Genomic DNA, 83451 nt, shown 5'->3' with positions numbered 1-83451 from the left:
CGCCGTTCTCATCGACGACTTCTCGCCTCAGGAATGCCAAAACTACTTCCGCCACGACGGATACGCTTCAGCTTAAGTGACGGATGCTCTAGCTCCTCGATCGGATGTACCCATTTGTAAGGTGTGATGCTCCGCGATGCGGTCGGCCTGACCATGTGGACGGGCGGACTTTCCGGGCACATTCGCTCGCCTTTGACACGCCGGGTGAAACCAGCCATGAGCGTCACGATCTACCACAACCCCGACTGCGGTACCTCGCGCAACACGTTTGCGATGACCAGCAAAGCTGGTGTCGCGCCCGTCGTCATCAAGTATCTCAAGACGCCGCCGTCGCGCGAAACGCTCAAGCAACTGATTGCGGCGATGGGAATATCAGTCCGCGCGTTGCTGCGTGAGAAGGGGACACCTTCAAGGATCTCGGGCTCGACGATCCCAAATGATCCGATGACGAGTTGACCAGGTGCTCGCGCATCCCATCCTGATCAACGGTCCGATCGTCGTGACGGCAAAGGGCACGCGCTTGTGCCGGCCTTCCGAAGCCGTCGTCGATCTGCTGGAGAACTCCGTCAGCCGGTTCGTAAAGGAAGATCGCGAGGTGGTCGAGGAGCGTTAGCCCTGCTCGAGCTCTAACGCTCCTCGGTCGGATGCACCCATTTGTACGGCGTGATGCTCTGCGTTGCGGTCACCACAACAAGGTCGGCTATTCCGAACAGCGACCAAAGATAGATTGTGATGACACGTATTGAGGGACTTGGGGTGTCATGAGTACGTCTCCATCGTTGACGCATTGATCAGGCGGGGAGGCGTCCGCAGCGCAGCGGACTTGTCGATGCCGACGGTGGCGTGCTCGCGCCGCCAGACCTCCGAGTCGGTCGTGAACTGGGGTACCGACGGAAATGGACGCCGCAATTCGCGGTCGTAGCGGTCCAGATCGAACCCGGGGCTGAGCGGGGCGAGCATGAACTGCGCAAACTCGCGGAGCCAATTGGCGAGAGTCCGCTGATTGCCGGGCCGCACCGCGTAACGACGAGCGATCGTCTCGAAGTCCTCAGCGGGGCGACCGGTCACATCGAGCACGTCCGTGGTTGGGGCTCCCAGCTCGAAGGCGCCACGCTTGTGATCGTCGATATAGTAGCGAACGCCACTGAACAGCTCGATCGGGTAGCCGCTCATCCGTGCAGCCTTCATAAACAGCCAGGGCGGGGTTGGCACGACCTTGATTGATCGCCCAACAGCTCGGCCGATGGCCTTGGCCATGTCCTCCATGCCAAGAAGCTGCGGTCCTGTCGGGCGATAGCTTTTTCCGGCGTGCCGCTCGGGATCCATCAGCGCCGCGACGGCGACTCGCGCGATGTCCTCGTTGGAAGGCGGCGCGTTGCGGCTACTGCCGAACATCCAGGGGAAGATTCCGAGATTGGCGGACAAGCCAATCGTCACCAGGTAGTCATCAGCGAAAAAGCCCGGCCTTACGATCGTATGCGTAACTCCGGGCGTCATCGAAAATAACTGATCCACCAACCAGAGCTGACGTGTCATGAGCGAAGGATGTGAGGGGCTCGCCGTCCACTGCGTCAGACCGACAATGTGCTCGAGCCGTGCATCCTTGGCAGCGGCCGCAAAAGCGACCGCGCCTTGAATCATGTACGGATCGTACGGCGGACAATAGTAGGCGCGCTGGACGTCCTTCAGCGCATCGGCGACGCGCTCGGCATCCATCAAGTCGGCGACCGCGATCTCGGCTCCCTGAGCTTTCAGCAGCGCGCTGCGACTGTCTTCTCGGTGCACCAGGGCACGGACGGGATAGTTGGCCTTCAGCAGCTCCGCAACAACTACGCTCCCCGTCTTTCCAGTCGCGCCCGTCACGATAACCCTTGGCTTGATCATGTTCGTCTCCTTTTCAGGATCTGAACTATGTCCGCTTCCAGGGAGCGACTATCCGCGACATTGTCTACAGGGCATGAAGCAGAACTTCACAATCTGGCACGGGCTCATGCAAAAGCTCGCGGGCTCGCGGCTGCGGCGCGTCTAAGGTGCGCCGAAGTCGGAAGGCCGAATCATGAGGTGTCGCCTCCTTGGAGCCGAAGCGGGAATTCCGGGCAGCGCGTAGGGTTGATCCCTTGAGACTGGGCAAGAATTGTATTGTGCCTAAAGCCTAAAGCGCGATGCGATTAGGATGAATCGTCATCGCGCTTCAGGTTATTGTTTGAGCATGATCTTTTCGGAAAACCGCTTCGCACTTTTCCGGATCATGCTTTAGCGCGGGGGCCGCTTCCTGCAAAATGAGATTTTGGCGAAGACGGATGCCCTGCACGCCGTTTGTGAGCCGGCTCACCACTGGTATCGCACCACGCCCTTGCCGGCGTAGGAGTTGGTGACGTTCGAGAACTCGCCCTCGAGGGTCGCCACCGCCGACCAGCCGTTCCTCCATTTCATTTCGATCGAGGCGGTTGTCAGCGCTAAGTCGGCTGCTTGGGCCGCGCCGTTGACGACGAAGCTCGAAACCGGCAACGACTGGAACGTCGCGGCGATGTTACGCTCGGTGCTGAAATCATGTGCCCAGGCTAAGCGGCCGCGGAGCGTCAGTACGCCAGTCGGTATCAGGAAGGATTTGTCCGTGCGGTAGCCGATTTCGCTGCGCACATCGACGACATCCTTGGCGCCATAACTCAGGGCGAAGTTGCTCGCGCCTGAAATTGCCCGTTCCGCATAGGCCGGTAGACCCAAGATCACCGACTGCGCCGCCGCGTAAGGCGTGATGCCAATGGCGATGGGCGTGGGTGACACAAAACGATAGCCGCCTTCGAACCTTCCCGACCACGCGTTGGCATTGAATTCGGCGTGCAACTGATCGCGGCCGGTCACGGTTCGGTCGGTCGTCACGTCCTGCCAGCCATAGGCGAGCGCAGTCGAAACATAGGCCGGCCCCCGCATGTGACGCACATACGCGCCGAATTGAAAAAGATCGGATCTTCCCGAGCCGCCATTCGCGACCGAGAAGCTGGTGCCGCCGCCGCCCAATGCAAATCCCGCGACCGTGTTCGGCGAGATCAGATAGTCGGCGCCGACGGCGGTCGCACCGATATTGCTGTTGGTGTTGTTCGAGCCGACCACCACATTGCCCAATGTCGATTGTGAACCGCCGAAGCCCGCCGCCCATACGTTCCAGCGTTGCTCGAAGTTTTGTACCGGCGGCGCTTTGGTGAACATCGCAAACGCATCGATCTTGCTGGCGCGCGCATAACCGAGCGCTTCGTCGGCATACCCGCGCGTATGTTGCGACGTACTCATTCCAGCGGAGCGCTCCATGAACGGATCGGTCATCACGCCCATGAACAAGCCCATAGCGTTGAAGGTGATCTGCTGCGAACCGGTCGCCGTCTCTCCGGAAGCCTGCGTCAGCCCTGAAGCTGTCAGATCGGCGAACGCCATCGGCACGCTGCCCGTCGCGTCGAAGAAACTCGAAATCGCGTGGGCGACGGCCTGCTGGTTGCCGCTCAAGCCGCCGGCCCCTGCAAAGGTGAGCGACAGATTGAGAAAGACATGCGTGGCGTCGTAACTCAGGGACCCGGAAAAATAGTCCGCATTAGTATTGACGACGTTCGGATCGAACGCGCCGTTGATGCTGCCCGCCGTCAGGATGGTGTATCGCTTCATCAGGGATCCGCCGGGTGCAAATTGCGCGTTCACCGTTGCGCCGCCCAGCGTTGCCACGCCGAACACCGTGGTACTGGCTGCAGCAGACGGAGTGACTTGCACGGCATAGAGCGCGCCGGATTGAAAGGCGAGATTGCCGGTGATTGTCAGCGTGCCGGTCGGATTGGCGGTATTGCCTGGCCTAAGCACGCCGGCGGACATGATCGTGGTCGTCGCCGGATCGACGATGCCGGTGCCGCTCAATGTACCGCCCGAATTGACTGTGACGATCGATGAATTGGCGATAGAGCCATTCACCACCAGCGTTCCGCCGCTGATCGTGGTGGCGCCGCTATAGCCGTTGACACCTACGATGGTCGTCGTGCCGGCACTCGCGAGCACGCTCGCGCTGCCGCCGATGCCGTTGATGGTACCGCCGGTTGAGCTGATCACTCCGCTGAGATTGCCGTTTTGAATGGTGCCGCCGGCCAACGACAGCACATTGATAGTTTGCACGAATCCGCCGAGATCGAGGGTGCCACCGCTCCTGATGGTCGTCGCACTCGTTGCACTGAATGCGCCGGCGTTACCGGCGAGCAATGTGCCGCTGTCGATCATTGTTGCGCCAGCAAACGTATTGACGCCGGTCAATGTCCAAACACTGGCCCCGGTCTTCTGGAAGGTCGCAAAGTTCTGATACTGCGTGCCAAGGAGAGAGGCATTAAAGCTCGAATTGCCGCTGCCGCCGAGCGCAAGGGTGTCGGTGCCGCCGCTGACTGCGACGACATTTCCGCTGATGATCGAGCCGGCGAGCAGCGTCAGCGAGTTCACGCCGCCGCTAAAGGTGATGGCGTTGGCTTGCGTTAAGCCGTCGCCGCCGAGCCCGCCGGTAATCGTGCCGGCGTCAACAATGGCAAGATTGAGGCCCGCTATGCCAACGCCGCCGGCGCCGGGCGCCTGGGAAAGTGCACTGCCGGCGCCGGCCGCGCCGCCGGCGCCGCCGCTAACCCCGCCACCGCTGTTGATCGTGACGGTGCCGCCGCCCATGGAAAGCCCGGTGCCGCCGGCGCCGCCGGCGCCACCAACGTCGCCGGCGGTGGTAGGCGGCAGGGTTCCGGTCGCGTCGCCACCGACGCCACCATTGCCACCCCTCACAAGTGCGCCGAGCGTGAGAGTCCCGCTCGCCAGCGAAATTCCGATACCGCCGTCGCCACCCACGCCGCCGGCCAAGAGGACAGCGCTTCCGCCATTGCCACCATTGCCGCCGGACACACCGCCTCCGAGAGCGACCGTGCTGCCGGCGGTCACGGTAAGCGCGGCACCGCCAGCGCCACCGGCGCCCCCCAAGCTGGAGCCCGATATGCCCGCAGCGCCGTTGCCACCGGCACCGCCGTTGATCGAACCGGAATCGGTGAAGACGAGACCGTTGGCGTTCAGCGCGGCGCCCACACCACCGGCACCACCTGCGCCGCCGACCACCGCGCTCGCGCCGCTGCTCGGGGTGGTTGCGGCAGCGCCGTTGCCGCCTGCGCCGCCGTTGATCGAGCCGGTGGCGGTAAAGGCGAAATTGCTGCCGCTCAGTGCGAGGCCCATGCCGCCCGCGCCGCCAGCGCCGCCAACGGTGCCGATCGACGAGTTCGTTCCGCTGCTCAGAATGTTTCCGGCACCCCCGTTGCCGCCGGCGCCACCGTTGATCGAGCCGGTGTCGCTAAAGACGAAATCGCGGCCGCTCAGCGCGAGCCCCACGCCGCCGGCGCCGCCCGCGCCGCCAATTGCTGCTGCACTACTACTGCTGACGGTCGCGGCGCCGCCGCTTCCACCGCTCCCACCGGTGATCGGACCAGAGCCTGCGATCGAAAGACCATTGCCATCGAGAACGGCACCAGTGCCGCCGGCACCGCCAGCACCGCCCGTAGCACCCTCCAGCTGAACGGTAGCACCAGTGCTGATCGCATCGCTACCACTGCCGCCCGCGCCGCCGATGATCGAACTGCCCGCCCCAAAAGTCAGGAGACTTCCTGTCAGCATCAGCCCGGCACCGCCTGCGCCTCCGATTGCACCGAATGCCATGCCATTTGTGCTGGCCGTGCCGCTATTGCCGCCCTCGCCGCCGGCCACGCTTCCGGCAAGCGTGACCGCGTTGCCGCTGGCGACCGAGAGCGCTACCCCGCCCGCGCCATTGGTGCCGCCTAAGAAGTTGCCCTGGTCGACGAAGCCCGGTGTGACCCCACCTGCGCCTCCGGTAATCGACCCTGAATTGGTGAATTGCAGACCACTTCCTGTCAATGCAGCCCCGACTCCCCCGGCACCGCTGGTCAGAAGCCCGGCACCGCCGATGCCTCCGGTGAGCCCCGCCATATTGACGATCGTGCTGCTACCGCTTGCGCGCAGACCCGCGCCTCCAGTGCCGCCGGCAGAGAGAATATTTCTGGCCGCGCCGCCGGCGCCGCCGGAAATCTGGCCTGAATTCGAGAAACTGACGCTGCCGTTCAGGTTCGCTCCGGCGCCACCGGTGCCGCCGATAGGCGCGCCGGTCGTGCCGTTCGGATCGCTGGCGCCGGAGCCGCCGCTGCCGCCGACAAGCGTGCCCTGGTTGCTGACCGTATTGCCCCCCACCGCATGGATCGCGTCGCCGCCGTTACCGCCCAGTTCTCCAAAACTATTTCCGCCGTTGCCGCCGCTAACGCGCCCGGCAGGATTGTTGTGAAAAGTGGTCCCCGTCGTCAGATAGACGCCATGGCCGCCGTCGCCACCGTTGCCGGCGATATTGGCGACGTTAGCGAAGCTTCCGCCGTTAGTGATGCCACCAGAATCGCCGCCATTGCCGCCACTTATAGTGCCGAAATTCCCGTAGGTGAGACCGCTCCCGTTGACGACAGCCCCATATCCGCCTTCTCCGCCGCCACCGCCAAAGCCGACAAACCCGCCGCTCACGATCAATACGGCTGTTCCCCCAGCGCCGCCGTTGCCGCCGGTGACCGTCCCGAGGTTGGTGCCTGACGTCGTCAGGACGGCGCCGTGAGCGCCGCCGCCGCCGCCCCCGACAAAGGGGAGATTTAGGGGCCCGTTGGTCAGAATCTCGTCGGAACCGTTTGCGCCATTGGCGCCCGGTGCGGCTCCGCCGGCACCGCCGAGGCCGGTAGTGCCTTCATTGCCACCACCCGCACCGCCCGTGGTGCCGGAACCGCCGCCGGCGCCGAGCGCTCCTGACTGCGCCGCGCCTCCGGCGCCGCCGGGACCAGTTGGATTGCCGGCACCGCCAGCGGCTCCGATAATGGAACCACCGCTATCCGCAAAAGCGCCGCTCGCCCAGACCGCGCTCAACAGCGCTGCCGCAAACAGCAGTGCTGCTTGCGAAGCCGTTGATTTAGGCTGGCCGGTGGGTAGCAACCCCATGCTCATGGAAACCGGCAGCAACGCCTGCCGCACGAGCGACACTCGACCGAGAATGATGCTGCCAAAAATGCCAAGGCTGCCTGCCGGGATCGATCCCGCGTTGTTCACGGTCCCTTGATCGAAATCGAGACCAGATCCGGGCCCGAAGATCGAGGTCCCGCTCTGGATTCTGTACGTGCTTCGCGTGTCAGTTGGATTGCACGATCTGACGACGCCATTGCCGTCGGGGTTCAAATCGCTGCGGCCCATCGGTGCCCCACCCTGCAATGATTCCACCACGCCTTGCTCCCCAATGGGAGTTGGTTGCCTCTAGCAGGCCGTCCTTGTTCCCATTGTGCCCAGTGTCTCATCCGCGAACTTCGCGGTGATTGTTGCGGTCTGAGCACATGGCCATGCGGGGAAGGGCCCTTACGTCGGGCTCGATCTGCTCTTCGAATCGTGTCCGCGACAGTTGCGCAGATCGCGGCGTTCGGTGGTAAATACATCCCCCGGTTGAATTGGGAGCGCGAGAAATGTCGTCGACATTGCGAGGGCGCGGCGCCGATGTTTTGCAGGAGTTGCGCGCGCGCACGATGGGTGTTTCTGAAATCGTCCCGCTCACCTCGGACGGCGACTTCGAGATTTCTGCGCGATCGATCTGGTTGCCGATTGAGTCCGGCGGGGTATTGCTGACGGACTCCGCCGTGACCGGCGTGCGGTACGAACGCACGGCCGCGCACGTCGCCAGCGGAGCGCTCGACGTCTACCAGATCGCGGAATGTGTTGAGGGCGAGATGGAAGTCAGCACCGGCCGTCACGAATGGATCGTGCGTTCTGGCGACCTCTTCCTCATCGACATGGCGCAACCAAGCCGGACGATTCTGGTCGAAAGTGCCAATCGCCGTTGCGCGATGCACGTGCTGGTGCTGCCCCGGTCGGTTCTGGCGCCGCGTCTTGCACATCCGGATTCCGCGACCGGGCCATTGTACCGAAGTAACCGTGATGCGGCGTCTCCCTTGGCGCGGCTATATTCAAAGCTCTGGCGACGGGTCCATAACGACGAGGGTAGTGCTGCAGGATTGATTGACCATCTAGCCGATCTCGTCGCCAAGGCGGTCGGAAGTGCCGAAGATACTCAAGGCAATGTCGCACGGGCGGACCGGCAGCTCTTCCTGGCGATGGCCAAGCGATATATCGAGACGCATCTCGAGGCTGAACCGCTGACTGCCGAGACTCTTTGCGACCGTCTCGGCATCTCGCGGGCAAGCCTCTATCGCATGTTTCAGCGCGACGGCGGCCTCGCGGGTTACGTGCAGGATCGGCGACTAAACTACGCAATGAGACGATTGATTGGGCCGGAAGGGCAGAAGATCCGGCTGCTCGACCTGGCGATTAATCTTCGCTTCAGCAGCGATTCAACATTCACGCGCGCGTTTCGCCGTAAATTCGGCCTGACCCCCAGCGAGGTGCGGGAAAAATCGCGAGCATGGCTACGCCATGACAACAGCTCAATGCCACTTACTGGCGCGATGCACAGATTCATGAGGCGCTGAGGCCGCCCAGGGAGCGGCCTTTTTCATTGTGGCGGACGTGACAGGCATCAACGAGGGCTCGCTTGGCCCTCGTACATGAAGGTCATCGGCTTCAGCCCATTCATGTAACCGGTGCGCATCTCGTCGATGCGAAAGCCGTTCCGGATCAGGATGTCCGCAATATCCCGATTGAGGTGGCAACCGCCCGAGATGCGCATCCAGGCGGGCGTCAGGCGATCCTGCCACCAGCGCACGCGCGGTTCGGGCGCGCGGCCATGCTCGACGAAGATCAGCTTTCCTCCCGCCGTCAGCACACGCCGCGCCTCCGTCATCGCGCGATCGACGTCCAGAATGCTGCACATGGTCCAGGTGGTCAGGACCGTGTCGATGCTGCGGTCCTCAATCGGCATCGCCTCGGCTGAAGCTTCGACAAGTTCAACTTGAGTTTCCGGATGTGGAGCATGTCGCGCCATCTCGAGAAGCTTTGCACCGGGCTCGAGCCCGACGACCTGCTTCACCGTCGCCCCGTAGAACGGCAGATTGCGCCCGGATCCGATGCCGATCTCGAGGACACGGCCCTGGGCCGCACGCGTCGCGCGTTGCCGGTACGGCGCAAGCTCCTGGTTGCGCATCGCAAGATCGCAAAGTCGTGGAAGAATGACATCGTTGTAGAAGCCCATGCGCGCATCTCCAGGCACCGCCGCTCAAGGATCTTGCTGGCGATCCGTGCGGTGATCGATCCCGTCAACCCAATCTCCCAATATCACTGATCATGGCTCACCTCATTCGGCGTGCTCGCTGACTCGCAATCTTGTGACCGTCGGTTTCCTCCTTACGGGCAATTGTGGCTTGCTCTTGCCCTCGGGAGGCAAGCGGAAGCCTTTCACCAGCCCGAAGATCGCCGGGATCACGATCAGCGTCAGCAGCGTCGAGGAGATCATGCCGCCGATCATCGGCACGGCGATGCGCTGCATGATCTCCGAGCCCGTCCCGCTGCTCCACATGATCGGCAGCAGACCGGCCATGATGGCGACCACGGTCATCATCTTGGGCCGCACGCGTTCGACCGCGCCCACCATGATGGCCTCGTGCAGATCCTGGCGTGTCAGCGGCCTTGCCTCGGCGCTACGCCGGGCTTTCGCCTCGTCCAGCGCGTGCTCGAGATAGATCAGCATCACGACGCCGGTCTCGGCGGCGACACCGGCGAGTGCGATGAAGCCGACGGCGACGGCAACGGACAGGTTGAAGCCGAGCCACCACATCATCCAGATGCCGCCGACCAGCGCGAACGGCAGCGACAGCATCACGATCAGGGTCTCGGTTATCGCGCGGAAATTCAGATACAGCAGCATGAAGATGATCGTGAGCGTCACCGGCACGACGATCTTCAAACGGGCGGCGGCGCGCTGAAGATATTCGTACTGACCGCTCCAGACGACGTAGGTGCCGGCCGGAAACTGGATGCTCTCCGTCACCGCGCGCTGCGCGTCGGCGACATAGCTGCCGAGGTCGCGATCCCTGATGTCGACGTAGATATAGGTCGCAAGCTGGCCATTCTCGGTGCGGATCGAGGTCGGCCCGCGGGCCGGCTCGACCCTTGCCACTTCGCCGAGCGGCACGGCGCCCCCCGCTGGCATCGGCACCAGGATATCGCTGGCGATCGCCTTGGGATTGTCGCGCAAGTCGCGCGGATAGCGCATGTTCACCGTGAAGCGCTGCCGGCCCTCCACGGTCGTCGTCACCGTCTGGCCGCCGAGTGCGGCCGCGATGGTGTCATGAACGTCCTGGATCAGGATGCCGTAGCGGGCGAGCGCCTCGCGATCCGGCACGATCTCGAGATAATAGCCGCCGATGCCGCGCTCGGCATAGGCCGACGAGGTGCCGGGGACGGTTTTGAGGACGCGCTCGACCTGCCTGGCGAGGCGATCGATCTCGACGAGATCGGTGCCCATGACCTTGACGCCGACGGGCGTGCGGATTCCGGTGGAGAGCATGTCGATGCGCGCCTTGATCGGCATGGTCCAGGCGTTGGAGACGCCGGGAAACTGCAGCGCCTTGTCCATCTCGGCAATCAGGCCGTCGACGGTGAGGCCGGGGCGCCATTGCTCCTTCGGCTTCAAATTGACGATCGTCTCGAACATCTCGGTCGGCGCCGGGTCGGTCGCCGTGGCAGCCCGGCCCGCCTTGCCATAGACGGAAGCGACTTCCGGAAACGACTTGATGATGCGGTCCTGCATCTGCATCAGCTCGGCGGCCTTGGTCACGGAGATGCCGGGCAGCGTCGTCGGCATGTAGAGCAATGTTCCCTCGTTCAGCGCCGGCATGAATTCGGTGCCGAGCTGGCGAGCCGGCCAGATCGTCACGGCAAGCGCGGCGATGGCGACGAGAATCACCAGCGTCTTGGCACGCAGCACGCCCTTGATCACGGGGCGATAAATCCAGATCAGGAAGCGATTGATGATGTTGCTGCTCTCCGGGACGATCCGGCCGCGGACGAAGATCACCATCAGCGCCGGCACCAGGGTGACGGACAGCAGGGCCGCGGCGGCCATCGAAAAAGTCTTCGTGAACGCCAGCGGGCTGAACAGCCGTCCCTCCTGCGATTCCAGCGTGAAGATCGGCATGAACGAGACGGTGATGATCAGCAGGCTGAAGAACAGCGCTGGTCCAACTTCGGAGGCGGCATCGACCAGGATCTGCACCCGCGACTGATCGGGCCTCGCCCGTTCGAGATGCTTGTGGGCGTTTTCAATCATGACGATGGCGGCGTCGACCATCGCGCCGATGGCGATGGCGATGCCGCCAAGGCTCATGATGTTGGAGCCGAGCCCGAGCAGCTTCATGGCGCCGAACGCCATCAGCACCCCGACCGGCAGCATCAGGATCGCGACCAGCGCGCTGCGGACGTGCAGCAGGAACACGATGCAGACAAAGGCGACGACGATGCTTTCCTCGAACAGCGTATGCTGGAGCGTGTCGATCGCGGCGTAGATCAGGTTGGAGCGGTCGTAGACCGGAACGATCTCGACCGATTTCGGCAGGCCGCTCGCGATCTCCTTGAAGCGCTTCTTGACGTTCTCGATGACGTCGAGGGCATTGACGCCGAAGCGTTGCAGCACGATGCCGCTGGCGACCTCGCCCTCGCCGTTCAGCTCGGCGATGCCTCGCCGCTCGTCCGGACCAAGCTCGACGCTGGCGACATCGCGCAGCAGCACCGGCGTGCCGCCAGAGGTTTTCAGGACGATGTTGCCGAGATCGTTGATGCTCTTGAGGTAGCCCCTGCCGCGGATGACGTATTCGAACTCGGAGAGCTCGACGGTGCGGCCGCCGACATCGGCATTGCTGGCGCGGATCGCCTCACGTATTTTTTGCATGCTGATGCCGCGGTCGCGCATCCGCTGCGGGTCGAGCACGACGTTGTACTGCTTGACGAAGCCGCCGATGCTGGCGACCTCGGCAACACCTTCGGCCTTGGCCAGCGCGAATTTCAGGTTCCAGTCCTGGATCGTGCGGGTGTCCGCAAGATTCAATTCCCTGGACATGACGGCATATTGGTAGACCCAGCCGACACCGGTCGCGTCGGGCCCGATGGTCGGGGTGACGCCGGCCGGAAGGCGCGATGCCGCGCCGTTGAGAAATTCCAGCACGCGCGAGCGCGCCCAATAGATGTCGGTGCCGTCCTCGAAGATGACGTAGACGAACGACACGCCGAAGAAGGAGAAGCCGCGCACGACCTTCGATTTCGGCACGGTCAACATTGCTGTCGTCAAGGGATAGGTGACCTGGTCCTCGATCACCTGCGGCGCCTGGCCGGGATATTCGGTGTAGACGATGACCTGCGTGTCCGAGAGGTCCGGGATCGCGTCGAGCGGAAGGTGGCTCAGGGCGTAGAGGCCGGCCGCCGCGGCGAAGCCGGTGCCGAACAGCACCAGCAGCAGGTTGCGCGCCGACCAGGCGATGATGCGGGCGATCATTTGTGCTCTCCCATTGCGGCGGCATCGGGTGCCGGCGCGGCTTCAGCAAAGCCCTTGAGCGCCGCCTTCAGATTGCTTTCCGCATCGATCAGGAAGTTGGCGGACGTGACCACCGCCTCGCCTTCCGCAAGACCGTCGCGCACCTCGATGTAGCCGCGGCCGCGGCGGCCAAGCTTGACCTCCCGCGGCTCGAAACGTCCCTCCCCCTTGTCGACGAGGACGGCCTGCCGGCTGCCGGTGTCGAGCACCGAACTGTCGGGCACCGCCAGGACGGGCGCAGCGCCGGCCGTGTCGATGTCGGCATCGACATACATGTCGGGCAACAGCGCCGCGTCGGGATTGGCGAGCTCGATCCTGATACGAACGGTTCGGGTATCGCGGTTCACCTGCGGATAGACCACGGCGATCTTGCCGGTAAAGCTCCGGCCGGCAAAACTGCGCGCGCGCACCGCCACGGATTGTCCGACCGCGATGTTGCCGAGATCCCGCTCGGCCACGTCGACCAGTGCCCAGACCACCGAAATGTCGGCGATGCGAAACAGCACATCGCCGGGATTGGCCCGCATGCCTTCGATCGCGTTGCGCTCCAGGACGATCCCGTCGCGCGGCGCCGACCAGCCGATGGTGACGGGCGCAACGCGCGTCTTCTCCATCTCCGCGATGACGGGCTCGGGTACGTCGAGATTGACCAGACGCTGGCGCGAGCCGCGGCCGTACATCTCGACGCCGCCAACCACCTTGGAGGTGATCGTCGCCAGATATTCCGCCGCCGCGGACGTGACCGCTGAACTATAGATTTCCATCAGCGGCTGGCCGGCCTTCACGCGCGTGCCGGTGGTGACGTCAGCGACCTTCTGGACAAAGCTCTCGGCGCGCATCGCGATGACGGAGACGCGGCGCTCATCCAGCTGGATCGTGCCCGGAGCTTTCACCGAAACGCGAATCGCACGGCGTTCGACGGGCTCGGATTTCACACCGGTGCGCTGGATCTTGCCCGGCGAAAGCTTCACCGTGCCGTCGTCGGCGTCGTCGCCTTCATAGACGGGGATGTAGTCCATCCCCATCGAATCCTTCTTCGGCATGGGCGAGGTGTCGGGCAGCCCCATGGGATTGCGGTAGTACAGGATTTTTCGCTGTGCCCCCGCCTGCGGCCGGGGCTTCGTCTCCGCCGGCAAGGCGTGACCATCGTCGTAGACCGGCAGGTAGTCCCGCCCGCGGTCGTCCTTCTTCGGACCTGCTGACCAGAATGGCGCGCCGCTGGGATCACGGTAATAGAGCGGCGGCCGGTCCGCCGCCGATGCAGCCGAACTGAACCCGGTGCCGGCAAGCCAGCTTGCACCGTTTAAAGACCAATAGAGGCTCCCGACCAGGCCACCGCCCAGCGCAAGAGCCGTCAGGAGACGCAGCATCTTCATGGCGTGTATCCGCGCGCGCGGGAGCACGCGTCCGTGTGATTGAAAAGGGAAAATGTCGGGCGCCGCCAGACAGCGCCCGAACGCTCACTTGGTCGCCGTGACAACCACCTTGCCGGTGACCGTCTCCGGTTCGCCCTGCACCTTCACGGACAGCGTCATCTGGTAGCGGCCGGCCATCGGCAGGTCCGTCTTGAAGGCGTACACGCCCGGCTCCGTAGAGGGCAGCGGCGCGACCGCCGACTCCATTTCGGCCATTCCGTCAGGGGCCATGTCGACGCGGGTCTTGAAGACGACCGCGTCCGGCACCGGCTTGCCGGTTTGCTTGTTGGTCAGGCGAACGGCGAGCGTGACGTCGTCGCCCTTCTTCATCTCCGCCTTGACCGGCTCGAACATGTAGTCGCCAGCGCCCGCCATGGCGGCGGTAGCGGCAAGCGAAAGGGTGGCGGCCAGAGCCGCGGTGCTGAATTTGGAAAGCATAGTCCTGTCCTCGTGATCTGATCTTCCGCCGTGGCGCATGGCCGCGCGCACGTCAGTCGTCGTCGCGAGCGGGCGTGCCGCTCGCGTCTCAGGCGTCGCGAGATCAGATTCGAGGAGGTCGGAAAGGAGGACTGCTGCCGCGGAAGGAGATGACCTGATCGGCGGGAATGGCGATCTTGCCCGCGGCAACAGTGAGATGCTGGAACGCGACGGGTCTGACGTCGCCGAGCGCGATCATCCCGCCGACGCAGCAGAAGCCCATCGCGCATTTGTAACCGGCATGAAAGCCCGTCCCCTTCGTATCGGGACAACAATCGTCCATCGACATGTCGGCCTCATCGCCGCCCGTCTGCATGGTCGTCTGCACGTCGTGAGGCGACATCGCAAGCTCAGCCGCGGACGCGCCAACGCGCAGCGTCGCCAGCGAAATGGCGATTGCAACTGCCAGAATGGTACGGACGAACCGCATCAAGAGCGAATTACCTTGTCAGGCCGGAACACGGCTTTATCAACATATCCGGGCGCGGAAAACAATCGTTGATGCCCGTCAAGCATTCGTGACCAAAGGCCTATCCGACGCCGCCCACCAGTCGGGGACGGCAGCTCGCGCTCGCATTCGCGGCGGCCCGGGCGCGCAGCCATGCGCGAAAGCTGACGATTTCCGGGCAATCTGCGGTCCCCTCGGGCGAGATCAACCAATCGCCCAAACTGGATCCCTCACCAACCCGGTCGCAACGATAGCCCGGATGATGGCCGAGGCCGCGGGCAATCAGCAGGTCGACCTTGCCTTCGACAAGTTCATGCAAGCCGGCGGGCTGCAGCACGCGCAAGCCGATCTCCGCATGCGTGCTGCGAAACGCCGCCAGATCGAGCCGGCGCAGGTCGAAGCTGGCATGCACGCCCAATTGCAGCAGCACTGCACCTGTCGGCTGCAATTGCGAGGTTGCATCCGCGATGTGGCGGAAGCCTTCGGAGACTCCGGGCAGATAGGCCTGGCCGGCCGCGGTCAGGACGAGCTGCTTGTGGAGCCGCTCGAACAGCTGAACGCCGAGGCGCGCCTCCAGCGCTTTCACCTGCTGCCCGACGGCGGCGGGCGTCACGTGCAGTTCGTGCGCAGCCAGCTTGAAGCTGAGATGGCGCGCTGCGGCTTCGAAGGCGCGGAGCGCGTTGAGTGGCGGGAGGGCGTAGGTCATCGCGCTTCAGTTTGACACCGATGGGCCGCGGCCTTGCAATAGATTTTCTAGTGCTGGAGCGAAGGAATGATGCTTTGCGCCGCGCTGATGCCGCCGGATACGGTCGGCCAGCAATCCGGAGACACGTCATGACCGCAGCTCACATCGTCGGCCACAATCCCGCAACGGTGCCCCCTCCCGCCGGCGGTTACAGCCTGGGCCTGGAGTTGACCCAGCATCGCCGTCTGCTGTTCATCAGCGGCCAGGTGCCTGAGAGATCAGACGGCAGCGTGCCCGAAGGATTCGAGGCGCAATGCGAGCAGGCCTGGCGCAACGTCATGGAGGTGCTTGCCGCGACAGGTCTCGGCGTCGCTCACCTCGTCAAGGTCACCACGTTCCTGACCGACCGCTGTCAAGTCGTGGCCAACCGCACCGTTCGTCGCAGGATGCTCGGGGATCATCGGCCCGCGCTGACGGTCATGATCGCCGAAACCGTCGACAGCAAATGGCTGCTGGAGATTGAGGCGATCGCCGCAGAATGAGACGCGCTTCACCTACTCTGCCATGAGGCAATGACGCGAGGGTCCAATGACTGACATCATCCACCCGTTCTACCAGCAGCATCGCAGCGCCATGGAGGCGGCGATGCGCCATCGGCTCGACCTTGCCGAGGCGCTGTTGCGCGAGCGCGCGCATCTGTCCGACATCGACGGCATCAGGCGGGAGGTGATGGACGAACTCGAGATCGTGCTCACCCAGATGCCCTATGTCGGCGGCGACGCGAGCCGCATGAGCGATTTCTTCATGCGCCTCACCGGCTTTATGGCCATCAGCCGCGTGCTGCAGCGGCATGGCGTGCCGGTGCCCGTGATTGGCGAGATCGAGCGGCAGATCTACAAGGCGCAGCTGCTGACCGAGCCCGAGGCGGACCGTCTCGTCGCCGGGCGCCAGTTCATGTCGCCGGAGAACCAGGCCTTGCTGCGCGAGCAGGCGGCAAGGAGCACGACGGAGAGCCATCAGGCCGAATTTCCCGACGATTTCGTCTACGATTTCGTCGAGCCCGATACGGGCGATAGCTTTGAATTCGGCATCAATTACAAGGCCTGCGGCTTCTGCAAACTCGCCGGCCGCCACGGCGACAAGGAGATCCTGCCCAACATTTGCGGGCTTGATTTCGACGCCTATGCAGCCCGCGGCATCCGCCTGGAACGGACGCAGACGCTGGCTGGCGGCGCCAGTCACTGCAATTTCCGCTTCTCACGATTGCAGCGTGACGGTTGACTTCGCGCCGCTGCGCGCCCACCAAGACCGGTTCGAGGTTCAGTCGGGAGCGCAGCAACATGGTGGACGACACGACTAATCTGACCGGTCAATGCCACTGTGGCGCTGTGCATTTCGAGGTGACGCTGAGCGACGGCTTCAAGTCGATCCGCCGCTGCACCTGTTCTTACTGCCGCATGCGCGGCGCCGTCATGGTCATGGCGAAGATGGGCGGGATCAGGTTCCTGCAAGGCGAGGACGCGCTGACGAGCTATCGCTTCCACACCGGCACGGCACAGCACTTCTTCTGCTCTCGTTGCGGCATCTACACGCATCACCAGCGGCGCTCCGACACAACGCTCTATGCCGTCAACGTCGCGTGCCTCGACGGAATGAGCCCGTTCGATTTCGCTGAGGTGCCCGTCATGGACGGCGTCAATCACACCAACGACACCGGCCAACCGACGCGCCAAGCCGGCACGCTCCGCTTCATCCCGGCCAAGTAGAGGCTCGCCTGGCCACGCTGGTAGCGGCCGATGCCGCCCCAGACGCGCTAATGCGCCCCGCACCGGCAGTTCTCGTAATCCACGGGATCGTGGCTGTTGAAAATCGTCACACGTTCCCCATGGTTCAGCTTCAACTCGCGTAAGCGCGCCTGATTGGCGATGCGGGCGTTGCGGTCCATATCGACCTTACGCTGGAAATAGCGGAGCACCAGCGGGGGACGGGGTGACGCATCGAGCTGGGCGTGATGGAAATAGCTGTCGCCGGCATGCAGCAGCCATTTGTCGCCCGAGCGAACCGCGATGCCGCAATGGCCGAGCGTATGCCCGGCGAGGGGAATCATCAGGATGTCGGCATCCTTGTCGCCCAGCGCGCGTACGCCCTTGAAGCCGAACCAATCCTCGCCTGCCTCGCTATAGAATGTCCAATTCGGTGTTGAGATGACGGATTTTCATGGATGACGCTCGCCTGTTGTGAACGGGCCGTTCTTGTCATCCCCCCATCCATAGGTAAAATATCGAATATTGATAATATCTCTAGGTTGTGCCTATGGACATCCGCGAGCTTCGCTATTTTGCCGCCGTCTATCGCGAACGCAACCTCACGGCTGCGGCGCGCACTTGCTTCGTGTCGCAGCCGTCGATCTCGGCCGCGATCACCAATCTGGAGGCCGAGCTCGGCACCACGCTGTTCATCCGGCACAAGAAGGGCGTCGCACCCACCGCCTCGGCCGAGCAGTTTCATGCGCTGGCACGCCGCATCATCGACGAGGCCGATGCGGCGCGCAGCCTGTTTCGCAAGCCCAGCACGAAGGTCACGCTGACCCTCGGCCTGATGCGCACGCTCGACGTACCCCGGACGATCGCGCTGCTGAAGCCGCTGACGGCACGCAGCGACATCGCGCTCCGGCTCGTCAGCAGCGATGCCCGCGCGGATGCACGGATCGTCTCGAAGAGCATGCTGAGGGATGATGAGCATTTCGTCCCGTTCTGGAGCGAGCGCTATGTCGCGGCGCTGCCGCCATCGCATCCGCTGACGCTGAAGGAGAAGATCCGCGCCACCGACCTCGCCGACGTGGCCATGATCGACCGCTGCCATTGCGAGCAGAGCGCGTTTTTCGGCCGCGCTGCCCCGCGGCGCCAACCTGCCGCGATCGCGCAGTCGGAGGATTGGGCGATGGCGCTGGTGGCGGCGGGCGTCGGCGTCGCCATCGTCCCGGAGGGCGTGGCGAAGGGCCACCCTGACGTCGCTGTCAGGGAGATCGATGTGAAGGTCAGACGCGAGGTCGGGTTGGCTTACCGCGCATCAATGCCCCTCGCGGACGCATTGAAGGACTTTGTCGGGAAGCTGCGGAAGCAGCGCCGCAAGCCCGAGCGCACCAGGCAGCCGACTCGTTCGCAAAACTCCTGATCGAGCACGATCTTGCCGGGAAACCGCATCGGCACTTCTCGGACCGTGCTCAACCCTTCGAGACGACTGCGCGGCCATAGGCCGGAAGCGACTGGACCGGCGGATTGGCGGTCTGCGCCGCGAGCTCGCCGATCAGGCGGTCGGCATCGGCGGCCATGCCGTCGGGGGCCTGGATTACCAGCCGCTCCAGCGCCCAGCGATAGGACGAGACGCGCTGCTCGAGGGACAGCTGCACCCACTGGATGATCAGCGAATTCTCCCGCATGCGTTCGACCGCATCCGTCCTCTCCTGCGGCGACAGCGCGGAGACGCGCGCCATGCTGGCCTCGCGCTTCCTGTCGAGATCGATGACGCGGATGGCGCTGGCGAAGAACGGCTCGAAGCGGGTGATGTCGTTGCGCACATCCTCGATCAGCTGCGCATAGCGCGAGGCGTGCGAGCGGTGCGGCTCGTCGATCAGGGTACGGCCGTACATGGTACGGTCGAACACGATCTTCTGGCGCCAGGGCGAGGGGATCGCCTTGTAATCGCCGAACACGCTCTTCCAGGCCGGCCGCGACAGCGGCGGCTCGATCATGGGATAGGCGAGGTCGCGAAGCTGGCGCTCTTCGTCAGTGAGCTGGAATTGAGAGGGGGGCAGGCCGAGACTGCCGGTGACTTCGGCGCCGAGCCAGCGATGCATGTCGTCGCTGCGCATGTCGGCGCGGGTTCGGCCGAAATCGCCGCCGCTACAGGCGGCGAGCGACGCGCCCCCGGCTGCGAGCAGGATGGCCGATACGACGCGGCGGATCTGGCGGATGGAGTCCGGCATTGCAAAAGCCGCAAAGCTAGCGGCGTCGACGACGGCGCCCCGGCGCGGTGCCCTGCTCCGGTCCACGGTCGCCGCTGGTTTCGTCCGCTTCGCGCTCGATACGGATGACGGGGAGAATCAAAATCGTCCCTATGTCCGCGCGCGGTGTGACATCCCCCGACGAGCCCACCCGGCGACCGGCCGGAAATTCGATGATGGTCCCCATGTCAGCTCTCTCAATTGCCGCGCAACCGAAGCGCCGCTGCAACATGGAGATCATTAGGATCAGTTTATGGTTAACGGGATGTAAACGCGGCGTTTGGACCGTAGCCGCACGGGCCAATTCAAGCCGTCCCGCAGCGAGACGAAAACGGTCGAAATGCGCGGGTCTGCTTCACAGTTCGTTTTCCTTAAGGAGCCTTTAAAGGACCCCTTGATAAGCTTGGGGAACAGTTCTTCCGAGTTGCGTACGCCTCCATGACCAAGTCGTTGTTTCCCGGATTCGACGGGCTGATGACCCTCTCCCGTCGCGAGGGTGTCGATGTTCGCCCTACCCTGCTGCGCGTGTTGACCGACCTGTATGTCCAGACCAGCACCCATAGCGAGGACGAGCAGCGGCAATTCGTCGAGCTCGCGACGCGGCTGATAGACCAGGTCGACGATGCGACGCGCGGCTCCGTCAAGGCGAAGCTTGCGATCTATCCGCAGACGCCGGTCCCGGTTCTCCAGAAGCTCGGGTTGGTCGCCGCGCAGGAAGGCCGCAGGGTTCCGCTCGCGCGCGAAATCCCGCGTCCTGCGCCTGCCCCCTCGCCGGCCGAGGCCGAGCAGCGCATGGCCGTCAGCATGGCGATGCCGCCGAAAGAGGCGGCCGAGATCCACGACATGTTCTTCCGCGCCGATGCGAACCAGCGCGCACTCATCCTGCACAATCTGGCGCAGACGCCGCTGAAGGCCGCGCCGCGGATTCCGACCGTGCACGCCAAGCGCGCGATCCAGGTCCTGGAAATGGCGGCGATCGCCGGCGATGTCGACAGCTTCGCCTACGAGCTCGGCGATACCCTGATCCTACCCTCGCGCGTCGCGGCAGAGATCGTCGACGATGCCGGCGGCGAGGCGCTTGCGGTTGCCGCACGCGCGCTCGACATGCCGAGCCCGAACTTCCAGCGCATCCTGTTGTTCTTCAAGCCCGCGATCGGCACGTCCGTGAACGAGGTCTACCGCCTGTCACGGCTCTATGACCGTCTCAGCGAACGCTCCGCGCTGGTGATGCTCGCCGCCTGGCGCAGCTCGACGCTCGCCGTCACGCGCGGCAAGTACCAGCCTGCCCTGCATGACAACGAACGCCAGCGCGCACGCGCGAGCGCAAGCCCGTCGCGGCCGAGTGTTCAGCCCGGCTCGAGTCCGGCCGTGCGCACGAACAGCGGCGGATCGTCGGAACGCTGATTTGCCGGCGCTCAAGCGTTGACTGGGTCTGAGACGCGCGGTTCGTCCCAAGCCCGTCATTGCGAGGAGCTCTTGCGACGAAGCAATCCATCTTTCCATGGGAAGCATCTGGATTGCTTCGCTGCGCTCGCAATGCCGGTGGGGCTAGGTCTTCGCCAATTCCAGGAAATGCCGCCCGGCGCGGTCTTCGGTCTCGACGATCCAGGCGTCCGGATCGAAGCGAAGCTCCTTGGTCAGGCGCTCTTCCACCGCTGATTCCGGCATCGGCTGCAGCGCCGCCGGCACAAAGAAGCGATCGACGGGCCGACCGTCGTCATAAGAGGTCTGCGGCGCCGGCACGTAGAGCATCGCATTGCCGTCGAGCAGCGACACCTTGATGAACACCGCGCCCGCCTCCTCGGCGCCGCGATGGCGCACAGCGCCGAACACGCCCTCGGTCTGGCACCGGCGCAAATAGGCTGCGACCCATATGTTGGATTTCAAACGCATGAGTCGAACGATAAGCCAGCGCGAGGTGCACCGCCAGTGTCAGCTCGGGACTGTCAAGCCTTGCCGACGCCCTGCCCGCCACCGATCTGGCGCGCAACGAGGTATGACAATGGCATTGCGAGGGCAAATCCCACAGCGACCGCGTACGGGATGTTCCTGATGGCATCGGCGGCAAAGCTCGGCACCATCAGCACCACGATGAGGCTGACGCCCGCCAGCGCCGTGCCGAGCATGATCCACACGAGAATCGAGACCTTGAACATGACGACCTCTCTCTTGATGAGATGGATGATCATGTTCTCCGGGGGTTCCGCCCGTCATTGATCCCACGCAAATGGCGCCCGCACGGCTGCGTGCCAGCCGTGCGGGCGTGCGGGCCGAGAATTGATCAGCGTCAATGACAGGAGACGTTCGATTATTCGACGGGATGGCCGATCGCGGCGGCAAGCTCGCGCAGCAGGCGATCCGATACCTGGCCGGTGACAGGCATCTTGTGCTGGCGCTCGAAGGTCTGGATCGCGGACTGGGTCTCGCCGCTCATCGTGCCCGTGATCTTCAAATTGCCGTAGCCATATTCGGACAGCGCGCGCTGCACGCCGGCGAGCCGACGCGCCGCCGAGCTCTGTTGCACCGGGATCGGCGCCGGCGGACGTGCGACGGCCACGGCAGGCGGCGTCGGCGTGGTCGACTTGATCACCAGATTGGTCATGGGGTCGCTCGAGCGCGGCGTCGAAGCCGTGGTCTCGGCGGACTTCTCCTGCGGCTTCTCGGCCGCTTTCGGCTCGACGCGAAACTCGGTCGCCTTCGGCTCGAGCGGCGAGGTGTCGGCGCCGACGGGACGCGGACGCGGCAAGGGATTGGACAGCGACACCGACGACGGCGCAGGAAGGTTGATCACGGTGCCGAACATCGGCGCCGGATGCCGCCCGGTCTGCAGGAACAGTGCGTTGGCAACGATGGCGCTGATGGCAGCGGCAGCGACGAGGCCGGCCAGCGTATCCTTGGGGCTGTGCAAGAGCACGCGCATCACGAGATTGCGCTCGGTCTCGATATCCACGACTGCGGCCTTGGCGCCGCTCTTGGCACCATTCTTGGCGCCGCGGCGGCGCGGAGCAGCTTCGTCGTTGGCAGACTTTCTAGGCACTTTTCTTCACCAGAGCAGGTTGGTCCTGAATTTCCTGACGGAGCGGCGGCGTCAGCGTTGCGATCTTGCTCTCCGTCGGCTTCGCTTGCGGCGGCGCGTAGACGAGCGGCAGCTTGACGATGACGGCGGTGCCCTCGCCGAGCTTGCTTTGTACCGTCAATTCGCCGAGATGCAACGCCACGAGGCTCTTCACGATCGAAAGGCCAAGGCCGGTGCCTTCGTGGCGGCGTTCATAGGTCTTGCCGCACTGGAAGAACGGGGCGCCGATGCGCTTGAGATCGTCGGGCGCGATGCCGACGCCGGTGTCGCTGACACGGAGCGTGAGTTGCGAGGCGGATGCCGATGCGGACACGGTGACCTGGCCGCCGCGCTCGGTGAACTTGACGGCATTGGAGACGAGATTGAGCACGATCTGCTTGAAGGCCCTGGGATCGCCGGTCATGACAGGCAGATCCTGCGGAGCGTCGGTGATGAGGTCGACGCCGTTCTCCCGCGCCTTCAGCGCCAGCAGATTGCAGCAATGCAGCAGCGAGGCACGCGGTGCGAACGGCTCCGCCGAAATCTCGAAATTGCCCGATTCCATCTTCGACATGTCGAGGATGCCGTTGACGACCGACAGCAAATGCTGGCCGGAGGCGTTGATGAGCTCGGCATATTCCTTGCGCTGGCCGGCTGCCAGCATCAGGGTCTGCTCCTGCGCGATCATCTCGGAGAAGCCGATGATGGCGTTGAGCGGCGTGCGCAGCTCGTGGCTCATGGTGGCGAGGAAGCGCGTCTTGGCGGCATCGGCGGCCTCCGCCGCGCTGCGTGCCTGGTCGAGCGCTTGCTCGGACAGCTTGCGATCGGTGACGTCGCGCATCACGGCGACGACTTCCGCCTCGCGGCTAGGATCGCGGCCGAGATCCTGATCGAGTGGCCGGCAGCGCATCTCGACCCAGATGAAATCGACCTGATAATTTCCTTGGCCCCGCTCGGAGCCGGCAGGCTCGCGCCGCAGCCGGAATTCGACGCTGCGCACGTCGCCGCGTGCGGCGTCGGACAACGCGGTGAGATAGGCAGGACGATCGGCGACATGGACGCGATCGAACAGACCATGGCCGAGCAATTGGGCGACCGGCATGCCGAGCATGGCTTCCGCCGCCGGCGAGACGAACTGCACGGCCCCGTTGCGCTGATGGCGCGAGATCACGTCGCTCATGTTGCGCGCCAGGAGACGATAGCGCTCCTCCTCGCGCGACAGCAGCGTGACGCTGGTACGCGCGAGCGACTCCGCGCCGAAGGCGAGGCCCGCGGCATAGAGCGTCGCCGAGGTGACGCCCAGCGCCATCATCACGCCGCGCTCGGCGGCGCCGAGCCCGCCGCCCGGCAGCCAGCCGAGCTGGCTGATCAGGATCAACAGGCCGACGCAGGACAAGGCGAGCAGCGACGCAAAGGCCGCGACGCGGCGCGAGGCGGACAGAGCGGCCTCCAGGGGAACCACGACAAGCCAGATCGCGGCGAATGATTCGATCCCGCCGGTCGTGACCGCGATCGCCATGATCAGGCCGGCGAGCGCCAGCGACGACAGCACATGAGCGCCTTCATACCGGCCGGTGCGCGACAGGAACCAGGACAACAGGATCGGCGCGATCAGCCAGGCGAAGGCCGCGACCTCGATGGCGCTCGGCGCGCCGCGCAGTACGAGATAGACCGGAAATGCGGCAAAGGCGGCCAGGCTTCCGAGAAGCCGCGGCGCCATGAAAGCCCGATGACGTGCACGCGTCAGCGCATCGTAACGCGCGGAGGGATGCAGCAGTGCATCGAGACAATCGCGGATGATACTCAAAACTGTCACGGGTCTCGCGCTTCGGCTCAATCGTCTCGAGAAGACGCGCCGGAACGCCTCCTTATCGTTGAGCCACCGTGTCAGAGCGACCTTAAACGAGTGCTAAGGCGGATCGGTCCGCCGGCCGACACCGTGTCGTCGCGGAGATTTTTAGGCGATTTGATGATGTCATCATCGGATGATGGTGAACATAGGGTTTCGCCGCTGCGCTCATGGTTTCGAATTGGTGGAGATGCAGTGCCGGACAACCACGGGCGCCCGCGTCAATCGAAAATTTACGAGATCTCTATCCGCGAAGATTTCTGCGTAAATTCTCCGCGAATTAAGCTCAAGGCAATGACTTGCGATTTATCGAGAGTTGCTAGGTCCAAACGCGCGCGGACATCGCCGTCGCGGGATCTACAATACAGGTCGACAAGATGCGCTTTCTGCTTCGCATCACATTCTGGCTCGGGCTGGTGCTGGTGCTCCTGCCGCGGGACAAGACGCCCGAATCGGAGAAGCTGCCCCAGATCGGCGCTGCCGATGCGGTGCAGGCTGCGACCGCGGCCGTCTCCGACATGACCCAGTTCTGCAAGCGTCAGCCGGCGGCCTGCGAAGTCGGCGGACAGGCCGCGACCATCATCGGCCAGCGGGCCCAGGACGGTGCGCGCAAGATCTACCAGATCATCAACGAGAAAAAAGATCAGATCAGCAACGAGAAGAACGAAAAGAACGACAAGAAGGCGCCCGACCGCACCGGCTCGATCGCGGTCGCCGGTGATGGCGAGGCCGCAGCATCGGAGGCGCTGCGCGACACGCTCACGCAGGACGATCTCGCGCTGGAATGGCACGGGCCGGAGACGGCGAATTAAGGCCCTCGATCCTATCGATTTCGACGCCTCGCGTGCCTATATTGGCCTGAACTGGAACCACGGGCCATCAATGACTTCGATTGACGAGATCAGGGACAATTTCGAGCTTCTGGACGAGTGGGACGACCGCTACCGGTACGTCATCGAGCTCGGCCGCACCCTGGAACCGATGCCCGAGGAAGAGCATTCGGCCGAGAACAAGGTGCAGGGCTGCGTCAGCCAGGTCTGGCTCCAGAAGCTGGTCGATCGCCACGGTGGCGCTCCGATCCTGAGGTATCGCGGCGACAGCGACGCACATATCGTGCGCGGCCTGGTCGCGATCGTGCTCGCGCTCTACTCCGGTCGCACGCCGCAGCAGATCCTCGAAACCGACGCGATTTCCGTGTTCAACGAGTTCGGCTTCCGTGACCATCTCACGCCGCAGCGCTCCAACGGCCTGCGCTCGATGGTCGAGCGTATCAAGACGGACGCGAAAGAGGCACTGGCGGAAGCGTCGTAGCTCCCCATGGTGAGCCGCCGCAGGGTGGGCAAAGGGGCGACGCGCCGTGCCCACGAACTCTCACTGATCGCACTCAGGACGTGGGCACGATTCGCTTTGCCCACCTTACGAGATTCCGGGCGCCGCGCTACTTGCCCTTCTTCCGCTGCTGCTGGCCCAGGCCCATCTTCTTCGCCAGCTGCGAGCGCGCCACCGCGTAGTTCGGCGCGACCATGGGATAATCGGCGGGCAGACCCCATTTCTCACGGTATTGCTCGGGCGTCATGTTGTACTGAGTGCGCAGATGGCGCTTCAGCGACTTGAAGCGCTTGCCGTCTTCCAGACACACCAGATAGTCCGGCGCGATCGACTTCTTCAGCGACACCGCAGGCTTTGCCGGCTCAAGCGGCGGCGTCTCGCTCCGGCCCAGCGACACCCGCGTCAACGCGCCGTGCACCTGGCTGATCAGGTTCGGAATCTCGGCGGCCGGCGTCGGGTTGTTGCCGACATAGGCCGACACGATGCTCGCCGTCAGCTCGATGAAATTCTTAGCCCCGGCATCCGACATGGGCGCGCTCTCTCAATCAGGGTCCGTCGCCGCATTGGCGACAGCGAAGTAATTCCTGTCAACAATACGTTTGGCAGAAATAGGACAACTTGCGAATAGGAACCGATTACTGATCTCGCGACAAGAATTGCGAGACTTTACTTGAAAGCTGGGGACTTCAGCCGCCGCGCTGATCGAGATGGGCGCGCAACTCGTCGATCGAGGCAAAGCGCATCATGCCTTCCGGCATCTGCGCCTCGATCGAGCCGTCGGAATAAAGCGAATAGGCCATGCCGTCGACGATGCCGGATTTGAGCACCGTCACCGCCGGCTGTTCGACCGCCGACGGCGGCTCTGGCGCCGGAGGTGGCGCGGCAGGCTGAGGCACGGCAGGCTCGAAGGTCGACGAGGGTCGCGGCGGCGGCCGGCGCGCCGCGGGCGGCTCCGGCGGCCGCGCGCGGTCCGGCTTCGGCCAGGCGTCGTCGAAGCTCGCGTGCGGAGTACCAGGCTCCGCCTGTGGTTGCGGCGGCTCGCTCTCCGCTGCCTTGGCTTCGGCGCGCTCACGCTCCTTGCGCGAGCTCGAGGCGAACAGCAGGTTGCGCCGGCGCGGCGCTTCCGGAGCTGCCGGCGCGGGCGGAGGTGTTTCGGGCTCGGCCGGCGCCTCGGCGCGCGGGCGCGCGGGCGCGGGTATCTCGGCCTGCCATGGCGGCGCGGCGGGCGACGGCGGCGGTTCAGCCCGCATCGCCGGAGCGGACTCGGGCGCTGGCGAAGCCGATCCGGCAAGGCCCGGGAGCACCGGCCTGACGCGAACATCCGAGGCCGCGGCCGTTCCGGCCAGGCGGCGCGCGATGGCTTGCAGCTCGAGCAGCACGGCGTAGAGGCCGACCAGTAGCATTCCGGAGCAGACGCCAATCGTTCCGCTCGTTATGAGCGTGCTGCCAAGGCTGAAATCCCGGATCGAATAGCCAAAAGCGACCGCAAGGAGGCCCGCCAGAACGGCGAAAATCCCTACGATCAACAATACCAAGCTCATCGAACACACCCCCGGCCGCGCATCCACGCGCGACACCCGCCACGCACGATACCGTCATACTGCGTTCCACGCCAACGACCAATTGCCGCCGGCGTTCCTAAAGGAAAGGATATCAGGGACTTATTCACATTCCCTTCAGCAACGCACCGCTAGCTGTGATGGCTCCCAAGTTACCGGAAATTGCTGCGTCGCATCAGGAATTTAGCCACAATGCCCAATTACTTGGTAATGGAACTGCGCTATAGGGATTCCGGGGAACAGGCCGGCGCGCACCAGCAGGGCCAAGAGGGTATTCCGGGTCACCAATCGCCATGACAGCCATCACGACTTCGGCGATCGACACGCCGCTCGGGCGCTCGGTTGAACGGACTTGCGACGATCTCGCCATGCTGGTGCTGGCTGCGGTCGCCGTCATCGCAGGCCTGACCTTCCGCGATTACGGCCTTGGCTGGGACGATTACACCCATGCCGAATATGCCGACCTGCTGCTGCGGATGTTCGGCTCAGGCTTCAAGGACACGGCCGCCCTCTCCTTCGCCAACCTCTATATGTATGGCGGCGGCTTCGACATGGCCGCGGCGCTGCTGCACAAGGTCATACCGCTCGAGCTGTTCGAGACGCGACGCCTGGTCGGCGCGATCGTCGGCGTGATCGGACTTGCAGTGACCTGGCGGCTCGGCCGCCGCGTGGGCGGACCACTTGCGGGTCTTGGCGCACTATTGCTCCTCGCGCTCTGCCCGATCTTCTACGGGCACATGTTCATGAACCCGAAGGATGCACCCTTCGCGGTGGCGATGATCATCCTGATGCTCGGTCTGGTCCGCCTCGCCGAGGAATATCCAAATCCCTCGCCGCGCACGATCCTGATCGTCGGCCTCGGCGCCGGCCTGTCGATCGGCTCGCGCATTCTCGGCGGGCTCGCGCTGGTTTACGCGATGACAGGCTTCGTCCCGCTGTTCCTGGAGGAGCTGCGCATCGAGGGCGTGCGCGAAGCTATCAGGCGGTTCGCCCACGTCGTCTACGTGCTGCTGCCCGGGCTCGTGCTCGGCTATCTCGTCATGGGCCTGATCTGGCCGTGGTCGATCATGGAGCCCGGCAATCCCTTCGAGGCTCTGACCTATTTCTCGCATTTCTTCGAGAAGCCGTGGAAGGAGATGTTCGACGGCGCGATCGTGTCCGTACCCGACATGCCCTGGTCATATCTGCCGACGCTGTTCGCGCTGCAGCTGCCCGAGGTGATGCTGGTGCTGATGGCCGCCGCGGTGGTCGGCACCTTCGCGCTGCTGCCGCGCCGCATGGTTCCGGCCCGCCGCAAGACCATCATGCTGATGCTGACGCTGGCAGCGACCCTGCCGCTCGCGATCGCGATGGTGAAGCGTCCGGCGCTCTATAACGGCATCCGCCATTTCGTCTTCGTGATCCCGCCGATGGCGGTGCTCGGCGGTGTTGCTTTCGCCTGGATCATGGAGCGCCTGCGCACCAATCACCGCGCCTGGCAGCCGGCCGTGCTCGCCCTCTTCTGCTTCGGCCTGGCGTTGCCGCTCGCCGAGATGATCCGGCTGCATCCTTATCAGTACACGCATTTCAACTACATCGCCGGCACCGTGCGCGGCGCCGACGACCGCTTCATGCTGGACTATTGGGGCCTTGCGCTGAAGCAGGCGTCCGACGAACTGCGCGAGCAGCTGGTCGAGCGGCAGGAAGTTCCGCCGCGCAATCGCAAATGGAAGGTCGCGGTGTGCGGTCCGCAGCGCCCGGCGCAGGTCGCGCTCGGCCCGGATTTCACCATCGGCTGGGATTCCCATGCGGCCGATTTCGCCATGACGCTCGGCGAGTTCTACTGCAAGGGCCTCACCGCCCCCGTGATGGTCGAGATCAAGCGCGACGACGTGGTGTTCGCCCGCGTCTACGACATCCGCGGCCGCAGCATTTCCAGCCTGCTGTCGATCCCGGCGCCCTGATAATTCTCTCCCGGGCGTAGCGCGCTCCATGCGGGCCACGCTGAACTGCCGCGCTTGCCCGCGCCTTGCTGCCAACCATTTGCAAGACTAGGCTCCCTCCCCGCAACAACGAGGTTCGGAGAGATTTGCCATGTCGCCAGCGGAAGCGCGCCTGAAGGAAGTGCCGTCCAACATGACGGAGGCGGAATGGCAACAGCGGGTCAATCTCGCCGCCTGCTATCGCCTCGTCGCGCTGTACGGCTGGGACGACCTGGTCGACACCCACATCTCCGCGCGCGTACCCGGCCCGGACCACCACTTCCTCATCAATCCCTACGGCTTGATGTTCGACGAGATCACGGCGTCGAGCCTGGTCAAGGTCGACCTGCACGGCAACCAGCTCTCCGAGAGCGAGTACAGCATCAATCCGGCCGGCTTCACCATCCATTCGGCGATTCACGAGGTGCGCGAGGACGCCATCTGCGTGCTGCACCTCCACACGCTGGACGGCACCGCGGTGTCGAGCAGCGCCGAAGGCCTCTTGCCGCTGAACCAGACCGCGCAGCTCGTCACCCACGACCTCGCCTATCACGACTATGAAGGCATCGCGCTCGATCACGACGAGCGGCCGCGACTGCAGAAGGATCTCGGCGATCACAATCACATGCTGCTGCGTAACCATGGCACGCTGACCGTCGGCCGGTCGGTCGCCTCCGCCTTCGAGCGCATGTACCATCTCGAGCGTGCCTGCTCGATGCAGGTGCGCACCCGCGCGCTGGGCACTGCGGTGTATCCGGTCGAGCCGATCGCGATCGAGAAGAACACCGAGCTGCTCGCCAACCGCGACCGCGCCGAGCTGCGCGCCACCACCCTCGTCTGGCCGCCCCTGCTGCGCAAGCTCGACCGCGAGCTGCCCGGCTACCGGTCTTGAGATTTTCGAGATTTCGTGTAAGGTAGGCGTCACCTACCTCTGCACGTTCTGGAATGAAACGCCGCTCAATTCCGGGCGGCGTTTTTATTTGCGGGATGCGTCCTCCACCGTCATTGCGAGGAGCTCTTGCGACGAACCAATCCAGACTGCTTCCGCGGAGAGATTCCTGGATTGCTTCGCTACGCTCGCAATGACGTGGAGAGAGCTACGACTTTATTTCACCTCCGCCAGCGCCGCCAGGATCCTTGCCCAGGAGCGGATGCCTTTCTGGAAGCTGCGGAGATCGTACTTCTCGTTCGGCGAGTGGATGTTATCGTCGTCGAGGCCGAAGCCGACCAGCAGCGAGTCGAGTCCGAGCGTGCGCTTGAAATCGGCGACGATCGGAATCGAGGCGCCCGAGCCCATCAGCACGGTCTCCTTGCCCCATTCCTCGGTCAGCGCCTGCCTGGCGGCGGCCAGCGGCTTCATGTTCCAGTCGAGTGCGACCGCGGGCGCGGCGGAATGATCGCCGAACTCGACCTTGCAGTCGCCCGGGATTCGAGCGGTCACATAGTCGCGAAATGCCTTGCGGATCTTCTGAGGATCCTGCCCCTGAACCAGGCGGAACGAGACCTTTGCCGAAGCATGCGAGGGGATCACCGTCTTGGAGCCCTCGCCAATATAACCGCCCCAGATGCCGTTGACGTCGCAGGTCGGGCGCGTCGAGGCCTGCTCGACCATCAGCCGCCCCTTCTCGCCGGCCGGGATCGACAGACCGACCGGCTTGAGAAACGAGTCCGGCGTGAAGTTCAGCTTCTTCCACTGCTCCAAGATCTCCGGCGGCGTATCTTTGACGCCGTCATAGAAGCCGGGAATGGTGATGCGGTTGTCATCGTCGAACAGACCGCCGAGAATCCTGGTCAGCACCCGGATCGGGTTCATCGCCGTGCCGCCGAAAACGCCCGAATGCAAATCGCGGCTCGCCGCAGTGATCTTCACCTCTTCATAGAGCAAGCCGCGCAGCGCCGTGGTGATCGCAGGCGTCTCCGGATCCCACATGCCGGTATCGCAGACCAGCACGTAGTCGGCCTTGAACTCGTCCTTGTTGGCCTCGACGAACGGCACGAAATTCTTCGAGCCGACCTCCTCCTCGCCCTCGATCAGGAAGGTGATGTCGATCGGCAGCGAGCCCGTCACCTTCTTCCAGGCGCGGCAGGCTTCCACGAAGGTCATGACCTGGCCTTTGTCGTCCTCGGCGCCGCGCGCGACGATGATCTTGCGGCCGTCGGCATGGTTGGTCACCACGGGCTCAAACGGCGGACGATGCCAGAGGTCGAGCGGATCGACTGGCTGTACGTCGTAATGGCCGTAGAAGATTACATGCGGCCGTCCACCAGCGCTGGTCTTGCCGACGACGGCGGGATGGCCGGCGGTCGGCCTCACCTCGGTCGCGACGCCGAAGCTCGCGATGTCCCTGGCAAGGTGCTCGGCCGCCGCCTTGCAATCCCCCGCATAAGCGGGATCGGCGGAAATCGACTTGATCCGCAGCAGCGAAAACAGGCGCTCGAGGCTGTTGTCGAAGTCCTTGTCGATGTGATCGAGCACCGATTGAAGCTGCGCGTTGGCCATGATCGTATTCCCTGCGTTTTTGGACTCTCAAGATGACTTGAGTTTCAAGACGTCTTGGCTTTTAGCCCTGCCGCTGCGTCAGAGCTAGCCGCAACTGGCGGATGCCGGATGTGCCAGGCGAGGCTGACCGCGAGGATCGCCGTGGCGGCAAGGTTGTTGCCCCAGGCCTGGAAGGCCTTGGGAAACAACGGCAGCGACAGCAGCATGAGCAGGCCGGCAGCGCCAAGCGAAAGCCAGGTTCCCAGCCGCACCTTCGTCCGCATATCGAACGCGGCCCGATGCATCAGCACCGTGAACGGCAGGAACAACCACATGAAGTAATATTGTCGCGCCAGCGGCGAGGCCACCGTCATCAGGCAGAACAGGATGCCGAGCTCTTCGGCGTCCGACCGCGCCGTTCGCCTGTGCGCCGACGGCATCACGGCGATGAAGCCGAGCCCGAGCAGCACCGACACTGCGAGCACGATCCAGTTCGCCGTCTTGTAGTCGACGTCGATGACATTCATCGTGCGCGGCGGCTTGCTGGGATTGTCCATGTTGTAGTTGAGCGGCCGGACCAGGCGATGCGTCACCGCGATGATTGACTGGTTGACCCACGACCAGTTCTGCTCGTCGCGCTGGCCGAAGCCCTTTTCCGAGCTCGAGCCGACCATGCCCTGGTACCAGGTGTTGAGCTCGGCAGCGTTGCGCTCGAAGCCGCGGATCGGTGCCGGCACGACATAGAGCAGGATGCCGATGAAGGCGATCATGCTAATCACGGCCGCCCACTGCCTTCGCCAGACCAGATAGGGCAGCACCGCGACCGGAAACACCTTGATGGCAGAGGCGAGCGCGAACATGAATCCCGCGAACCAGAACCGCCGATGCTGAAGGCTCCAGAAGCCGAAGAGCATCATCGCCAGCAGCAGGAGGTTCGGCTGGCCGAGATCGAACATGTCGAACACGAAGGTCACGGTGGCGAATGCCGGCAGCGCTTCGAGCCACGGGCCTGGCTTGCGATCCGCGCCGGTCATCGCATTGGAGAGGATGCCTGTGTACCACCATCCGACCGCATTCAACACCGACAGCACGAGGTAGAGCGGGATCTTGCCGAGCCAGCTCGGGATCGCCAGCAGGATCGCCGGCAGCGGCGGATAGATGAACTCGAACTGCTGATGGATGTCACTTGGATAGAGCGGACCGCCATGCAGCACCTGCAGCCCGGCCCAGTACCACAGCGCATAATCCTTGGTCTTGCCCTGGCCGAAGATCTCCGGACCGAGGACGTCGGCGGTGAGGATGACGCAGCAGAGCAGGAAAAGCAGATCGAGCGGCGCGCGCAACGACGGCAGTCGCAATGCGCGAGGTTTATCGGATGAATTCGAGAGTGTCACATGATGTCCAATCGGAAGCAGATTGCACGTAGCAGACCGACGGACACTTGGAGAGTCCCCCTCACCCGAATTTGTACTGTCGCACGCGACATCCGTCCCAGCCTCAATGGTGCTGACCCGGGTTCGCGGATGAATCGCCGCAAATGCGGGCGAGCTGCCTACCTTCGCAGCAATCCGCCAAGCGCGCCGCGGACGAGCGCACGACCGACCGAGCCGCCGAGCTGGCCGCCGACCGATTTGCCGAGATCGGCCACGACGCCGCCGACTACCTTGTTCGTCACCGTGCGCGTGACGTCGCGCGCGATACGCTGCCCCGTCGTCAGCCGGTTGCGTCCGGTATGGGTGCCGAAGATGGTGCCGACGATCGAGCCGATCTCGCCGAGAATGCCGCCGCTTGCTCCCGCCTCGCCGTCGGCCGGCGCCGCGGTGCCGGCAATGCGCTTCTGGAGGATTTCATAGGCGGACTCGGCATCAACAGCGCTGTCGTATTTGCCCTTCACGGGGCTCGCATCCATGATCGCCTTGCGTTCCTCCGGCGTGATCGGCCCAATGCGGGCCGACGGCGGGCGGATCATGACACGCTCGACCATCGCCGGCGTGCCGTTGCCTTCCAGGAATGACACCAGCGCCTCGCCCTTGCCGAGCTCCATGATCACCTTGGCAGTGTCGAGCTTCGGGTTGGGCCGGAAGGTCTGGGCGGCGGCGGCGACCGCCTTCTGGTCGCGCGGGGTGAAGGCGCGCAACGCATGCTGAACCCGGTTGCCCATTTGCCCGAGCACGCGATCGGGCACGTCGATCGGGTTCTGGGTGACGAAATAGACGCCGACGCCCTTGGAGCGGATCAGGCGAACCACCTGCTCGATCTTGTCCATCAGCGCCTTCGGCGCGTCGTTGAACAAGAGATGCGCCTCGTCGAAGAAGAACACCAATTTGGGCTTGGGCAAGTCGCCGGCCTCGGGCAATTCCTCGAACAGCTCTGACAGCATCCACAGCAGGAATGTGGCGTAAAGCCGTGGGCTCTGCATCAGCTTGTCGGCGACGAGGATGTTGACCATGCCGCGGCCGTCGCGGTCGGTCTTCATGAAGTCCTTCAAGGTCAGCGCCGGCTCGCCGAAGAATTTGGTGCCCCCCTGGTTCTCCAGCACCAGGAGCTGGCGCTGAATGGTGCCGACAGTGGCTTTGGTGACGTTGCCAAAGCCCTGGGCCGCTTTGCGGATCGGTGCGAGCGGATCTTCCTCCGCGTCCGGCCCCTTCTTGCCGCTGTCGGGCACGATGGCGTCGAGCAACGCCCGCAGGTCCTTCATGTCGATCAACGCAAGACCGTTGTCGTCGGCGACGCGGAACGCGACGTTGAGCACGCCCTCCTGCACGTCATTGAGATCGAGCATGCGCGCCAGCAGCAGCGGGCCCATCTCGGTGATGGTAGCCCGCACCGGATGGCCCTGCTCGCCGAACACGTCCCAGAACACCGTCGAGAACTGGTCAGGCTGGAACGTCAGCCCCATCTCGCTCGCGCGCTTGACGATGAAATCTTTTGCTTCCCCGACCTCCGAGATGCCGGACAGATCACCCTTGATGTCGGCGGCGAACACCGGAACACCGGCGCGTGCAAATCCTTCCGCCATCACTTGCAGCGTGACCGTCTTGCCCGTTCCAGTCGCGCCCGTGACGAGGCCGTGGCGATTGGCGAGCGCCAGCGTCAACCAGGCCTGCTCGTCTCCCTTGCCGACGAATATCTTCTCGTCGGTATCGCCGAGCTTGTTGTCCTGCGCCGTCATCACTCTCTCTATCGTTCATTTCGCGGATTGAAACTCGAGCCGCCAGTTCCGTAGTTTAACGCATGTCGGAAGCCGAATGAAACCATTCAAGGCGCCGCGGACGTGCGACATTGTCGGAGATTGTGCGCGCCGCATGCGCCAAAAGTCGGACGAGCGCATTCGCGCCGCGGCAATTTCTCATAAAATGCTTCCCCCGCTCTTGCATCACTGCAACACTTTTCGCGCCTTGGAGATGAATCGGAACGTTGCATGCGTTCATCGCTTGAATTTCGCATCGCACGGGCTCAAGATCATTTTCGAAATAATACTCCGGGATGCAAACCGGCTGAGGGGCGGGTCAATATGGACGAGCTGATCGGACGGCTGGCGGCAAACGCCAGCATAGATGGTGCTGTCGCTGAAAAGACCGTCGGCATTATCCTGGGTTTCCTCCGCAGCGAGGGTCCGTCCGACAGCGTGCAGGCCCTGATCGACGAGATTCCGGGTGCAGAAGGGGCGATCGAAGCGTCCAGGAGCGGCGGCGGGCTATCACGGCTGATGGGCGGCGGCCTCATGGCCGTCGGTACCCGCCTGATGGGCCTCGGGCTCGGTATGTCCGACATCCAGAACGTGGCCCGTGAACTTTTCCGCTTCGGTCGAGACAAAATCGGAGCGGATCAGATGGGCAAAATCATCGCAGGGACACCAGGCCTCAGCCAGTTCGCCTGAAGCTATACCGAGTACCATGACATATCCCATCTCCGAGATTGAGGGCCTGCCCGCTTTTGCCGCCAACAAGCTGAAGGCGCACGGCATCCGCACCACCGACGCGCTGCTCGACGCCGCGAGCACCGCCAAGGGTCGCAAGACGCTCTCGGCCAAGACCGGCATCAGCGAGCAGCAACTCCTGGAGTGGGCCAACGTCTCCGACTACATGCGCATTCCCGGCATGGGCCGGGCCAAGGTCGGCCTTGTCCGCGCCGCCGGCGTCACCACGGTGCGCGAGCTCGCCTATCGGAATCCGGCAAGGCTGGCCCAAAGCATGCGAGAGGCCAACGACCGGAAGAAGCTCGTGCGGATCCTGCCTTCCGAGAAGTCGGTCGGCGACATCATCGCCAAGGCCAGGAAGCTGCCGCCGAAGATCACGTATTAGGGCGCTTAAGTGTTCGCGCACACACCTCCCTCGTCCTGAGCGAAGCATGGGACGCAACGCGTCCCATGGAGAGCCTCAAAGGATGCACGGCCGCGCTGCGGTCCAAGGGAGAGAGCGGGGCCGTCGCCCTTCGAGGGCCGCTGAAGAAGCGGCCACCTCGGGGTGACGGTAAGGAGGCCGCACTCATCGTCCGCGGCGCCGCCAATCCCGTCTTGACTCCCCCTCTCCGACCGCGCAAAGCGGGCCGCATGAACGTCTCGCCCTCCCCATCCGTCCCGCCGGCCGGCTCGGCCGGGCCTGACGTGCTGCGGACCCTGCTGGAGCGGCCTCTGCCGGCGGTGATGGGCGTGCTCAACGTGACGCCGGATTCCTTCTCTGACGGCGGCAATTTCATCGCGCCGGAACAGGCGTTGACGCGGGCACGAGCGATGATCGCTGACGGCGTCGACATCATCGATATTGGCGCCGAGTCCACCCGGCCCTACAAGGGGGCGCAGCCGGTGACGGCGGCGGACGAACTGGCCCGGCTGAAGCCGGTGCTGCCGGACATCGTGGCGCTCGGCGTGCCGGTCTCGATCGACAGCATGAAGGCGGAGGTCACAGCCTTCGCGCTCGATCAGGGCGCGGCCATCGCCAACGACGTCTGGGGCCTGCAACGTGACACCGGCATGGCGCCGCTGGTCGCAGCAAAAGGCGTTCCCGTCATCGTCATGCACAACCGCGACAGCGTCGATTCCGCCATCGACATCGTCGCTGACATGAAGACGTTCTTCCTGCGCTCGCTCGACATCGCCGCCAAGGCCGGCATCGCACGCGAGAAGATCGTGCTGGATCCCGGCATCGGCTTCGGCAAGACCGCCGAGCAGAGCATGGTCGCATTGGCGCGTTTAGGTGAGCTCGACATGTTCGGCCTGCCGGTCCTGGTCGGCGCCTCGCGCAAACGCTTCATCGCCTCGGTGTCGCCGTCGGAGCCGAAAGAGCGGCTCGCCGGCTCGATCGCCGCGCACCTGATCGCCGCACAGAAGGGCGCCAGGATCATCCGGACCCATGACGTCGCGGAGACCTTGCAGGCCTTGCGGGTCGCACATGCAATCGAGAGCAAGCAATGACCGATACGATCTTCGTCACCGGCCTGTCGATCCACGCCCGCCACGGCGTGATGGATCATGAGACAGAAGTCGGCCAGCGTTTCGTGATCGATCTCGAACTCTACACCGACTTGTCGGAACCCTCGCGCAGCGACCGCCTCGCCGACACCGTCTCCTATGCCGACGTGGTGGCGACCACGACGGCGGCGTTCAAGAACACCAATTACAAGCTGCTGGAGCGCGCGGCCGGCGCAGTGGCCGACGCCATCCTGTCGCACTTCCCGCGCATCCGTGCCGTGAAGATCACCGTGCACAAGCCGCACGCGCCGATCGCCGCGATCTTCGACGACGTCGGCATCATGCTGACGCGTTCGCGGCATCCCTGATGGCGAGCGTGCTGATCGCACTCGGCGGCAATGTCGGCGATGTCCGCGCGACATTCAAGAAGGCGATCGCCCATATCTGCGGCATGGCGCAGGCTGCGGTGGTCGCGCGCTCGTCGGACTATGCGACCCCGCCCTGGGGCGACGAGGACCAGGATCCCTTCATCAATGCCTGCGTCGAGATCGAGACCGACCTCGATCCGCACGCGCTCTTGTTCGTCATGCAGAAGGTCGAACAAAAGTTCGGCCGTATGAGGGACAAGGAGCGGCGTTGGGGTCCGCGCACGCTCGATCTCGACATGATCGCCTATGACGACGTCTCTTTGCAGAAGCCGGACCTGACCCTGCCGCATCCGCGCCTGTTCGAGCGGGCCTTCGTGATGGTGCCGCTGGCTGAAATCGCGCCGGAGCGGGTGATCTCGGGCATTCGTGTGCGCGACGGGCTTGCCAGCGTCTCGACGCAAGGCATTGAGCGGCTTCCGGATACCGGTTAACAAAAACAATCGTTTGCAGGGACGGTCCGCCGTGGCAATTTCGCCTGCGAATAACAAGCCGTTTGGGAGCCCTTGGCCGCATGACCTCCGTGACTGACGATCTGCCGCTGGCGGCCGATTTTCCCAAGGCGACCGTCGAGGATTGGCGCAAGCTCGTCGACGGCGTGCTCAAGGGCGCGCCGTTCGAGAAGCTGGTCGGCAAGACTTATGACGGTCTGAAGATCGAGCCGCTCTACCCGCGCGCCAAGGGCGTCGCACCGGTGGTGGGACGGCCGGCCGCCGCACCATGGCAAATCATGCAGCGGATCGATCATCCCGACGCGGTCATGGCGAATGCGCAGGCGTTGCAGGATCTGGAGAACGGAGCGACGGGACTTGCGCTGGCGTTCGCCGGCGCCAACGGCGCTCACGGCTTCGGCCTGGAACCTTCGGCCGACGCGGTCGCGAAATTACTGAAGGACATTCATCTCGATGCTGGCATCGCCATCGAGCTTGAGATCGGACCGCAATCGCGCATGGCCGCGATCCATGTCGCGGAATACGTGAAGAGCAACGGCCTCGATCCCGCCGCCTGCAACATCCGCTTCGGGCTCGATCCGCTCGCGGCTGGCGCGGTGTGGGGTCATAGCCCCTACACCTGGGACGAGATCGTTCCCGCCGTCACCGGCGGTATCAAGGGCCTCGCCGCGCTGGGCTTCAACGGACCATTCGCCTCCGCCGACGGCCGCGTGATCCATGATGCCGGCGGCTCGGAGGTGCAAGAGCTCGCCTTTGTGCTCGCCTGCGGCATTGCTTACCTGCGCGCGATCGAGAGTGCTGGCATTCCGTTGGAGCAGGCGCAGGGGATGGTCTACGCACGACTTTCTGCGGACGCTGACCAATTCCTGACCATGGCAAAGTTCCGCGCGCTGCGATTATTGTGGGCGCGCATCGAAACCGCATGTGGACTGACACCAAAGCCGTTGTTCATTGCCGCCGATACCGCCTGGCGCATGCTGACACAACGCGATCCCTATGTGAACATGTTGCGCGCGACCATCGCGACGTTCGCAGCCGGCCTTGCTGGCGCCAACGCCATCACCGTGCTGCCGCACACGCTGGCGCTCGGCCTGCCCGATCCGTTCGCGCGGCGCGTGGCGCGCAATACGCAACTCGTGCTGCTCGAAGAGAGCAACCTCGCCAAGGTCAGCGATCCCGCAGCCGGCGCCGGCGGCATCGAAACGCTCACGGCGCAGCTCTGCGACGCGGCCTGGGCGCTGTTCCAGGAGAGCGAGAAAGCGGGCGGCGCGTTCGCCGCATTTCAGCAAGGCGTGTTCCAGAGCAAGGTCGCGGCCACGCGCAAAGCGCGTGAGGGCAACATCGCCAAGCGCCGTGACGTGCTGACTGGCGCGAGCGAGTTTCCGAACCTGCATGAGAGCGAGACGACCATGCTGAAGGCGACGCCGATCGCGCTCGCGCCTTACGGCGAGCAGACGTACAAGTTCGATCCGCTGCCGCCGATGCGGCTGTCACAGCCGTTCGAAACGCTGCGCGACAGATCCGATGCAGCCCTGAAGGCACGCGGCGCGCGGCCAAGAGTGTTCATGGCCAATCTCGGCACGCCCGCGGACTTCACCGCGCGTGCGACCTTTGCCAAGAGCTTTTTCGAAGCCGGCGGCATCCAGGCCCTCGACGGCGAGGGCTTTGCCGATCCCGCCAAGCTGGCGGCCGCCTTCAAGGCCTCAGGCGCCGTCCTCGCCTGCCTCTGTTCCAGCGACAAGGTCTATACGGAACAGGCCGAAGCCGCGGCAAAGGCCCTGCAAACGGCGGGCGCGCGACATATCTATCTGGCAGGCCGCCCCGGGGAAGCCGAGGCAGCCCTGCGGGCCGCCGGTGTCACGGGCTTTGTCTTCGCCGGCGGCGATGCGCTTGCGACGCTACAGGACGCCTATCTTCGGATGGAGCAGGCATGACCGAGGCCAGCAAACCCTTTCTCACCGGCGGCTGCCAATGCGGCGCGGTGCGCTTCGCGATCTCGGCGACGCCGAACCGGGTTTCGATCTGCCATTGCCGGATGTGCCAGAAGGCGAGCGGCGCCCCGTTCGCCTCTTTCGCAGATATCAATCGCACGGATTTCGCCTGGACCAGGGGCAAGCCGTCGTTCTTCCGCTCCTCCACGATCGCCGATCGTGGGTATTGCGCCGCCTGCGGCACGCCGCTGAGTTTTGGCCGCATCGACGGCGACCGGATCGAGATCATGACCGGCGCCTTCGACCGCCCCGACCGGCTGGTGCCGACCCGGCAGTACGGAACCGAATCCCGCCTCGGCTGGGTGGTCGGCATCTCCAATCTGCCGAGCCAGACCACGCAGCAGAATTACGGACCGGAGAAGATGGCGACGATCGTCAGCCATCAGCATCCGGACCATGATTGAGCGTCCATGATATGGTTGAAGCCATGAGCCGCATCCCCAATTTCGCCGACATCGCCTTCGAGCGAACCGCAAGCGCCGCTCCGAGCGGCAGCGCCGAGCCGTGGCTGACGCCCGAAGGCATTCTGGTGAAGCCTGCCTATGGCGAGGCTGATCTCGCCGGCCTCGATTTCCTCGAGACCTATCCGGGCATCGCGCCGTTCCTGCGCGGCCCCTACCCGACCATGTATGTCAACCAGCCCTGGACCGTCAGGCAATATGCCGGCTTCTCCACGGCGGAGGATTCCAACGCATTCTACCGCCGCAATCTCGCGGCCGGACAGAAGGGCCTCTCGGTCGCCTTCGACCTCGCCACCCACCGCGGCTATGACAGCGACCATCCGCGCGTCGGCGGCGATGTCGGCATGGCCGGAGTCGCCATCGATTCCATCTACGACATGCGCACGCTGTTTGCGGGCATTCCGCTCGACCAGATGAGCGTCTCGATGACCATGAACGGCGCGGTGCTGCCGATCCTCGCGCTCTATGTCGCCGCCGCCGAGGAACAGGGCGTTCCGCCGGAGAAGCTTTCAGGAACGATTCAGAACGACATTCTGAAAGAGTTCATGGTGCGCAACACCTACATCTATCCGCCCGCTCCCTCGATGCGGATCATCTCGGACATCTTCGCCTATACCTCGCAAAAGATGCCGAAATACAATTCGATCTCGATCTCCGGCTATCACATGCAGGAGGCCGGCGCGACGCAGGACCTCGAGCTCGCCTATACGCTCGCCGACGGCGTCGAATATTTGCGCGCCGGTCTTGCCGCGGGCCTCGATGTCGATCGCTTCGCGCCCCGACTGTCGTTCTTCTGGGCGATCGGCATGAACTTCTTCATGGAGGTCGCCAAGCTGCGCGCCGCGCGCCTGCTCTGGGCGAAGCTGCTGAAACCCTTCAACCCCAGGGATCCGCGCTCGCTCTCGCTGCGCACGCATTCCCAGACCTCGGGCTGGTCGCTGACCGCGCAGGACGTCTTCAACAATGTGATGCGAACCACCGTCGAGGCGATGGCGGCGACCCAAGGCCACACTCAGTCGCTGCACACCAACGCGCTCGACGAGGCCCTGGCGCTGCCGACCGACTTCTCGGCGCGCATCGCCCGCAACACCCAGCTGTTCCTGCAACAGGAGAGCGGCACAACGCGGATCATCGATCCCTGGGGCGGCTCGTACTACGTCGAGCGCCTGACGCGCGATCTGGCCGCCAAAGCCTGGGGCCACATCCAGGAGGTCGAGGAGCTCGGCGGCATGGCCAAGGCGATCGAGGCCGGCGTGCCCAAGCTGCGCATCGAGGAAGCCTCGGCCAAGACCCAGGCCCGCATCGACGCCGGCAAGCAGGCCGTGATCGGCGTCAACAAGTACAAGCCGACCGACGAGGACAGAATCGAGATCTTGAAGGTCGACAATACCAATGTCCGCCGGCTTCAGATCGACAAGCTGAAGCGGCTGAAGGCGGAGCGCAACCAGAAGGACGTCGATGCCGCGCTCGCTGCGATCACACGCTCGGCCGGCGAAGGCAACGGCAATCTGCTCGCGCTCGCGATCGCCGCAGCGCGGGCCAAGGCCACCGTCGGCGAAATTTCGGACGCGATGGAGAAGGTGTTCGGCCGGCACCGCGCCGAGATCAAGTCCATCACCGGCGTCTACAAGCGGGAAGCATCCAGCATGGGCAACCAGGTCGAGAAGGTTCAGGCGCTGATCGACGCCTTTGAGGAGGCCGAGGGCCGCCGCCCGCGCATCCTGGTCGCCAAGATCGGACAGGACGGCCACGACCGTGGCCAGAAGGTGATTGCCTCGGCCTTTGCCGATATCGGCTTCGATGTCGACATCGGGCCGCTGTTCGCCACCGCCGACGAAGCGGCGCGGCAGGCTGTCGAGAACGATGTGCACATCCTCGGCGTCTCCTCGCTCGCCGCCGCCCATCTCACCGCCGTGCCGGAGCTCAAGGCTGCGCTGAAGAAGCAGGGGCGCGAGGATATCATGATCATCGTCGGCGGCGTGGTGCCTCCGCAGGATTACGATGCGCTCTACGCCGCCGGCGCCGAAGCCATCTTCCCGCCCGGCACCGTGATCGCGGATGCCGCCGAGGAGCTGATCCGCAAGCTGAACGCACGGCTGGGGCACAGCGAGGCGGCGGAGTAATTCTGCCGCGTGGCTCCCGGCATCAAAGCAGGGAGCGCGCTACCGCGACCAATCTTCACGTCCGGTGTTCGCATCGCGCGCGTTCCGCGCCGGTTCATCTTGCTATCACTAGATTGATGCAGGCATCCGAGCGCATTGGCGAGGCCGGATACAATTGATGGATATTGAAGTGGCATATCATCGGGCAAATGCGCGGGCGGGATTGCTCGCGATCGTCTCTGCCGTGGCGAACATCGCTCTGGCCTTCCCTTCCCTCGCCGCCGATCCCAAGCCCGACGCCGTCGTCAAGAACAGGAATATCGACGCGCGTGTCTTCCTCGACGAGAAGATCAAGGCAGACGCGCCGCTCGCCGCCGATTGCCTGGCCGAAGGCAGGAAGTGGCTCGACAAGAGCGCCGCTGACGCTGCCGCCTCGCGCAAGCAGGATCCGCAATTCTTCAAGGATGGCGGCTGGGATTTCGAGCGCAGATATTCGATCCGCTCCGTCGTCGCCGGCCGTTATGTCAGCGTGTTGCGCGACGACTACATGGATACCCATGGCGCCCATCCCAATTCGGACGTGAACGCGATCCTTTGGGACAAGTCCGAGAACAAGCGGATCTCGATCCGGCCGTTCTTCACCGAGACCGCCGACAATGGCGCGACCATGAAGGCCATGGTGAAAGCCGTGATCGCCTCGCTGAAGATCGAGAAAAAGAAACGCGAGAGCAGCGAGACCGCGACAGCGGAATGGTTCAAGGATCTCACACCCAGCCTGCTCAAGATCGGCGCGGTGACGCTGGCGCCCTCGACCGAAGCCGGCAAGAGTTCCGGCCTCACCTTCCACTATCCGCCCTATGCGGTCGGCCCCTACGCCGAGGGCCAATATGTCGCGTTCGTCCCCTGGGAGACCTTGAAGCCCTTCCTGACGCCGGAGGGGGCTCGCATCTTCGGCGGTGCACGGCCAAAGGGCGACGCTGACGAGCAGCCATAGCAAGGGAACCCGTTGCTCAGGGCGCCGCGGAGCGGCCGCTTGCGACATCCGTGCAAAGCCGCGTAACATGCCGCCTCGATACCAGCCCGATTCCCGCGGGCGCCGCCGGGATCATTGATGCCAGGAATTACGCGCCGCAATTTCGCGGCCTCTTCTGCGGCTGCTGCCACGGCTGCCTTCTTCAGGCCTGCGCGCGCGCAAACCTATCCGGCGCGGCCGGTGACCTTGATCGTGCCCTGGGGGACCGGCGGCGGCTCGGACGCGACCGCGCGCATGATCGCCACGCTGCTGGAGAAGGAGCTCGGCCAGCCGTTCAACGTTGTCAACCTCACCGGCGGGGCCGGCGCTATTGGCCATGCCGAAATCGCGACCGCGCGGCCGGACGGCTACACCATCGGCATGCTGACCGTCGAAATCGCAATGCTGCATTGGCAGGCCGTGACACATCTGACGCCGCAGAACTTCACGCCGCTGGCGCTGATGAACGAAGACCCACCGGGCATCCAGGTCTCGACGTCCTCGCCGTACAAGACGGCGAAGGAGCTTTTCGATGCCATCAAGTTGACGCCGCCGGGCCGGTTCAAGGCGTCGGGCACTGGACAAGGCGGCATCTGGCATCTCGCGCTGGTGGGCTGGATGCAGGCGATGGGATTGCCGGCAAACCAGGTCGCGTGGTCGGCGTCGAACGGCGCCGCACCGGCCATGCAGGATCTCGTCGCCGGTAGCCTCGATCTCACCACCTGCTCGGTGCCGGAAGCGCGCGCCACCATCGAGGCCGGGCAGGCGCGGAGCCTTGCGATCATGGCGCACGCGCGCAATCCGATCTTCCCGGACGTCCCGACGCTGAAGGAGACGCTCGGCGTCGACTATTCCACCAGCTCATGGCGCGGCATCGGCGCCCCCAGGGGCCTGTCCCCCGAGATCGCCACCACGCTCACCGCGGCCTTGAAGAAGGTCTACGACTCCCCTGCATTCCAGGACTTCATGACCGGACGCGGTTTCGGCACCGTGTGGCGCGATGCCGGCCAGTTCGAGACCTTCATGGACCAGGCGGATCGCCAGATGGGCCAGGCCATGAAGACAGCCGGTTTTGCCAAGGCTTGAATCGCCGAGGCCCGAGAGCCTCTCGCCTGCCTCCTCCCGCCGTTGTAAAGCAGGGCATGGTTGAGAAGAAGATTCCGCTTGATATCGCCACCCTCGCCCGCGACTTGCGCGCAGGCCATCGCGCGGCGCTGGCGCGGGCCATCACGCTGGTCGAGAGCCGGCGCAGCGACCATCAGGCGCTGGCACGCGAGCTGGTGCAGATGCTGCTGCCCGACACCGGCAAGGCGGTTCGCGTCGGCATCACGGGCTCGCCCGGCGTCGGCAAATCCACCACGATCGATGCCCTCGGTACCTATCTGATCGAGCACGGCAACAAGGTCGCCGTGCTGGCAGTCGATCCGTCCTCGGCACGCAGCGGCGGCTCGATCCTCGGCGACAAAACGCGGATGGCACGATTGTCGGCGTCGGACGCCGCCTTCATCCGCCCCTCACCGTCATCAGGCACGCTCGGCGGCGTAGCCGCCAAGACCCGCGAGGCGATGCTCTTGTGCGAGGCGGCCAGCTTCGACGTCGTGCTGGTGGAGACCGTCGGCATCGGACAGTCGGAGACTGCGGTCTGCGACATGACCGATTTCTTCCTCGCACTGATGCTGCCGGGCGGCGGCGACGAACTGCAGGGCATCAAGAAGGGCCTGGTCGAGCTCGCCGACATGATCGCGATCAACAAGGCGGACGGCGACAACCTCAAGCGCGCCAACATCACCGCCGCGGATTATCGCGGCGCGCTGCACATCCTTGCGCCGCGATCCGAGTATTGGCATCCGCCCGTTGTGACCTATTCGGCGCTGGCCGGCACCGGCATCGCCGAGCTCTGGCAGAAGGTTTTGGATCACCGCAAGGCGATGAACGCATGCGGCGAGTTCGCCGCGCGCCGGCGCTACCAGCAGGTCAAGTGGATGTGGTCAATGCTGGAACAGCGCATGCTGGCGCGGCTGCGCAGCGAAGCGGCCGTCCGCGCCAAGGTGAAGAAGATCGAATCCGAGGTCGCCGACGGTCACCTCACGCCGGCGCTCGCCGCCGAGGAGATCATGAAGCTCCTGCATTGAGACCGCTTCACCTCTCCCAGCGGAGGAAAGGTGAAGCGAAGTTCGAGCTCGCGATCCAACGCAATCTCGCGATTGCCTAACTGATCTGCCCGGCCAGCACCTTCGAGACGAAGCGTGCGGTTGCCTCGCCGACCTCACGAGGCGCCTCCTCCTGCAGGAAGTGCGCCCCCTTCACGAGGACGGTCTCTTGATTGGGCCAGGCTCTGCAGAACTCGCGCTGGGCGCCGATCAGGAAGCCCGCCGGCTCGGCATCGATGAACAGTTTCGGAATCCGGTTCTTCGACATCCAGTCCGCATAGGCCTCGACGATCGCGACCACATCGGCAGGTTCGCCCTCGATCGGCAATTCGCGCGTCCAGGTCAGCATGGGCTGGCGGCTCGGACCGGGATTGCGGAAATGGCGGCGGTAGACCTCCATTGCCTCAGGCGCGATATGGCGCAGCGGCAGGAGATATTCGATGAACAGGTTCTTTTGCAGGATCAGGTCTTCGCCCCGAGGTGTCCGTTGCGCCTGGAAGAAGGCGCGCGTCGCGTCGGGCCATTCGTTCCAGGAACGGAACGGACGCACGATGCCCTCCATGTAGACGATCGCTTTGACCCTGTCGGGGTGACGATGGGCCCAGTGAAAGCCGAGCGCCGAACCCCAATCGTGCACGACAAGGATCACGTTCCTGCTCAGACCCATCGCATCGAACCAGGCATCGAGGTAGCGCTGGTGATCGACGAAGCGATATGAGCCATTCGGCGCCGCGCCCGAATTCCCCATGCCGACATAGTCCGGCGCGAGGCAGCGGCCATACGGCAGGAGATGGGGGATGATCTCGCGCCAGAGATAAGACGGCGTCGGGTTGCCGTGCAGGAATACGATCGGGTCGCCCGCTCCCACGTCGACATAGGCCATCCGGGTATCCAGCAGCTCGATATATTTCCGGTAGGAGACTTCCTCGGTCGAGATCGGCGGATGGTTGACGTGCAACATCGATGAAACTCCGTTCCTCGTTTGACACTAGTAAAGTACTAATACTGGTGTCTTGAGTCAACCAGCAAAAGTGATTAAGTGGTGTTCCATGTCGAAAGAATCGCGCAAGTTCCAAGTGCCGGATGCATTGGCGAACATCTATGATTTCGCCAATACGCTGGATTTGCGGCACTTCATCCATCACGGCGTGCAGCATCAGCAGGCGGAAGAACTGCCTGACGCCGCAGCGCTCGGCGATTGGATGCAACTCCGCCGGCTGCTCGATCGCGCAGCGCCGCCGTCCCAAAAGACCTTCGAAGCTGCTTTGCAATTGCGTGGCGCGATCCGGGACTATCTGAAATGCGACCCTGCGGAGCGTCACCGCAAGTCCGCCATCACCACGCGCCTCGACAAGGCCATGGAGCCATTTGCGCTCCGGGTCGCCAGCGTCGGCAAGGATGGATTTGGACTGATACCGTTGCAGGCGGATGCGCAGGCCGGTCTCTCCACGATCGTCGCCGAACTGTACAACGCCGCCGCAGCAGGGATGCTCGACCGTCTGAAGATGTGCGCTGCAGACGAGTGCCAGCGCGTTTTTTTTGATCGGTCGAAACCCGGCACGCGGCGGTGGTGCCAGTCCACGCTGTGCGGCAACCGGGAGAAAACCCGGACCTATCGCGAGCGGCACAAGCATGAATCCGAATCGGAGACCTAGCCGGAAGCTCGCCGGATCGGATATGCCGTGATAGACATCAGCGGGAGCCAATCAATTGTCCGACAAACTCCGCATTCTCCTCACCGGCTTCGGCCCATTTCCCGGAGCGCCGCACAATCCGACCCAGCCGCTGGTCGCGCGGCTGGCGCAATTGCGCCGGCCGGCGCTCGATGATGTCGAGATCTCTCGCCATATCTTTCCGGTGACCTACGCCGAGGTCGACCGGCAATTGCCGGAGGCGCTGGCAAAGGCGAGGCCGGATGCGCTGCTGATGTTCGGGCTCGCCGCGCGCACGCCTTACCTGCGCATCGAGAGCCGCGCGCGCAACGCCGTCACCATGCTCTGGCCCGATGCCGCCAACACCCGCTCGAGCAAGCGCGGCATTGCCGGGCACGCCGACGCCGTGAAGTTCGGTCCGCATACGGCGCGACTGCTGCGCGCCGCGCGCCTCACCGGCATCGACGCCCGGCTCTCGCGCGATGCCGGCGCCTACCTCTGCAATTACCTGAGCTGGCGCGCAATCGAGAACGTCAGGGCCGGTGAACCAAAGCTGGCGGCGTTCATCCACATTCCCCTGCTCGCGCGCAGCGGCGCGATGCGGCGCAAGGGCGCGCCGCGCATCACACTTGAGGAATTGGTGGACGCCGGGGAAGCGATGCTGATGGAAATGGTGGGGTTGGCACGGAAGGCGCGGAACACACAGGCCTTGCGGTAAACATTTAACCCTACCGCGAACAATCCTCCACGGCCCTGTCCGCGCTGCGCTACCTAACTCTCGCGGACACTCCCGCGTCCGCGGAAGGACGCGCCATGGACCTCAACCGTCGTCATCTCATCGGAGCTTCGACTGCCGGCATCGCCGGTGCGCTTGCCATGCCTGCCGAGGCCGCGCGCGCGGCCCCGCTGACGTCGCTGCTCGGCCGTGATGCGACCCAACTTGGGGTGCGACCAGGCAGCAGCGAGGATCAGACGCGCGTTCTTCAGCGTGCGATCGACGAGGCTTCGCGGGCGCAGATGCCGCTTGCGCTGCCGCCCGGAATCTACCGCACGGGCCTGCTACGGCTGCCGAATGGGGCACAGCTGACCGGCGTGCGCGGCGCGACGAAACTTATTTTCACCGGCGGGGCCTCCGCAATCCAGAGCGACGGCTCTGACTCGATCGGGCTCAGCGGCATCACCTTCGACGGCGGCGGCATTCCGCTGCCGACGCGGCGCGGGCTGATCCATGTCCTTGGCGGGCGCGACGTCCGCATCACCGATTGCGAGATCGCCAGCTCCGGCGGCAGCGGCATCTGGCTCGAGCAGGTGTCGGGCGATATCGCCGGCAACATCTTGACTGACATCGCCGTGACGGGGGTGGTGTCGTTCGACGCCAGGGGTCTAAGCGTGTCCCGCAACACAATTGTCGGCACCAACGACAACGGCATCGAGATCTTGCGCACCGCAATCGGTGACGACGGCACGCTGGTCGCGGACAACCGCATCGAGGACATCAAGGCCGGTCCCGGCGGCTCCGGCCAGTACGGCAACGCCATCAACGCCTTCCGCGCCGGCAACGTGATCGTGCGCGGCAACCGCATCAAGAACTGCGACTACTCCGCCGTGCGCGGCAACTCGGCCTCGAACATCCTTATATCAGGCAACAGCGTCAGCGACGTGCGCGAGGTCGCGCTCTATTCCGAGTTCGCGTTCGAGGCCGCGGTGATCGCCAACAACACGGTGGATGGCGCTGCCGTCGGCGTCTCGGTCTGCAATTTCAACGAGGGCGGCCGCATCGCGGTGGTCCAGGGCAACATCATCCGCAACCTGCTTCCGAAGCGGCCGATCGGGACCGCGCCTGACGATGATGCCGGCTTCGGTATCTACGTCGAAGCCGACACCTCGGTCACCGGCAATGTGATCGAGAATGCGCCGTCCTACGGCATTGTCGCCGGCTGGGGCAAATATCTGCGCGACGTCGTGATCTCGGGCAACGTGATCCGCAAGGCGCTGGCCGGAATCGGCGTCTCCGTCGTGCCGGGCGCCGGCACCGCCCTCGTCAACAACAACATGATCTCGGCAACTCCGCGCGGCGCCGTGGTCGGCCTCGATCATGCGCGTGCCGTAACGTCCGACCTGTCGGCGGACGGTGCGCAACGTTTCGCGCAGGTCGTGGTCGGCGGGAATGCGGTGCGGCAATAGGTCCGCGGCCGGCGGTCGGGGCCGTGCATCCTTCGAGGCCCTCCGCACGGCGCGTTGCGCCGCGCGGCTCGCACCTCATTGATGGAGTGGAGAGGACGCCGCGCCTCGATCCTAGACTAGAACGAATTCCGGAGCAGCGGATACTTCGCCTCGATGCCGTCGAGGCTGAAGGTGAATTCGACCACCCGCTCGGGGGCCGCGACGATTTCGTCGGCGGGCGGCGAGAAGGTTTGAAGGAAGGACGCGATCGACGGCGCGGCTGGAGCGGCTGGAGCCATTGGAGCCAGCGCCGCCTTATGGGCAACGGGCGCAGGCGGAGCTGCTGGTGGCATCCGCGCGGCCGGCGCCACCCGAGTGACCGGCGCTATCGGTGCCTCCACGATTTCGGCGAGCACGTCCGGCTTGGGCTCGAGCCTGACCGGAACGGCGGTCTCGGGCGCGATGTGCACGGCCTTCGGCTGCACGGTCTGAGCCTGTTCGCGCGGAAACACGCGCGGCATCGTCGCCGGCGACCAGCCGAAAGCGGAGGCCACGCTCGCGGCGGCCGCGGCGACGTCCCTGCCAGTCGCAAGTGCGCGCCAAGTCTCGACCGCGCGTTTGGCTTCCTGGATGTTTTCGAGGAATGCGAGCTCGGAGTGATAGCGACGCCAGCGTCCGGTCTCGAACATTTCGGAGAGATGCTCCAGCCGCTGCTCGGCGAGAGCGCACCAGCGTGCAGCAATGTCGCGCCCCGCAGCCGCGGCACGAACCGACTCTTGGCGATGTGTCATAAATCAGCCCGTCTGGAGAAAATACGGACGCGACGCAACGCGCACGAATCAATCTAGAAGCGACGTGAATATTTTGTGGAAAAGATTTGACTTGTCCAGCAACGACACGGCCCTCGTCACAAAACTCCGTAGTCGTGCGGAGTTTTCCGGGGTTTTCGAGTCAAGCTTCGCACAAGCATAGCGGGTTTGCCGCACGCTGTAGCCGAGTCCTGGCAACGCTCCCGCGCGCGGAGGCAACCGCAAGCTGATCTCGCTCGACGCTTCAAGAGATCGGGACGCCGAAAAGAAAAGACCCGTCCGGGGGGACAACCGGACGGGTCGAGCCATATGGGCGCTTGGGGTGGATGGGCGCTCGCGCCTGATATGACTGATGGGGAGGGATGACCGCTCCCACATAATTTGGTCGTGACAGCTGGCTGGACGTTCAAAGCGGCGTTCGATTTTTTGACGTTTGGCCCGCGCGCAATGTTGTCGCAGGCGCTACCGCGCCGCCGGCCTATCCACCTGAGAAATCGCGGGTTTATCATCCGCGCTGGACAGCGAGGGCTGTTCGATCGCGCGAACGCCGGGGTCCTCGCGGCGCTTCTCGGCATCTTCACGTTTAGTTGTACCTGATACAGATGCGACCGGTGTCGCGCTGTCCACCGGAACGGCCGACACCGCGGCAAACGCATCGGCCTCGCCGTCGCCGTAGAGATCGTCACGCCCGGGGGAACCGAGGTCGCGCGCGGTCTTTGCCAGCGTCATGCGCAGCTCCTCCGGCTTGAGGGCGTAGTTGCGCTCGAGCAGCAGTGCCGCGACGCCAGAGACATAGGCGGCCGAGAACGAGGTGCCCGACGTAACCTGGTACTTGCCGTCTGGCGCCGGCAGGAAGATGTCGACCCCGGGCGCAGCCAGCGCGATGTAATTGCCGCGGTTGGAGGCGGTGAACAGCCTGTCCTGCTGGTCGGTCGCGCTGACCGCGATCACGTTGGGATTGGCAGCGGGATACAGCGGCGGCGATTTGGCGCCGGCATTGCCCGCAGCCGCGATCAGCACCAGGCCGCGCGCGGCGGTTGCCGCGATCGCACGCTCGATCACCGCGTCCTTCGGGCCGGCAAAGCTCATATTGACGATCTGGGCGCCGTGCTCGGCGGCATAATTGAGCGAGCGCAGGATGATGTAGGACGAGCTCTCGGCGCTGCCGGTGGTGCCGCCGAAGGCCCTGATGGCGATGATGCGCGCTTCCGGCGCACTACCCATCAGCTTCGCATGCGCCACGATGACGCCTGCAATGCCGGTGCCGTGAACATGGGCCCCCTCGCCGCTGCCGAGAGCGTCGAAATTATCGGCAATGGAATTGGCGAGCTCGGGATGCCTGGCATCGATCCCGGAATCGATCACCGCGATGGTGACGTTGGTGCCGTGCGCCAGGGTGTGCGCCTGCGGCAGGCGCAGCTTCGACAGCGCGTATTGCGCCGGATCGCCTTCGGTCGGCACGGCCGGCTTCTGATCCTGAAGCACGTAGCGGAAGTTCGGCTGAAGCGAGCGCACGCTGCCATCGGACGCGAATTCGCGCCGCACCGTCTCATACGGCCGGCCGTCGGCAATGCGGAACAGGCCGACCGTGGCCCCGATCAGTGGAAAATTTTCCGATGCGATGCGCGCGAGTCCGTGCCGGCGCGCCAGCTCGTCGGCCTCGATCACCGACAGCGCGCTATCGATCTCAGCGACGAATTCGTTGACGAACCTGCGAGAGTTGACGGTGACAGACGTACTGTTGCCTCGCCCCTTGCCGGCACTCTTCTTGATCGATTTGCCCGAGCCATCGCCGCTTCCGGCCGGCTGCCCGAGGCACTCACCGTCGGCGTCGCGATAGGGCGCGGAGCACGCCGGATAGAGATTCGGCGAGTAGTGCGCATACGGCAGAACCGGGGTCGGCGCCATCCGCGCGGTGATATGGGGCGTGGGCACAACGCGCGGACCGCGATCGACGTTCATGGCTCGTGCCGCAACGTTCGGAGAGATCGTTGGCGTGCGCGAGGGAACGTTGATCATGGGCGTGCGCATGATCGCCTGGGCGTGCGCCACCCCGATTCCGAGGCAGGCGGCGAGCAGGAGCGCAGCTCCAACCGACGAAGCATGGGCCCCGGCTCGCAACTGACTGTCGGACTTGCGCGTCATTGGTGCAGAAGCGGACTTAAGGCGCCGCCACGGCGAGGTTGACGAACTTCTCGTGCTGCATCCTTCCGAGCAGCGCGGTAAGCTCGTCCTGGCTCATCGCCTTGTCGAACTGGAGGCGGAACATGCCGCCCTTGGCATCGCCGATGATCGAGGCCTGGTAGCTGTCGAGCAGCGCGGTGATGTCGGCAACCCGCGCCTCCGGCGTGAAGCGCACCAGTGCCCGGGCCGGAGCAGCCGCCCCGAGTTCGCGCGTGATCGGCGCGCCGGTCGAAAGCGATGCGGTCTGGAAGGTCGCGGTCTGGGTCTTCATCAGCACGGCGCCGATGATGCCGGCCTGGAGCACCAGCGCGATGGCCCCCAAGCCTGCCGACCAGGCCAGCGTGCGCGGCGAAAGGCTGGCGAAGAACGCGGCAACACGTGCCGACAGCGGCAATGAACCCGCCGCCCGCGCCGGCTCGGCGTCGATCGCGGCAAACAGCTTTTGCATCGCGCGGGCCGACGGAGCACCCAGGCTCTCGTTCAGGTGGATCGTCTCTTCGTATTCGCCGCGGATCGCCGCATATTGTTTTGCAAGCTCCGGATCGCTGGCGAGCGCTTCCTCGACGCGGCGGGCATCACGCGCGTTTAGCGTGCCGGCGGCGTGCCAAGGCAGTAGCATCTCGATCTCACTGGGCTCTTGCGCCAGCATCTTCTTGCTCAATGCCATCATGGCCAGCCTCGCTCAATGCCGGCTGCCTTCAGCAGTTCGGCCAATTTCTTGCGCGCGTAGAAGAGGCGCGTCTTTACCGTGTTCTCCGGGATCCCGACGATTTCGGCCACCTCCTCCACGGACTTCTCGTGGTAGTAGACGAGGTCGACGATTTCCCGATGGTCCGGCGAGAGGCCCGTCAGACACTCCCGCAACGCTTCACCGGTATCCTTCTTCTGCACCACGGTTTCGGGATCATCCGACTGATCCTCGATCGCGTTGGCGGCTTCGTCGTCCAACTCAAAATCCTTTCTGCGACGAAGCGCAGACAGAGCCTTGAATCGGGTGATTGCCAGGAGCCAGGTGGAAACAGCGGACCGCCCCTCGAACTTGCCGGCCTGACGCCAGACATCCAGAAACACCTCGCTGATGAGGTCTTCCGCCGTCTGCTCGTCCCGCACGAGCCTGAGCCCGAATCTGTAAACCCTGACATGGTGCCGCCCGTACAGCACCTGCATGGCGAGCCGGTCACCTTGGGCGATCCTGGCGATGAGGACCTCGTCCGTAGCCGCCTGTGTCACGCTCAAAGGCCGTCTCGCAAGGTTGGTCGGGTCGATCCGGCAGAGGGTTCGACGGGAGGTGCAAAATTGTTCAACCTACCGCAGTCATATGGGGATCTATGTGATCCGCCCCACACACGTGCGGTTTCTTTGTCCCACCCGTGGTCGGCCGCTTCGCTCCATAACGGTAACATAATACGGAAACACTCTCTTCGGACTTGCCGTGGCCGGCACGGACGGCCGACCGAGCTCTGTCCATAACACGGTCCTATGCACCCTATGTCGCACGGCGCCGGCTTTGGTCCGCAATATCGCCTGCGATGCCTAACTGGCTGCAAAATTCCGCGCCGCGCGAGCCGCCCCCACCGGAGCGGCGCCCCCTTCGGATTCGGTTCGAAAGGATACCAAACCTAAAGGCTTGCCACGTAGATTTTTTCAACTGACATCCACCATTGGCGGGACCATGAGCACGGCCGCGACGTCCTTTCCGGAGCGGAATGCCGCTGAGATGGCGGATATCGTGCTCGCGTCCGATGCCGCGCTGCCGGAAGTGCGGGCGCGACGGATGCGGCAGCGCCGCCAGATGTATGCCGGCCAGGTCGCAAGCTATTCGCTCGGCGCCTCCGTGCTGCTGCTCTATGCCTTTGACGGCGTGGTTTCGACCAATGTTCCAACGCTATTCTGGTTCGGGGGCCTGTTGATCATCGGCACCTTCACGGTGCTGTCGGAAGCCGGCGTCGGCGACAGGTTTGCCGACCACTATCTGACCGTCTTCCAGATCTCGGCGCATATGGCCCTGCAATTCGTGTTCCTGGTGTCGGTGCCGACCGTTGGGATCGCATTTCTGGCGGTGCTGTTCCTGATCTTCGCATTCGGCACACTGCGCATGACCTCACGCCAGGCGATGATCACCTGGGGTCTCGCCACCTGCGGACTCGCCTTCGTGTTCCTGGGCTCCGACCTGCCGATCGGGCTGCCGGTTGCGAGCCGCCTCGAGCGCGCCGCTTCGATGCTGTGCTTCGCGCTGGTGATCGGGCAGTGCGCCTTCCTCGGACTGTTCGGCGCCACGTTGCGCAAGATCCTCTACCAGCGCAGCAACGAGCTGAAGGCCGCCTATCGGCGCATCGAGGAGCTTGCCGAGCTCGACGAGCTGACCGGCTCCTATAACCGTCGCTGCATCATGCGGCTCCTCGACACAGAGATGGAGAAGTCGCGGCAGACGGGCAGCCCTTGCGCCATCGCGCTGATCGACCTCGACTGGTTCAAGCGCATCAACGATGCCTACGGCCATCCCATCGGTGACGAGGTGCTGCGGACCTTCGCCATCACCATGTTCGCCAACATCCGGCCCGACGACCGCTTCGGCCGTTATGGCGGCGAGGAGTTTCTGCTGCTGCTGCCCGGCACCACGAGCGAGGCTGCATCGCGCATGCTCGACCGGCTGCGCAGCATCGTCGCCGAGCTCGACTGGAGCGCATTCTCGCCCGGCGTGAGCGTGACCATTTCCGCCGGCGTCGCGACGCTGCGCGCAAACGATACTGCCGACACGTTTCTCGCGCGCGCCGACTGCGCGCTCTATTCCGCCAAGGCGCAAGGGCGCAACCGCATTGCTACGAGCTGACCAATCCATTTGTCGCCGGCACGTGAGAACACGCCGCCGGACCGAACGCTCCAGGACAGGGCTATGAGATCCAGATCCGTCAAATCATCCGCAAGTTTACTCGAGGAGTTGCAGACCGCGCTTGCGCACGGAACCGTCGCACGCCGGGTCGAGACGCTGCGCCGCGTCACCGATCTCTTCGTGGGCAACGCGGTGGATTACTCCGACGAGCATATCCGGGTGTTCGACGACGTCTTCCAGTGCCTGATCGAGCGGATCGAGACATCGGCGAAGGCGCTGCTCGCCGACCGGCTCGCGCCGATCAACGCCGCACCGCCCCAGATCATCCGCACGCTCGCGCTCGACGACGTCATCGAGGTCGCCGGCCCCGTGCTGTCGAAGTCGGAGCGGCTGGACGAGACCACCCTGATCGACATCGCGCGCAACAAGAGCCAGGCCCATCTCAAGGCGATCTCGCTGCGGCGGGTGCTGTCGGAGGCGCTAACCGACGTGCTGGTGACCCGCGGCAATGAAGACGTGGTGCAGTCGACCGTCAGCAATCCAGGCGCCAAACTCTCCGAGGACAGCCTCGCCGAGCTCGTCACGCGCGCCGAGCGTGACGACGACCTCGCCGCCTGCATCGGCCTGCGGCCCGACCTGCCGCGCCATCATTATCTGAAGCTCGTCGCCAAGGCCTCTCTGAGCGTTCGCAGGAAGCTGGAAGCCGCCCATCCCGAACTCGCGGCCGAAGTGTCGAGCGTGGTCCAGGAAGCGACGCAGCGGGTCCGCGCCGCCGCCATGACGCGGCAGACCGAGATGGCACGTGCACTGGTGAAGTCGCTCCACGACGACGGCCGCCTCAACGAATCGCAGATCGCGACCTTCGCCGAGCAGGGCAAGTTCGACGAGACCAATGCCGGGCTCGCCGCACTCGCCGGCGTCGCGGTCGAGACGGCCGAGAACATGATGATCGAGAGCCGCACCGAGGGCGTGATGATTCTCGCCAAGGTCGCCGGCATGCAATGGTCCAGCGTGCGCGCGATCATCGCCATGCGCGAAAAGCTCTCGGGCGGTTCGCAGACCGACATGCTGTCGCTGCGCGACACCTACGAGGCTCTGCGCAGCTCCACCGCACAGCAGGTGCTGCGCTTCCATCGCATGCAGGGTACGACGTCGGCGGCTTAATACCGCAACACCCTCGCCCCGACCGCCGCGCCGATCGCCGTCACGACCGCGGTCGCGATCGTGTACCAGGTCGCGACGAACAGCGGCGAGTCGTCGGTGCAGTGCGAGGCATAGAGCGTGGCGGCAAGCCCGGCCGACAGCAGGCCGGCGAGCGCGCCGGCGAGCGCCGGCCGCGACGGCGCGCCGTGGCGCAGACCGAACAACGCGCCGGCAAGAAGCGGCAGCGACATTGCGGGAATTGCCGACAGGCAGGCCCGGGAGTTCTTGCCGACGAGCCGCATCGTCATCGGCATGGCCGGCGCCATCATGGCTTCGCTGCCGATGGCAACCGCAAGCAGCCCGACGGGCAGCAGCAGCAGCCAGCCCCAGCCGCGCATCAAGGCCTCGGGCCGTGACAGATGCAGGCTGATGGTGATCGCGGGGATCGCGAGCGAGAGCGTGACCGCGAACTTCATGTCGAAGAACGGATTGTGCATGGCGCTCATCACGTCCGGGCGCACGCCGAGGAAGGTCGCGAAAATAAGGATCGACAACGGCGCCGCGACCAGCAGTCCCGTGGTCAGCAGCACACCAACGCGCGGGGCGCGATAGGTGTTGTCGGCCGCGAGCGTGCGGATGAGTTGATCGGTGTCCATGACTAATGATCCCGTAGTTTGGCAGTCAGGGCCGCAAGCCCCCGATGCAGCGCGACCCGCACCGCACCTTCGCTCATCGAGAATTTCGTCGCCGTATCCTTGATCGAAGCGCTGTCGACGGCGATCGATTGCAACACGTCGCGCTGGCGCTGGGGCAGCGCGTTGAGCTGCGCGGCGACCTCGCCCGCCGAGGCCCTCTCCTGCAGTGCCTCGCCGGGCAGCGTTTCGGCGAAATCGTCGATGTTGACGAAGATACGCCTGCCGCGGCGCCTCAGCGCGTCGATCAGCTTGTTGCGCGCGATCGCAAACAGCCAGGGGGCGAAGGGCGCTTCGCTGTCCCAGGTGTGCCGCTTCAGATGCACCGCCAACAAGATCTCCTGCACGATATCCTCGGCCTGATCGGGAGGCTGCCCGGCCCTCGCCAGGCCGCGCCTCGCAGCAGCGCGCAGCACCGGCGTGACCGCCTTCAACAGGCGATGATACGCCGCATCATCGCCCGCTATGGCCAACCTCATCAGGTCGGTCCACTCGTCCTCACGTCCGCGCACGCGCGCCCCTCACCATTGCAATTCGGCCGCTCTTTCAATTTGTTACGGAGCGCCCAAGCGATCACGAAATCGTGACCGCCCCGGACCCTCACCCCGAAGCAGCCCGCAGAAATTCCGGTCAGGGCTCATAACACCGATCGGTCCCTGCCGCACCCGCCGGCCGGCGCGCCCGACGGCTTTGCCCCGGTTTTGCCCGGTGTGGCCCGAAGATTCCCATTTTTTGCCCCGCTGTCGTCATGCGTCAGGGTCTCTGTTCGTTCCCGGGACGGGCGTATTGGGGAGATCGTCAACATGATGAAAGCCAGCGAACGCGCGGCATTGGTCATTCTGGCCGGACTATTGCTGCTGTTTGGCGCAACGGCGCAGGCCGCGCCAAGCTCTGCCGCAAGCACGAGCGCCAGCAAACAGGCCGATGCGAGCAAGCCCGCCAAGCAGCGGAGCCATTCGTCTCGCCACCATACTGACAGCAAGACGGCGCAGAAATCCGACGACAAAGCCGAGAAGCCGAACCAGACGGATCCGACGGCGCAGGCCGGCGAGGCCAAGGCTGGCAAAGAGGCGAGCACCGACGTGCCGGGCTCTGGCCAGATGCCACCGGAAGTCGCCAATGCCAATGCGCAGCTTGCTCCCGCCGATACACCGTCTGCCGCTGCAGCCTCCGCGATGACGGGCCGCGCCAACGACAACGTTCAGGCAGCAGCCGATAACACCGCGGCTCCCAATGCCGAGAGCCACGTGGTCGCGCCTGACCAGCTCAACGACCTCGATCGCGCCCTGCAACAGGACAACCCGCCCGCCCAGAAAGCGATGATCGCCGCAACCGACGCGCAGCCGCGTCCGGCGCCGGTGATGGCGAGCAGCCAGCCCAGCTCGGCCTGGGACCAGAGCTCCCTGATCGGCAAGATCTTCATTGGCGTCGGTACGCTGCTGACGCTGGCCTCCGCCGCGCGCATGTTCATGGCCTGATCTTGACCTGATTCTGGCTTGATCTTTGACCTGACGGACTTTCGTCGGGGGCGCGCGTGTTGCGCGCGTCCCGGCGGCTTCTGGCCCCTTGAAGCCCACCCCGCCAGCGGGCACATTGCCCGCTCAATCAAAAGCGTGGGTGGAGCATGAGCACGTTCGAACACATCATCGTCGAAAGCAAAGGCGCAGTCGGCATCATCAAGCTGAATCGGCCGAAGATGCTCAACGCGCTCTCCTTCGGCGTCTTCCGCGAGATTGCCGCGGCCGTCGACGATCTCGAGGCCGACGAGACCATCGGCTGCATCGTCGTGACCGGCAGCGAGAAGGCCTTTGCCGCCGGCGCCGACATCAAGGAGATGCAGCCCAAGAGCTTCATCGACATGTTCTCCGAGGACTTTGCCGCCATCGGCGGCGATCGCATCGCGCGCTGCCGCAAGCCGACCATTGCAGCGGTCTCCGGCTATGCGCTCGGCGGCGGCTGCGAGCTCGCCATGATGTGCGATTTCATCATCGCCTCCGACACGGCCAAGTTCGGCCAGCCAGAGATCACGCTCGGCACCATCCCCGGCATCGGCGGCACCCAGCGCCTGACGCGTGCGATCGGCAAGTCCAAGGCCATGGATCTCTGCCTCACGGGGCGCATGATGGATGCGGCGGAAGCCGAGCGCTCGGGCCTCGTCAGCCGCATCGTACCTGCCGACAAGCTGATGGACGAGACCATGGCGGCGGCCGAGAAGATCGCCGCAATGTCGCGGCCCGCGGTCACGATGGCCAAGGAGGCGGTCAACCGCGCCTTCGAGACCACGCTCAACGAAGGCATGAGCGTTGAACGCAATCTGTTTCACGCGACCTTTGCACTCGAAGACCGGTCCGAGGGCATGGCCGCGTTCATCGAGAAGCGTAAGCCGGTCAACAAGAACCGGTAAAGCCGACGGATGGTAAGGCTGGTGTAAGGCTGCGCCCCTTTCCCGCAGCCCCCCTGTGACGCGCCTGCAACAAGCACGGATTTCATGGGGGTTTCCTCCGCGGCAGTTTGCCTGCGCGACCGGCGCTGGGTAAACAGTTAAGAGAGCCGCCGTCGGCGGGGGCGGACAGCCGGGGTTTGCGGGATTACATGATTGGGCGTGCCGCCAGAATTGGTCGCGTGAGGACGCGGCATCGATCGGGCGCGGGTCCTGTCCTGGCGGCATGGACTACGCTGGCGTTCTGCTGCGCACTGCCCGCTGCGGCCTACGCAGAGGCCCTGCCCGAGGCGCTGGTCAAGGCCTACCAGACCAATCCGCAGCTCAATGCCGAGCGCGCAAGGCAGCGCGCCACTGACGAGAACGTGCCGCAGGCGCTGGCCGGCTATCGGCCGCAGATCGTGGCAAGCCTCAGCGCCGGCTTGCAGGCGGTGCGCAACCTGCTTCCTGACAACACCATCCAGACCGCGACGCTGAAGCCCTGGACCATCGGCGTCACGGTGTCGCAAACCCTCTTCAACGGCTTCCGCACCGCCAACAGTGTGCGGGTCGCCGAACTCCAGGTGCAGTCCGGCCGAGAGGCGTTGCGCAATGTCGGTCAGGGCGTACTGCTCGACGCGGTAACCGCCTACACCAACGTGCTGGCGAACCAGTCGCTCGTCGAAGCCCAGCGCTCCAACGTCGCCTTCCTGCGCGAGACGCTCGCCATCACCCAGCGCCGTCTCAACGCCGGCGACGTCACCCCGACCGACACCGCCCAGGCCGAGGCGCGGCTCAATCGCGGCCTTGCCGATCTCAATGCCGCCGAGGTTGCACTCGCAGTGAGCCAGGCGACCTACGCCCAGGTGATCGGCAATGCGCCCTCCGCGCTTCGCCCCGCCGAAGTGGTCGATCGCTATCTGCCGAAGAGCCGCGAGGATTCGATCGCGATGGCGATCCGCGAGCACCCGGCGGTGATGGCCGCGAGCTTCGACGTCGACGTCGCCTCGACCAATATCCGCGTCGCCGAGGGCGCGCTGCTGCCGAGCGCCAGCCTCCAGGGCAGCGTCAGCCGCAGCCGCGACAGCGACCAGACCCTGGGCACCCGCGCCACCGACCAGGCCTCGATCGTCGCCAACGTCACCGCGCCGATCTATGACGGCGGCCAGGCCGCCTCGCAGACCCGGCAAGCCAAGGAAGTCACGGCGCAGAGCCGGCTGGTACTCGACCAGGTGCGCAACCAGGCCCGCACCGCCGCCGTCAGTGCCTGGGTTGCCAATGAAGGCGCCAAGATCGCAGTTTCGGCCTCGGAGTCCGAGGTGAAGGCTGCGACCGTTGCGCTCCAGGGCGTGCAGCGCGAGGCCGCCGGCGGACAGCGCACCACGGTCGACGTGCTGAACTCGCAGGCTGATCTGATCCAGGCCAGGGCCCGCCTGATCGGCGCGCTGCGTGATCGCGTCATCGCCTCCTACACGCTGCTCAGTGCGGTCGGGCATCTCGACGTCAAGACGCTGAGCCTGAACACCCCGGACTATCTGCCCGAAGTGCACTACCATCAGGTCCGCGACGCCTGGCACGGCCTGCGCACGCCGTCGGGGCAGTAGTCCCGATCTCCCGGTCGACACCGATGAAGAGCCGTCGCATCCACCTGATGGGAGCTTCCGGCTCCGGCGTGACGACGCTTGGCCGCGCGCTTGCCGACCGGCTCGCGCTGCCGCATCACGACACCGATGATTATTTCTGGCTGCCGACTGCGCCGCCTTATCAGACGGCACGTCCTGCCGCCGATCGGCTGCGCCTGATGCATGAGATGTTTCTTCCCCGTCTCGATTGGGTGCTCAGCGGCACCGTCACCGGCTGGGGCGACGAGCTTGTCCCGTTGTTCGATCTCGTCGTCTTCGTGACCACGCCGCGCGAGCTTCGCTTGCAGCGCCTGCGTGCCCGCGAAGCCACGCACTTCGGTGCCGACGCTGTCGCGCCCGGGGGCTGGCGCGGCCAGGAGATGGAGGCGTTCGTTGAATGGGCCTCGCACTACGAAGCCGGTGACCGCGACGGACGCAGTCTCATGAAAGATGAGGCGTGGCTCGCCAGCCTGCCCTGCCAGCTCGTCCGCGTTGACGGCTCGCGCCGCGTTGCCGAGCTGGTCGAGCTGCTATGCAGCGAAGCACAGCGACTGCCCTGACGATGTGATATTGTTCTTCGCGACAAGACATGAGGCGACGAAGCAGGGAGAGGAGCCAAAGCTCAACCGACGCGGTCTCCTGTTTGTCCCTCTCGGCGGCGGAGTAGCCATGACCACCCGAGCCCACGCCCGTGCGTCGCAACCCGCAACGCCGGTCAATTTTGACGTCCCGCCGCATGCCTGCGACTGCCACACCCACATCCACGGCGATGTCGAAAAATTTCCGTTCTTCCCGGGCCGGGTCTACACGCCCGAACCGGCCTCACCGGACGAGATGGCCGCCCTGCACGAGGCGCTGCATATCGAACGCGTGGTGATCGTCACCCCGAGCGTCTACGGCACCGATAATTCCTCGACCTTGTTCGGCATGAAGGCGCGCGGCGCGAACGCACGCGGGGTCGCCGTGATCGACGACAAGACGACGGAAGCCCAGCTCGACACGATGCAGCAGGAGGGTTTTCGCGGGATCCGCATCAATCTCGCAACCGACGGCATCAGCGATCCCATTGTCGGCCGGGCACGCTTCACCGCTGCGGTCGAGCGCATGAAGACGCGCGGCTGGCATGTGCAGCACTACACCACGCTGCTGACGATCTCCGCCATCAAGGATCTCGTGCTGGCCTCGCCGGTCCCCGCCGTGTTCGACCATTTCGGCGGTCTCGAGGCCTCGCTCGGACTGGAGCAGCCCGGCTTTGCCGACCTCGTCGCGCTCGTCAAATCAGGCAAGGCCTATGTGAAGATCTCCGGTGCCTACCGCTCGTCGAAGCTTGCGCCCGACTATCAGGACATGGTGCCTTGTGCCCGCGCGCTCATCGCAGCAAATGCCGACCGCATCGTCTGGGGCACCGACTGGCCGCACCCGGATTCGAGTCACGTCGAGGGGCGGAAAGCCACCGACATCGCGCCGCTCTATCAGATTGACGATGGCCGCCTGCTCAACCAGCTTCCGCTGTGGGCGCCTGAGGCCGATGTACGCAGGAAGATCCTGGTCGACAATCCGGCGCGACTGTACGGCTTCTGAGCATGGCGCGCATCAGCGCGCACGGCGGGAGAAGAAGGAGATCAGCACCGGCAGCGTCACCAGGATCACGACCGGCGCCAGCATCATGCCGGTGACGACGACGACCGCGAGCGGCTTCTGCACCTGCGAGCCGATGCCCTCCGACAACGCGGCCGGCAGCAGACCTACGCCTGCGACCACGCAGGTCATCAGCACGGGCCGGAGCTGCAACTCGCCGGTGCGGATCACCGCACTCATGCGATCCATGCCCTCTTCGATCAGCTGGTTGAACTGCGAAAGGATGATGATGCCGTCCATCACGGCAATGCCAAACAGCGCAATGAAGCCAATTGCCGCGGAGACGCTGAAGGCTGTGCCGGAGATCAGGAGGCCAAGCACGCCACCGAAGATCGCCATCGGGATCACGCTCATGGCGAGCAGCGTGTCGGTCATCGAGCCGAAATTGAACCAGAGCAGGATGGCGATCAGCGCCAGCGAGATCGGCACCACGATCGACAACCGCCGGATCGCATCCTGGAGATTGCCGAACTCACCGACCCATTCCATGTGCGAGCCGGGCGGCAGCTGGACCTGCTCGTCGATCTTCTGCTGCGCCTCGCGGATGGCGCTGCCGAGGTCGCGCTCGCGCACCGAGAATTTGATCGGCAGATAGCGCTCCTGCTGCTCGCGATAGATATAGGCCGCGCCGGAGACGAGGCTGATCGTCGCAACTTCGCTCAAGGGGATCTGGGTGATCGAGCCGTTCGGTCCGGGCGCGCCGATCCGGATGTTCTGGATCGCCTCGGCGCTGCGGCGATATTCCGGCGCGAGGCGAACGATGATCGGGAAGTGGCGATCGCTTCCCGGCTCATAGAGATCGCCCGCGGTGTCGCCGCCGATCGCGACTTTGATCGTGGCATTGATATCCCCGGGCGCGAGGCCGTAGCGCGCAGCCTTGGCGCGGTCGATGTCGATCTGCACCGTCGGCTGCCCGAGCGAGGTGAAGACCGCGAGATCAGTGATGCCCTGCACGGTCGACAGCACCTGCTTGATCTTGTTGGCGGTGTCGGTCAGCGCCTGAAGGTCATTGCCGAACAGCTTGATCGAGTTCTCGCCTTTGACGCCGGAGACGGCTTCGGAAACGTTGTCCTGGAGATATTGCGAGAAGTTGAATTCGACCCCGGGGAAGTGGTCGTCGAGCTGCTTGAGCAGCTGCGCCGTCAGCTCCTCCTTGTCATGCGTGCCCGGCCACTCGCTTGCGGGCTTCAGCGGCGCGAAGAACTCGGCATTGAAGAAGCCGGCAGCGTCGGTGCCGTCATCGGGGCGGCCGTGCTGGGACACCACGGACTCGACCTCGGGACGCGCGCGGATCAGCTTGCGCATCTCGTTGACGTAGGTGTTGCCTTCCTGGAGCGAGATGGTGGGTGGCAGCGTGGCGCGAATCCAGAGATTGCCCTCCTCAAGCTTGGGCAGGAATTCGAGGCCGAGCAGCCGGCCGAACACGATCGTCATCACCACGAGGCCGACCGCGCCGCCGAGCACGATGGTGCGGTTGGCGGTGGCCCAGTTCAGCACCGGCATATAGAGCCGGTGCAGGATCAGCATCACCCGGGTCTCGGTCTCCTCGACATGCGCGGGCAGGATGATCGCGGACAGCGCCGGCGTGATGGTGAAGGTCGCCAGCAGACCGCCGGCGAGCGCATAGGCATAGGTGCGCGCCATCGGGCCGAAGATGTTGCCCTCGACGCCTGACAGCGTGAATAGCGGCAGGAAGGCTGCGATGATGATTGCTGCGGCAAAGAAGATCGAGCGCGAGACGTCGGCCGCGGCGCTGAGGATGGCGTGGCTCTTCATGCCGAACAGCGTCTCGGGCGACATCTGCTCGGACTCGATCGTCGGCGTGGTCTGCGTCAGGCGGCGGAAGATCGCCTCCACCATGATGACGGTGGCGTCCACGATCAGCCCGAAATCGATGGCGCCGACCGAGAGCAGGTTGGCCGATTCGCCGCGCAGCACCAGGATGATCACCGCGAAGAACAGCGCGAACGGAATGGTGGCGCCGACAATCAGCGCGCTGCGCAGATCGCCGAGGAAGATCCACTGCAACAGCACGATCAAGAGGATACCGACCACCATGTTGTGCAGCACGGTGTGGGTGGTGAGGTCGATCAGGTCCTTGCGGTCGTAGATGCGCTCGATGCGCACGCCCGGCGGCAGGATGGTGGAATTATTGATCTGGGCGACGAGCTGCTCGACACGATTGATGGTCGGCGTGCTCTGCTCGCCGCGACGCATCAGCACGATGCCCTGCACGATGTCGTCGGCATCGTCGAGGCCGGCGATGCCGAGACGCGGTTTCTGGCCGACGGTGACTGTGGCGACGTCCTTCACCAGAACCGGATTGCCGTTGGTCTGCGCCACCATGGTGTTGGCGAGGTCGTCGATCGACTTGATCAGGCCGACGCCGCGGACCACGGCCGATTGCTGGCCGATATTGACAGTGTTGCCGCCGACATTGACGTTGGAATTGCTGACCGCCTGGAGCAGCTGCGGCAGCGTGAGGCCGTTGGCGACCAGCTTGTTGTTGTCGACCTGAAGCTCATAGGTCTTGCTCTTGCCGCCCCATCCGGTGACGTCGATCACGCCGGGCACGGCGCGGAAGCGGCGCTGGAGGATCCAGTCCTGGATGGTCTTGAGGTCGAGCACGCTGTAGTTCGGCGGGCCGACCAGGCGATAGCGGAAGATTTCGCCGATGGGGCTCAGGGGTGAGATCTGCGGCTGCACGTTGCCCGGCAGCGGCGCGAGTTGTGCCAGACGGTTCAAGACCTGCTGCAACGCCTCTTCATAGGTATAGGCGAAGGAGAACTGCAATTTGATGTCGGAGAGGCCGTAGAGCGAGATGGTGCGGATGGTCGTGAGGTTCTTCAGGCCCGCGACCTGGGTCTCGATCGGGATCGTGATGTAGCGCTCGATCTCTTCCGCCGACAGGCCCGGGCTCTGCGTGACGATGTCGACCATCGGCGGGGTCGGATCGGGATAAGCCTCGATGTTGAGCTGGTTGAACGCAATCAGGCCCCCGATGAACACGGCGACAAACATGCCGACCATCAGGAAGCGCCGGTTGACGGCAAGGGCGACGAGACGGTCCATTCAGGTTTTTCGCAGTTTCTTTGGGGCTCGTCGATCAGCTACCGGACGCCGCGCGGTCGATGAACAAACTGCCTTTGACGACGATCCGTTCGTCGGGCTTCAGGTTGCTGGTCACCTCGACGAGGTTGCCGTTGATGAGGCCGATCTTGATCTGGCGCAGCTCGACCGACTTGTCCTCATGCGCGACCCAGATGCGGACCTGGCTGCCTTCGTAGATCAGCGCCTGCTTCGGCACCGCAGGCGCCCCGCGGTCGCCGGCCGAATAGATCGTGACATTGGCGAACATTTCCGGCTTGAGCAGGCCGTCCTTGTTGTCGATGGTGGCGCGGACCAGCAGGCGGCGCGTGCTGGGATCGATCGCGGCGGCGACGTAATTGATCTTGGCGGTCAGCGGGCGACCCGGCAGCGCCATCACGTTGACGGAGATGTCCTGCCCGACGCTGACCTCGGCAGCATCGCTCTCGCGCACGAAGGCGGTGAGCCAGACCGTGGAGAGATCGCCGATCACAAAGACCGGATCGCTGGCGCCGGCGCTGACATATTGCCCGGGACCGATCTTACGCTGCACGACCGTACCCGAGAGCGGCGCATAGATCGTGATTTCAGGGTTGATGGTGCCCTTGTTCTGGAACGTCTTGATCTTCTCGTCGGTGAAACCGAGGATGCGCAGCTTGTTGTTCGCGGCCTCCAGCGCCGTCACCGCAGAGCGCATGTCGTTCTGCGCCTGCACCTGGGTCGCTTCCGCCTGCTGGAAATCCTTGAGCGGAATGGCGCGCCCTTCGTACAGATCCTTGGCGCGCCGGTACTGGATGTCGGCAAGCTCGAGCGCCGACTTTGCCTTGTTCTGCGAGGTCATCGCCGCGATGAAATCGTTCTGGGCCTGCACGGTGTCGGCGGCTTCGATTGTGAACAGCGGTTGACCTTGGGTCACGCTCTCGCCGGGTTTGGCGAGCAGCTTGGTCACCCGGCCCGCATAGGGCGAGAACACCGGCGTCGAGTGATCCTCGTCGACCGCGACCTTGCCTTCGGTGACGTATTCGGCACGGAAGGTCTTGGCACTAACCGGCTCGATCGTCAGCGTCGCCCATTCGGACGGCGTCGGCGTGAAATTCTGGGCGTTCTTGCGCGACTGGCTGGAAACCTCGGAATGCTTCTTGTCCTTCGCGCCGGCAAACAGGACGCCATAGGCGCCCGCCCCGGCAAGCGCCAGTAAAACTACGGATGTGATCACCCGCCGTTTTGTAAGCACCTGCAATCGTTTGGTATTTTTTTCTACCATGGGGCCCGGTCATGTCTGCGACGATCTCGGCAGACGACTGCCTCATCGGTCGCGCTAATAGTGCCGAATTGAGATTTCAGACAACCTAAAAAACGCAGGGCGTCCTTCGGTTTGCGTTAAAATTTTGCGACACGTCAGCTTCACGTCAGCTTCATTGCGGCCATTGCGGCGGATGGCTGCCGAGCGGCATCGCGGGACGGCTCCATTGCGCCGGCGTCCTCGACAACACCGCCGAATGGCGCACCGCCTTCAGCGTGCCGAAGCCAGATGACACCGTTTCCATGAACGCTGCATGTACGGCCTCGCCCGTAAGATCCGGGGTCTTGAGACCGCTTTCGAGCCGGCCGAGATTCCAGAGCCAGCGCCCGGTCTGGGCCAGCGACACGCGCACATGCCAGCTGCCGCCTTCGCGCGCCTGGCGCGCCTTGGCCATCATCGCGCCGAATGCCATCAGATAGCCGGTGGCGTGGTCGAGCATCTGCGCCGGCAATTCCTTGGGACCACCGGCGCCGGCGGCCTTCCCTTCCGCATCGTTGAAGCCGGTCGAGGTCTGCACCAGCGAATCGAATCCGCGCCGCTCGGCCCAAGGGCCGGCATGACCATAGGCCGACAACGTGACGTACACGATGCCGGGATTGATCTCCGCGGCCTGCTCCGGCGAGAAGCCAAGGCTAGCGAGCGCATGCGGTCGATAGCCTTGCGAAAAGATGTCGGCGTCTTTCAACAACTCGCGCATTTGCGCCTTGCCCGCTGCACTCTTGAGCTCAATGAAGGTGGTGAGCTTGCCGCGACCGGTGTCGATGGTGAGCCAGGGAATCGCCGGGAGATCCGGCCCCGAAACGAGCAGCACGTCCGCGCCATGCGCGGCGAGCGTGCGACCCGCGACAGGACCTGCGATGACGCGGGAGAGATCGAGCACCCGAAGGCCCGCGAGCGGCCGATCGCCTTTCGGCCAGGGCTTTGGCGAGGCATCGCCGATCTTCTCGATCGAGATCAGCGGCAATTGCGCGAGCGCGCGGGCCTGCGGCAGCGCGGACCATTCGTCGTAGGATCGCATCAGCGCAACGACTCCGCCGGCGGCATAGGCCGCAGTTTCAAAATCCTCGCCCTTCCATTGCATGAGCGCGGCCTGCACCTTGTCGCGCTCGGGCGCGCAACCAAGCACCTTGCAGACGGCAGCGCGGTGGTGCGGGAAATTGGTGTGGCAGCGAACGAAACGGTTGTCGCCGGTCTCGTAGACACCGGCGATGGCGTCCCAGGCCGGCGGCGGCGGCTTGTCGTCGAGCCGCAGATAGCGCTCGGAACGGCATTCGACGACGGCGTGGCGCATGTCGACGGCGACGTCCTGCGTCTCGCCGCTGCGCAGTCTCCAGATTTCGGCAGCGGCAAGACCGGCGGCGGCGATGGTCGTCTGCCCGGCGACCGCGACGCGAAACGAGGATGGGATCTGCGGCTCTTCTCCGGTCAAGCGCACGCGTTCGAGCGCGGCCACATCGCCGCCAGCGGAGATCCAGATGTCACGGAGGATACCAGTGGGGCGTTGCATCGCAGCCTCTCTCCCTTGCCATTCTAGCATGATCCTTTCGGAAAACCGCTGCGCACCTTTCCGGATCATGCTGTAGTTCTTTGCGACCATCCCACGGGCACGGAAAGGATTGCAATGGCCACCATCGATCCCCTTACGGCAGGCGCCGTGTTCGTCGCGACGGCGGCCACCGACGCAGTCTATGTGATGTTCACCTCGGCCGTCGTTGCACGTAAGCGCGTGCCGGCGGCGAGCTGGAGCGCGATCTGGTATCTGCTCTCCTCCTACGCCGTGATCAGCTACACGGAAAACGCCGTCTATGTCGCTTTCGCGGCGGCCGGATCCTGGGTCGGCGCCTATGCGTCGCTGACCTTCCTGCACCGCCCGCCCGGCGGCCCGCCGGTTGGGGCCGCGCCGGAGTGAGCTTCACTATCAATTACACGTTCGATGTCGTCCTGGCGAAAGCCAGGATCCATTATCCCGATCGCATGTTGTTGAAATACGCTTTGGCCGCGAGATCGCACAACTACATCGATTTGTGGTAATGGGTCCTGGCTTTCGCCAGGACGACTTCGAAAAGCGCACAACCAACAACACGGAAAACCAAACAATGGATCTCGGTCTCAAAGGGAAAAGCGCCGTCGTGCTCGGCGGCACGCGCGGCATCGGGCGGGCGATTGCGGCGACGCTGGCCGGTGAAGGCAGCAATGTCGCGGTGTGCGCGCGCAATGCGGAGCAGGTTGCGGCCACCGTTGCTGAATTGAAGGCGAGCGGCATCAACGCCACCGGCGGCACGGTCGACGTCACCGACGGTGCGGCGCTTAAGGCGTGGATCGAGGGCGCAGCCAAGGAGCTCGGCGGCATCGACCTGCTGTTCGCCAATGCGGGCGCCATGGCGCAAGGCCATGATTCCGCATCATGGGAACAGAATTTCCGGCTCGACGTGCTCGGTGCGGTGCATGCGTTCGACGCAGCGCGGCCGTTTCTCGAGGCCAGCGGCGAAAAGAGCGGCGACGCCGCCTTCATCATCATCTCCTCGATCGCAGCGGCGCAGGCCGATTTCGCCAGCTCCTACGGACCGATCAAGGCCGCGCTGATCCACATGGCCAAGGGCCTGGCGCGGCAGTACGCCAAAAAGAAGATCCGCGTGAATGTCGTGTCGCCGGGCACCGTCTATTTCAAGGGCGGCATCTGGAACATGATCGAGCAGAACATGCCCGAGCGCTACAACGACGCGATGAAGCGAAATCCGACGGGACGTATGGCCACTCCGCAAGAGATCGCGAACGCCGCGGTATTTCTTGCGAGCCCGGTGTCGGGGTTCACGACGGGATCGAATCTGGTCGTGGATGGCGCGATCTCGAACCGAGTGAATTTCTAGAGAAGCGCGCGCTCCTGGAATTCCGTTATCCTGAGGTGCGAGGTTTGCGATGCGTAGGCATCGCAAACCGAGCCTCGAAGGATGAACGGCCCGGATGCAGCAGGGCCGTCGCCCTTCGAGGCCTCCGCTACGCTCCGGCGCCTCAGGGTGACGGTGAGAGGCCCGTGTGCGTGGTTACCCTCAATGAAAATCCCGCGACGGCGGCAGGATGCGGATGTTGCGGGGGTGACGGATTTTTTGTGCCGGCATGTCCGCGAGGGCGCGGGGGTCCTCGTTGAGCGGTTCGACCATGGTGGCGCCTGCGGGCACTGGATGCTTGCGGCTCAGCGCATCATTGGCGAGACCGACCAGATCGTGCGAGCGGTCGACCATCCGCTGCGCGATCAGATGCGTCACCTTCTCGGGGCTGCTCTGGATATAGCCCTGCACCTCGATGAGGCGCGCGCCCATCACCTCCTTGCGGTACTGCTCCATGATCTTGGGCCACACCACGACATTGGCGATGCCGGTTTCGTCCTCCAGCGTCATGAACACGACGCCACTGGCGCTGCCCGGCCGCTGCCGCACCAAGACCACGCCGGCGCAGCGGACGCGCCGCCGCTCGTTCTCATGACTGATCTCCTTGCAGGCGACGATCCGCTCACGTGAAAACATCTCGCGCAGGAATTCCATCGGATGACCCTTCAGTGACAGCCGGATGGTCTGGTAGTCGGCGACGACCTGTTCGGGACGTGGCATCACGGGCAATGGCTTGGCCTGCTCGTCCGGCTGCTCGCGCGCAGTCGCGGCTTCGAACAGCGGCAACGGCACGTCGTCGGGCAGGCGCCGCACCTGCCACAGCGCCTCGCGGCGATCGAGCCCGAGCGAGCGAAATGCATCGGCATCCGCCAGCAGGATCAGCGCGCGCTTGGGCAGGCCGGTATCACGGGCAAAGTCCTCGAGCGAGGTGAACGGCCTGCGATTGCGGGCGGCGATGATGCGGTCGGCCCAGTCTTCCTTCTTGTCATTCCGGGGCGACGCGTCAGCATCGACCCCGGAATCCATTCCGCCAGGCGTATGCGGCCCGATGGATTCCGGGCTCGCGCTGCGCGCGCCCCGGAATGACAGCTGGATGGCTTTCAGTCTCTCCTCATCCGCGTCGAGCCAGTGAAAACCGTCGATCTGGCGGAAGCCGAGACGCACGGCGCAGTATTTGTCCTCAGTGCTCTCCAGCGTGTTCTGCGCAAAGCTGTAGGACACGTCGATCTCGCGCACCTCGACGCCGTTCTTGCGGGCATCACCGACGATCTGTGCCGGGGCATAAAAACCCATCGGCTGCGAGTTCAGGAGGCCGCAGCAGAAGGCATCGGGATGATGGTATTTCAGCCATGACGAGATGTAGACGAGTTGGGCAAAGCTCGCGGCATGGCTCTCCGGGAAGCCGTAGGAGCCAAAACCCTTGATCTGATCAAAGCAGCTTCTGGCGAAGTTTGCATCATAGCCGCGCGCGACCATGTTGCCGATCAGCTTCTCCTCGTACTGGCCGATGGTGCCGACATTACGAAAGGTCGCCATCGAGCGGCGCAGGCCGTTGGCTTCCTCGGAGGTGAATTTCGCCGCCTCGATCGCAATGCGCATCGCCTGCTCCTGGAACAGCGGCACGCCCAACGTTTTGTGCAGCACATTGTAAAGCTCATTCTTGTCGCCGTGATCCGGCGACGGGGACGGATAGTTCACCTTCTCCAGGCCGTTCCGCCGCCGCAAGTAAGGATGCACCATGTCGCCCTGGATCGGCCCCGGGCGCACGATCGCCACCTCGATGACGAGATCGTAGAAGGTCCGCGGCTTCAGGCGCGGCAGCATGTTCATCTGGGCGCGGCTTTCGACCTGGAAGACGCCGAGCGACTCGCCGGCACACAGCATGTCGTAAACCCTGGGATCATCCTGTGGGACGCTCGCCAGCACAAAACGCTCACCCTTGTGCTGATCGATCAGATCAAAACACTTCCTGATGCAGGTCAGCATGCCCAGCGCAAGCACGTCGACCTTCATCATGCTGAGCGCGTCGACGTCGTCCTTGTCCCATTCGATGAAAGTGCGGTCGTCCATCGCGGCATTGCCGATCGGCACATAGGTATCGAGCCGATCCTGCGTCAGCACATAGCCACCGACATGCTGGGACAGATGGCGCGGGAATTCGATCAGCTCGGTCGCAAGCTCGACCGCAAGGTTGATCATGGGGTTTCTGGGATCGAGCCCGGCCTGCCGGACCTGCATGTCGTTGAGGCCCTTGCCCCAGCTGCCCCAGACGGTGTCGGCGAGCGCGGCGGTAACGTCCTCGGTCAGGCCCAGCGCCTTGCCGACATCGCGGATGGCGCTGCGCGGGCGATAATGGATGATGGTAGCGATGATCGCGGCACGGTGGCGGCCGTAGCGGCGATAAACATATTGCATCACCTCCTCGCGCCGCGAATGCTCGAAATCGACGTCGATATCAGGCGGCTCCAGCCGCTCCTTGGAGATGAAGCGCTCGAACAACAGATCGACCTTGGTTGGATCGACCGAGGTGATGCCGAGCACGTAGCAGACGGCGGAGTTCGCCGCCGATCCCCGCCCCTGGCACAAAATGTTCTGGCTGCGCGCGTAGTGAACGATGTCGTGCACGGTGAGGAAGTAGTGCGCGTATTTCAGCTCGGCGATCAACGCGAGCTCCTTCTTGATCGTCGCACGCAGCTTGTCGTCGATGTTGCCGCCGAAATATTTGTCGACACCCGCCCAGGTCAGGTCCTCCAGATGTCCCTGCGCGGTCTTGCCGGGCGGCACCGGCTCGTCAGGATACTGGTATTTGAGCTGATCGAGCGAGAAGTCGATACGACCGGCAAAGCGCATGGTCTCCGCGATCGCCTCGGGAAAATCGCGGAACAGTCGTGCCATCTCACGGGGCGTCTTCAGGAAGCGTTCGGCATTGGTTTCCAGCTTCCGTCCGACCGCCTCGATCGTGGTCTTTTCCCGGATACAGGTGAGCACGTCCTGAAGCGGACGGCGGCCGGGATCGTGATAGAGCACCTCGTTGGTCGCGAGCAGCGACACTTCTGCCTTGGCAGCGAGATCGTCGAGCCGCGCCAGGCGACGGCGATCGTCGCCGCGATAGATCAGGCTCGCTGCCAGCCACACGCCCTCGGCGGGACTCGTTCTCAGCTTTGCGAGAATGTCGAGCGCTTGCGTTGACTCGAACCGATGCGGCAGCGTCAGGATCAGAAGTTGCCCCTCGGAGAACTCGAGCAGATCGGCGAAGGTGAGACGGCATTCGCCCTTCTCGATCCGCGTGATACCGTCGCCGCGCTTGCCCCGGGTGAGAAGCTGGCAGAGCCGGCCATAGGCGGCACGGTCGCGCGGATAGACGAAAATGTCGGGCGTGCCGTCGACGAAGACGATGCGCGCGCCGATCAGCAGTTTCGGCTTGTGCAGCACCTTGTCATTGTCGAGCTCCTTGTAGGCGCGCACCACGCCGGCCAGCGTGTTGTGATCGGCAATGCCGATCACGGGAATGCCAAGCCTGCTGGCCTGATGCACATAGGCGCGCGGATCCGAGCCGCCGCGCAGGAAGGAGAAATTGGTGGTGATGCCGATCTCGGCATAGGCTGATGACTTCATGCGAAGAGACCGTGCACATACCAGTTGGGGGCCGCGGGCTTGCCGTCGGCGTCGAACACCTCGCCCTCGTAAAGACCGTCGCGAAAGATCCAGAAGCGCAGGCCCTCGGCATCCTCGATGCGGAAATAATCCCGCGTCAGCTGCTTGCCGTCCTGCCGCCACCATTCCATGGCGATGCGCTCGGGTCCTTCCACCCGCACCACCGCATGTTTCGCGCGCCGCCAGGTGAATTGATGCGGCGGGCCGTCGGGCACGGTCGCGAACGGCACGGTGACCGGCTCCGGCTTGTCGAACAGCCGCAAGGGGCGCAGCGGCGGCTCGCTCTCGGCACGATCAGGCCACTCGGCCTGCATGGCGGCAGTAAGATGATGCTGTGCCGGCGCGGCCAACACTGCCTGCTCGGGGATATGTGTATCCTGCGGGAGATGCACGACGACGCGTTTTCCGCCGATGCGCGCGGCGATGCGGTCGATCAGCGCGGCGAGTTCGTCATTGTCGTGAACGTGCGCGTCGAGATCGCGCTGCTCCTGCACCACGATCTCGGTGCGGCTCGCCGACAGCCGCACCATGTCGAAGCCGAAGCCGGGATCGAGGGGATCGGCGAGCGCATCGAGACGTTCGCGGAACAGCCGGTCGATCACTGCACTTCGCGTTACGGGACGCCCGGTCTCGACCATGATCGCACGCACCACGCCATCGGAGCGGAAGAACGCGGCCTCCAGCCGGCGCGCGCCCTTGCCCTGCTTCTCCATGGAGGTAACAAGCGTATCGGCCAGCCGCGATAGCGTCATCGCGATCATGGTGTCGGTCGCGATCGGCTCGGCAAAGCGTCTTTCGACGATGTAATCGGGCAGCGGCTTGCGCGGATTGATCGGCGCGTCGCCCTGCCCCAGCGCATGCGCGAGCAGGGTCGAGAACCGCGCGCCGAACCGCGCGGTGATTTCGCTTGGGGCGCGCGAGGCGACATCGCCGATGGTCTTCAGGCCGGCGCGGCGCAGGCCGGTGGTGATGGCCTCGTCCGCACCGAGCGCGGACACCGGAAACCGATCGATCGCCGCCGCCTCCCCGCCATCGGCAACGATACTGCCCGTGGCCTGCCGCGTCAGCGTGCGCGCACAGACCGAGGTGCCGGCGATCGCCGCGCTGACGGCAAAGCCCTGGCGGGCAAGTGCGCGGACGAGGGTCTGTAACAGCGCCGCCTCGCCGCCGAACAGATGCGCGCAGCCGGTGATGTCGAGAAACAACCCATGCGGGGCATCGAGCGCCACCAGCGGCGTGAAGCGGTCGCACCAATCGGCGATGTCGCTGAGCGTCTTTGCATCGGCCACGACATCGGCGTCGAACACTTTCAAGTCCGGACACATCGCCCGCGCATTGGCCAGCGGCTGGCCGATATACAGGCCGAGCCGCTCGGCGACCTCGCCCAGCGCATGGATCACCAGCGCGTTGTTGTCCTTGATGACAACAATACTCGGCGTATTGGTCTTACCCAGCCCGGCGCTGTTGAAGAACCGCTGGATCCGGTCGATGGTCAGGCGCGGCAGCCACAGGCTGAGAATACGTCGACGGCTCACTGAACTGGCACTCATCACATTTCCATTCCATGATCCACCGGCCACACGGGCCATGACGGTTGCGCAACAGCTCGGCATCGAAGCACGGCGCGCCCCAGGCACTCCACATCGACGCCGGGGGCGAATGCGCCGCGCGCAGCATCCATCGCGTCTCCGCGGTCGACGGCAGCGGCTGCGCCGCCATCCGCAACAGCAGGCCGGTGACGCCGGACGATTGCGCAGCCAGTGTCAGCTTGCGGCTCGCCACCAGATCGAACTGTCTTGTCTCGCCCCAGAGCTCGAGCACGACGGCACCGAGCGCATCGCAGGCGAGCGCATCGGCCGAGGTGCGTAGCGCGCTCTCGACATCGGCGGCACGCACCATCACCACACGGCGCGGATCGAGGCCGAGCTCGGCGAGCCCGCTCATCGACAACGCGCCCGTCTCCATCTCCGAGAAATCCTGTCGCACCCACAGCAGCGGCCGTTGCACCGACACGCGCCCCGCGAGCCCGGTGACAAAACCGGTCGCGACCGCGCCCTGAGATCCAGCGCAAAACACCTCGTGGATCGCCGCACGCGCGAGGCCGCCTTTCAAGGCGCGATCGACCTCGCCGTGACCGAGCGCGACGCGGTCCTGATGATGCACGACCTCTGCCGTCTCGATCCGTTCGATCTGGCTGCGCAAGGTCGCAAGCGCGCTCATGCGTGCGCCGCTCATGCTCGCCGCTCCTTCAGAGGTGATTGCCGGAGGCTCTCAAAAAGAGAACCAGCGGCTGGCTCATTTGTTCATGATATGTTCTAATATAAAGCTAACGGCGCGCGAAGAGTCAATCGAATTGGCACGCCAAAGATTCATGAGCGGAATCAAAGAGATTCAACATGGACGTACAACGCAAGCTGGAAATTCTCGCGGATGCCGCCAAGTACGACGCCTCCTGCGCCTCCAGCGGTACCGAGAAGCGGGATTCCAGCGACGGCAAGGGCATGGGCTCGACCGCGCCTGGCATGGGCATCTGTCATTCCTATGCGCCGGACGGACGCTGCATCTCGCTGCTCAAGGTGCTGCTGACCAACGCCTGCAATTACGATTGCCTGTATTGCGTCAACCGCGCCTCCTCCAACGTGCCGCGCGCCCGCTTCACCATCGAAGAAGTCGTCAAGCTGACGCTCGACTTCTACCGGCGCAATTACATCGAAGGGCTGTTTCTCTCCTCCGGCATCATCCGCAACCCCGACTACACGATGGAGCAAGTCGTGAGCGTCGCGCGAAAGCTGCGCGAGGAGCATCACTTCCGCGGCTACATCCACCTCAAGACCATTCCGGAGGCCGACGACGCGCTGATCACGGAAGCCGGCAAATATGCCGACCGTCTCTCCATCAATATCGAGATGCCCGAAGCGGCGAGCCTGCAGCAATTCGCACCGGAGAAGGACGTACGTGCGATCCGCCGCACCATGGGCCGGCTGCGGCTGAAGCTGGACGAGGCCGAAGAAGATCGAAGCGCGAAAACAAAGGCGAAGCCGCAGCGTTTCGCACCGGCCGGGCAAAGCACGCAGATGATCGTCGGCGCCGACAGCGCAAACGACCACACCATTCTCCACACCAGCGCCAATCTCTACGGTTCCTACCGGCTGTGGCGCGTCTATTACTCTGCGTTCAGCCCGATCCCCGATGCAAGCCGAGCCCTGCCTCTACGCGCGCCGCCACTGCTGCGCGAGCACCGGCTCTATCAGGCCGACTGGCTGATGCGGTTCTACGGCTTCGACGTCGGCGAGATCGTCGACGACAGCGCGATGCTGCCGCTCGACATCGATCCAAAACTCGCCTGGGCGCTCCGTCACCGCGACCGCTTCCCGCTCGACGTCAATCGCGCCAGCCGTGAGGAATTGTTGCGCGTGCCCGGCTTCGGCACCAAGGCCGTCGAACGCATCATCGCGACGCGGCGCACCACAACGATCCGCCTCTCCGATCTCGCGCGGCTTCACGTGCCCAAGCACAAGGCTCTCCCGTTCATCGTCCTCAGCGATCACCGCCCCTCGCCGCACCGTCTCGACGAGGCGCGGCTGATCGAACGGTTCAAGCCGAAGGCAACGCAACTGGGGTTTGGATTCTGATGCAGTACATCACCCTCGACAGCGAAACCGATTTCGACGGCTGGCGCAAAGCCGCGCGCAGCCTTGTGCTTCATCATGTTGCGCCTGACGATGTCACCTGGGCCGTGCGGGGCGGCGACGCCGAGTTGTTCGCGCCGCCCGCGCCGTCTCCGATCCTCGAGGTGAACGACAGCACATTCAATGTATCGGCAAAATTCGTCGAGCTCGCCAAGGCCACGATCCTGCATCGCGACGGCGAGCGCTTTGCGATCCTCTATCGCCTGCTCTGGCGCCTGAGGGACCATCACGATCTCATGGAGGTCGCGACCGACCCTGATGTCGTCAAGGCCACGGCCATGGCACGCGCGGTTCATCGCGACGAGCACAAGATGCAAGCCTTCGTGCGCTTCCGCGAGATCGGCCGGGAACGCGAGGCGCATTACGTCGCCTGGTTCGAGCCGGAGCATCACATCGTCGAACTCGCCGCGCCGTTTTTCGCGCGGCGCTTTGCCGATATGCCCTGGTCGATCCTGACGCCGGACCTCTGCGCGCATTGGGACGGCCACGCGCTCTCGTTCACCCCAGGCGTCAGCAAGAGCGAGGCACCCGGCGAAGACCGGCTGGAGGAAACCTGGCGACGCTACTACGCCAGCATCTTCAATCCGGCGCGGCTCAAGGTGAAGGCGATGCAGGCGGAGATGCCGAAGAAATACTGGAGGAACCTGCCGGAGGCTTCGATCATTAAACCCCTGATCGAGGACGCCGAGCGCATGACCGGTGCTATGATCGCCAACGCCGCAACCGATCCGCACAGGCCTCAGAAGCGGCCGGAGGCTTCGATGAAACGCAAGCTTGCTGCCGACACTCTCGAAGCGCTTCGTGAAGAGGCCGCGCATTGCCGCGCCTGCCATCTCTACAAGGATGCGACCCAGACCGTGTTCGGCGAAGGCCCGAAATCTGCCAATATCATGCTGGTGGGCGAGCAGCCCGGCGACAAGGAAGACCTCGCCGGCCATCCGTTCGTGGGTCCAGCCGGCCAGATGCTCGACCGTGCACTGGCGGAGGCTGGAGTCGACCGCAAGAAAGTCTATGTCACCAACGCGGTGAAGCATTTCAAATTCGTGCCGCGCGGAAAGATCCGCCTGCACCAGAAGCCGGCAACGCCGGAGATCAAGGCGTGCCGGCAGTGGTATGAACGGGAAGTTTCGGCAGTCCAGCCTGATCTCATCGTGGCGATGGGCGCGACCGCCGCGCAAAGCGTGTTCGGCAAGATCACGCCCATCGGCAAGAACCGCGGCCGGCTCATAGACCTTCCCGATGGACGCAAAGCTCTGGTGACGGTGCATCCGTCCTATCTGCTGCGGCTGCCCGATCCGGAGGCGAAGGTGCTGGAATATCAGCGCTTTGTCGCGGACCTCAAGATCGCCGCCGCGCTACAACGGAAATCCTCGCGCGCCGCCTGACGCAAGCGGCACGCCGCGGCAGTCCGCCGTTGATGACTCGCGTCATTGCATTCATCCGCCGTCATTTCAACCGCCTGTCACATGCCGCGCGCAAAATCGGGGCCTTGGGACAGGAGAAATTTCCAATGAGTGACGTTGCATTGCCGGGCTCCATCGAGCCGGCCTTGAGCAAGGGGCCCGACCTCAATCGCGGATTCCATCCGCTCACCGGCGTGATCTACATGGGGGTGATCGCGGCCGCATTGCTCTTCGTCGCTTACAGCATTTGGATCGACGTCGATGCCACCGGCACGCAGGTCAAGACGTTCGCTCCCTTCCTCCTGCTCTTCATCGCGCTCCTGATCGCGCTCGGCTTCGAGTTCGTGAACGGCTTCCACGACACCGCCAACGCGGTTGCGACCGTGATCTATACCCGCTCGCTGCCGGCCCACGTCGCCGTGGTCTGGTCCGGCATGTTCAACCTGTTCGGCGTGCTGCTGTCCTCGGGCGCGGTCGCGTTCGGCATCGTCTCGCTGCTCCCGGTCGAGCTGATCCTCCAGGTCGGCTCCAGCGCCGGTTTCGCGATGGTGTTCGCGCTGCTGATCGCCGCCATCATCTGGAACGTCGGCACCTGGTATTTCGGCCTGCCGGCCTCGAGCTCGCACACCCTGATCGGCTCGATCATGGGCGTCGGCATTATAAACGCGGTCCTGCATGGCCGCAGCGGCACCTCCGGCGTCGATTGGACCCAGGCCATCAACATCGGCAAGGCGCTGCTGCTGTCGCCGCTGTTCGGTTTCGCTCTCGCCGCCGGCCTGCTGCTGGTCCTGCGCACGGTCCTGCTGCGCGCGACTCCCGCCCTGTTCGGTGAGCCGAAGGGCGACCAGCCGCCGCCGTGGTGGATCCGGGGCATCCTGATCCTCACCTGCACGCTGGTGAGCTTCTTCCACGGCTCCAATGACGGCCAGAAGGGCATGGGCCTGATCATGCTGATCCTGATCGGCACCGTCCCGACCGCCTACGCGCTCAACCGCGCGCTGCCGGAGAGCCAGATCGCCGCGTTCAGCCAGAATTCGGAGGCCGCCAGCAAGATCATCGAAGCCAAGGCCGCCGGCTACAGCGTGATCGGCAATCCGCGCCCCGCCGTGACCAACTACGTCGCGCAACACGAGGTCAACGGCGGCACGTTCCCGTCGCTCGCCGTGCTCGTGCGCGACATCGCGAAGCAGGTGACCACCTACGGCTCGCTTGCGAAGGTGCCGGCCGAGCTCGTCGGCAACACCCGCAACGACATGTATCTCGTCTCGGAAGCGCTTCGCTTCCTGATGAAGGACAGGGAAGCCGAGCTCAGCGCCGCTGAGGTCACCGTGCTCACCGCCTACAAGGGCTCGCTCGACAGCGCCACGAAGTTCATCCCCGGCTGGGTGAAGATCGCGGTCGCCATTGCGCTTGGCCTCGGCACCATGGTCGGCTGGAAGCGCATCGTCGTCACAGTCGGCGAGAAGATCGGCAAGACCCACCTGACCTATGCGCAGGGCGCCTGCGCCGAGATCACCGCGGCTGCCACCATCGCTGCCGCCGACGTCTACGGCCTGCCGGTCTCGACCACCCACGTGCTGTCATCAGGCATCGCGGGCGCCATGGCCGCCAACGGCTCGGGCCTGCAATGGGCCACGATCCGCAACATCGCCATGGCCTGGGTGCTGACCCTGCCGGCCGCAATGCTGATCTCGGGCGTGCTCTATTATCTGTTCTCGCACCTGTTCTGAGCCGAGACACGGCATAGGAAGCAAAAGGGCCCGCGCGGTGCACGGGCCCTTCTCATTCGTGCCTCAGCGCATCAAGACGCCGCGAGCTGTTCCTCGACGAGCTTGACCCAGTAGGAGGTGCCGAACACGATCGCCTCGTCGTTGAAATTATAGGCAGGGTGGTGCAGGCCGGCGCTGTCGCCGTTGCCGCAGAAGATGAAGGCGCCGGGACGCGCTTCCAGCATGTAGGCAAAGTCCTCGCCGCCCATCAGCGGCGGCATCTCGAGCACATTGGCCTCGCCTGCCACCTGCTTGGCAATGCGCGTCGCGATTTCGGTCTCCGCGGCGTGGTTGTTCACGACGGGATAACCGCGCTTGTAGTGCAGATCGATCTTTGCGCCGGTGATCTGGGCGACGCCCGCCACGACTTCGCGCACGCGCTTCTCGACCAGCTTGCGCACGTCGGGCGTCAGTGTGCGGATCGTGCCCCTCAGCGTCGCGGTTTGCGGAATGACGTTACGGGCATTGCCGGCGTGGAATTCGCAGATCGAGATCACGGCCGATTCCAGTGGATCGACGCTGCGCGCGACGATCGACTGCAAGGCGGTGATCAGCTGCGCGCCCACGAGAACGGAATCGATGGATTTGTGGGGACGCGCGGCGTGGCCACCAAGGCCCTCGATCATGAAGTCGACCTCGTCGGTCGACGCCATGATCGGGCCGGGCCGGATCGCGAATGAGCCGATCGGAATGCCCGGGCCGTTATGCATGCCGTAGACCTGCTCGATGCCGAAACGCTCCATCATGCCGTCCTTGACCATCGCCGCGCCGCCGGCGCCGCCTTCCTCGGCCGGTTGGAAGATCACGATGGCATCGCCGGCGAAGTTGCGGGTTTCGGCGAGATAACGCGCAGCCCCGAGCAGCATCGCGGTGTGGCCGTCATGGCCGCAGGCGTGCATCTTGCCCGGAGTCTTGGATGCGTAAGGCAGGTTGGTTTGCTCCTCGACAGGGAGAGCATCCATATCGGCGCGCAAGCCGATCGCCTTGAGACCCTCCCCGGGCGGCTTGCTGCCCTTGATCACCCCAACCACACCGGTCTGGCCGATGCCGGTGACGACCTCGTCGCAGCCGAACTCGCGCAGACGATCGGCAACGAATGCTGCGGTGCGGTGAACGTCGTAGAGCAGCTCGGGATACTGGTGGATGTCCCGCCGCCAGGCCTGGATGTCGGGTTGAAGGTCGGCGACGCGGTTCACGATCGGCATGGAGGAGTCTCAAGCTTTGTTGAAAATACAGGACTGTCTACCATGCAAGCGCCAGTCCACCTAACTCCCGCAGATCGAGGGTAGTTCTGCCCCCTGCTCATGGCAGGGCTTGTCCCGGTGGTGGCTGTCTGCCTATTAGAGCGGAACGTTTAGGGACCATCCGGGGTGGAAGCAGAATGCCAAGACGGCTCGAAGGTGAGTTTGATTATATTGTCGTGGGCGCCGGCACGGCCGGCTGCATCCTTGCGAACCGCCTCTCGGCCGAGCCCAAAAATCGCGTCCTCATTCTGGAGGCCGGGGGGGACGACAACTGGATCTGGTTCCACATTCCGGTCGGCTATCTCTTCGCGATCGGCAATCCGCGCTCGGACTGGATGTTCAAGACCGAAGCCGAGCCGGGACTGAACGGCCGCGCGCTCGCCTATCCCCGCGGCAAGGTGATCGGGGGCTGCTCGGCGATCAATGCCATGATCTCGATGCGCGGGCAGGCCGCCGACTACGACCACTGGCGCCAGCTCGGCATGACCGGCTGGGGCTATGATGACGTGCTGCCGCTGTTCAAGCGGCTGGAGGATCACTTCCTAGGCGCGAGCGAGCATCACGGCGCCGGCGGCGGCTGGCGCATCGAGGCGCCACGGCTGTCCTGGGCCGTTCTCGATGCCGTTGGCGATGCCGCAGAGGAAATGGGCATCAAGCGCATTCCGGATTTCAACACCGGCGACAACGAAGGCACGAGCTATTTCCACGTCAACCAGAAGCGCGGCCGGCGCTGGTCGTCGGCCCGCGGATTCCTCAAACCGGTGCTGAACCGCCCCAATCTGCGGCTCGAGAAGCATGTGCTGGTCGACCGCCTTATCATCGAGCAGGGCCGCGCCGTCGGTGTGCGCTTCATCCAGAACGGCGAGATCATCGAGGCACGCGCGAGGCGCGAGGTGATCCTCTCGGCAGGTGCGATCGGCTCCGTGCAGGTGCTGCATCGCTCCGGCATTGGTCCCGCCGACTGGCTGTCGCCCCTTGGCATCGACATCGTGATGGAGAAACCCGGTGTGGGGCGCAATCTGCAGGATCATCTCCAGCAGCGCGCGATCTACAAGGTCGCGGGCGTGCGGACGCTGAACGAGACCTATTACAACCTCTTCCGCCGTGGCCTGATGGGCCTCGACTATGCCTTCCGCCGCCGCGGTCCGCTGACCATGGCGCCGTCGCAACTCGGCATCTTCACGCGCTCCGACGCAACGCGTGCGCGCGCCAACATCCAGTTCCACGTGCAACCGCTGTCGCTCGACAAGTTCGGCGATCCGCTGCACCGCTTCCCCGCGATCACGGTGAGCGCCTGCAATCTCCAGCCGACCTCGCGCGGCACCGTGCGCCTGCGCTCGGCAACACCGGACGAAAAGCCGATCATCGCGCCGAATTACCTTTCGACCGACGACGACCGCCAGGTCGCCGCCGACGCCATCCGCACCACGCGCCGCCTGATGCGGCAAA

At 64.5% G+C, this 83451-nt stretch carries 71 protein-coding genes and 1 pseudogene (1 of these 72 cut by a window edge); 38 read left to right on the top strand and 34 right to left on the bottom strand.

Annotated features, from left to right (window positions below; all coding sequences use genetic code 11):
• Nucleotides 1-216 precede the first annotated feature (216 nt).
• Nucleotides 217-613, top strand: a pseudogene (arsC, locus tag XH88_RS22120) (arsenate reductase (glutaredoxin)).
• 146 nt (nucleotides 614-759) lie between these two features.
• Here the strand turns inward: arsC and XH88_RS22115 are convergent.
• Together XH88_RS22115 and XH88_RS22110 are read right to left on the bottom strand one after the other, a co-directional pair.
• Nucleotides 760-1884, bottom strand: coding sequence for an NmrA family NAD(P)-binding protein (locus XH88_RS22115; RefSeq protein WP_271670354.1), 1125 nt, complete (start codon nucleotides 1882-1884; stop codon nucleotides 760-762).
• A 444-nt stretch (nucleotides 1885-2328) separates the two neighbouring features.
• Nucleotides 2329-7137 (bottom strand): autotransporter outer membrane beta-barrel domain-containing protein, encoded by a 4809-nt coding sequence (locus XH88_RS22110; RefSeq protein ID WP_271670353.1) that lies wholly within the window; start codon nucleotides 7135-7137, stop codon nucleotides 2329-2331.
• 404 nt (nucleotides 7138-7541) lie between these two features.
• On the opposite strand from XH88_RS22110, the gene XH88_RS22105 reads away from it, so the two are divergent.
• Nucleotides 7542-8561, top strand: a complete 1020-nt coding sequence (locus XH88_RS22105; protein ID WP_271670352.1) for an AraC family transcriptional regulator — start codon at nucleotides 7542-7544, stop codon at nucleotides 8559-8561.
• Between the two features lie 47 nt (nucleotides 8562-8608).
• On the opposite strand, the gene XH88_RS22100 is transcribed toward XH88_RS22105, so the two are convergent.
• The 6 genes from XH88_RS22100 to XH88_RS22075 form a co-directional block, all read right to left on the bottom strand.
• Nucleotides 8609-9220, bottom strand: coding sequence for a class I SAM-dependent methyltransferase (locus XH88_RS22100; RefSeq protein WP_271670351.1), 612 nt, complete (start codon nucleotides 9218-9220; stop codon nucleotides 8609-8611).
• Nucleotides 9221-9322: 102 nt separating this feature from the next.
• Complete coding sequence (locus XH88_RS22095; protein WP_271670350.1) at nucleotides 9323-12514, bottom strand: efflux RND transporter permease subunit; 3192 nt, start codon at nucleotides 12512-12514, stop codon at nucleotides 9323-9325.
• Nucleotides 12511-13929 carry an efflux RND transporter periplasmic adaptor subunit gene (locus XH88_RS22090; protein ID WP_271670349.1) on the bottom strand — a complete coding sequence of 473 codons (1419 nt, stop codon included), beginning with the start codon at nucleotides 13927-13929 and terminating at the stop codon, nucleotides 12511-12513. Before XH88_RS22090 ends, XH88_RS22095 begins: the two co-directional genes overlap by 4 nt.
• Nucleotides 13930-14013: 84 nt before the next feature.
• The gene (locus XH88_RS22085; RefSeq protein ID WP_271670348.1) at nucleotides 14014-14406 is read right to left on the bottom strand and encodes a FixH family protein; all 393 of its coding nucleotides are present in this window, start codon (nucleotides 14404-14406) and stop codon (nucleotides 14014-14016) included.
• Between the two features lie 103 nt (nucleotides 14407-14509).
• Complete coding sequence (locus tag XH88_RS22080) at nucleotides 14510-14875, bottom strand: hypothetical protein (protein ID WP_271670411.1); 366 nt, start codon at nucleotides 14873-14875, stop codon at nucleotides 14510-14512.
• Between the two features lie 100 nt (nucleotides 14876-14975).
• Entirely contained in the window at nucleotides 14976-15599 is a 624-nt protein-coding gene (locus tag XH88_RS22075) for a LysR family transcriptional regulator (RefSeq protein WP_271670347.1), read from the bottom strand.
• Nucleotides 15600-15727: 128 nt separating this feature from the next.
• Between XH88_RS22075 and XH88_RS22070 the strand changes: the two genes are divergently transcribed.
• From XH88_RS22070 to XH88_RS22060, 3 genes are read left to right on the top strand one after another with little or no spacing between them, the layout of a single operon-like run.
• Nucleotides 15728-16120, top strand: a complete 393-nt coding sequence (locus XH88_RS22070) for a RidA family protein (protein ID WP_271670346.1) — start codon at nucleotides 15728-15730, stop codon at nucleotides 16118-16120.
• A 46-nt stretch (nucleotides 16121-16166) separates the two neighbouring features.
• Nucleotides 16167-16859 (top strand): L-2-amino-thiazoline-4-carboxylic acid hydrolase, encoded by a 693-nt coding sequence (locus XH88_RS22065; protein WP_271670345.1) that lies wholly within the window; start codon nucleotides 16167-16169, stop codon nucleotides 16857-16859.
• A gap of 59 nt (nucleotides 16860-16918) precedes the next feature.
• A complete protein-coding gene (locus XH88_RS22060) occupies nucleotides 16919-17344 on the top strand; it encodes a GFA family protein (protein WP_271670344.1) in 426 nt (141 codons plus the stop codon).
• Between the two features lie 47 nt (nucleotides 17345-17391).
• Here the strand turns inward: XH88_RS22060 and XH88_RS22055 are convergent, their stop codons facing one another.
• The gene (locus XH88_RS22055) at nucleotides 17392-17685 is read right to left on the bottom strand and encodes a hypothetical protein (protein WP_271670343.1); all 294 of its coding nucleotides are present in this window, start codon (nucleotides 17683-17685) and stop codon (nucleotides 17392-17394) included.
• 206 nt (nucleotides 17686-17891) lie between these two features.
• Here XH88_RS22055 and XH88_RS22050 point away from each other — a divergent pair, with 206 nt between their 5' ends.
• A complete protein-coding gene (locus XH88_RS22050; RefSeq protein ID WP_271670342.1) occupies nucleotides 17892-18752 on the top strand; it encodes a LysR family transcriptional regulator in 861 nt (286 codons plus the stop codon).
• A 49-nt stretch (nucleotides 18753-18801) separates the two neighbouring features.
• On the opposite strand, the gene XH88_RS22045 is transcribed toward XH88_RS22050, so the two are convergent.
• Both XH88_RS22045 and XH88_RS22040 read right to left on the bottom strand, forming a co-directional pair.
• Nucleotides 18802-19563: a hypothetical protein gene (locus tag XH88_RS22045; protein WP_271670341.1), complete on the bottom strand. Its 762-nt coding sequence runs from the start codon at nucleotides 19561-19563 to the stop codon at nucleotides 18802-18804.
• A 16-nt stretch (nucleotides 19564-19579) separates the two neighbouring features.
• A complete protein-coding gene (locus XH88_RS22040) occupies nucleotides 19580-19768 on the bottom strand; it encodes a hypothetical protein (protein WP_271670340.1) in 189 nt (62 codons plus the stop codon).
• A gap of 251 nt (nucleotides 19769-20019) precedes the next feature.
• Between XH88_RS22040 and XH88_RS22035 the strand changes: the two genes are divergently transcribed.
• Nucleotides 20020-20985 (top strand): DUF2336 domain-containing protein, encoded by a 966-nt coding sequence (locus XH88_RS22035; protein WP_271670339.1) that lies wholly within the window; start codon nucleotides 20020-20022, stop codon nucleotides 20983-20985.
• A gap of 144 nt (nucleotides 20986-21129) precedes the next feature.
• Here XH88_RS22035 and XH88_RS22030 read toward each other — a convergent pair whose 3' ends face one another.
• The 4 genes from XH88_RS22030 to XH88_RS22015 form a co-directional block, all read right to left on the bottom strand.
• Nucleotides 21130-21474, bottom strand: a complete 345-nt coding sequence (locus XH88_RS22030; protein ID WP_271670338.1) for a DUF1491 family protein — start codon at nucleotides 21472-21474, stop codon at nucleotides 21130-21132.
• A gap of 53 nt (nucleotides 21475-21527) precedes the next feature.
• On the bottom strand, nucleotides 21528-21770 hold the full coding sequence (locus XH88_RS22025; protein WP_271670337.1) for a hypothetical protein: 243 nt from the start codon (nucleotides 21768-21770) through the stop codon (nucleotides 21528-21530).
• Nucleotides 21771-21889: 119 nt separating this feature from the next.
• A complete protein-coding gene (locus XH88_RS22020; RefSeq protein ID WP_271670336.1) occupies nucleotides 21890-22618 on the bottom strand; it encodes a peptidoglycan-binding domain-containing protein in 729 nt (242 codons plus the stop codon).
• A complete protein-coding gene (locus XH88_RS22015) occupies nucleotides 22611-24452 on the bottom strand; it encodes a PAS domain-containing sensor histidine kinase (protein WP_271670335.1) in 1842 nt (613 codons plus the stop codon). The genes XH88_RS22020 and XH88_RS22015 overlap by 8 nt, the downstream gene beginning before the upstream one ends.
• Nucleotides 24453-24862: 410 nt before the next feature.
• On the opposite strand from XH88_RS22015, the gene XH88_RS22010 reads away from it, so the two are divergent.
• Nucleotides 24863-25297 (top strand): DUF5330 domain-containing protein, encoded by a 435-nt coding sequence (locus tag XH88_RS22010; protein ID WP_271670334.1) that lies wholly within the window; start codon nucleotides 24863-24865, stop codon nucleotides 25295-25297.
• 70 nt (nucleotides 25298-25367) lie between these two features.
• Nucleotides 25368-25796 (top strand): SufE family protein, encoded by a 429-nt coding sequence (locus tag XH88_RS22005; RefSeq protein ID WP_271670333.1) that lies wholly within the window; start codon nucleotides 25368-25370, stop codon nucleotides 25794-25796.
• A 127-nt stretch (nucleotides 25797-25923) separates the two neighbouring features.
• Here XH88_RS22005 and XH88_RS22000 read toward each other — a convergent pair whose 3' ends face one another.
• Nucleotides 25924-26343, bottom strand: a complete 420-nt coding sequence (locus XH88_RS22000) for a MucR family transcriptional regulator (RefSeq protein WP_271670332.1) — start codon at nucleotides 26341-26343, stop codon at nucleotides 25924-25926.
• 157 nt (nucleotides 26344-26500) lie between these two features.
• The gene (locus XH88_RS21995; RefSeq protein ID WP_271670331.1) at nucleotides 26501-27355 is read right to left on the bottom strand and encodes a DUF308 domain-containing protein; all 855 of its coding nucleotides are present in this window, start codon (nucleotides 27353-27355) and stop codon (nucleotides 26501-26503) included.
• 311 nt (nucleotides 27356-27666) lie between these two features.
• Here XH88_RS21995 and XH88_RS21990 point away from each other — a divergent pair, with 311 nt between their 5' ends.
• Both XH88_RS21990 and XH88_RS21985 read left to right on the top strand, forming a co-directional pair.
• Nucleotides 27667-29316, top strand: a complete 1650-nt coding sequence (locus XH88_RS21990) for a glycosyltransferase family 39 protein (RefSeq protein WP_271670330.1) — start codon at nucleotides 27667-27669, stop codon at nucleotides 29314-29316.
• A 130-nt stretch (nucleotides 29317-29446) separates the two neighbouring features.
• Nucleotides 29447-30226 carry a class II aldolase/adducin family protein gene (locus XH88_RS21985; protein WP_271670329.1) on the top strand — a complete coding sequence of 260 codons (780 nt, stop codon included), beginning with the start codon at nucleotides 29447-29449 and terminating at the stop codon, nucleotides 30224-30226.
• 213 nt (nucleotides 30227-30439) lie between these two features.
• Here the strand turns inward: XH88_RS21985 and XH88_RS21980 are convergent, their stop codons facing one another.
• The 3 genes from XH88_RS21980 to XH88_RS21970 all read right to left on the bottom strand — a co-directional run bounded on the left by XH88_RS21980 (nucleotide 30440) and on the right by XH88_RS21970 (nucleotide 34985).
• The gene (locus XH88_RS21980) at nucleotides 30440-31834 is read right to left on the bottom strand and encodes a M20/M25/M40 family metallo-hydrolase (protein WP_271670328.1); all 1395 of its coding nucleotides are present in this window, start codon (nucleotides 31832-31834) and stop codon (nucleotides 30440-30442) included.
• Nucleotides 31835-31878: 44 nt separating this feature from the next.
• On the bottom strand, nucleotides 31879-33156 hold the full coding sequence (locus tag XH88_RS21975) for a glycosyltransferase family 87 protein (protein ID WP_271670327.1): 1278 nt from the start codon (nucleotides 33154-33156) through the stop codon (nucleotides 31879-31881).
• Between the two features lie 209 nt (nucleotides 33157-33365).
• Nucleotides 33366-34985 (bottom strand): helicase HerA-like domain-containing protein, encoded by a 1620-nt coding sequence (locus XH88_RS21970; RefSeq protein WP_271670326.1) that lies wholly within the window; start codon nucleotides 34983-34985, stop codon nucleotides 33366-33368.
• Nucleotides 34986-35327: 342 nt separating this feature from the next.
• Here XH88_RS21970 and XH88_RS21965 point away from each other — a divergent pair, with 342 nt between their 5' ends.
• From XH88_RS21965 to meaB, 11 genes are all read left to right on the top strand, one after another.
• Nucleotides 35328-35693, top strand: a complete 366-nt coding sequence (locus XH88_RS21965) for a DUF2267 domain-containing protein (protein ID WP_271670325.1) — start codon at nucleotides 35328-35330, stop codon at nucleotides 35691-35693.
• Between the two features lie 16 nt (nucleotides 35694-35709).
• A complete protein-coding gene (locus tag XH88_RS21960) occupies nucleotides 35710-36117 on the top strand; it encodes a DUF4332 domain-containing protein (RefSeq protein WP_271670324.1) in 408 nt (135 codons plus the stop codon).
• Between the two features lie 248 nt (nucleotides 36118-36365).
• Complete coding sequence (folP, locus tag XH88_RS21955; RefSeq protein WP_271670323.1) at nucleotides 36366-37226, top strand: dihydropteroate synthase; 861 nt, start codon at nucleotides 36366-36368, stop codon at nucleotides 37224-37226.
• Nucleotides 37223-37591: a dihydroneopterin aldolase gene (gene folB, locus XH88_RS21950; RefSeq protein WP_027533885.1), complete on the top strand. Its 369-nt coding sequence runs from the start codon at nucleotides 37223-37225 to the stop codon at nucleotides 37589-37591. Before folP ends, folB begins: the two co-directional genes overlap by 4 nt.
• The gene (folK, locus tag XH88_RS21945) at nucleotides 37591-38082 is read left to right on the top strand and encodes a 2-amino-4-hydroxy-6-hydroxymethyldihydropteridine diphosphokinase (RefSeq protein WP_271670322.1); all 492 of its coding nucleotides are present in this window, start codon (nucleotides 37591-37593) and stop codon (nucleotides 38080-38082) included. The genes folB and folK overlap by 1 nt, the downstream gene beginning before the upstream one ends.
• Nucleotides 38083-38162: 80 nt before the next feature.
• Nucleotides 38163-40034, top strand: coding sequence for a methylmalonyl-CoA mutase family protein (locus XH88_RS21940; RefSeq protein ID WP_271670321.1), 1872 nt, complete (start codon nucleotides 38163-38165; stop codon nucleotides 40032-40034).
• Nucleotides 40031-40495, top strand: a complete 465-nt coding sequence (locus XH88_RS21935) for a GFA family protein (protein WP_271670320.1) — start codon at nucleotides 40031-40033, stop codon at nucleotides 40493-40495. Before XH88_RS21940 ends, XH88_RS21935 begins: the two co-directional genes overlap by 4 nt.
• A gap of 23 nt (nucleotides 40496-40518) precedes the next feature.
• Entirely contained in the window at nucleotides 40519-42675 is a 2157-nt protein-coding gene (scpA, locus tag XH88_RS21930; protein WP_271670319.1) for a methylmalonyl-CoA mutase, read from the top strand.
• A 157-nt stretch (nucleotides 42676-42832) separates the two neighbouring features.
• On the top strand, nucleotides 42833-43648 hold the full coding sequence (locus XH88_RS21925) for an RsiV family protein (RefSeq protein WP_271670318.1): 816 nt from the start codon (nucleotides 42833-42835) through the stop codon (nucleotides 43646-43648).
• A 117-nt stretch (nucleotides 43649-43765) separates the two neighbouring features.
• Entirely contained in the window at nucleotides 43766-44752 is a 987-nt protein-coding gene (locus XH88_RS21920; RefSeq protein WP_271670317.1) for a tripartite tricarboxylate transporter substrate binding protein, read from the top strand.
• Nucleotides 44753-44808: 56 nt separating this feature from the next.
• Nucleotides 44809-45798, top strand: a complete 990-nt coding sequence (meaB, locus tag XH88_RS21915) for a methylmalonyl Co-A mutase-associated GTPase MeaB (RefSeq protein ID WP_271670316.1) — start codon at nucleotides 44809-44811, stop codon at nucleotides 45796-45798.
• A gap of 76 nt (nucleotides 45799-45874) precedes the next feature.
• On the opposite strand, the gene XH88_RS21910 is transcribed toward meaB, so the two are convergent.
• Complete coding sequence (locus tag XH88_RS21910) at nucleotides 45875-46777, bottom strand: haloalkane dehalogenase (protein WP_271670315.1); 903 nt, start codon at nucleotides 46775-46777, stop codon at nucleotides 45875-45877.
• 52 nt (nucleotides 46778-46829) lie between these two features.
• Between XH88_RS21910 and XH88_RS21905 the strand changes: the two genes are divergently transcribed.
• The 3 genes from XH88_RS21905 to XH88_RS21895 all read left to right on the top strand — a co-directional run bounded on the left by XH88_RS21905 (nucleotide 46830) and on the right by XH88_RS21895 (nucleotide 49652).
• Nucleotides 46830-47471 (top strand): CGNR zinc finger domain-containing protein, encoded by a 642-nt coding sequence (locus XH88_RS21905; RefSeq protein WP_271670314.1) that lies wholly within the window; start codon nucleotides 46830-46832, stop codon nucleotides 47469-47471.
• Nucleotides 47472-47526: 55 nt separating this feature from the next.
• The gene (locus tag XH88_RS21900) at nucleotides 47527-48186 is read left to right on the top strand and encodes a pyroglutamyl-peptidase I (protein ID WP_271670313.1); all 660 of its coding nucleotides are present in this window, start codon (nucleotides 47527-47529) and stop codon (nucleotides 48184-48186) included.
• Between the two features lie 95 nt (nucleotides 48187-48281).
• Complete coding sequence (locus XH88_RS21895) at nucleotides 48282-49652, top strand: TIGR03808 family TAT-translocated repetitive protein (protein WP_271670312.1); 1371 nt, start codon at nucleotides 48282-48284, stop codon at nucleotides 49650-49652.
• A gap of 116 nt (nucleotides 49653-49768) precedes the next feature.
• Here XH88_RS21895 and XH88_RS21890 read toward each other — a convergent pair whose 3' ends face one another.
• The 4 genes from XH88_RS21890 to XH88_RS21875 all read right to left on the bottom strand — a co-directional run bounded on the left by XH88_RS21890 (nucleotide 49769) and on the right by XH88_RS21875 (nucleotide 53860).
• On the bottom strand, nucleotides 49769-50422 hold the full coding sequence (locus XH88_RS21890; protein WP_271670311.1) for a TIGR03809 family protein: 654 nt from the start codon (nucleotides 50420-50422) through the stop codon (nucleotides 49769-49771).
• 480 nt (nucleotides 50423-50902) lie between these two features.
• Complete coding sequence (locus tag XH88_RS21885) at nucleotides 50903-52585, bottom strand: S8 family serine peptidase (protein ID WP_271670310.1); 1683 nt, start codon at nucleotides 52583-52585, stop codon at nucleotides 50903-50905.
• A gap of 16 nt (nucleotides 52586-52601) precedes the next feature.
• Nucleotides 52602-53294 (bottom strand): hypothetical protein, encoded by a 693-nt coding sequence (locus XH88_RS21880; protein ID WP_271670309.1) that lies wholly within the window; start codon nucleotides 53292-53294, stop codon nucleotides 52602-52604.
• Nucleotides 53291-53860, bottom strand: coding sequence for a sigma-70 family RNA polymerase sigma factor (locus tag XH88_RS21875; RefSeq protein ID WP_271670308.1), 570 nt, complete (start codon nucleotides 53858-53860; stop codon nucleotides 53291-53293). The genes XH88_RS21880 and XH88_RS21875 overlap by 4 nt, the downstream gene beginning before the upstream one ends.
• Before the next feature lie 436 nt (nucleotides 53861-54296).
• On the opposite strand from XH88_RS21875, the gene XH88_RS21870 reads away from it, so the two are divergent.
• Together XH88_RS21870 and XH88_RS21865 are read left to right on the top strand one after the other, a co-directional pair.
• Nucleotides 54297-55454 (top strand): GGDEF domain-containing protein, encoded by a 1158-nt coding sequence (locus XH88_RS21870; RefSeq protein WP_271670307.1) that lies wholly within the window; start codon nucleotides 54297-54299, stop codon nucleotides 55452-55454.
• Between the two features lie 63 nt (nucleotides 55455-55517).
• Entirely contained in the window at nucleotides 55518-56618 is a 1101-nt protein-coding gene (locus tag XH88_RS21865) for a DUF2336 domain-containing protein (RefSeq protein ID WP_271670306.1), read from the top strand.
• Here the strand turns inward: XH88_RS21865 and XH88_RS21860 are convergent.
• Together XH88_RS21860 and XH88_RS21855 are read right to left on the bottom strand one after the other, a co-directional pair.
• Nucleotides 56615-57253, bottom strand: a complete 639-nt coding sequence (locus XH88_RS21860) for a DUF1109 domain-containing protein (protein WP_271670305.1) — start codon at nucleotides 57251-57253, stop codon at nucleotides 56615-56617. The genes XH88_RS21865 and XH88_RS21860 overlap by 4 nt on opposite strands.
• Nucleotides 57254-57255: 2 nt before the next feature.
• Nucleotides 57256-57801, bottom strand: coding sequence for a sigma-70 family RNA polymerase sigma factor (locus XH88_RS21855; protein WP_271670304.1), 546 nt, complete (start codon nucleotides 57799-57801; stop codon nucleotides 57256-57258).
• A gap of 291 nt (nucleotides 57802-58092) precedes the next feature.
• On the opposite strand from XH88_RS21855, the gene XH88_RS21850 reads away from it, so the two are divergent.
• The 5 genes from XH88_RS21850 to XH88_RS21830 all read left to right on the top strand — a co-directional run bounded on the left by XH88_RS21850 (nucleotide 58093) and on the right by XH88_RS21830 (nucleotide 62911).
• The gene (locus tag XH88_RS21850; RefSeq protein WP_271670303.1) at nucleotides 58093-58767 is read left to right on the top strand and encodes a hypothetical protein; all 675 of its coding nucleotides are present in this window, start codon (nucleotides 58093-58095) and stop codon (nucleotides 58765-58767) included.
• Between the two features lie 146 nt (nucleotides 58768-58913).
• Nucleotides 58914-59693 (top strand): enoyl-CoA hydratase, encoded by a 780-nt coding sequence (locus tag XH88_RS21845; protein WP_271670302.1) that lies wholly within the window; start codon nucleotides 58914-58916, stop codon nucleotides 59691-59693.
• A 188-nt stretch (nucleotides 59694-59881) separates the two neighbouring features.
• Complete coding sequence (locus XH88_RS21840; RefSeq protein ID WP_271670301.1) at nucleotides 59882-61312, top strand: TolC family outer membrane protein; 1431 nt, start codon at nucleotides 59882-59884, stop codon at nucleotides 61310-61312.
• Nucleotides 61313-61335: 23 nt separating this feature from the next.
• Entirely contained in the window at nucleotides 61336-61890 is a 555-nt protein-coding gene (locus XH88_RS21835; protein ID WP_271670300.1) for a hypothetical protein, read from the top strand.
• 109 nt (nucleotides 61891-61999) lie between these two features.
• On the top strand, nucleotides 62000-62911 hold the full coding sequence (locus tag XH88_RS21830; protein WP_271670299.1) for an amidohydrolase family protein: 912 nt from the start codon (nucleotides 62000-62002) through the stop codon (nucleotides 62909-62911).
• Nucleotides 62912-62923: 12 nt separating this feature from the next.
• On the opposite strand, the gene XH88_RS21825 is transcribed toward XH88_RS21830, so the two are convergent.
• From XH88_RS21825 to XH88_RS21815, 3 genes are all read right to left on the bottom strand, one after another.
• A complete protein-coding gene (locus XH88_RS21825) occupies nucleotides 62924-66040 on the bottom strand; it encodes an efflux RND transporter permease subunit (protein ID WP_271670298.1) in 3117 nt (1038 codons plus the stop codon).
• 34 nt (nucleotides 66041-66074) lie between these two features.
• Complete coding sequence (locus XH88_RS21820) at nucleotides 66075-67319, bottom strand: efflux RND transporter periplasmic adaptor subunit (RefSeq protein ID WP_271670297.1); 1245 nt, start codon at nucleotides 67317-67319, stop codon at nucleotides 66075-66077.
• A 151-nt stretch (nucleotides 67320-67470) separates the two neighbouring features.
• Nucleotides 67471-68865 carry a CoA transferase gene (locus tag XH88_RS21815; protein WP_271670296.1) on the bottom strand — a complete coding sequence of 465 codons (1395 nt, stop codon included), beginning with the start codon at nucleotides 68863-68865 and terminating at the stop codon, nucleotides 67471-67473.
• A 114-nt stretch (nucleotides 68866-68979) separates the two neighbouring features.
• Here XH88_RS21815 and XH88_RS21810 point away from each other — a divergent pair, with 114 nt between their 5' ends.
• The gene (locus XH88_RS21810) at nucleotides 68980-69267 is read left to right on the top strand and encodes a hypothetical protein (protein ID WP_271670295.1); all 288 of its coding nucleotides are present in this window, start codon (nucleotides 68980-68982) and stop codon (nucleotides 69265-69267) included.
• 187 nt (nucleotides 69268-69454) lie between these two features.
• Nucleotides 69455-70225: an SDR family NAD(P)-dependent oxidoreductase gene (locus XH88_RS21805; RefSeq protein WP_271670294.1), complete on the top strand. Its 771-nt coding sequence runs from the start codon at nucleotides 69455-69457 to the stop codon at nucleotides 70223-70225.
• 180 nt (nucleotides 70226-70405) lie between these two features.
• Here XH88_RS21805 and XH88_RS21800 read toward each other — a convergent pair whose 3' ends face one another.
• The 3 genes from XH88_RS21800 to XH88_RS21790 are packed head-to-tail and all read right to left on the bottom strand — an operon-like array spanning nucleotide 70406 to nucleotide 76132.
• Nucleotides 70406-73858: an error-prone DNA polymerase gene (locus tag XH88_RS21800; RefSeq protein WP_271670293.1), complete on the bottom strand. Its 3453-nt coding sequence runs from the start codon at nucleotides 73856-73858 to the stop codon at nucleotides 70406-70408.
• Nucleotides 73855-75447, bottom strand: a complete 1593-nt coding sequence (locus XH88_RS21795; protein WP_271670292.1) for a Y-family DNA polymerase — start codon at nucleotides 75445-75447, stop codon at nucleotides 73855-73857. Before XH88_RS21795 ends, XH88_RS21800 begins: the two co-directional genes overlap by 4 nt.
• The gene (locus tag XH88_RS21790) at nucleotides 75344-76132 is read right to left on the bottom strand and encodes an ImuA family protein (protein WP_271670291.1); all 789 of its coding nucleotides are present in this window, start codon (nucleotides 76130-76132) and stop codon (nucleotides 75344-75346) included. Before XH88_RS21790 ends, XH88_RS21795 begins: the two co-directional genes overlap by 104 nt.
• Before the next feature lie 161 nt (nucleotides 76133-76293).
• On the opposite strand from XH88_RS21790, the gene XH88_RS21785 reads away from it, so the two are divergent.
• The 3 genes from XH88_RS21785 (at nucleotide 76294) to XH88_RS21775 (ending at nucleotide 80719) form a co-directional block, all read left to right on the top strand.
• Complete coding sequence (locus XH88_RS21785; protein ID WP_271670290.1) at nucleotides 76294-77529, top strand: putative DNA modification/repair radical SAM protein; 1236 nt, start codon at nucleotides 76294-76296, stop codon at nucleotides 77527-77529.
• The gene (locus tag XH88_RS21780; RefSeq protein ID WP_271670289.1) at nucleotides 77529-78971 is read left to right on the top strand and encodes a UdgX family uracil-DNA binding protein; all 1443 of its coding nucleotides are present in this window, start codon (nucleotides 77529-77531) and stop codon (nucleotides 78969-78971) included. Before XH88_RS21785 ends, XH88_RS21780 begins: the two co-directional genes overlap by 1 nt.
• A gap of 125 nt (nucleotides 78972-79096) precedes the next feature.
• Entirely contained in the window at nucleotides 79097-80719 is a 1623-nt protein-coding gene (locus XH88_RS21775) for an inorganic phosphate transporter (protein ID WP_271670288.1), read from the top strand.
• Nucleotides 80720-80790: 71 nt separating this feature from the next.
• On the opposite strand, the gene XH88_RS21770 is transcribed toward XH88_RS21775, so the two are convergent.
• Entirely contained in the window at nucleotides 80791-81963 is a 1173-nt protein-coding gene (locus tag XH88_RS21770) for a M20 aminoacylase family protein (RefSeq protein ID WP_271670287.1), read from the bottom strand.
• 176 nt (nucleotides 81964-82139) lie between these two features.
• Here XH88_RS21770 and XH88_RS21765 point away from each other — a divergent pair, with 176 nt between their 5' ends.
• Nucleotides 82140-83451, top strand: partial view of a GMC family oxidoreductase gene (locus XH88_RS21765; protein ID WP_271670286.1) — the 5' portion only. It continues 308 nt past the right edge of the window; 1312 of the gene's 1620 nt are visible here — the first part of the coding sequence; it begins with the start codon at nucleotides 82140-82142; its stop codon lies beyond the right edge, outside the window.

Source organism: Bradyrhizobium sp. CCBAU 51627, from assembly GCF_028128765.1.
Classification (GTDB): Bacteria; Pseudomonadota; Alphaproteobacteria; order Rhizobiales; family Xanthobacteraceae; genus Bradyrhizobium.
Note: the sequence above shows the minus strand (reverse complement) of the source record. Positions and strands in the feature narration are given on the sequence as shown.

What these genes read in the sequence shown, in the direction of transcription:
- XH88_RS22115 (WP_271670354.1), bottom strand. Translation starts at nt 1,884, where the DNA reads ATGATCAAGCCAAGGGTTATCGTGACGGGCGCGACTGGAAAGACGGGG.
- XH88_RS22105 (WP_271670352.1), top strand. Translation starts at nt 7,542, where the DNA reads ATGTCGTCGACATTGCGAGGGCGCGGCGCCGATGTTTTGCAGGAGTTG.
- XH88_RS22100 (WP_271670351.1), bottom strand. Translation starts at nt 9,220, where the DNA reads ATGGGCTTCTACAACGATGTCATTCTTCCACGACTTTGCGATCTTGCG.
- XH88_RS22095 (WP_271670350.1), bottom strand. Translation starts at nt 12,514, where the DNA reads ATGATCGCCCGCATCATCGCCTGGTCGGCGCGCAACCTGCTGCTGGTG.
- XH88_RS22090 (WP_271670349.1), bottom strand. Translation starts at nt 13,929, where the DNA reads ATGAAGATGCTGCGTCTCCTGACGGCTCTTGCGCTGGGCGGTGGCCTG.
- XH88_RS22085 (WP_271670348.1), bottom strand. Translation starts at nt 14,406, where the DNA reads ATGCTTTCCAAATTCAGCACCGCGGCTCTGGCCGCCACCCTTTCGCTT.
- XH88_RS22080 (WP_271670411.1), bottom strand. Translation starts at nt 14,875, where the DNA reads ATGCGGTTCGTCCGTACCATTCTGGCAGTTGCAATCGCCATTTCGCTG.
- XH88_RS22075 (WP_271670347.1), bottom strand. Translation starts at nt 15,599, where the DNA reads ATGACCTACGCCCTCCCGCCACTCAACGCGCTCCGCGCCTTCGAAGCC.
- XH88_RS22070 (WP_271670346.1), top strand. Translation starts at nt 15,728, where the DNA reads ATGACCGCAGCTCACATCGTCGGCCACAATCCCGCAACGGTGCCCCCT.
- XH88_RS22065 (WP_271670345.1), top strand. Translation starts at nt 16,167, where the DNA reads ATGACTGACATCATCCACCCGTTCTACCAGCAGCATCGCAGCGCCATG.
- XH88_RS22060 (WP_271670344.1), top strand. Translation starts at nt 16,919, where the DNA reads ATGGTGGACGACACGACTAATCTGACCGGTCAATGCCACTGTGGCGCT.
- XH88_RS22055 (WP_271670343.1), bottom strand. Translation starts at nt 17,685, where the DNA reads ATGATTCCCCTCGCCGGGCATACGCTCGGCCATTGCGGCATCGCGGTT.
- XH88_RS22050 (WP_271670342.1), top strand. Translation starts at nt 17,892, where the DNA reads ATGGACATCCGCGAGCTTCGCTATTTTGCCGCCGTCTATCGCGAACGC.
- XH88_RS22045 (WP_271670341.1), bottom strand. Translation starts at nt 19,563, where the DNA reads ATGCCGGACTCCATCCGCCAGATCCGCCGCGTCGTATCGGCCATCCTG.
- XH88_RS22040 (WP_271670340.1), bottom strand. Translation starts at nt 19,768, where the DNA reads ATGGGGACCATCATCGAATTTCCGGCCGGTCGCCGGGTGGGCTCGTCG.
- XH88_RS22035 (WP_271670339.1), top strand. Translation starts at nt 20,020, where the DNA reads ATGACCAAGTCGTTGTTTCCCGGATTCGACGGGCTGATGACCCTCTCC.
- XH88_RS22030 (WP_271670338.1), bottom strand. Translation starts at nt 21,474, where the DNA reads ATGCGTTTGAAATCCAACATATGGGTCGCAGCCTATTTGCGCCGGTGC.
- XH88_RS22025 (WP_271670337.1), bottom strand. Translation starts at nt 21,770, where the DNA reads ATGATCATCCATCTCATCAAGAGAGAGGTCGTCATGTTCAAGGTCTCG.
- XH88_RS22010 (WP_271670334.1), top strand. Translation starts at nt 24,863, where the DNA reads ATGCGCTTTCTGCTTCGCATCACATTCTGGCTCGGGCTGGTGCTGGTG.
- XH88_RS22005 (WP_271670333.1), top strand. Translation starts at nt 25,368, where the DNA reads ATGACTTCGATTGACGAGATCAGGGACAATTTCGAGCTTCTGGACGAG.
- XH88_RS22000 (WP_271670332.1), bottom strand. Translation starts at nt 26,343, where the DNA reads ATGTCGGATGCCGGGGCTAAGAATTTCATCGAGCTGACGGCGAGCATC.
- XH88_RS21995 (WP_271670331.1), bottom strand. Translation starts at nt 27,355, where the DNA reads ATGAGCTTGGTATTGTTGATCGTAGGGATTTTCGCCGTTCTGGCGGGC.
- XH88_RS21990 (WP_271670330.1), top strand. Translation starts at nt 27,667, where the DNA reads ATGACAGCCATCACGACTTCGGCGATCGACACGCCGCTCGGGCGCTCG.
- XH88_RS21985 (WP_271670329.1), top strand. Translation starts at nt 29,447, where the DNA reads ATGTCGCCAGCGGAAGCGCGCCTGAAGGAAGTGCCGTCCAACATGACG.
- XH88_RS21980 (WP_271670328.1), bottom strand. Translation starts at nt 31,834, where the DNA reads ATGGCCAACGCGCAGCTTCAATCGGTGCTCGATCACATCGACAAGGAC.
- XH88_RS21970 (WP_271670326.1), bottom strand. Translation starts at nt 34,985, where the DNA reads ATGACGGCGCAGGACAACAAGCTCGGCGATACCGACGAGAAGATATTC.
- XH88_RS21965 (WP_271670325.1), top strand. Translation starts at nt 35,328, where the DNA reads ATGGACGAGCTGATCGGACGGCTGGCGGCAAACGCCAGCATAGATGGT.
- XH88_RS21960 (WP_271670324.1), top strand. Translation starts at nt 35,710, where the DNA reads ATGACATATCCCATCTCCGAGATTGAGGGCCTGCCCGCTTTTGCCGCC.
- folP (WP_271670323.1), top strand. Translation starts at nt 36,366, where the DNA reads ATGAACGTCTCGCCCTCCCCATCCGTCCCGCCGGCCGGCTCGGCCGGG.
- folB (WP_027533885.1), top strand. Translation starts at nt 37,223, where the DNA reads ATGACCGATACGATCTTCGTCACCGGCCTGTCGATCCACGCCCGCCAC.
- folK (WP_271670322.1), top strand. Translation starts at nt 37,591, where the DNA reads ATGGCGAGCGTGCTGATCGCACTCGGCGGCAATGTCGGCGATGTCCGC.
- XH88_RS21940 (WP_271670321.1), top strand. Translation starts at nt 38,163, where the DNA reads ATGACCTCCGTGACTGACGATCTGCCGCTGGCGGCCGATTTTCCCAAG.
- XH88_RS21935 (WP_271670320.1), top strand. Translation starts at nt 40,031, where the DNA reads ATGACCGAGGCCAGCAAACCCTTTCTCACCGGCGGCTGCCAATGCGGC.
- scpA (WP_271670319.1), top strand. Translation starts at nt 40,519, where the DNA reads ATGAGCCGCATCCCCAATTTCGCCGACATCGCCTTCGAGCGAACCGCA.
- XH88_RS21925 (WP_271670318.1), top strand. Translation starts at nt 42,833, where the DNA reads ATGGATATTGAAGTGGCATATCATCGGGCAAATGCGCGGGCGGGATTG.
- XH88_RS21920 (WP_271670317.1), top strand. Translation starts at nt 43,766, where the DNA reads ATGCCAGGAATTACGCGCCGCAATTTCGCGGCCTCTTCTGCGGCTGCT.
- meaB (WP_271670316.1), top strand. Translation starts at nt 44,809, where the DNA reads ATGGTTGAGAAGAAGATTCCGCTTGATATCGCCACCCTCGCCCGCGAC.
- XH88_RS21910 (WP_271670315.1), bottom strand. Translation starts at nt 46,777, where the DNA reads ATGTTGCACGTCAACCATCCGCCGATCTCGACCGAGGAAGTCTCCTAC.
- XH88_RS21895 (WP_271670312.1), top strand. Translation starts at nt 48,282, where the DNA reads ATGGACCTCAACCGTCGTCATCTCATCGGAGCTTCGACTGCCGGCATC.
- XH88_RS21890 (WP_271670311.1), bottom strand. Translation starts at nt 50,422, where the DNA reads ATGACACATCGCCAAGAGTCGGTTCGTGCCGCGGCTGCGGGGCGCGAC.
- XH88_RS21885 (WP_271670310.1), bottom strand. Translation starts at nt 52,585, where the DNA reads ATGACGCGCAAGTCCGACAGTCAGTTGCGAGCCGGGGCCCATGCTTCG.
- XH88_RS21880 (WP_271670309.1), bottom strand. Translation starts at nt 53,294, where the DNA reads ATGATGGCATTGAGCAAGAAGATGCTGGCGCAAGAGCCCAGTGAGATC.
- XH88_RS21870 (WP_271670307.1), top strand. Translation starts at nt 54,297, where the DNA reads ATGAGCACGGCCGCGACGTCCTTTCCGGAGCGGAATGCCGCTGAGATG.
- XH88_RS21865 (WP_271670306.1), top strand. Translation starts at nt 55,518, where the DNA reads ATGAGATCCAGATCCGTCAAATCATCCGCAAGTTTACTCGAGGAGTTG.
- XH88_RS21860 (WP_271670305.1), bottom strand. Translation starts at nt 57,253, where the DNA reads ATGGACACCGATCAACTCATCCGCACGCTCGCGGCCGACAACACCTAT.
- XH88_RS21850 (WP_271670303.1), top strand. Translation starts at nt 58,093, where the DNA reads ATGATGAAAGCCAGCGAACGCGCGGCATTGGTCATTCTGGCCGGACTA.
- XH88_RS21845 (WP_271670302.1), top strand. Translation starts at nt 58,914, where the DNA reads ATGAGCACGTTCGAACACATCATCGTCGAAAGCAAAGGCGCAGTCGGC.
- XH88_RS21840 (WP_271670301.1), top strand. Translation starts at nt 59,882, where the DNA reads ATGATTGGGCGTGCCGCCAGAATTGGTCGCGTGAGGACGCGGCATCGA.
- XH88_RS21835 (WP_271670300.1), top strand. Translation starts at nt 61,336, where the DNA reads ATGAAGAGCCGTCGCATCCACCTGATGGGAGCTTCCGGCTCCGGCGTG.
- XH88_RS21830 (WP_271670299.1), top strand. Translation starts at nt 62,000, where the DNA reads ATGACCACCCGAGCCCACGCCCGTGCGTCGCAACCCGCAACGCCGGTC.
- XH88_RS21825 (WP_271670298.1), bottom strand. Translation starts at nt 66,040, where the DNA reads ATGGACCGTCTCGTCGCCCTTGCCGTCAACCGGCGCTTCCTGATGGTC.
- XH88_RS21820 (WP_271670297.1), bottom strand. Translation starts at nt 67,319, where the DNA reads ATGGTAGAAAAAAATACCAAACGATTGCAGGTGCTTACAAAACGGCGG.
- XH88_RS21815 (WP_271670296.1), bottom strand. Translation starts at nt 68,865, where the DNA reads ATGCAACGCCCCACTGGTATCCTCCGTGACATCTGGATCTCCGCTGGC.
- XH88_RS21810 (WP_271670295.1), top strand. Translation starts at nt 68,980, where the DNA reads ATGGCCACCATCGATCCCCTTACGGCAGGCGCCGTGTTCGTCGCGACG.
- XH88_RS21805 (WP_271670294.1), top strand. Translation starts at nt 69,455, where the DNA reads ATGGATCTCGGTCTCAAAGGGAAAAGCGCCGTCGTGCTCGGCGGCACG.
- XH88_RS21800 (WP_271670293.1), bottom strand. Translation starts at nt 73,858, where the DNA reads ATGAAGTCATCAGCCTATGCCGAGATCGGCATCACCACCAATTTCTCC.
- XH88_RS21795 (WP_271670292.1), bottom strand. Translation starts at nt 75,447, where the DNA reads ATGAGTGCCAGTTCAGTGAGCCGTCGACGTATTCTCAGCCTGTGGCTG.
- XH88_RS21790 (WP_271670291.1), bottom strand. Translation starts at nt 76,132, where the DNA reads ATGAGCGGCGCACGCATGAGCGCGCTTGCGACCTTGCGCAGCCAGATC.
- XH88_RS21785 (WP_271670290.1), top strand. Translation starts at nt 76,294, where the DNA reads ATGGACGTACAACGCAAGCTGGAAATTCTCGCGGATGCCGCCAAGTAC.
- XH88_RS21780 (WP_271670289.1), top strand. Translation starts at nt 77,529, where the DNA reads ATGCAGTACATCACCCTCGACAGCGAAACCGATTTCGACGGCTGGCGC.
- XH88_RS21775 (WP_271670288.1), top strand. Translation starts at nt 79,097, where the DNA reads ATGAGTGACGTTGCATTGCCGGGCTCCATCGAGCCGGCCTTGAGCAAG.
- XH88_RS21770 (WP_271670287.1), bottom strand. Translation starts at nt 81,963, where the DNA reads ATGCCGATCGTGAACCGCGTCGCCGACCTTCAACCCGACATCCAGGCC.